This is a genomic window from Pseudomonas saudiphocaensis, assembly GCF_000756775.1.
Lineage (GTDB): Bacteria > Pseudomonadota > Gammaproteobacteria > Pseudomonadales > Pseudomonadaceae > Stutzerimonas > Stutzerimonas saudiphocaensis.
Genome location: NZ_CCSF01000001.1, coordinates 738,887 through 853,836, shown reverse-complemented (window position 1 = coordinate 853,836; position 114,950 = coordinate 738,887). Strand labels below are relative to the sequence as shown.

103 protein-coding genes (2 of these 103 running past the window's edge) are annotated in these 114,950 nt (G+C 59.9%); 59 read left to right on the top strand and 44 right to left on the bottom strand.

What is annotated here, in order from left to right:
* From recJ to BN1079_RS03985, 8 genes are all read left to right on the top strand, one after another.
* Positions 1-871, top strand: partial view of a single-stranded-DNA-specific exonuclease RecJ gene (gene recJ, locus BN1079_RS04020; RefSeq protein WP_037022494.1) — the 3' portion only. 845 nt of this gene lie to the left of the window's left edge; only the last 871 of its 1,716 coding nucleotides appear in the window; its start codon lies off the left edge, out of view; its stop codon occupies positions 869-871.
* Positions 872-987: 116 nt separating this feature from the next.
* Positions 988-3,081 (top strand): molybdopterin oxidoreductase family protein, encoded by a 2,094-nt coding sequence (locus BN1079_RS04015; protein WP_037022492.1) that lies wholly within the window; start codon positions 988-990, stop codon positions 3,079-3,081.
* A 91-nt stretch (positions 3,082-3,172) separates the two neighbouring features.
* Positions 3,173-4,282: an NADH:flavin oxidoreductase/NADH oxidase gene (locus BN1079_RS04010; RefSeq protein WP_037022490.1), complete on the top strand. Its 1,110-nt coding sequence runs from the start codon at positions 3,173-3,175 to the stop codon at positions 4,280-4,282.
* Positions 4,283-4,322: 40 nt separating this feature from the next.
* Positions 4,323-5,054: a tellurite resistance TerB family protein gene (locus BN1079_RS04005; RefSeq protein WP_037022488.1), complete on the top strand. Its 732-nt coding sequence runs from the start codon at positions 4,323-4,325 to the stop codon at positions 5,052-5,054.
* Between the two features lie 104 nt (positions 5,055-5,158).
* A protein-coding gene (gene prfB / locus BN1079_RS04000; protein WP_125838813.1) for a peptide chain release factor 2 occupies positions 5,159-6,254 on the top strand; the annotation gives its coding sequence in 2 pieces (ribosomal slippage) (positions 5,159-5,230 and positions 5,232-6,254; 1,095 coding nt in all).
* 212 nt (positions 6,255-6,466) lie between these two features.
* The gene (lysS, locus tag BN1079_RS03995) at positions 6,467-7,969 is read left to right on the top strand and encodes a lysine--tRNA ligase (RefSeq protein ID WP_037022487.1); all 1,503 of its coding nucleotides are present in this window, start codon (positions 6,467-6,469) and stop codon (positions 7,967-7,969) included.
* Between the two features lie 66 nt (positions 7,970-8,035).
* Positions 8,036-9,331 carry a flavohemoglobin expression-modulating QEGLA motif protein gene (locus BN1079_RS03990; protein WP_037022486.1) on the top strand — a complete coding sequence of 432 codons (1,296 nt, stop codon included), beginning with the start codon at positions 8,036-8,038 and terminating at the stop codon, positions 9,329-9,331.
* Positions 9,332-9,342: 11 nt separating this feature from the next.
* A complete protein-coding gene (locus BN1079_RS03985) occupies positions 9,343-9,651 on the top strand; it encodes a PA3694 family proteiin (protein WP_037022485.1) in 309 nt (102 codons plus the stop codon).
* 228 nt (positions 9,652-9,879) lie between these two features.
* Here the strand turns inward: BN1079_RS03985 and BN1079_RS03980 are convergent, their stop codons facing one another.
* On the bottom strand, positions 9,880-10,683 hold the full coding sequence (locus BN1079_RS03980) for a lipotoxin F family OmpA-related lipoprotein LptF (RefSeq protein ID WP_037022482.1): 804 nt from the start codon (positions 10,681-10,683) through the stop codon (positions 9,880-9,882).
* A 41-nt stretch (positions 10,684-10,724) separates the two neighbouring features.
* Positions 10,725-11,111: a DUF4398 domain-containing protein gene (locus tag BN1079_RS03975; RefSeq protein WP_037022480.1), complete on the bottom strand. Its 387-nt coding sequence runs from the start codon at positions 11,109-11,111 to the stop codon at positions 10,725-10,727.
* Between the two features lie 252 nt (positions 11,112-11,363).
* Here BN1079_RS03975 and ppc point away from each other — a divergent pair, with 252 nt between their 5' ends.
* The 10 genes from ppc (at position 11,364) to BN1079_RS03925 (ending at position 20,852) form a co-directional block, all read left to right on the top strand.
* Positions 11,364-14,000: a phosphoenolpyruvate carboxylase gene (ppc, locus tag BN1079_RS03970; RefSeq protein ID WP_037022477.1), complete on the top strand. Its 2,637-nt coding sequence runs from the start codon at positions 11,364-11,366 to the stop codon at positions 13,998-14,000.
* Between the two features lie 264 nt (positions 14,001-14,264).
* Complete coding sequence (gene adk / locus BN1079_RS03965; RefSeq protein WP_037022475.1) at positions 14,265-14,912, top strand: adenylate kinase; 648 nt, start codon at positions 14,265-14,267, stop codon at positions 14,910-14,912.
* A gap of 126 nt (positions 14,913-15,038) precedes the next feature.
* Positions 15,039-15,716 (top strand): tRNA (adenosine(37)-N6)-threonylcarbamoyltransferase complex dimerization subunit type 1 TsaB, encoded by a 678-nt coding sequence (gene tsaB, locus BN1079_RS03960; RefSeq protein ID WP_037022474.1) that lies wholly within the window; start codon positions 15,039-15,041, stop codon positions 15,714-15,716.
* Between the two features lie 146 nt (positions 15,717-15,862).
* A complete protein-coding gene (locus BN1079_RS03955; RefSeq protein WP_052114422.1) occupies positions 15,863-16,153 on the top strand; it encodes a hypothetical protein in 291 nt (96 codons plus the stop codon).
* A 14-nt stretch (positions 16,154-16,167) separates the two neighbouring features.
* Entirely contained in the window at positions 16,168-17,025 is an 858-nt protein-coding gene (locus tag BN1079_RS03950) for a DUF72 domain-containing protein (protein WP_052114421.1), read from the top strand.
* Between the two features lie 257 nt (positions 17,026-17,282).
* Positions 17,283-17,975 (top strand): extensin-like domain-containing protein, encoded by a 693-nt coding sequence (locus BN1079_RS03945; RefSeq protein WP_037022468.1) that lies wholly within the window; start codon positions 17,283-17,285, stop codon positions 17,973-17,975.
* An 85-nt stretch (positions 17,976-18,060) separates the two neighbouring features.
* Complete coding sequence (locus tag BN1079_RS03940) at positions 18,061-18,837, top strand: class I SAM-dependent methyltransferase (RefSeq protein ID WP_037022466.1); 777 nt, start codon at positions 18,061-18,063, stop codon at positions 18,835-18,837.
* A 255-nt stretch (positions 18,838-19,092) separates the two neighbouring features.
* The gene (locus BN1079_RS03935) at positions 19,093-19,512 is read left to right on the top strand and encodes an HPF/RaiA family ribosome-associated protein (RefSeq protein WP_037022464.1); all 420 of its coding nucleotides are present in this window, start codon (positions 19,093-19,095) and stop codon (positions 19,510-19,512) included.
* 175 nt (positions 19,513-19,687) lie between these two features.
* Complete coding sequence (locus BN1079_RS03930) at positions 19,688-19,945, top strand: DUF2789 domain-containing protein (protein ID WP_037022460.1); 258 nt, start codon at positions 19,688-19,690, stop codon at positions 19,943-19,945.
* A gap of 91 nt (positions 19,946-20,036) precedes the next feature.
* Entirely contained in the window at positions 20,037-20,852 is an 816-nt protein-coding gene (locus BN1079_RS03925) for an inositol monophosphatase family protein (protein WP_037022459.1), read from the top strand.
* A gap of 108 nt (positions 20,853-20,960) precedes the next feature.
* Here BN1079_RS03925 and BN1079_RS03920 read toward each other — a convergent pair whose 3' ends face one another.
* From BN1079_RS03920 to BN1079_RS03895, 7 genes are all read right to left on the bottom strand, one after another.
* Complete coding sequence (locus BN1079_RS03920; protein WP_037022456.1) at positions 20,961-21,407, bottom strand: DUF3597 domain-containing protein; 447 nt, start codon at positions 21,405-21,407, stop codon at positions 20,961-20,963.
* A 76-nt stretch (positions 21,408-21,483) separates the two neighbouring features.
* Positions 21,484-21,570 (bottom strand): small membrane protein YohP, encoded by an 87-nt coding sequence (locus BN1079_RS18085; protein ID WP_456300247.1) that lies wholly within the window; start codon positions 21,568-21,570, stop codon positions 21,484-21,486.
* Between the two features lie 72 nt (positions 21,571-21,642).
* Positions 21,643-22,014: a SpoIIAA family protein gene (locus BN1079_RS03915; RefSeq protein ID WP_037026607.1), complete on the bottom strand. Its 372-nt coding sequence runs from the start codon at positions 22,012-22,014 to the stop codon at positions 21,643-21,645.
* A gap of 157 nt (positions 22,015-22,171) precedes the next feature.
* Positions 22,172-22,453, bottom strand: a complete 282-nt coding sequence (locus tag BN1079_RS03910) for a peptidylprolyl isomerase (protein ID WP_037022454.1) — start codon at positions 22,451-22,453, stop codon at positions 22,172-22,174.
* Positions 22,454-23,028: 575 nt separating this feature from the next.
* Positions 23,029-24,525 (bottom strand): glycerol-3-phosphate dehydrogenase, encoded by a 1,497-nt coding sequence (gene glpD / locus BN1079_RS03905; protein ID WP_037022452.1) that lies wholly within the window; start codon positions 24,523-24,525, stop codon positions 23,029-23,031.
* Between the two features lie 36 nt (positions 24,526-24,561).
* Positions 24,562-26,064: a glycerol kinase GlpK gene (gene glpK, locus BN1079_RS03900; protein WP_037022450.1), complete on the bottom strand. Its 1,503-nt coding sequence runs from the start codon at positions 26,062-26,064 to the stop codon at positions 24,562-24,564.
* A gap of 87 nt (positions 26,065-26,151) precedes the next feature.
* On the bottom strand, positions 26,152-26,577 hold the full coding sequence (locus BN1079_RS03895) for a DUF1810 domain-containing protein (protein ID WP_037022447.1): 426 nt from the start codon (positions 26,575-26,577) through the stop codon (positions 26,152-26,154).
* Positions 26,578-26,784: 207 nt separating this feature from the next.
* Between BN1079_RS03895 and BN1079_RS03890 the strand changes: the two genes are divergently transcribed.
* Entirely contained in the window at positions 26,785-27,030 is a 246-nt protein-coding gene (locus BN1079_RS03890) for a type II toxin-antitoxin system CcdA family antitoxin (RefSeq protein WP_037022445.1), read from the top strand.
* On the top strand, positions 27,030-27,347 hold the full coding sequence (locus BN1079_RS03885) for a CcdB family protein (protein ID WP_037022444.1): 318 nt from the start codon (positions 27,030-27,032) through the stop codon (positions 27,345-27,347). Before BN1079_RS03890 ends, BN1079_RS03885 begins: the two co-directional genes overlap by 1 nt.
* A 92-nt stretch (positions 27,348-27,439) precedes the next feature.
* On the opposite strand, the gene BN1079_RS03880 is transcribed toward BN1079_RS03885, so the two are convergent.
* The 7 genes from BN1079_RS03880 to BN1079_RS03850 form a co-directional block, all read right to left on the bottom strand.
* A complete protein-coding gene (locus BN1079_RS03880; protein ID WP_037022442.1) occupies positions 27,440-27,823 on the bottom strand; it encodes a DUF6173 family protein in 384 nt (127 codons plus the stop codon).
* Positions 27,824-27,914: 91 nt separating this feature from the next.
* Positions 27,915-29,261 carry a phospholipase D-like domain-containing protein gene (locus BN1079_RS03875; protein WP_037022440.1) on the bottom strand — a complete coding sequence of 449 codons (1,347 nt, stop codon included), beginning with the start codon at positions 29,259-29,261 and terminating at the stop codon, positions 27,915-27,917.
* A gap of 120 nt (positions 29,262-29,381) precedes the next feature.
* Entirely contained in the window at positions 29,382-30,152 is a 771-nt protein-coding gene (locus BN1079_RS03870; RefSeq protein WP_037022439.1) for a hypothetical protein, read from the bottom strand.
* 293 nt (positions 30,153-30,445) lie between these two features.
* Positions 30,446-32,884 carry a helicase-related protein gene (locus BN1079_RS03865; RefSeq protein ID WP_037022437.1) on the bottom strand — a complete coding sequence of 813 codons (2,439 nt, stop codon included), beginning with the start codon at positions 32,882-32,884 and terminating at the stop codon, positions 30,446-30,448.
* Positions 32,885-33,011: 127 nt separating this feature from the next.
* Positions 33,012-33,779 (bottom strand): transcriptional regulator GlcC, encoded by a 768-nt coding sequence (gene glcC, locus BN1079_RS03860; RefSeq protein WP_037022436.1) that lies wholly within the window; start codon positions 33,777-33,779, stop codon positions 33,012-33,014.
* A gap of 70 nt (positions 33,780-33,849) precedes the next feature.
* Positions 33,850-34,434, bottom strand: a complete 585-nt coding sequence (locus BN1079_RS03855) for a cysteine dioxygenase family protein (protein WP_037022435.1) — start codon at positions 34,432-34,434, stop codon at positions 33,850-33,852.
* A gap of 188 nt (positions 34,435-34,622) precedes the next feature.
* Complete coding sequence (locus BN1079_RS03850) at positions 34,623-35,432, bottom strand: sterol desaturase family protein (protein ID WP_037022433.1); 810 nt, start codon at positions 35,430-35,432, stop codon at positions 34,623-34,625.
* 143 nt (positions 35,433-35,575) lie between these two features.
* Here BN1079_RS03850 and BN1079_RS03845 point away from each other — a divergent pair, with 143 nt between their 5' ends.
* Positions 35,576-36,940, top strand: coding sequence for an MFS transporter (locus BN1079_RS03845; protein ID WP_037022431.1), 1,365 nt, complete (start codon positions 35,576-35,578; stop codon positions 36,938-36,940).
* A gap of 194 nt (positions 36,941-37,134) precedes the next feature.
* Complete coding sequence (gene yddG / locus BN1079_RS03840) at positions 37,135-38,055, top strand: aromatic amino acid DMT transporter YddG (protein WP_037022429.1); 921 nt, start codon at positions 37,135-37,137, stop codon at positions 38,053-38,055.
* 33 nt (positions 38,056-38,088) lie between these two features.
* Here yddG and BN1079_RS03835 read toward each other — a convergent pair whose 3' ends face one another.
* A complete protein-coding gene (locus BN1079_RS03835) occupies positions 38,089-39,330 on the bottom strand; it encodes an iron-containing alcohol dehydrogenase (protein ID WP_037022426.1) in 1,242 nt (413 codons plus the stop codon).
* Positions 39,327-40,046, bottom strand: coding sequence for an alpha/beta fold hydrolase (locus tag BN1079_RS03830; protein ID WP_037022424.1), 720 nt, complete (start codon positions 40,044-40,046; stop codon positions 39,327-39,329). The genes BN1079_RS03835 and BN1079_RS03830 overlap by 4 nt, the downstream gene beginning before the upstream one ends.
* 91 nt (positions 40,047-40,137) lie before the next feature.
* Here BN1079_RS03830 and BN1079_RS03825 point away from each other — a divergent pair, with 91 nt between their 5' ends.
* Positions 40,138-40,836, top strand: coding sequence for a GntR family transcriptional regulator (locus BN1079_RS03825; RefSeq protein ID WP_037022422.1), 699 nt, complete (start codon positions 40,138-40,140; stop codon positions 40,834-40,836).
* A 49-nt stretch (positions 40,837-40,885) separates the two neighbouring features.
* Here BN1079_RS03825 and BN1079_RS03820 read toward each other — a convergent pair whose 3' ends face one another.
* From BN1079_RS03820 to xylA, 4 genes are all read right to left on the bottom strand, one after another.
* Positions 40,886-42,022 (bottom strand): sugar ABC transporter permease, encoded by a 1,137-nt coding sequence (locus tag BN1079_RS03820; RefSeq protein ID WP_037022419.1) that lies wholly within the window; start codon positions 42,020-42,022, stop codon positions 40,886-40,888.
* Entirely contained in the window at positions 42,022-43,578 is a 1,557-nt protein-coding gene (gene xylG, locus BN1079_RS03815; RefSeq protein ID WP_037022417.1) for a D-xylose ABC transporter ATP-binding protein, read from the bottom strand. The genes BN1079_RS03820 and xylG overlap by 1 nt, the downstream gene beginning before the upstream one ends.
* Positions 43,579-43,684: 106 nt before the next feature.
* The gene (xylF, locus tag BN1079_RS03810) at positions 43,685-44,683 is read right to left on the bottom strand and encodes a D-xylose ABC transporter substrate-binding protein (RefSeq protein ID WP_037022415.1); all 999 of its coding nucleotides are present in this window, start codon (positions 44,681-44,683) and stop codon (positions 43,685-43,687) included.
* Positions 44,684-44,827: 144 nt separating this feature from the next.
* The gene (gene xylA, locus BN1079_RS03805; RefSeq protein ID WP_037022414.1) at positions 44,828-46,144 is read right to left on the bottom strand and encodes a xylose isomerase; all 1,317 of its coding nucleotides are present in this window, start codon (positions 46,142-46,144) and stop codon (positions 44,828-44,830) included.
* Positions 46,145-46,282: 138 nt separating this feature from the next.
* On the opposite strand from xylA, the gene BN1079_RS03800 reads away from it, so the two are divergent.
* Entirely contained in the window at positions 46,283-47,470 is a 1,188-nt protein-coding gene (locus tag BN1079_RS03800) for a XylR family transcriptional regulator (RefSeq protein WP_037022412.1), read from the top strand.
* A gap of 205 nt (positions 47,471-47,675) precedes the next feature.
* Here BN1079_RS03800 and BN1079_RS17490 read toward each other — a convergent pair whose 3' ends face one another.
* Positions 47,676-48,374, bottom strand: a complete 699-nt coding sequence (locus tag BN1079_RS17490) for an NAD(P)/FAD-dependent oxidoreductase (RefSeq protein WP_052114420.1) — start codon at positions 48,372-48,374, stop codon at positions 47,676-47,678.
* A gap of 62 nt (positions 48,375-48,436) precedes the next feature.
* Here BN1079_RS17490 and BN1079_RS17780 point away from each other — a divergent pair, with 62 nt between their 5' ends.
* The 4 genes from BN1079_RS17780 (at position 48,437) to BN1079_RS03775 (ending at position 51,236) form a co-directional block, all read left to right on the top strand.
* Positions 48,437-48,871, top strand: a complete 435-nt coding sequence (locus BN1079_RS17780; protein ID WP_231850763.1) for a helix-turn-helix domain-containing protein — start codon at positions 48,437-48,439, stop codon at positions 48,869-48,871.
* Positions 48,872-49,032: 161 nt separating this feature from the next.
* A complete protein-coding gene (locus BN1079_RS03785) occupies positions 49,033-49,998 on the top strand; it encodes a LysR family transcriptional regulator (protein ID WP_037022411.1) in 966 nt (321 codons plus the stop codon).
* Between the two features lie 272 nt (positions 49,999-50,270).
* Positions 50,271-50,507 carry a DUF2790 domain-containing protein gene (locus BN1079_RS03780; RefSeq protein WP_037022410.1) on the top strand — a complete coding sequence of 79 codons (237 nt, stop codon included), beginning with the start codon at positions 50,271-50,273 and terminating at the stop codon, positions 50,505-50,507.
* Positions 50,508-50,966: 459 nt separating this feature from the next.
* The gene (locus tag BN1079_RS03775) at positions 50,967-51,236 is read left to right on the top strand and encodes a DUF1652 domain-containing protein (protein WP_037026602.1); all 270 of its coding nucleotides are present in this window, start codon (positions 50,967-50,969) and stop codon (positions 51,234-51,236) included.
* Between the two features lie 30 nt (positions 51,237-51,266).
* On the opposite strand, the gene BN1079_RS03770 is transcribed toward BN1079_RS03775, so the two are convergent.
* Both BN1079_RS03770 and BN1079_RS03765 read right to left on the bottom strand, forming a co-directional pair.
* Positions 51,267-51,797, bottom strand: coding sequence for a ferritin-like domain-containing protein (locus BN1079_RS03770; RefSeq protein WP_037022409.1), 531 nt, complete (start codon positions 51,795-51,797; stop codon positions 51,267-51,269).
* Positions 51,798-51,879: 82 nt separating this feature from the next.
* A complete protein-coding gene (locus tag BN1079_RS03765) occupies positions 51,880-52,380 on the bottom strand; it encodes a CinA family protein (protein ID WP_037022406.1) in 501 nt (166 codons plus the stop codon).
* Positions 52,381-52,653: 273 nt separating this feature from the next.
* Here BN1079_RS03765 and glgA point away from each other — a divergent pair, with 273 nt between their 5' ends.
* From glgA to glgX, 6 genes are all read left to right on the top strand, one after another.
* Positions 52,654-54,204, top strand: coding sequence for a glycogen synthase GlgA (glgA, locus tag BN1079_RS03760; protein ID WP_037022404.1), 1,551 nt, complete (start codon positions 52,654-52,656; stop codon positions 54,202-54,204).
* A gap of 21 nt (positions 54,205-54,225) precedes the next feature.
* Entirely contained in the window at positions 54,226-55,962 is a 1,737-nt protein-coding gene (treZ, locus tag BN1079_RS03755; protein ID WP_037022402.1) for a malto-oligosyltrehalose trehalohydrolase, read from the top strand.
* Positions 55,955-58,033 (top strand): 4-alpha-glucanotransferase, encoded by a 2,079-nt coding sequence (gene malQ / locus BN1079_RS03750; RefSeq protein ID WP_037022399.1) that lies wholly within the window; start codon positions 55,955-55,957, stop codon positions 58,031-58,033. The genes treZ and malQ overlap by 8 nt, the downstream gene beginning before the upstream one ends.
* Positions 58,033-60,825, top strand: a complete 2,793-nt coding sequence (locus tag BN1079_RS03745; RefSeq protein ID WP_037026600.1) for a malto-oligosyltrehalose synthase — start codon at positions 58,033-58,035, stop codon at positions 60,823-60,825. The genes malQ and BN1079_RS03745 overlap by 1 nt, the downstream gene beginning before the upstream one ends.
* Positions 60,826-60,842: 17 nt before the next feature.
* Positions 60,843-61,115, top strand: coding sequence for a DUF2934 domain-containing protein (locus BN1079_RS03740; RefSeq protein ID WP_037022398.1), 273 nt, complete (start codon positions 60,843-60,845; stop codon positions 61,113-61,115).
* A 116-nt stretch (positions 61,116-61,231) separates the two neighbouring features.
* A complete protein-coding gene (glgX, locus tag BN1079_RS03735) occupies positions 61,232-63,397 on the top strand; it encodes a glycogen debranching protein GlgX (protein ID WP_037022397.1) in 2,166 nt (721 codons plus the stop codon).
* A 110-nt stretch (positions 63,398-63,507) separates the two neighbouring features.
* On the opposite strand, the gene BN1079_RS03730 is transcribed toward glgX, so the two are convergent.
* Together BN1079_RS03730 and BN1079_RS03725 are read right to left on the bottom strand one after the other, a co-directional pair.
* Positions 63,508-65,709 carry an OsmC domain/YcaO domain-containing protein gene (locus BN1079_RS03730; protein WP_037022396.1) on the bottom strand — a complete coding sequence of 734 codons (2,202 nt, stop codon included), beginning with the start codon at positions 65,707-65,709 and terminating at the stop codon, positions 63,508-63,510.
* A 284-nt stretch (positions 65,710-65,993) separates the two neighbouring features.
* On the bottom strand, positions 65,994-68,267 hold the full coding sequence (locus tag BN1079_RS03725; protein ID WP_037022395.1) for a fatty acid cis/trans isomerase: 2,274 nt from the start codon (positions 68,265-68,267) through the stop codon (positions 65,994-65,996).
* Between the two features lie 295 nt (positions 68,268-68,562).
* On the opposite strand from BN1079_RS03725, the gene metH reads away from it, so the two are divergent.
* The 5 genes from metH (at position 68,563) to BN1079_RS03700 (ending at position 74,179) form a co-directional block, all read left to right on the top strand.
* Positions 68,563-72,273, top strand: a complete 3,711-nt coding sequence (gene metH, locus BN1079_RS03720) for a methionine synthase (RefSeq protein ID WP_037022394.1) — start codon at positions 68,563-68,565, stop codon at positions 72,271-72,273.
* Between the two features lie 11 nt (positions 72,274-72,284).
* Positions 72,285-72,605, top strand: a complete 321-nt coding sequence (locus tag BN1079_RS03715) for a DUF5629 family protein (RefSeq protein WP_037022393.1) — start codon at positions 72,285-72,287, stop codon at positions 72,603-72,605.
* Between the two features lie 24 nt (positions 72,606-72,629).
* A complete protein-coding gene (locus BN1079_RS03710) occupies positions 72,630-72,986 on the top strand; it encodes a DUF6968 family protein (RefSeq protein ID WP_037022391.1) in 357 nt (118 codons plus the stop codon).
* A 108-nt stretch (positions 72,987-73,094) separates the two neighbouring features.
* Positions 73,095-73,658: a nicotinamide riboside transporter PnuC gene (pnuC, locus tag BN1079_RS03705; RefSeq protein ID WP_037022390.1), complete on the top strand. Its 564-nt coding sequence runs from the start codon at positions 73,095-73,097 to the stop codon at positions 73,656-73,658.
* Positions 73,655-74,179, top strand: a complete 525-nt coding sequence (locus BN1079_RS03700; RefSeq protein WP_037022389.1) for an AAA family ATPase — start codon at positions 73,655-73,657, stop codon at positions 74,177-74,179. The genes pnuC and BN1079_RS03700 overlap by 4 nt, the downstream gene beginning before the upstream one ends.
* Here BN1079_RS03700 and BN1079_RS03695 read toward each other — a convergent pair.
* Together BN1079_RS03695 and BN1079_RS03690 are read right to left on the bottom strand one after the other, a co-directional pair.
* Entirely contained in the window at positions 74,176-75,087 is a 912-nt protein-coding gene (locus tag BN1079_RS03695) for a DMT family transporter (protein ID WP_081950802.1), read from the bottom strand. The two genes, BN1079_RS03700 and BN1079_RS03695, sit on opposite strands and share 4 nt — an antisense overlap.
* Before the next feature lie 27 nt (positions 75,088-75,114).
* A complete protein-coding gene (locus BN1079_RS03690) occupies positions 75,115-75,417 on the bottom strand; it encodes a DUF1883 domain-containing protein (protein WP_037022387.1) in 303 nt (100 codons plus the stop codon).
* Positions 75,418-75,668: 251 nt separating this feature from the next.
* Here BN1079_RS03690 and BN1079_RS03685 point away from each other — a divergent pair, with 251 nt between their 5' ends.
* Genes BN1079_RS03685 through BN1079_RS03675 form a run of 3 tightly spaced genes read left to right on the top strand, consistent with a single transcriptional unit; the run spans position 75,669 to position 79,261 of the window.
* Positions 75,669-76,814, top strand: coding sequence for an MFS transporter (locus BN1079_RS03685; protein WP_037022386.1), 1,146 nt, complete (start codon positions 75,669-75,671; stop codon positions 76,812-76,814).
* A gap of 41 nt (positions 76,815-76,855) precedes the next feature.
* Positions 76,856-77,893: an RNA methyltransferase gene (locus BN1079_RS03680; protein WP_037022385.1), complete on the top strand. Its 1,038-nt coding sequence runs from the start codon at positions 76,856-76,858 to the stop codon at positions 77,891-77,893.
* A 54-nt stretch (positions 77,894-77,947) separates the two neighbouring features.
* Complete coding sequence (locus tag BN1079_RS03675; protein ID WP_037022383.1) at positions 77,948-79,261, top strand: leucine-rich repeat-containing protein kinase family protein; 1,314 nt, start codon at positions 77,948-77,950, stop codon at positions 79,259-79,261.
* Between the two features lie 28 nt (positions 79,262-79,289).
* On the opposite strand, the gene rloA2 is transcribed toward BN1079_RS03675, so the two are convergent.
* A complete protein-coding gene (gene rloA2 / locus BN1079_RS03670; protein ID WP_037022382.1) occupies positions 79,290-79,799 on the bottom strand; it encodes a retropepsin-like aspartic peptidase RloA2 in 510 nt (169 codons plus the stop codon).
* Positions 79,800-79,970: 171 nt separating this feature from the next.
* Here rloA2 and BN1079_RS03665 point away from each other — a divergent pair, with 171 nt between their 5' ends.
* Complete coding sequence (locus BN1079_RS03665) at positions 79,971-80,387, top strand: hypothetical protein (protein ID WP_037022381.1); 417 nt, start codon at positions 79,971-79,973, stop codon at positions 80,385-80,387.
* A gap of 9 nt (positions 80,388-80,396) precedes the next feature.
* On the opposite strand, the gene BN1079_RS03660 is transcribed toward BN1079_RS03665, so the two are convergent.
* The gene (locus BN1079_RS03660; protein WP_037022379.1) at positions 80,397-81,464 is read right to left on the bottom strand and encodes a class I SAM-dependent methyltransferase; all 1,068 of its coding nucleotides are present in this window, start codon (positions 81,462-81,464) and stop codon (positions 80,397-80,399) included.
* Between the two features lie 173 nt (positions 81,465-81,637).
* Between BN1079_RS03660 and BN1079_RS03655 the strand changes: the two genes are divergently transcribed.
* The 3 genes from BN1079_RS03655 (at position 81,638) to BN1079_RS03645 (ending at position 84,349) form a co-directional block, all read left to right on the top strand.
* The gene (locus BN1079_RS03655; RefSeq protein ID WP_037022378.1) at positions 81,638-81,856 is read left to right on the top strand and encodes a DUF2970 domain-containing protein; all 219 of its coding nucleotides are present in this window, start codon (positions 81,638-81,640) and stop codon (positions 81,854-81,856) included.
* A gap of 350 nt (positions 81,857-82,206) precedes the next feature.
* Positions 82,207-83,865 carry a nitrite/sulfite reductase gene (locus tag BN1079_RS03650; RefSeq protein ID WP_037022377.1) on the top strand — a complete coding sequence of 553 codons (1,659 nt, stop codon included), beginning with the start codon at positions 82,207-82,209 and terminating at the stop codon, positions 83,863-83,865.
* The gene (locus tag BN1079_RS03645) at positions 83,849-84,349 is read left to right on the top strand and encodes a DUF934 domain-containing protein (RefSeq protein ID WP_037022375.1); all 501 of its coding nucleotides are present in this window, start codon (positions 83,849-83,851) and stop codon (positions 84,347-84,349) included. The genes BN1079_RS03650 and BN1079_RS03645 overlap by 17 nt, the downstream gene beginning before the upstream one ends.
* Positions 84,350-84,674: 325 nt before the next feature.
* Here BN1079_RS03645 and BN1079_RS03640 read toward each other — a convergent pair whose 3' ends face one another.
* Both BN1079_RS03640 and sohB read right to left on the bottom strand, forming a co-directional pair.
* Positions 84,675-85,667, bottom strand: a complete 993-nt coding sequence (locus BN1079_RS03640; protein ID WP_037022372.1) for a YhdH/YhfP family quinone oxidoreductase — start codon at positions 85,665-85,667, stop codon at positions 84,675-84,677.
* Between the two features lie 17 nt (positions 85,668-85,684).
* A complete protein-coding gene (sohB, locus tag BN1079_RS03635) occupies positions 85,685-86,710 on the bottom strand; it encodes a protease SohB (protein ID WP_037022369.1) in 1,026 nt (341 codons plus the stop codon).
* A gap of 179 nt (positions 86,711-86,889) precedes the next feature.
* Between sohB and BN1079_RS03630 the strand changes: the two genes are divergently transcribed.
* The 4 genes from BN1079_RS03630 (at position 86,890) to BN1079_RS03615 (ending at position 90,158) form a co-directional block, all read left to right on the top strand.
* Complete coding sequence (locus BN1079_RS03630) at positions 86,890-87,588, top strand: histidine phosphatase family protein (protein ID WP_037022366.1); 699 nt, start codon at positions 86,890-86,892, stop codon at positions 87,586-87,588.
* A 58-nt stretch (positions 87,589-87,646) separates the two neighbouring features.
* Positions 87,647-87,961, top strand: coding sequence for an SCP2 sterol-binding domain-containing protein (locus tag BN1079_RS03625; protein ID WP_037022365.1), 315 nt, complete (start codon positions 87,647-87,649; stop codon positions 87,959-87,961).
* 197 nt (positions 87,962-88,158) lie between these two features.
* Positions 88,159-89,226, top strand: coding sequence for a phosphotransferase family protein (locus BN1079_RS03620; protein ID WP_037022363.1), 1,068 nt, complete (start codon positions 88,159-88,161; stop codon positions 89,224-89,226).
* Between the two features lie 164 nt (positions 89,227-89,390).
* Entirely contained in the window at positions 89,391-90,158 is a 768-nt protein-coding gene (locus BN1079_RS03615) for an SDR family oxidoreductase (RefSeq protein WP_037022362.1), read from the top strand.
* Between the two features lie 158 nt (positions 90,159-90,316).
* On the opposite strand, the gene BN1079_RS03610 is transcribed toward BN1079_RS03615, so the two are convergent.
* The gene (locus BN1079_RS03610) at positions 90,317-90,964 is read right to left on the bottom strand and encodes a hypothetical protein (protein WP_037022360.1); all 648 of its coding nucleotides are present in this window, start codon (positions 90,962-90,964) and stop codon (positions 90,317-90,319) included.
* 199 nt (positions 90,965-91,163) lie between these two features.
* Here BN1079_RS03610 and BN1079_RS03605 point away from each other — a divergent pair, with 199 nt between their 5' ends.
* The gene (locus tag BN1079_RS03605; RefSeq protein ID WP_037022359.1) at positions 91,164-91,943 is read left to right on the top strand and encodes a TSUP family transporter; all 780 of its coding nucleotides are present in this window, start codon (positions 91,164-91,166) and stop codon (positions 91,941-91,943) included.
* On the opposite strand, the gene nudC is transcribed toward BN1079_RS03605, so the two are convergent.
* The 7 genes from nudC to BN1079_RS03570 form a co-directional block, all read right to left on the bottom strand.
* Positions 91,911-92,744 (bottom strand): NAD(+) diphosphatase, encoded by an 834-nt coding sequence (gene nudC / locus BN1079_RS03600; RefSeq protein ID WP_037022357.1) that lies wholly within the window; start codon positions 92,742-92,744, stop codon positions 91,911-91,913. The two genes, BN1079_RS03605 and nudC, sit on opposite strands and share 33 nt — an antisense overlap.
* Positions 92,745-94,427, bottom strand: a complete 1,683-nt coding sequence (locus BN1079_RS03595) for a FimL-related protein (protein ID WP_037022355.1) — start codon at positions 94,425-94,427, stop codon at positions 92,745-92,747.
* 37 nt (positions 94,428-94,464) lie between these two features.
* Positions 94,465-95,277: a crotonase/enoyl-CoA hydratase family protein gene (locus tag BN1079_RS03590; protein ID WP_037022352.1), complete on the bottom strand. Its 813-nt coding sequence runs from the start codon at positions 95,275-95,277 to the stop codon at positions 94,465-94,467.
* Positions 95,278-95,440: 163 nt separating this feature from the next.
* Positions 95,441-97,693: an Orn/Lys/Arg family decarboxylase gene (locus tag BN1079_RS03585; protein ID WP_037022351.1), complete on the bottom strand. Its 2,253-nt coding sequence runs from the start codon at positions 97,691-97,693 to the stop codon at positions 95,441-95,443.
* A 79-nt stretch (positions 97,694-97,772) separates the two neighbouring features.
* On the bottom strand, positions 97,773-98,522 hold the full coding sequence (gene dnaQ, locus BN1079_RS03580) for a DNA polymerase III subunit epsilon (protein WP_037022348.1): 750 nt from the start codon (positions 98,520-98,522) through the stop codon (positions 97,773-97,775).
* A gap of 13 nt (positions 98,523-98,535) precedes the next feature.
* Complete coding sequence (gene rnhA / locus BN1079_RS03575) at positions 98,536-98,988, bottom strand: ribonuclease HI (protein ID WP_037022346.1); 453 nt, start codon at positions 98,986-98,988, stop codon at positions 98,536-98,538.
* A 14-nt stretch (positions 98,989-99,002) separates the two neighbouring features.
* Positions 99,003-99,761 (bottom strand): methyltransferase domain-containing protein, encoded by a 759-nt coding sequence (locus tag BN1079_RS03570; RefSeq protein WP_037022343.1) that lies wholly within the window; start codon positions 99,759-99,761, stop codon positions 99,003-99,005.
* A 111-nt stretch (positions 99,762-99,872) separates the two neighbouring features.
* Here BN1079_RS03570 and gloB point away from each other — a divergent pair, with 111 nt between their 5' ends.
* The 8 genes from gloB (at position 99,873) to fabI (ending at position 110,696) form a co-directional block, all read left to right on the top strand.
* Positions 99,873-100,649 (top strand): hydroxyacylglutathione hydrolase, encoded by a 777-nt coding sequence (gloB, locus tag BN1079_RS03565; RefSeq protein ID WP_037022342.1) that lies wholly within the window; start codon positions 99,873-99,875, stop codon positions 100,647-100,649.
* Positions 100,650-100,791: 142 nt separating this feature from the next.
* Positions 100,792-102,339, top strand: a complete 1,548-nt coding sequence (locus BN1079_RS03560) for a lytic transglycosylase domain-containing protein (RefSeq protein ID WP_081950801.1) — start codon at positions 100,792-100,794, stop codon at positions 102,337-102,339.
* A gap of 139 nt (positions 102,340-102,478) precedes the next feature.
* Complete coding sequence (locus BN1079_RS03555) at positions 102,479-104,308, top strand: extracellular solute-binding protein (RefSeq protein WP_037026597.1); 1,830 nt, start codon at positions 102,479-102,481, stop codon at positions 104,306-104,308.
* Positions 104,305-106,185 carry an extracellular solute-binding protein gene (locus tag BN1079_RS03550; protein ID WP_037022341.1) on the top strand — a complete coding sequence of 627 codons (1,881 nt, stop codon included), beginning with the start codon at positions 104,305-104,307 and terminating at the stop codon, positions 106,183-106,185. The genes BN1079_RS03555 and BN1079_RS03550 overlap by 4 nt, the downstream gene beginning before the upstream one ends.
* Positions 106,182-107,255 carry a microcin C ABC transporter permease YejB gene (locus tag BN1079_RS03545; protein WP_037022338.1) on the top strand — a complete coding sequence of 358 codons (1,074 nt, stop codon included), beginning with the start codon at positions 106,182-106,184 and terminating at the stop codon, positions 107,253-107,255. The genes BN1079_RS03550 and BN1079_RS03545 overlap by 4 nt, the downstream gene beginning before the upstream one ends.
* Position 107,256: 1 nt before the next feature.
* Positions 107,257-108,276: an ABC transporter permease gene (locus BN1079_RS03540; protein WP_037022335.1), complete on the top strand. Its 1,020-nt coding sequence runs from the start codon at positions 107,257-107,259 to the stop codon at positions 108,274-108,276.
* Between the two features lies 1 nt (position 108,277).
* Positions 108,278-109,915 carry an ABC transporter ATP-binding protein gene (locus BN1079_RS03535; protein ID WP_037022333.1) on the top strand — a complete coding sequence of 546 codons (1,638 nt, stop codon included), beginning with the start codon at positions 108,278-108,280 and terminating at the stop codon, positions 109,913-109,915.
* Positions 109,902-110,696 (top strand): enoyl-ACP reductase FabI, encoded by a 795-nt coding sequence (gene fabI, locus BN1079_RS03530; RefSeq protein ID WP_037022332.1) that lies wholly within the window; start codon positions 109,902-109,904, stop codon positions 110,694-110,696. The genes BN1079_RS03535 and fabI overlap by 14 nt, the downstream gene beginning before the upstream one ends.
* 117 nt (positions 110,697-110,813) lie before the next feature.
* Here fabI and BN1079_RS03525 read toward each other — a convergent pair whose 3' ends face one another.
* The 3 genes from BN1079_RS03525 to lon all read right to left on the bottom strand — a co-directional run.
* Entirely contained in the window at positions 110,814-112,667 is a 1,854-nt protein-coding gene (locus BN1079_RS03525) for a SurA N-terminal domain-containing protein (protein ID WP_037026596.1), read from the bottom strand.
* Between the two features lie 204 nt (positions 112,668-112,871).
* A complete protein-coding gene (gene hupB / locus BN1079_RS03520; protein WP_003282502.1) occupies positions 112,872-113,144 on the bottom strand; it encodes a nucleoid-associated protein HU-beta in 273 nt (90 codons plus the stop codon).
* Between the two features lie 134 nt (positions 113,145-113,278).
* Positions 113,279-114,950 carry the 3' portion of an endopeptidase La gene (lon, locus tag BN1079_RS03515; protein ID WP_037022331.1) on the bottom strand. 725 nt of this gene lie beyond the right edge of the window, so 1,672 of the gene's 2,397 nt are visible here — the last part of the coding sequence; its start codon lies off the right edge, out of view — the gene reads right to left on this strand; it ends in the stop codon at positions 113,279-113,281.

Below are 114,950 nucleotides of genomic sequence, written 5' to 3'. Positions count from 1 at the left end.
CCTTGGGCCACGGCTGAACGCGGCGGGGCGCCTGGACGATATGGCGCTGGGCATCGAATGTCTGCTTTGTGACGACGAGGCTCTGGCTCGTGACATGGCGGTGCAGCTCGATCAGCTCAACCAGGATCGCAAGAGCATCGAGCAGGGCATGCAGCGCGAAGCCCTGGCGCAGCTCAAGGATCTGCCGCTGGACGACATGCCGTTTGGCCTGTGCCTGTTCGAGCCGGACTGGCACCAAGGCGTTATCGGCATCCTCGCGTCCCGCCTGAAAGAGCGTTACCACCGGCCCACCATCGCTTTCGCCGATGCCGGTGACGGCCTGCTCAAAGGTTCGGCGCGCTCGGTGCCAGGCTTTCATATCCGTGATGCACTGGACGCCGTGGCCGCCCGCCACCCTGGCTTGATCAGCAAATTCGGCGGCCATGCCATGGCGGCGGGTTTGTCGCTGCCGCAAGAGAATTTTGGCGCCTTTACCGTGGCCTTCGATGCGGAAGTGCGACGTCAGCTGTGCGAGGACGACCTCACCGGTCGCCTGCTGACTGACGGTCAGCTCAGCATCGAGGAGTTCCACCTGGAGCTGGCCAAGGCGCTGCGTAACGCCGGTCCGTGGGGGCAACATTTCCCCGAGCCCATGTTCCATGGAGTGTTCCAGCTGGTGGAACAGCGTCTGGTTGGCGAACGGCATCTGAAGATGGTGGTTCGCAGCGAGTGCGGTTCGCTGACGCTGGACGGCATTGCATTCAACATCGACCGGAACGTCTGGCCCAATCCCAGCGTGCGCTGGGCCGATCTGGCCTACAAGCTGGACGTCAACGAGTTTCGCGGCCGCGAAAGCGTACAGCTGATGGTGGCCCATATCGCTCCGCGCTGACTGACAAGATAGGCCGGCTGAATCGGCTGGCATTCCCCGGCAGAACGTTCGATTGTTGCCCGCGGCTGCGGCGCCTAGAGTGGCAGGACAACAATAGCGCCATGCGGGAACCCGAAATGAGCGACATCAGCGTCCATCACCGTGCCTGTCATCTGTGCGAAGCCATCTGCGGCCTGACCATCCAGACCGAAGGCGAGCAAATCCTCTCGATCAAGGGCGACCCCCTCGACAGCTTCAGCCGTGGCCATATCTGTCCGAAGGCGGTGGCGCTGCAAGACATTCAGAGCGACCCCAATCGCTTGCGCCACCCGATGCTCCGTTGCGGCGATGAATGGCAGCCAATTGGGTGGAATGAGGCCTTCGAACTGGTAGCTGAGCGCCTGACTGAGATCCGCGAGCGCCATGGCGCCAATGCCGTGGCCATCTACCAGGGCAACCCGAGCGTGCACAACTACGGGCTGATGACCCACAGCAACTACTTCCTCGGTTTGCTGAAGACACGCAACCGCTTCTCGGCCACGTCGGTCGATCAGCTGCCGCATCACCTCACCAGCCATCTGATGTACGGCCACGGCCTGCTGCTGCCGGTACCGGATATCGATCACACCGATTTCATGTTGATCCTCGGCGGCAACCCGCTGGCCTCCAACGGCAGCATCATGACCGTGCCCGATGTGGAGAAGCGACTGAAGGCGATCCGTGCCCGCGGCGGCAAGCTGGTAGTGGTTGACCCGCGGCGCAGCGAGACCGCAGCAATCGCTGATCAGCACCTGTTCGTGCGCCCCGGACAGGACGCGGCGCTGCTGTTCGGTCTGCTCAACACCCTATTTGAAGAAGGCCTGACGCGTGTCAGCGAACTCCCGCTGGACGGCCTCGAAGAAGTACGCACGGCAATAGCCGCTTTCAGCGCCGAAGCGATGAGCGCCCGTTGCGGTATTCCACCCGAGCAGATTCGCCAGCTGGCGCGAGATTTTGCAGCAGCGGACAAGGCGGTCTGCTATGGGCGCATGGGTGTTTCGACCCAGCTCTTCGGCACGCTCTGTCAGTGGCTGGTACAGCTGATCAACCTGGTCACCGGCAATCTCGATCGGGTCGGCGGCGCGCTTTGCACCGAGCCTGCCGTGGATCTGGTGGAAACCACCTCGGGCGGCCATTTCGCGGCCTGGCGCAGTCGGGTTTCGCAGTTGCCGGAATACGGCGGCGAACTGCCTGTCGCGGCACTGGCCGAGGAAATGCTCGAGCCCGGGGAAGGGCAGGTACGTGCGCTGATTACCGTGGCCGGCAACCCGGTGCTCTCCACCCCCAACGGGCGCAAGCTGGAGCAGGCGCTGGATGGTCTGGATTTCATGCTCAGCGTCGACTTCTATATCAATGAAACGACCCGCTACGCCGACCTCATTCTGCCGCCCACCGCACCGCTGGAGCACGACCATTACGACGCGACGTTCAATCTGCTCGCGGTGCGCAACGTTACCCGTTTCAACCAGCCGGTACTGTCCAAGCCCGAGGGGTCGCTGCACGACTGGGAAATCTTTATCGAGCTGGCCAAGGCCTACGCGACACGGGCGGGAGCCGAACTCAAACCGACCCTGTCACCGCAACAGATGATCGACCTGGCCCTGCGCCACGGCCCTTATGGCGAGCGTTCCGAACGCAAGCTGAGCCTCGCGGCGCTGGAGGACTATCCCCATGGGCTGGACCTCGGGCCGCTCAAGCCGAACCTGGCGCGGCGCCTGAAAACCCCGAACAGGCGTATCCAGGCCGCACCAACCCTGATGCTGGAAGACCTGCAGCGCTTCGCCGCCGAACCACAGGCCCGGAGCGAAGATCTGCTGCTGATCGGCCGTCGCCACGTACGTAGCAACAATTCCTGGATGCACAACTACCAGCGTCTGGTGAAAGGCAAGCCGCGCCATCAGTTGTTGATGCATCCGGCCGATATGGCGGCGCGAGCTCTGCAGGATGGGCAGCGTGTGCGGGTACATTCCCGGGTTGGCGTGGTCGAGGTGGAGGTGCTGGCGAGCGAGGATATGATGCCTGGCGTGGTCAGCCTGCCCCACGGTTGGGGGCACGCGCGGCCGGGCGTGCAGCTGGATATCGCGCGGCAGCAGCCGGGCGTGAGTTGCAACGACCTGACCGATGAACGCCTGCTGGACGTCTCCGGTAACGCGGCGCTCAACGGCGTGACGGTACAGGTCAGCGCCGCCTGACCAGCGACCTCGCCTGCGCAGGCTGGGCATAGGCGAAGAAACGGTCTCTACTGAAGGGTGTCCAATACGCATTCAGACAGTAGAGGCCGTCATGACCCAACTCTTCCAGCCGCTCAGCCTGCGCCAGCTCACCTTGCCCAATCGCATTGCCGTTTCGCCCATGTGCCAATACTCGGCCCGTGATGGCATGGCCAACGACTGGCACCTGGTCCATTTGGGCAGCCGCGCGGTTGGTGGCGCCGGGCTGGTCATCATCGAAGCGACCGCGGTAACTGCCAAAGGTCGAATCTCACCCGAAGATCTGGGCCTCTGGAAGGACGAGCAGATTGAGCCGCTGCGGCGCATCACCCGGTTTATTGAAGCCCAGGGTTCGGTCGCCGGCATCCAGTTGGCCCACGCCGGGCGCAAGGCCAGCACCTGGCAGCCGTGGCTTGGCAAGCATGGCAGCGTGCCCATTAGCGAAGGGGGATGGACGCCGGTGGGGCCGTCCAGCATTGCCTTCGATCCGCAGCACGCCATCCCCGAGATGCTGGACGAATCCGCTATCGGCGTTGTGGTGGAGGCTTTCGTGCGTGCCGCCGAGCGGGCCCTGGCAGCGGGATTCAAGGTGGCCGAAGTGCACGCGGCGCACGGTTATCTGCTGCATCAGTTTCTTTCCCCTATCTCCAATCAGCGTCAGGACGCTTATGGCGGCTCCTTCGAGAACCGCATCCGTCTACTGCTTGAGGTGACCGGAGCAGTGCGTGGCGTATGGCCGGACGAACTGCCGCTGTTCGTACGTCTATCGGCCACCGATTGGGTCGAGGATGGCTGGAACTCGGATGAAACCGTTGAGTTGGCACGGCGTCTGAAAGCACTGGGAGTCGATCTGATCGACGTGTCTTCGGGAGGCACCGCTGCCAATGCGGAAATCCCCGTGGGGCCGGGCTACCAGACGCAATTTGCCGAGCGGGTCCGCCGCGAAGCCGAGATTGCCACCGGCACGGTCGGCATGATCACCGAGGCAGTTCAGGCAGAGCACATCCTGCGTACAGGGCAGGCTGATCTGATCCTGCTTGCCCGAGAGTTGTTGCGCGACCCTTACTGGCCGATGCATGCGGCTGAAGATCTGCGCGAGACGTCGTTCGCCTGGCCGCCGCAGTATGTTCGTGCTGCGCACCGGGATACACCGCTACGTTCCGCTTCCGGCATACCCGACTGACAGGGCTGCCCTTTATCTGCTCATTTCCATGAGGTCTTTCATGAAAACCAGTGGTTTGCTCGATCAACTTCTGAAGTCCGGCCAGGACCTGCTGCAAAACAGACAGTCATCAAATCCGGCTTCCGGCGCAGGCGGGCTAGGTGATCTGCTTGGGCGCGGCGGGACTAACGGCGGGCTGGGCAACCTACTGTCCGGCGCAGGCGGAGGAGCGCTGGCGGCAGGAGCCATGGGTTTGCTGCTGGGCAATCGCAAGGCCCGCAAGCTGGGTGGCAAGGTCATCACCTACGGTGGCCTAACCGCGCTGGGCGTGCTGGCATACAAGGCCTTCGGTAACTGGCAGGCGCAGCAGCAGGGCAATGCCAACGCCACGGCGCAGCCTGTGCCGATGACCATTGATCGTCTACCGCCGGCACAGGCCGAAGAACACAGCCGCGGCATCCTCATGGCGCTGATTGCCGCGGCCAAGGCCGATGGCCATGTCGATGAGCGCGAGCGCCAACTGATCGATGCGGAACTGGCCAAAATGACCAGCGACCCCGAGCTGCAGCGCTGGCTCGATGCCGAGTTGAATAAGCCGCTGGATCCGTCCGTCATAGCGGCAGAGGCGACGTCACCTGAAATGGCAGCGGAAATGTACCTGGCCAGCGTACTGATGGTGGACGAAGAGCACTTCATGGAGCGCGCCTATCTCGACGAGTTGGCACGTCAGCTCAATCTCGATCCGGCGCTCAAGGCCGAGCTTGAAGCCCAGGTCCGGGAGGTCTCGGCCTGACGGCGGCGGCCCATTCACCATCCGATCCGGTGGGCTGTCAGTGATGGCCTGCTGGGTTTATAATCTGCGGCTTTTCGAAACGTCCGCTTGAGAGCTGCCTACCTATGGAAATCAACCCGATCGTCAACAGCATCAAGGACCTGTCCGAGCGCACCCTGTCGATTCGGGGGTATCTTTGACTACGATAACAAGCATGATCGTCTCGTCGAAGTAAACCGCGAACTCGAAGACCCCAACGTCTGGAACAACCCCGAATACGCCCAGAACCTGGGTCGTGAGCGTTCCACCCTGGCCCAGATCGTAGAGACCCTGGACGAGCTGCAGAGCGGCCTGGCTGACTCCCGTGACCTGCTGGACATGGCCGTCGAAGAGGACGACCAGAGCGCCGTCGACGATGTGGTGGTCGAGCTGGACCGCCTGCGCTGCATTCTTGAAGGGCTGGAATTCCGCCGCATGTTCAGCGGTGAAATGGACCCCAACAACGCCTACCTCGATATCCAGGCCGGCTCCGGTGGCACCGAGGCTCAGGACTGGGCCAACATGCTGCTGCGCATGTACCTGCGCTGGGCCGACAAGCACGGTTTCGACGCCACCATCATCGAGCTGTCCGAAGGCGAAGTCGCCGGCATCAAGGGCGCGACCCTGCATATCAAGGGCGAATACGCCTTTGGCTGGCTGCGCACCGAAAGCGGCGTGCATCGCCTGGTGCGCAAGAGCCCCTACGACTCTGGCAACCGTCGGCACACCTCGTTTACCGCGGTGTTCGTCTCGCCGGAAATCGACGACAACATCGAAATCGAGATCAACCCGGCCGACCTGCGCATCGACACCTACCGCTCCTCCGGTGCGGGTGGTCAGCACGTAAACACCACCGACTCGGCGGTACGTATCACCCACGTACCGACCAACACCGTGGTGGCCTGCCAGAACGAACGTTCCCAGCACGCCAACAAGGACACCGCCATGAAAATGCTGCGGGCCAGGTTGTACGAGCTGGAGATGCAGAAACGCAACGCAGCGTCGCAGGCGCTGGAAGACTCCAAGTCGGATATCGGTTGGGGCCACCAGATCCGCTCTTACGTGCTCGATGCCTCGCGCATCAAGGATCTGCGCACGGGCGTCGAGCGCAGCGACTGCGACAAGGTGCTGGATGGAGATATCGACGAGTACCTGGAAGCCAGTCTGAAGCAGGGTCTGTAAGCTATTGCGCTTGTTCAGGCTGAAGTGAAACGGCACATTCGGTGGCTCGCCACCGAATGTCAGGTAGGGCAAGTGTTCACTTACCGCGACCAGACCACCGTTTTCCACCCGCCTGCCAGCCAACTCGCTACGCTTCAAACCACACGGCCATCATTATTAGCTAGCCAATTCATGGGTCGAGACGACCCGCGCGATCGGAAATAAAACTGACCATGAGCGAACAACCGCTGAACCAGCACGCCATCCAAGAGGAAGAAAACAAGCTGATTGCCCAGCGCAAGGAAAAGCTTGCTGCCGTGCGTGAGCAGGGCAATGCCTTCCCAAATGACTTCCGTCGCGACAGCTACTGCAACGACCTGCAGTTGAAATACGCCGACACGAGCAAGGAAGAGCTGGAAGCGGCGGCAATCAAGGTGAAGATCGGCGGGCGCATCATGCTCAACCGCGGTGCCTTTATGGTGCTGCAGGATATGACCGGTCGCCTGCAGGTCTACGTCGACCGCAAGGGCCTGCCTGCCGAAACCCTGGAAGCGGTCAAGACCTGGGACCTGGGCGACATCATTGCTGCTGAAGGTACTTTGGCGCGCTCGGGCAAGGGCGATCTGTATGTCAACATGACCAACGTGCGTCTGCTGACCAAATCCCTGCGCCCGCTGCCGGACAAGCACCACGGCCTGACCGATACCGAGCAGCGCTATCGCCAGCGCTACGTCGATCTGATCGTCAACGAGGAAACCCGCCACACCTTCCGCGTGCGCTCCCAGGTCATCGCCCATATTCGCAAGTTCCTTGCCGAGCGCGACTTCCTCGAAGTGGAAACGCCGATGCTGCAGACCATTCCCGGCGGCGCCGCGGCCAAGCCCTTCGAGACCCATCACAACGCGCTGGACCTGCCGATGTTCCTGCGCATTGCGCCTGAGCTTTACCTCAAGCGCCTGGTGGTGGGCGGCTTCGAGCGGGTGTTCGAGATCAACCGCAACTTCCGCAACGAAGGCGTTTCGACCCGGCACAACCCCGAGTTCACCATGCTCGAGTTCTACCAGGCCTACGCCGACTACGAAGACAACATGGACCTGACCGAGGAGCTGTTCCGCGAGCTGGCCCAGGCCGTGCTCGGCAGCACTGACGTGCCCTACGGTGACAAGGTGTTCCATTTCGGCGAGCCCTTTGCGCGGCTGTCGGTGTTCGACTCCATCCTGCAGTACAACCCTGAGATCACGGCCGACGACCTCAACGACCTGGAAAAGGCCCGCGAGATCGCCAAGAAGGCCGGCGCTAAGCTGCTGGGTCACGAAGGCCTGGGCAAGCTGCAGGTGATGATCTTCGAAGAGCTGGTCGAACATCGCCTAGAGCAGCCGACCTTTATTACCGAGTACCCGTTCGAGGTCTCGCCGCTGGCGCGTCGCAACGACAAGAACCCCAACGTCACCGACCGTTTCGAGCTGTTTATCGGCGGTCGCGAAATTGCCAACGCCTATTCCGAGTTGAACGATGCCGAGGATCAGGCCGAGCGCTTCCACGCCCAGGTGGCCGAGAAGGACGCCGGCGACGACGAAGCCATGCATTTCGATGCCGACTTCGTCCGCGCGCTGGAATACGGCATGCCGCCGACTGCCGGCGAGGGTATCGGTATCGACCGCCTAGTGATGCTGCTGACCAATTCTCCGTCGATCCGCGACGTGATCCTCTTCCCGCACATGCGCCCCGAGGTCTGACGGAACCTGTGCCGGGCAGCGCCCTTGCTGCCCGGTAAACCGTCACTGCGATCCAGAGAGGTAGCGATGAACACTCCTGACACGCTGGATGACTATCAACGCACGGTACGTGCGCTGTCCGATCGTATCGTCGAGGCACAGGCCCCTGTGCGGATCCTGGATGCGGTGAAGTGGGACGACAGCATCCGCGAGGGCTTTTTCGCCTCTGGCTGCCGCGAGCTGCCCAAGGTTGACCGCAGCTGGTATGAGGCCCGTCCTCTGGCTTTTGATTCCGCCGCGAAGAAGGAAGAGTTTCAGAACATCGAGCGGGATATTACCCGCCAGCTCGGCCAGTTCAGCCCGGTGGGGCAGATCATGCGGCGCATGTGCCGCGAGTACCGCATGGTGATCCGCATGCTCGAAGCGCGTGGCACGGCGGACTTCGGGCTGATCTCCCAGGAACTCTACGGCGCGGCTTCCGATGCTTTCCACGCCGGCGACCCGACGCTTGCGGACCTCGGGCTGATGCTGTCGGATTACCTGAACAATATCGACGACCGCAGCGACCTCAAGGACGAGCCCAAGACGCTCACCGCGCCGCAGGCGGTGGAGATGCTGCAACGCCGTCTGGACCCGGTGTTCGGCGAAGGCGAGGGTGTGATCCGGGTGTTCGAATCCGATGGCATTCTCGCCGATGCGGCAGCCGGCGCCGACTACATCAAGATCCGCAGCGATGCGATATTCAACGAGCGCGACGTGCGTGCCCTGGAAGTGCATGAGGGTCTGGTGCATGTCGGCACTACGCTAAACGGCCAGAACCAGCCGATCTGCACCTTTTTGGCCAAGGGTCCGCCTTCCTCGACGGTGACCCAGGAGGGCCTGGCGATCCTGATGGAAGTGATTGCCTTTGCCTCATATCCGACCCGGCTACGCAAGCTCACCAACCGTACCCGCGCCATTCACATGGCCGAGGAGGGCGCGGATTTCCTCGACGTGTTCGGCTTCTTCCGCGAGCAGGGTTACGACGAGGAGGAGTGTTATAGCAACGCCAACCGCGTATTCCGTGGCTCACTGCCCAATGGTTTGCCCTTCACCAAGGATCTGTCCTATCTGAAGGGTTTCATCATGGTCTACAACTACATCCAGCTGGCGGTGCGGCAAGGCAAGCTCGAGCACATCCCGCTGCTGTTTTGCGGCAAGACCACGCTGGAAGACATGCGCACACTGCGCCAGTTGGTTGATGAAGGCATGGTCGCACCGCCGCGTTACCTGCCGCAGCAGTTCCAGGACCTCAACGCGCTTTCGGCCTGGATGTGCTTCTCCAACTTCCTCAATCATTTGAGTCTCGATCGAATCGAGGCTGACTACGCCAATATTCTTTGAGTCCACAAGACATGTCTGAACGCAATGCCATCCCGCTGATCATCACTGCCATGGGCACTGTCGCCGCTACTGTCGGGGTGCTTTGGTATTACGGCTACCTGCATATCGCCAAGCCTCAGGATGCGCTGCTGCTGGCGGACTACACCATGCTCAAGACCATCCCCGGCGAGGACTATCGAATTTCGCTCAAGCCTGCGCCCCAGATCGCGCAATGCATCGATGGCGTGCTGGTGTTGTTCGACACACAGCAGAAAGGCCTGACAGGCGTGTTGGTGGACAATCAGAAGCGTGCCGTACGCTGCTCGGAGCAGGGGCTATAAGAGACCGAATATCGGTTGGCCAGCTGTTGGCTGTTACCAAGACTGTGTGGGACCTTGCCATCTTCGGCGCGGGGTCGCGCCTCCCACGAGATCCGTGCGCAATATGTGGCCACCCTCGGCACGAAGCTTTTATCGCTCCACAATGCACAAAGCGGACATAGCCAATAAGCCCAGCCTGCTTTACGGAGCTAAACAGCGACCTTCCATCCCTGGAAGGTTCACCAGCCATTAGCGCATGGAAGAGCGCGGGGCAACGCGCTGGTCATCATCGGAAATCGTCACTTCGACACGACGATTCATCGCCCGACCGGAGTTCGAATCGTTGCTCGCAACCGGGTACTGCTTGCCATAGCCGACAGTCTGGATCCGCTGCATATCGACTCCTGCACGAGTCAGGGCGCGGCGGACGGACTCTGCACGGCGCTCGGACAGTTGCTGGTTATAGGCGTCAGAACCGGTGCTGTCGGTATAGCCTTCCACCACGATCTTGCGCTCGGGGTTTTCATTGAGGAAGTCAGCCAGCTTTTGAATGTCGCGCATGCCGGCGGGCTTCAGGTCTGACTTGTCGTAGTCGAACAGAACATCTCCAAAGGTCACCAGGGTACCGCGCTCGGTCTGTTTGGCTTGCAGGTCCTGCTGCAAACGGCGGATTTCATCCTGCTGACGGCGCAGCTGTTCTTCACGTGACTCCAGGCGTGCCTCGGCACGCTTGGCCGAAACCTTCTCGATGTCCTGCTCGGCGGTGCGCAGGGCGATGGTCTGCTCGGCCAGTTCGATTCGGCGCTTGGCCAGGTAGGCCAGCTGATCGACTTTCTCCTCGTTTGCATCACCGAGATAGGCCTTGTCGGCTTTCTCCAGCGCTCGCGCGGCGTCTTCGGTTTCCAACGCGGCCAGCTGGCTGGAGCGAGCGTCGCTCTGCAACTGGGCGAACTGCGTACGAGCTTGTTCGAGGTTCTGATTAGGCTGAGAGGAGCAAGCGGCGAGGCCAATGCTCATGGCCAGAACGGTAGGCAATGTCAGTAGTTTATTCATGGCGAATCTTCCTTTGTTCAGACTTGAAGGGCTGGCCGGAGTTACTGAGTCACGCTGCGCATGCTTTCTTCGCGCAGGTCATCAACGCCACGCTGGGCTTCCTCCACCGCTTTACGTGCCTTGGCTGCCTGAGCCTTGCGCTCGGCTACACGTGCGTCCCACTCGGCCTGCTCGGCCAACAAACGGGCTTCTTCATAGTCTTCACGCTGCATGGCCATTTCGGCCTGCTTCCATTTTTCCTGAGCGGTACGCATCTCCACCGCTGCATATTCGGTTCCGCCTGCGCTCACTGCGCTGCGTACGGCCGACTCGGTTACAGCAAACTGTTCGGTGGGCGGATTGCCGGCGCAGCCAGCCAGCAGAATTCCACCCAATGCAACGGCTGCCAGTTTGGGCAGCTGGAATCGTTCGAGGGTGTTGGTTTTCATGGCCTGTCTCCAGTGCTTGTTTACCTGATGATTCACTAAGTGCCGCTTCCCGCTCCGGCCCCCTGAATGGGTGCGAATGGGTGGGATATGTTTTTGTGAGGCCGCCGGGGCGTAATCGTTCCGCCAAAGAAGCGGGCGGAACTTGTCTTCGGCGGATGCGCTGGGCACTCTGGTCCATATTTCTTCCATGCTCCGCTCGTGCCCAGTGCAGAGCGGGTGCCAGTTCAACGATGCGGTTATTGGGGAAGGTTCATGGCGATAATCGATGCGCGACTGCGCGAGAATGTTCATCTTCTCGGCGAGTTGCTGGGCGACACCATCCGCGCGCAGCACGGCGAGGTTTTCTTCGAGAAGATCGAGCGAATTCGCAAGGGCGCCAAGGCCGCGCGACTCGGCTCGGCTGATGGAGCCAGACAGCTGGAGGAGACCCTCGGCGGGCTGAGCGACGACGAGCTGTTGCCCATGACCCGCGCCTTCAATCATTTTCTCAACCTGGCCAATATCGCCGAGCAGCATCATCGCGTGCGGCGCCGTCGGCCCGATGAGCTGCCGCCCTTCGAGGACGGCGTGCTGCGTAAGCTGCTGGAAAGGCTCAAGACAGAGAACTTCGACCAAGAGTACGTTGCGCGCCAGGTGGCTCAGCTGGAAATCGAGCTGGTCCTGACTGCGCATCCGACCGAGGTGTCGCGGCGTACCCTGATCCAGAAATACGACGCCATTTCCGCCCAGCTTGCCGCACGTGACCATAGCGACCTCAGCACAGCGGAGCTGGCCGAAATTGAACTGCACCTGCAGCGGCTGATCGCCGAGGCCTGGCACACGGAGGAGATCCGCCGCATTCGGCCCACGCCGGTGGAGGAGGCCAAATGGGGCTTCGCCGTCATCGAGAATTCACTCTGGCAGGCGCTGCCCAACGTGCTGCGGCACACCGACAAGGTGCTCTCCAGCAGCACCGGTCTGCATCTTCCGCTCGATGCTGCACCGATCCGTTTCGCTTCCTGGATGGGCGGTGACCGCGACGGCAATCCCAATGTGACTGCGGCAGTGACCCACGAAGTGCTTCTGTTGGCGCGGGGAATGGCTGCGGAGCTGTTTCTGCGCGACGTCGAAAGCCTGATCACTGCTTTGTCGATGCAGACTGCCAGCGACGAACTGCTGCAGCACACGGGTGAGGCTGCCGAACCCTATCGCGAACTGCTCAAAGGCCTGCGCGAGCGCCTTCAAGCAACGCGAGACTGGGCCAGCGCCCCGCGCGAACCTGGCAGCTCCGAGCCTGCGGCAGTGCTGCGGGACAACCGCGAACTGCGCCAGCCGCTGGAGCTGTGCTACCGCTCGCTGCATGCCTGCGGCATGGGCGTGATCGCCGATGGCGCTCTGCTGGATACTCTGCGGCGCGCCACTGCGTTCGGGCTGTTCCTGGTGCGCCTCGACATTCGCCAGGACTCCGCCCGACACAGCGCTGCCCTGAGCGAGATCACCGAATATCTTGGCCTGGGTCGCTATGACCAGTGGGATGAAGGACAGCGCCTGGAGTTCCTGCAGCGCGAGCTCGACAGCCGTCGGCCCTTGTTGCCGCCGCACTTCCAGCCGTCGGAGGAGACTGCCGAGGTGTTGGCCACCTGCCGCGTGGTCGCCCAGGCGAGTACCGAGTCGCTGGGCTCCTATGTCATCTCCATGGCCCGTCAGGCTTCCGATGTGCTGGCCGTTCAGTTGTTGCTCAAGGAGGCCGGCCTGCAACGCGCGATGCGTGTAGTGCCCTTGTTCGAGACGCTTGAAGACCTGAACAATGCCGGGCCCAGTATCGAACGGCTGCTGAGCCTGCCGGGCTACCGGCAGCGCCTGGACGGTCCGCAGGAAGTGATGATCGGCTATTCCGATTCCGCCAAGGATGCCGGTACCACGGCGGCGGCCTGGGCACAGTATCGCGCCCAGGAAAGCCTGGTCGAGATCTGCCGCGCCCATCAGGTCGAACTGCTGCTGTTCCATGGTCGCGGCGGTACGGTAGGGCGCGGCGGTGGGCCTGCCCACGCGGCGATCCTGTCTCAGCCTCCGGGGTCGGTAGCCGGGCGCTTCCGCACCACCGAACAGGGCGAAATGATTCGCTTCAAGTTCGGCCTGCCCGACATTGCCGAGCAGAATCTCAATCTCTACCTGGCCGCTGTGCTGGAAGCGACGCTATTGCCGCCGCCGATGCCTGAGCCGGGCTGGCGCGAACTTATGGATCAGCTGGCCGAGGAGGGCGTGGCCGCCTACCGTGGTGTGGTGCGCGACCATCCGGGCTTCGTCGAATACTTTCGTCAGGCTACGCCCGAACAGGAACTAGGCCGGTTGCCACTGGGCAGCCGCCCATCCAAACGGCGTGAAGGTGGCGTAGAGAGTCTGCGGGCGATTCCCTGGATCTTCGCCTGGACCCAGACCCGCCTGATGCTGCCAGCCTGGCTTGGCTGGGAGCAGGCGCTGAAGGTTGCCCTGGAGCGCGGCGAAGGCGAGCAGCTGAAAACCATGATCCGGCGCTGGCCGTTCTTCACCACCCGCATCGACATGCTGGAAATGGTCCTGGCCAAAACCGATGCCGCAGTCGCCCGGCGCTATGACGAGCGCCTGGTCAGCCCGGAGTTGAAACCGCTGGGCGACGATTTACGTGACCGATTGTCGCAGGCCCTGGCCGTTGTGCTGGGGCTGACCGAACAGTCGGAACTGCTCGAGCACAGCCCTGAAACCCTTGAGGCGTTCAGCTTGCGTAACACCTATCTCGACCCTCTGCACCTCATGCAGATCGAGCTGCTGGCTCGCTCGAGGCACCAGCAAAACCCGCCAGAAAGCCCGCTGGAACAGGCGCTGCTGGTGAGCGTCGCAGGCATCGCCGCCGGCTTGCGCAACACCGGCTAAGGCTTTTCCGCATGGTTTTCGACAGCCTTCTTCGGCTGTCGCAGCCATTGGCAAGCGGACTTTCTGCGTCCTTTTTCGGCCCTGCCGGCAGGGCTTCCAGCTCATGTTGTGATGTTGCGCATGCTGCTTGTCTGGGTTTCATGTGCTGTGTATCGTGTTCCACCTTTTGTCGCATGGCGGCAAACCAGATTATTTGATCGCCAGAGTTGGGATTGCAGCAATCGTTCCTGGCGGTCTCTCCTTGCTAAAACTTGAGGACTATCCATGCGCGTAATTCTGCTGGGAGCACCCGGGGCCGGAAAAGGCACCCAGGCAGCCTTCATCACCGAGAAATTCGGAATCCCGCAAATTTCCACTGGCGACATGTTGCGTGCGGCGGTCAGAGCCGGCAGTCCCCTGGGCCTGAAGGTCAAGGATGTGATGGCCAGCGGCGGTCTGGTTTCCGATGAAATCATCATCGACCTGATCAAGGAGCGCATCACCCAGCCTGATTGCGCCAACGGCTTCCTGTTCGACGGCTTCCCGCGCACCATTCCTCAGGCAGAAGCACTGAAAGCTGCCGGCGTGACCATCGACCACGTGGTGGAAATCGCTGTGGAAGACGAAGAAATCGTCAAGCGCATCGCGGGTCGCCGTTTCCACCAGGCTTCCGGTCGTACTTACCACGTCGAGTACAACCCGCCGAAAGTGGCTGGCAAGGATAACGAGACCGGTGAAGAGCTGGTTCAGCGCGAAGACGACAAGGAAGAAACCGTGCGTCATCGCCTGTCTGTCTACCACTCGCAGACCAAGCCACTGGTGAATTTCTACCAGCAGCTTTCCGCAGCTGAAGGCACACCGAAATACAGCCTGGTTCCGGGTGTAGGCTCGGTGGACGAGATCACTGCCAAGGTGTTCGCTGCCCTGAGCTGATCGGCTCACGGTTCACTACTACGGCCCGCTTGCGGGTCGTTGTCGTTTCTACGGTTCGGTAATTACCGTGTCCGGGCGTCTACGGACAGGCTTATAATGCCGGCCCCTTTTCTCCCGGACGATGCAATGACCACCCTGCTGGCCCTGGATACCGCCACCGAAGCCTGCTCCGTCGCGCTGCTGCATGACGGTCGCGTCCTGAGTCACTACGAAGTGATTCCGCGGCTGCACGCGCAACGGCTATTGCCCATGATCCAGACGTTGCTGGCAGAGGCGGGCATTCCGTTGTCGGCGGTCGATGCGCTGGCCTTCGGCCGTGGCCCCGGCGCTTTCACCGGTGTGCGGATTGCCGTAGGTGTGGTGCAGGGGCTGGCTTTTGCGCTTGATCGTCCGGTTTTGCCGGTCTCGACCCTGGCGACCATTGCCCAGCGCGCCCATCGTGAGCATGGCGCGGACCAGGTGGCAGCAGCCATTGATGCGCGGATGGACGAGGTTTATTGGGGTTGCTACCGCCTGGAGCAGGGCGAGATGCGCCTGGCAGGTCTTGAGGCGGTATCGCCTCCGGAACAGGTCAGCCTGCCGCGTGATAGCGCCGGCCAGTGGTTCGGTGCAGGCACCGGCTGGGGATATGGCGAGCGTCTGCCGCTCAAGCCGTCAGCAATCGATGCCAGCTTGCTGCCCCATGCCGAAGATCTGCTGCTGCTGGCCAGCCGTGCATGGCAACGAGGCGAAGCGGTGGTGGCTGACCAAGCCCAGCCCGTCTATTTGCGCGACAACGTTGCCACGCCCAAGGCCGCGTCCTGAGCGGCGCCATTGCCAAGCACCGGACGGCCCGCTAGAGTTTGTGCACTTCAACAGGTGCGCACCAGATTAGGTAAATAATGCGCCTCAACGGCCTCGCCCCCTCTGTCTATCCTCTTGATCGCTCCGCTCCACGTGGCGGCGCGCCGATGCCTTATCGCGAAAGCGAAAGGGCGGCGGAGCAGGCGAACGAATTCACCGTTGGCCCGGCCAATGCGACCAGCTCTACCTACGAGCATCTGGGTCGTCCCCAGCCAAGCGACCCTGTCGAGCAAACTACTCAGGTGCCGCGCGATTTCATGCCGGCCCGCTTCGAAGCCATGATGGAGCGGCCGCTTACCAGCCGCGCCGCGCAGGCCCTGCAAAGCTATAGCACTACCGCCAGCTTTACCGTCGATCTTGATGCCCACGAGGTGCTGGGGCTGGATCTCTACGTCTGAGACCAGCGGTTGCGTTGAATCTTCCCTATTTTCTCGGTTGTCCCTCCTGGAACGAAAGCGCTTGGCTTGGTTCGCTATACCCAACGGCGACGCCAGCCTCCGAATACCTTGGCCGTTACTGTGCAACCTTCAATAGCGTCGAGGGCAACACCACGCTTTACGCCTGGCCCTCGGAGGCGAAGGTCGAGCGTTGGGCGCGCCTGATGCCCGAGCACTTCCGCTTCTGCGCCAAGCTGCCGCGAGAAATCAGCCAGTCGGACAATCTGCATGAAGTGCTGGAGCTGGCGCTGGCCTTTCGGCAGCTGCTGGCGCCCTTGGCGGAGCGTGTTACACCGTTCTGGCTGCAATTGCCCGCGAGCTTCGGACCGGCTCGGCTCAATGAGCTGGCGAGGCTGATTGAAGACTTCGGCGCGCCGCTGGCGGTGGAGGTGCGGCACCCGGAGTTCTTCGCACGTGGGGAAGGGGAGCGCGCCCTGAACCGCCTGTTGCTCGACAAGGGCATCGAACGAATCTGCCTGGATTCTCGCGCGCTGTTCAGTCTCCGCTCGCAAGACCCGGCCGTACTGCATGCGCAAAGCAAGAAGCCGCGCGTGCCAGTACGGCCGACGGCATTCAGCCAATCGCCACAACTGCGCTTTATCGGCCACCCAGAGCTGGAGGCCAACGATAGCTTTATGGCGCCCTGGCTGGACAAGGTTGCAGGCTGGATCGAAGCCGGCAAGGCGCCCCATGTCTATCTGCATACGCCGGACAATCACCGAGCGCCGGAACTGGCGCAGCGCTTCCATGCCCAGTTGACGGAGCGCCTGCCGGGACTGCCGCCACTGCCGGCCCTTTATCAGGCGCCGCAGCTTTCGCTACTGGGCGATTGACGAGATTTCTAGACGCCATTTTCCGATTGGCTGGCAGAAATACTTGAGGTGAGGCGGGCTTTCTACAATGTCATGACCGCAATTCGCCGCGAGGGCGCGGCTCCCACAAAAGCGAGTGGCGCGATTCGTCTGTGGGAGCGCCGCCCTCGGCGCGAAGCTTTTTAGGCGTTGATCAATACCGGACAAAGGACTGCCCAGCGAAACATCACGTCAAAATAGCCCGGCCAACTTCCGTCCCGTTGCGCTGCCTATAAGGCATGACCTTCGGACGATTCCTTCTACTCATACTCGTGTTGCTGGCAGGCTTCGCCTTTGGTGTCTGGCGGGGCCATATCGAGGTGCCGCCGCAGTGGAATCCCTGGGCGCCGCTGGATATCCAAGCTACCCCCAACCTGCTGACACCGCTGAAATTACGTCGACTGCAGGAGGACCGATCCCTCTGCGAGCAGGCACTGGCAACCTCGAACCTGACCTATGTTGCAGTCCCCGACAGCACGCCACAGGCGGGTTGCCCGGTGGAAAATGCCGTGCGGGTAAACCGTTCCGAGGTGCGTTTCAATGGTGCCTTTCTCGCCACCTGCCCACTGGCGGCAGCCTATGCGCTATTTGAGCGACACGGCCTGCAACCGGCAGCTCAGCAGGCGTTCGGCCAGCCGGTGGTAAGAATCGACCACTTCGGCAGCTTCGCCTGCCGCAACATTGCCCGCAGCAATCGGCGCAGTCAGCATGCCTCGGCCAATGCACTGGACCTGGCCGGCTTCCACCTGCAGGACGGCACACGGATCACCGTAGCCCGGGACTGGGAAGGGGATGACGACAAGGCGCGCTTTCTGCGAGAGGTCAAGGCAGCCGCGTGCGAGGTCTTCCGGGTAACCCTGAGCCCTGAATATAACGCTGCGCATCACGACCACTTCCATGTGGATATGGGCGGTTTCGGCATGTGCCGTTGAAAGCCGTGGCGGTCGGAATCGAGTTTTTAGCGGCCTGTCGTGCCGGCTCTGGCAAAATGGCGCATTTCCCCGCAGTAGGTCGCTTATGTCTGCTTCATTTCCACTGGTGCGAGTAGAGGCGCTGTCGCCGGAATACGACGAACAGGCAGGGGCTTGGGCGGTACGCCTGGGCCTTCCCCTGCAAGCGCAGGAGGCCGAGTTCGCGCTGCAATTTGGCGAAAGCGGCCTGCAACTCCAGCAGCTTGGTGATCAGGCTCCGGGACCAGTTCGGGTGGATTTCGTCGAAGGCGGCGCAGCTCACAGGCGCCAGTTCGGCGGCGGCAGCGGGCAGATGATCGCCAAAGCCGTAGGCATCCAACCGGGTATTCGTCCTCGCATACTGGACGCCACGGCCGGCCTGGGCCGCGATGCTTTCGTGCTGGCCACTCTGGGCTGCGAGATCAGCCTGTGTGAGCGGCAGCCGCTGATCGCTGCGCTGCTGGAAGACGGCCTGGCACGCGCGCGACAGGATATTGAGGTGGCTCCCATCGTCGCGCGCATGCAATTGCGGCAGGGCGACGCCATCGAGCTGATGCGTAACTGGGAGGGCGAGCCGCCACAGGTCATCTACCTGGACCCGATGTTTCCTCACCGCGAGAAAAGCGCCTTGGTGAAAAAGGAAATGCGCCTGTTTCGGCCCTTCGTCGGTGATGATCTGGATGCAGCTTCGCTGCTTACCCAGTCGTTGGCATTGGCCAGCCATCGTGTAGTGGTCAAGCGCCCCCGCAAGGCGCCGGCCATCGAGGGCGTCAAGCCGGGTTACAGCCTGGAAGGCAAATCCAGCCGTTATGACATCTACCCGCTGAAGAAACTGCAGCCATAAGCCTATTCCGCAGGAGGAGCGTTGGCCGCGAGCTTTTGCCTCCACAATGATGCGCCCGTCAACAGAGCGCGAACAAGTCCGCGCCTACCAGTATGTCTCCTGCCGAGCCGATCAGTTGACGGCAAGCAAGTCGCTGCGTTTTAGCAATCCTTGTTTCCGTTTTGCCCTTGCTTAATACCGCTAACAGTGGCATTTCTAAGTCAGGCCGTTCGAGGCTGAGCGGTGGTTACCTAGAGCGTTTAGAAGGAATAGCGTATGCAAATCCAGGTTCACAGCGATAACCACATCGACGGAAGCGCCCGCCTTGCTGACTGGGTCAGTGCCAGTGTTGCGGAAAAGCTGGAACGCTTCGACGATGAAGTCACTCGGGTAGTGGTCCATCTGAACGACGAAAACGGAGTCAAGGCCGGCGCGCAGGACAAGCGCTGCCAGATGGAGGCAAGGCCCAAAGGGCTGCAGCCCATCTCTGTTACACACAAGGCCGAATCTATAGAGCTGGCAATTGACGGCGCGATCGTGAAGCTGAATAGCGCGCTGCAGCATCAGTTCGGCAAGCTGCGCAGCAAGCGTGCTTCGGCGCCAGTACCGCTGGAAGGCGAAACCCTTGAAGTGGAAGGCCGGGACGCTCTGCTAGAGGAAGATTTTCTTGCCGATGAGCAATTGCGCTCGTCCTGACACCTACCTTTTCCAGCCACCGCGCTGGTCGCAACAGGCAGGCATCGCCAGACGATGCCTGCCATTCTCAACACCCTGTCATCATCTCGATTCGCTTGCAGTTGAACTGTACGCAGCGGCTCCTCTCTACAGAATGACTTGACCCGTTCATCCTGATCATTCTGGAGCCTGCACCATGGAACTGCCCAACAAAGACATTGGCATGCTGTTCGAGCAGCTCGGCCTGCCTGCCGATCCGGCCAGTATCGACGAGTTCATTTCCAGGCATCGTCCGCTGCCCAACCATATGAAGGTTTCCGAAGCGCCGTTCTGGAACGAAGCCCAGGGTTCGTTCCTGAAAGAGCAGCTGATGGATGATGCCGAATGGGCGCCAGTGGTCGATGAGCTCAACGCACGCCTTCACGAGCAGGAGCTTGATGACCCGCAACCCTGAGCCTACTTTGAGCTCGGCGCCTGGCCAGTCGGCTGACTGCTAGACTTCGCACTCCAGCGCCTCTGCAGCGCGTCGTTATACAAGGGAAAGCATGAATTCCGCACCATCAAGCCTCGATATCGAGGCGCGTTACAGCTGTGCCCGAACGCTTGCGCTGGAGGCGGCGCAACTGGGCATGAGTCATTACCGGCAACGCAATACGCTGCTTGTCGAGCACAAGGGCAACGACCTGCAGGATGTTGTCAGCATCGCCGACAGGCAGATAGAAGACTTCATCCGCGCCCGGCTGGCGGAGCGCTTTCCGGAGGATGGCTTTCTCGGAGAGGAGAGCGGTAGCTCTGATCTGGCAGCTCGTTGCGTCTGGGTTATCGATCCCATCGATGGGACTGCCTGCTTCGTCAATGGTCTGCACAACTGGTGCGTGTCCATCGGCCTGCTGATCGACGGCGAGCCGCATCTGGGTGCAATTGCCGACCCCAATCACAATGAGCTCTTTCACGGTTGCCTGGGGCAGGGCGCGTTCGTCAATGACACGCCGCTGAAGGTCAGCGCAGCGACGAATGTAGCCCAGGGCCTGACCGGCACGGGGACCTTTCATCCGCGTGGCAAGGAACACTTCATCCCGTTCCTGGAGAAACTGCTGGCTGAAGGCGGAATGTTTTTTCGCAACGGTTCCGGGGCCCTGATGACCGCTTACGTGGCAGCCGGGCGCCTGCTTGGCTATTACGAAACAGAACTCAAGAGCTGGGATTGTCTGGCTGGACTGGTTCTGTTGAAGGAGGCGGGAGGGCAGGTAAACGACTTCTTCCGCAATGACGGACTGATTCGCGGTAATCCCTATCTGGTGGCCTGTCCCGGGGTTTATCAGCAACTTGCCGAAATGATTGGTCCATCGCTGGATGGCTGAGAACCAGCCGTTAGGGCCTGTCAGGTAACCTCTGCTTTGTAGCTCTTGCAGGAGCGGATTTATCCGCGGATTTCGCAGTTAAAACCGCTCCCATAATAACCACCGAAATCAGGTACGCAGCTCCGGCGGTACGTTTCCACCGTGTTCCGCCAGCTTGTGCATTACGGTGCGATGCAACCACATGTTCATCTGCGCCGAGTCAGCCATCTGCGCCGGCGGGCAACCCAGTTCGCTGGCCAACTCCTTGCGTGCCTGCAGGCTGCTGTCCAGGCCCAATAGCTTGAGCAGATCGACGATGGAGGTGCGCCAGTTCAGCTGTTCAGAATGGCTGGCGGCCATGCCGTCGAGCTTGGCCGGTACATCAACGGCTGAGGTTGTGGGAGCTGATGCCGCGGGCGGAGTGCTGGTGGCGTTGCTGACAGTATTCGGCCGCTCCGAATCCACCACCGTATCAGTGGGATGCTGACCGGCACCGGAGTTGGGAGCGGCTGATTTGTGCGCCTCATTGCTAACGCCAAACCCCAGCTTTTCCTTGATTTTGTCGAACAGGCTCATGGGTATCTCCTCCTTTGACTCATGGATCACGAAGGGGACGGCAAGGCACTACTGTTGTCTCGTTCGTGGGTTTTTCTCAGAAGATCAGCATAAAAAAGCCGATTACGACCAACAGTCCGATCAGGAAAATGATGCCGATAGTGCTGCCCAGAAACTTCAGCATGAGGTTGACTCCTGTTGCAGTGGGTTCACTTATTCGGACTGACCACACCCCTGATCGTTCCGGCAGTCGGTGTTACGGCATGTCTTCAAGCCAGTAATGCGCCTCCGTCAGTTGATGGGTGTCGAATGCCTTTACTGCAAGGCCCGGTATCAGCGTGCCTTCCAGAACACTGGCCTTGCGCACCCACTCTCGGGCGCAAACCACAGCGCAGCGGTCGAAGCGGCGGATAAAGCGGAATACTTCGGGAATGCGTGACAGCTCAACGGCAACTGCACCCAAGGTCGGCCAGTCGAAATCACCGATGCGGCAAAGCATCTGGCCGTGCTCGATGCCCTCTGACTTCCTCATCAGCTCATCAAGGGCGAAGCGCATTTCGTTGCTGTCGAGCTTGCCGGAAAAATCCACGTCGATGCGTGAATCGCCAATGCGGGTTACATGGAACATGGACATGCCCTCTCGAAACCGTCTTGAACAGCATGGTGCTGCTCTATTGACGATAGCGCGTATGGGGCAGTTTGGCGGCCAGAGTGGGGCAGAGGGAGCAAAAAGAAGAAGGGAGGAGAACTCCCTGCACGCGACCGGCGCAGGGAGTTTAACGCGATCAGTCCTGGCGGCTGGTCACTTCCAGCAGGTGATAGCCGAACTGGGTCTTGACCGGACCTTGCACGACGTTGAGTGGCGCGCTGAAGACCACGGTATCGAACTCCTTGACCATCTGGCCGGGGCCAAACGAACCCAGGTCGCCGCCCTGACGACCGGACGGGCAGGTGGAGTTGTCCTTGGCAACCTGAGCAAAGTCGGCACCGCCTTCAATGGCAGCTTTCAGTTCGTTGCACTTGGCTTCGGTGGGCACCAGGATGTGGCGGGCAGTGGCTCGGGCCATGGGGTGATACTCCGTTTTTGGGAAGTGGCTGAGACTAGCGCAGTTGATGGCCGTTTCAAATGGCTTTTATATGGATGGCTTTACCGTTGCTGCAGAAGCGAATCAGCGCATCGACGGCCCGCTGGGACACTGCCGGCCTGTAGGTCTGTGCAGTTGTTTAGCTCGCATTCGGCGCGAGGGCGCGCCTCCCACAAAAGCTCGCCCTCGCGTGGGAGCGGCGCCCTCGCCGCGAAGCTATTGATATTAGAAAGCACGCTATTTCAATGACTTAAAGAGCAATCCTAGAAATTACGTTGCATAAAATCTCATGTATTTCTGATTTTTGGAGATATCCCCGCAAAACGAGCCGCCCATCAAGGGGGCGCGGTTCTGAGTGCAAGCCTTTCGGTTGACGATTTCTGAATGTTTTCAGAGGATTACACGGAACTCCTCAATAACTCGCCAACTATCTACGCCAATGCCCCAGTTTTCACAAACGACCCCTCAAAACTGACTGAATTCGTAGGAGCGCCGCCCCCGGCGCGAAGCTTTTCGCTTTTTAATCTCAGTATTTTCAGCTAGTTAGAAAGCATTCCTCAAAAAGCCCTGAGATACTGCTCCAACCGCTCCCGCTCCTTATCCGTAAAACTCAGCCCAAGCTTCGTTCGGCGCCAAAGAATGTCGTCCATCTCGGTCGCCCATTCCTCACGGCACAGATAGTCCACTTCCCTCGTATACAGATCCTGGCCGATGCATTCGCCCAATTCTTCCCTGCTGCGCGCCTCGCCAAGCATGGTCCAAACGCGGCTGCCATATAGATTCACCCAGCGCCGTGCCAATGCCTCGTCAATGCCCCGAACTTTCGCTAGCACCTCGGCTAACAACTCCTGCGGTGTCGTCATGTCTTCGCCACCGGGAAGGCATTCATGGGCAGTCCAAGGTGCGCCCATATCTGGAAAATATGGTTTCAGCTCTGCCAGCGCGGCCTCGGCGAGCCGGCGATAGGTTGTCAGCTTGCCGCCGAATATCGAAAGCAGCGGAGCCCCTTGCTCCGTTTTCAGCGACAGGCTGTAGTCCCGCGTGACCACCGCCGGATGCTGAGCCTCATCGTCGCGTAACGCACGAACGCCGGCGAAGCTGTGCAGGATGTCGCTTTGTGCAAGCTGGCGGCGGAAGTGCGCGTTGCATACGTCCAGCAGATAGCGGGTTTCCTCCTCGGTAATGGCCACCTTGGCAGGGTCGCCCTCATAGTCGCGGTCCGTTGTGCCGATCAGGGTGTAGCGGTCCAGATAGGGAAGGGCGAAGACGATGCGCTGGTCCTCGTTCTGCAGAATGTAGGCCTGCTCGCCGTCGTGCATCCTGGGCACGATGATGTGGCTGCCCTGTACCAGTCGCAGGCCATAGGGTGATGATTGCTGCAGGTTTTCCTCAAGAAACTGCGCCACCCAAGGGCCGGTGGCATTCACCAGGGCCTTGGCCTGCAGGGAAAAGCAGCTGCCGTCCGCCCGTTGCAGCTCGATATGCCAGATACTCTCGATCCGTCTGGCGCTAGTGCATTGGGTGCGGGTATGGATATGTGCGCCTTTTTCCCGTGCAGCCATGGCGTTGAGCAACACCAAGCGGGCGTCGTCCACCTGGCAGTCGGAGTATTCAAAGCCACGGCGGATGTTCGGCTTGAGCGGGCTGTCCTCCCCAAATCGCAGGCTGCGTGAGGGCGAAAGCCGCTTGCGCTTGCCCAGGTGATCGTAGAGAAACAGGCCCAGGCGAATCATCCAGGCGGGGCGCAAATGAGGCCGATGCGGCAGGATAAACCGCAGCGGCCGGATGATATGCGGCGCCTTGGCGAGCAGCACTTCGCGCTCGGCCAGCGATTCGCGCACCAGGCGAAATTCGTAATGTTCGAGATAGCGCAGGCCACCGTGGATCAGCTTGCTGCTGGCCGAAGAGGTATGGCTGGCGAGATCGTCGCGTTCACAAAGCACCACCGAAAGCCCACGGCCAGCCGCATCGGCCGCGATACCCACACCGTTGATGCCTCCGCCGATCACGGCGATATCGTAAGGCTCGGAGGTGGTGCGGGTAGGGTCGGTCACGATGCGCTCGTCACAAACAAAGAGGCAGGCATCGTATCAGCCATCCTCCCAGCCACGGGTGCGGCTGACGGCCTTTTTCCAGCCGCCGTACAGCGCTTCACGCCGAGCCTCGTCCAGGGCTGGCTCGAATAGGCGTTCGACCCTGGCCTTGCTGCGCAGCTCATCCAGATCGGACCAGAAGCCCGTTGCCAGCCCCGCCAGATAGGCGGCGCCAAGGGCGGTGGTTTCTTTCATTTCTGGGCGCTCGACCGGCGTGCCAAGCAGGTCGGCCTGGAACTGCATCAGGAAATTGTTGGCCACCGCACCGCCATCGACCCGCAAGGAGCGCAGCGGCTCGCCGGCATCCTGCTGCATGGCATCCAGCACATCACGGGTCTGGTAGGCGATGGACTCCAGCGCAGCCCGAATGATGTGGTCCATCTTCACCCCGCGCGTCAGACCGAACAGCGCACCTCGGGCACGCGGGTCCCAATAGGGCGCGCCAAGCCCGGTGAACGCCGGCACCAGGTAGACGCCGTTACTGTCCGGAACCTTGGTGGCAAAGTATTCGGAATCCAGCGAATCGTTGATCACCTTCAACTCGTCGCGCAGCCATTGCACTGTGGAGCCGCCATTGAAGATCGCGCCCTCCAGCGCATAGCTGACCTCGCCACGCGGACCGCAGGCGAGGGTGGTGAGCAGCCCATGTTCGGATTGCACGGCGCGGGTGCCGGTGTTCATCAGCAGAAAGCAGCCGGTGCCATAGGTGTTCTTCGCCTGGCCAGGCTCGACACACATCTGCCCGAACAGCGCGGCCTGCTGATCGCCAGCGATCCCGGCGATGGGAATGCCCGTGCTCTGGCCGGAGCCAAGGTGTGCATGCCCGTAGATCTCAGAGGACGAGCGCACCTGGGGCAGCATCGCGCGCGGTATATCCAGTGCCTCCAGCATCACCGGGTCCCACTCCAGCTTATGGATGTCGTAGAGCAGGGTGCGCGAGGCGTTGGTGTAATCGGTGACGTGGGCCTTGCCCTGGGTCATCTTCCACACCAACCAACTATCGACGGTGCCGAACAGCAGCTCACCGCGCCGCGCGCGTTCACGGCTGCCCTCGACGTGATCGAGAATCCACTTGAGCTTGGTCCCGGAGAAATAAGGGTCGATAACCAGTCCCGTTGCCTTGCGGATATGGTCGAGCATACCGTCGCGCTCGAGCTGCTCGCAGATCGCCGTGCTCTGACGGCTCTGCCAGACGATGGCGTTATGGATCGGCCGACCGCTGGCCTTATCCCAGACGATGGTGGTTTCGCGCTGGTTGGTCAGGCCGATGGCGGCCACCTGATCATTGCTGATGCCAGCCTGAGCCAACGCCTCGACAAACACCGCGCTCTGGGTCGCCCAGATTTCCATGGGATCGTGCTCGACCCAGCCCGGCTGCGGATAGATCTGAGTGAATTCACGCTGGGCGGTGCTGACCACATTGGCGTCGCGATCCAGCACAAGGGCGCGGGAACTGGTGGTGCCCTGATCCAGGGCGACGATAAAGGGTTTGCTGTTCATGCTGACGATTCCTTCGTGCCATTCGAGCAATAGACACTCGGTAGCCGATACCGTAACCGGCTTTGCCGTTGGAAGTATGAAGTCGCGTCAGCCCGGCAGCCTTTTCAAAGTTTCCTGGTCCGCCTTGCCGTCATAAAAAACATCCAATATCTGCTGGAACAGCGCGTTTTCAGGGGCAGCGGCGGCGAACAGCGTCATGCTCGAACGCAGCTTGAGGTCGTCAGGCGAGCCGAGTATCTGCCGTGCCGTGCGGCCAGAGTGTTGCAGCAGTGCCTGGGCACATTCCTCCAGCCGCCGCCCCAAAACGGGATGTTGCAAATAGGCGACCGCCTCATCGAGATCCGCAATGGCATACCGCTCCGCCATTGCGCTACGACCAAGCCCCGCAATCTGCGGAAAGACGAACCACATCCAGTGACTCTGCTTGTATCCGGCGCGCAGCTCCGCCAGCGCATCTTCATAGTGTGAATGCTGGGCTTCGACGAAGCGCTGCAGATCATGGTTGTTGGGCATAAGGCCTCCATCGGGAACGCCGGGATATTTCCCTATGAACAGCAGCGACCTGAATGATTCGCCGACCAGCAGCGGATTCGCGTTTGCGCACGGTTACTCATCGTCGTGAGCGGGGCTAGCGGCTTGATCCAGTGGCTAAACGCGCCTTTGACCCCCCTACTTGAGTGCGCATAGCATGTGCGCATGAGACCCTAGGAAGGAATACCCATGCCTGCCGCCTATAACCCCAACGCTCCCAAACGAGCTGCCAACCTCAGCGTTAACGGTGACTTGCTCAATAAAGCCAAGGAACTGGATATCAACCTCTCCGCGACATTGGAGCAGGCTCTGGCTGAGATTCTGAAGAAGAAACAGCGCGAGCAATGGTTGGCAGAGAATCGGAAGGCCATCGATGCCTACAACGAACATGTGGAAGCTCACGGCGTGTTCAGCGACGACCTACGGAGTTTCTGATGCCTCAGTTCGCAGTACACAAGAACACCAACGCTGCCACCAAGGCTGCCGTGCCCTTTCTGCTTGACGTGCAAAGCGACCTGATTGCCGAGCTCGGCACGAGGGTTGTAGTGCCTCTCTACACGGCTACTGCCATGAAAGGAAAGACGCTCAGAACCCTCATGCCAACGTTTGAAATTGATGACAAACAGTACGTGATGGTGACTCCGCAGCTGGCCGGCATCGCTAAGAGACAACTCGGCGCTCAAGTTGCTGACCTCTCAGCGCAGCGTAATGAAATAATTGCTGCTCTTGATTTGCTTATCACCGGCATTTGATAAGGTGCGTCTAACGCTCCGCTAAACGGCGAGCGTTAGCGAGTCCGGTGGAGGCCAAGATTTTTTTGGCCGAAACGTGTTTAAGCGGCTTGTTATGTTTTTTGCTGCTCATATTCTTCCCAGCTTGCAAAGCCTATAGGTCTTTTGGGCTGCTGAATATTTTCTCGCTTCATAGCCACAAGAAGAATACTAATTTGGGATACGTGTTGAATTAGCTCTACTGGCTCGCCCAGTTCATTTCTTCCCTGAAAGGAAATCAAAGATGGATTCCAATAACCAATATCTTCAACATGAAAGGTAATTGCTTGCCCGAAGTTAACGAGTCTTGCACCGACTTCATGTTCTTCATCTAAAGACTTGTGAAATTCATTTATCCAGTTGATCAGCCTCCGATGAAATTCATCGGCTAGATTATGATCTTTTGGCGGAAGCATTAGCTCTGGCCTAAGTCCGCTCATTAAATCAGTATGATTCATAATTTCTCCTTAAACATAACGTCAGAGTTCAGCGGCCGCCGAAGGCGGTCCGCTGGAACGACTTGTTGGGCGGCTACACGCCTAAGCGAATTCACACTTTCACGTTATAACCGAGCGCCTTCAGCCCTTTACTTGTGCGTCCATTCCTCGGGGGGCACATTTCAGGGCGCGCCCAGCCAGCAAGCTCTGCGAGTTGATTTGGGCCGAGATGAGGGAACTTTCTACTGGGAGATCTGGCCGCGTCATAAACTCGGGAAGGGAGCTCATCTTTTGGCCCTCCGTCGAGGACAAACCGAAGCAGCTCAACCACACTCTCTCCTTGCGCATTCCTTTTTGACCAAAGAAGTCTGGCGAAGGCTTCTGCACGCTCATTACTGCCTAGATCTTCACTTTCAGGAACACCCAACTCCTCGTTGGTCATCCGACGAACATGATCCATTGTCGAGTGGTTAGCCAAGCAAACCTCTGCAAATTGATCCACCGTCATAGCGTTCAGACCAGACGGCGATAAACGATCACGTATGAGCGGCGCTCGGAAATGGCAATTTTCATCCTCATTTGATGGCGGGGACGGCAATTTTGACCACCACCTGAGCGCACTCTTTGTCGCGCTTGCCGGGTCGCCCTTATGTTTGGCGTAGTAATCATCATACGGATGCCTTGGCCCATCCACTACTTCATTGTAGTAATACGCGTGTAGGAACTGGTCTGCCTGCCATGGCGCAGGAACATCTTCGTTAAGCCAAGAAGGCCGGTACTGTGGCGCGATGTCAGCAATAGTTTTTAGGATCGCAAGCCCATTTCGCCACTCTTGGACAAAGCTATTCTTTTGCCGCTCATTCGCTCTCTCACGAGTCACCACACCCGCCGGCCCATCCCATTTCTTGACCTTTCTAAGGGCCTCGGCCTCCTTATTTAGTGCCTCCTCTCGCTTTGATCGAAGAGCCGAGAGTCTCTCCTGCTCCTGGATTACATCTTCAGTAAGATCAAAGGCAGCATCACACCCTTCTAACGCAGCAAAAAAAGACTCGATCTCTGATATCTCACCGCTTCTTTCCAGGTCGTTCTCCGGCAAGAAGACTCCAAATTCAATGTTCGAATTCCATGCCCGATCGGTGAGGTTGGCAGAGCCGACATATACGCCGTACCCTTTCCACCAGATAACTTTTGCATGCAGTACGTCGGGGATTAGGTAGCAGAATACATTCTGGCTTGTGCTATTAAGAAGCTTTCGTAGCAAGGGCGGTGCCACCGGCACGGTGTGATCGTATCTCATCCATATGTCTAACCGCCGCCGATTCTTTATGCAGTTTTCAATTAGCGTGGACCAGTCGCTACCGTATGCAATAGCCGCCTTCACCCAATCAACTTCGATCTCCGGTTGCGGAAGGACATTACGCAGGAAGCCGCCATTCACCTTGTTAGCAAAGAACTTCACGGAACATATCTCCAAGTTTTCCTAACCTCCCAACGCCTTGCTAAACGGCAACCGAAGCGCAGCGTAGGTTGTCCGGTGGAGGCCGCGTCTTTTGCGGCCGGAACGAATTTAAGCAACTTGTTAGCCTTTGATGCTCGAAATAAACTCATGTTTTGAGGAATTAACTTTGACACCTGACAAATAAAAATTCCCGCTACCAACAAGCCAAAATACTTTGTCCACCGCATAAGGGGTTACATTGATTCTGGCACAATATGCCTCTACGTCTTTGAATATTTGATAGTTTCTACTCGATGTTGTAACCCCCAAACCTTGGGCAATATCGTTTATATGGGTATCTGGCTTGATAAATTCTGGAGATACATTTTCTTTGAGGAAATCGCAAGCCAATGCAAAACCAAAACCAAATATCTCCTCTGAGAGCAATAATGGCAACGCCAGCTTTGATTGCTCATTTGTCAGGAATCCATCAACAAACTGGCGAAATTCACCCATGTTTTTATATGCCGATAAAAACTGAGCAATAGAAATAATGGCCTTGCAATATATTACCCAATGGCTTTTGTTGTTGTTCTTTACCATTCGACCAGGCGGTTGATAACTACTGCTTTTAATGGCGTCAAATAGAACCGCCCAATCACCATAGGCTTTAGCCACCTTTATATGGTCAAAGCCAAACAGTAATTTTGATAAATTTTGTATATTACCAATACTATTTGGCATTCCCTGTCTATTCTGCGCATGAACTAGAAATGCCGTAAAAAGATCCTTAATTGTTTCAGGTTTTCTGATTTGCCATTCATTAATATGATCTTCTAGCATCTCAGCAGTTACCTGATCGAACGAAAGCAAGTAGGATTTTGCTTTATTGTAATATTCGATTTCCCGCACAATTTCTCCTAGAAGGCTAACAGTGATTAGACTGAGCTCTTCAGTAATACGGTTAAGCCGAACGCTATATAAGCACGGAATTTAACAGTCACAATCTGAAAGCCTGTCTTTTAAAATCAATGACCTACGAGGGTTTAAGCTGGTTAGACCGAGCGCTATCTAACCCAAGCAGGGCACAACCAGTAATGGCAGGACGCTACTATTTATCGCTCAGCATTGTCTATCCACAAAAAGGCCCGGCTTGATTTGCTCAGGCCGGGCCTTTTGTCGCAGGTGGCGCGATACGGCAATTCCTATTGCCGCTGATTCCGAAAACAGCTCTGACAAAGCCGAAACTGCCGGCTAAGCACGGGCATCGCCTTGCCGCATTTCTGGCAGTTGCTGGCTGCACCCGATACGCGCCTGCGGTCAGAACTACGGGGTTTGCGTCGTCGCGAAAGCTCGCGGGTGATGGCTTCGTTAAGCAGGCTGCGGTGGCTTTCGGCCTGTTCCAGGGCGGGGAAGTGGGCGGGTAGGGTGCGGGCCAGGTGCAGGTAGGTTTCGATGATGTGCAGCGTGCTTTCCAGCGTGGCCAGGTCGGCTTCGATAAACAGGCGCGGCAGTTCGACCTGCTTGTCCTGCGCGACCTTCTTTAGCCACTGCTGGGCGTGGGTGGCGGCGGGGCTGTCGAGGCCGCCGCGAATCGGGGTGCAGGCGAAGATCCAGCGCAGCGACAGGTCGATCTGCGGGTCGTCGATCAGCTTGATCCACTCGGCCAACTCGTCCGGCAGGATGGAGATAAATTCCGCGCCGTAGTTGATATTGCGGTTGAAGGTCAGCCAGGCGCGCAGCAGGCTGGAATCTTCCATCAGTTCGGCGATGGCGCGCAGGTGTTCGATGGAGGGCCGCACCTGGAACTGCGTAAGGTCCACCGGCTGGTCGGCGCTGTAGAACAGCTGGCGAATGGATTGCAGCGTCTGGCCGTCTAGCGCAGTAATGGTGCCGCTGTCGTGGTGACCGAAGCGCCCGGCGCGGCCGCCGATCTGCTTGACCTCCTGAACCCGTAGCTGACGGTTCTGGATGCCGTCGTACTTTTCATCCGTGTAGAAGCACAACGTATGGGCGGGCAGATTGAGGCCCATGCCGACGGCATCGGTGGCGACCATCAGGTCAGCCTCGCCCTCACGAAAGCGCCGGGCCTGCTCGCGGCGTACTTCCGGCGACAACGCGCCGTAGACCACGGAAACACTCTTGCCGGTCATTTCCAGCAGGGCTTTTAGCTCCAGTACGGTTTTGCGGCTGAAGGCCACCAGCATCGAGCCTTCGTCCAGCTGTTTGAGTGAGGTGGCGCGGCGGGCGACTTCCACTGGCGACAGGCGCTTGGTGCGCTTGACCACCAGGTGGTCTTCACAGAGATCGCACAACGTCTTTAGCGAGGGCTGGATCAGCATGGGCCCGGTCATGATCAGCTCCGGCGTATAGGCGCTGACCAGCGCATCAACCCAGGCCCAGCCGCGCTGTGAGTCGGCCATCATCTGCACTTCGTCAATGACCACCACATCCCAGTGCTGGCTGCGAAAGCGTGCGAACTCCTCGACGGTGCAGCAGAAGTGCGTGGCGCCCTCGCGGATGATTTCCTCTTCACCGGTGACGAGCGAGCAGGGCACGCCCATGGATTCGATGCGTTCCTGATTTTCCAGCGCCATCAGGCGCAGGGGCGATAGGTAGATGGCATGGGTGACGGCGGTCATCGCTTCTATGGCGCGGTGGGTCTTGCCGCTGTTGGTGGGGCCGAGGAGGGCGGTCCAGGTGCGTGTCAGGCGCCGTGCCGGATAAAGGTTGTGGTAGTGCATAAAGCGCGGGTCGCTTTCCAGCAACATCGCGAAGGCCATCTTTTCCTTGTGGTCCTGGCGGGCGAAGCGGATGGTGCGGCGCAGCTTCTTCGGCTCCATCATGAACACTTCGGTCAGGCGCTTTTCGCCCAGCACCTGCAGATCAAAGTCGCTGGCTTCCTCGATCATCATCTCGAACTTGGCGACCAGTTCCTGGCGATCTTCCTCCTTGCGCTCGGCCACTTCGCGTGCACTGAGCACATGGCCCTGGCCTGCGGGAATGCGTCGCTGCATATCCAGCGCAACGGCTCCGTGACGAAGTTCGACCACGTAGCGCAACTCGTGCAGGACGTCGTTGAGGATATCCACGGCCTTGTTGGCGAAGTCGTCGAGACGCGAGAGCTTGGGTTGCAGACGTTCCAGGCTCTGCAGCTTTTGGTCTTCGCTCATGCTGGCGAAGGGTTTTTCCAGCACGCGCAAGCGGCTCAGTACCAGGGCCTGAATGGCGTCGCGTACATGCAGGTCGAATTCATCGCTGGAGGCGCTGGGCTCGATCCGCAGGGCGATGTCGGGTTCCAACAGGTTCTGGACCGGGCCGCAGTCGAAGGTTTTCTCTATGCCGTGGATATCGACGGCGCAGCTGAAGTCGTTGAGATCGCGATTGAGCAGGCGACCGATCAGGCTGGTCGGATCGGGCGTTTGCAAAACCGATTCAACGGCCGCTTCATCCAGCCCCAACCAGAACAGGCGAGCAGCCCGACCAAGTTCCGGCGGCTGGTGGCCGATATAGGTGGTGTACCAGGCTTCGGGATGCTTTTTCTTCGGCACGAACTCGGGGTGCCGCTCGGCAGCCCAGCTTAGAAAGCGTTGCAGCCGTTCCAGGCTGATGGTGTTGCGGTGCCTGGTTTCACCTTTGCGCATGATCGACGCCTTTCCTGATCAGTGGTGCATCGAATACAGCCTGCCTGCCCATGCAAAGTCAACAGCAGTGAGGAAAGGATCGCCCGTAGCGCGCCTAGGCTGAACAGCCCGACGACCGGCGGCGTAGCTAACCCCATCCCTCCAGGCGCATGGTCGCGCGGGTCAGGCGCTGCTCCTCCTGTTCGATTTCTTTGAGATTGTCGCGGATGCTGTAGATGTGGTCACGAGCGGCACGTTGGGCCTGGCTCGGTTGTCGCTCGAGCACTGCGCGGAACAGCCGAGAATGGGTACGGTCAATCTGCTGCTTTTGCAGGGGGCGGTGATAGAGGTTATTCACCGAGGCGAACACCGTCGAGACCATCAGGTCGGTCAGCGACTGCAGCGTATGCACCAGCACCGGATTGTGGGACGCCTCGCTGACTGCCCGATGGAAGGCGTGATCCAAATAGGCATGCTCGCGCGGATCGTTATCCTTTTCGGAATCCGCCGCGAGCATCTCTTCGTAGCGTTGGCGCAACCGGACGAAGTCAGCCTCAGTGCCACGCAGCGCTGCGAGACGCGCCGACTCGCCCTCTAGCAGGGCACGCACCTCAAGCAGGTCGAACAGTGTGCGCGGCTGGGAGCTGAACAGATGCATCAGTGGCGAAGCGTTTGGTGTCTGTGAGAGCTGAGCGACCGACGAGTTGCGCCCTTGCACTGTTTCGATGATGCCGCGCCCGCGCAGTACGCGCAGCCCTTCGCGGATGGCTGTGCGGGAGATGCCAAGCTTCTGGCATAAGCGCCGTTCCGATGGCAGCGGCTGGCCAACCTTCAACACGCCATCGACAATAAGTCGTTCGATTCTCTCGGCTACCATATCGGCTAGCCGACGACCCTGATCGTTTGGGGTCAGCATGTCGAATCGCATCCATGAAAACTTGGCACCGTTGCAACCCGTCCGGGATTTGGCATTTTGGCTTTGCTAGTCAGCTCCAGATATCAGGTGGCGAGCCGTTGCTGTAGCCGGAAATAAACGACTTCTCCTGGCCGTCGGCCTGGTAGACCGCACGCTTCACGGCACCAATATCTCCGCCGTAAACATGAATGCTGATCGAGACGCGATCGGTGAAGGCATTGCTGACCTGGTGGATATCGCCGATTCGGGGCGACACGCATTCCACGTCTCCGCGCTCTAGACGCAGCGGATCGCCTTGAGGCTGAAGGGTGCCATCGGGCTGGAGCTCGAAGCGCTGACCCAGCTCGACACCACGCAGCATGCCGATCATGCCCCAGACTCGGTGATCATGTACCGGGGTTTGCTGCCCCGGCCCCCAAACGAAGCTGACAACGGAGAACCGCTGCTGCGGATCGACGTATAGCAGGTACTGCAGATAGTGATCCGGATGCGGCTCAGCGAACTGGCTGGGTAGCCAGTCATCATGCGCGATGAGTTGCTTCAGCAGCCCCTGGCCGTTGTTGAGAATCACCGACTCCTCGGGCTGGCGTTCAAGCAGGGCGGTAAGGTCGATGACGAAACGGCGAAGCCGCTCCAGACGCGGTGGCACATTCATGCTGGTTCCTCCGGGTGGCCAATCCAGCGTGCTTGAAATCGGCGCAGGCATCTGGCCGATGCGGAAATCTTTGCAGAGGCTCGAAGGTTGCCATAGCGCGACAAGGTCATGTTCATCCAGATACGGGGAAAATCTGACTGACGAAACGCAGGATGGGCGCGACTGCTCCCACCCTGCGCTGTCTTCGCTTAACGCGCTGTCATTGCGCTCATGTCGCTATCGCTCAGTTCCGGGCCATCGAGCGTCACATGTTTTTCGCCCTTGCGAAACTTTGCGATCACCGGCTTCAGTTCTTCCTTGACGTGCTTTTCACTGTAGCCGTTGAACAGATGACCGAGCAGCCCACGGCGTAGGTCGGAGGTGCCCATGAACCAGTCAGCGATGGGGAAGGTGAGGTTCATGTTGTACTTCATCATGATCCCCCAGTTGTGATGAGCCGTGTGGTGACGGCGGATGGTGTTGATGAACGGGACGTTCCGTACGAACCAGTTGTCATGCACGTGGCAGCAGTAATGGAAGGTCTCATAGATTAGATACTGCAGGACCATGGTCAGGAACACGATGAAGCCGGCGTTGGCGTTGAACACCAGGGACGTTATGTAGCCGAGCGTGGTGCCCGCTACGCCCAAGGTAAGCAGCACGCGCCAGGGAAAGAAGACGATTCGAAATTCCCTGGAGGAATCGATGGTGGGCTCGACGTCGGTGAAGTACTGATGATGCTGACGGGTATGGCGATCGTAGATGGCGCGCAAAGCCCAGACGTCGATGCGCTTGTGCATGACGTACCGGTGCATGAACCATTCGATGAAGTTACCGGCGATGAACACCGGAACCATCAGCAACCATTCCCACCCGGCACCCTGGATCTGCGAGAGGCAGTACCAGGCCGCAGTAAGGCCCACTCCATACATCACCGCGACATGCAGCAACCCATTGTAGTGAGGGCTGATATCGGCTTTGTACTCTTCGCGAAATTTCCGCTGGCGTTCGGTCATCATGGCGGTGTTCTCCGGCTTTTGTTGTTGTACACGACTGATATATTAGTCGACGTTAAAAGATTGCGCTAGCGTATCTCTGGAATGCATCTAATATATCAGTTGCGTGCAAGCTTCCAAACAACAACAAAAGGTGGAGTACAGCTATGACCACGATTGCCTATATAGCGGCCCGCTTCGAGCGGCTGCCCATGTCCGGCTATCAACGAAAACTCTTCGCAATCATTGCGACCGCGTGGTTCTTCGATTCGCTGGACCTGGGCATGATGACGTTCATGCTGGGCACCATCAAAACCGAATTCGCTCTCAGCTCGACGCAGACTGGCCTGCTGGCCAGCTCCAGTTTCGTAGGAATGTTTCTCGGCGCGGCTATCGCCGGCATGCTGGCAGACAGGTTCGGGCGCAAGCCGGTTTTTCAGCTGAGTATGATTTTCTGGGGAGTCGGTAGCCTCTTGTGTGGCTTCGCCCAGAACGTGGAACAGCTGATGTGGTTCAGGGTATTGCTCGGCTTCGGCATGGGCATGGAGTTTCCCATCGGGCTTTCGCTGGTTTCGGAGATCGTTCCGGCCAAGAGTCGTGGTCGCTACATCGCCATCCTGGAAGGGTTCTGGCCGCTTGGCTTCATCTGTGCCGGTGTGATTGCCTACATCTTCATGCCCATAATCGGCTGGCGAGGAATTTTCATCGCTTTGGCTTTTCCGGCCCTGTTCGTCTTTATCGTGCGCCGCTATGTGCCGGAGTCGCCGCGTTGGTTGGCCGAGGTCGGTCGTAACGACGAAGCCGATACCACCATGGATCGTTTCGAGGCATCGGTGATGCGCTCGGCCCAGATGAACGCCTTACCGGTGGTCACCCGCAACATGGAGAACGCAGCTAGTGCCTTGGTAGCCAAAGCACGTTTTCACGACATTTGGCAGGGTGAGTATTTCAAACGCACGCTGATGCTATGGGGACTCTGGTTCTTTGCACTGCTGGGCTATTACGGCCTGACAGCTTGGCTGGGAGCGCTGTTGCAGAACGCCGGCTATGAAGCCACCCAATCGTCGCTCTACACGGTCTACATTTCCCTGGCAGGCATACCAGGCTTTATTTTCGCGGCCTGGCTGGTCGAGGCTTGGGGGCGAAAGGGCACCTGTGTACTGATGCTACTGGCCAGCGCTGTTTCAGCCTTCCTCTATGGTCAGGCAGCCGCGACCGCTGCACCGCTTGCCGTGCTGATCACGGCGGGGCTGTTTATGCAGTTCTTCCTGTTCGGGATGTGGTCGGTGCTCTACGCCTACACCCCTGAGCTGTATCCGACTCGGCTGCGTGCCACCGGCACCGGCTTCGCTTCATCCGTAGGCCGCTTCGGCGCGCTGCTCGGCCCTTACATCGTTGGGGTACTGTTGCCGGTAACCGGCCAAGGCGGGGTTTTCTCGATGGGCGCCATATCCTTTGTCCTCGCAGCGCTGCTGATCATTTTCCTCGGCGTTGAGACGAAGGGGCGCTCGCTGGAGGATGTGTCCAACTGATCAAGGAAAGAGTTCAAGCAGAGACGCCTGCCGGATCTGATCTGGCAAGGCGTTTTCTGTTGTTTGCGAAGTTATTATCGTCATCAGCCTGAATGGCTTTTGTCTGTCTTCATGAACCGTCAAGCGTGGCGCCTTCGAGGCCCGTCAAATGCGCAACACGGATTTCCTCGAATTCTGAATGTAAGCAGTGCGCAATGAACCAGCGAAAAGCAACGCTCATTGGGCTCGTGGCAGTCGTGCTATGGAGTTCCATTGTCGGCCTGATCCGTGGCGTCAGCGAGAGTCTCGGAGCGGTAGGTGGAGCAGCCATGATGTACAGCGTCGCATCGGTTCTGCTGTTGTTTACGGTTGGCTTCCCGAGAATAAGCGAGTTTCCCCGCCGGTATCTTGTTTGGGGCAGCCTGCTGTTCGTCTCGTACGAGATATGCCTCGCCCTGTCCGTTGGCTATGCCAGCAGCAACCGGCAAGCCATCGAGGTAGGCATGGTCAACTACTTATGGCCAGCATTCACGATCTTGGCGGCGATCATGTTCAACCGGCAGCGGACCAATCTGCTGATTGTTCCCGGCTTCCTGACGGCGATCCTAGGAATTTGCTGGGTGCTAGGCGGCGAGCAAGGGCTGGACCCGCTCGGGATGGCAACGAACGTTCTAGATAACCCCCTCAGCTACGGCATGGCCTTCACGGGCGCCGTTATATGGGCGGCGTATTGCACTGTTACCGCACGCATTGCGGGAGGCAAGAACGGCATCACGCTGTTCTTTATGCTGACGGCACTGGCACTGTGGGCCAAGTATCTGGTCTTCGGCGGGGAGTCGATGGGGTTCAGCTTCCAGGCGATGACCTATCTGGTGCTGGCTGCCTCCGCTATGGGCTTCGGCTATGCGGCCTGGAACGTCGGCATCTTGCACGGCAATGTCACCATCCTCGCTGGCGCTTCGTATTTCATCCCGGTGCTGTCTGCTGCGTTGGCCGCCGTGTTACTGCAAACGCCACTCTCGCTGTCATTCTGGCAGGGCGCCTCCATGGTTTGCGTAGGGTCGATTCTCTGCTGGTTTGCAACTCGTGATAAATCTCAAGCTCTGGTGACGCAGGCTTCAGAGGCAGCGAAGTAGGCGCTGCTCAGGCAGCGCCTTTTCTTTGGTCGATCAAGGTTGGCCGCTGAGGTATCCCTCCCACGCATTCAGCACGATCTGACGATAGGCGAGGGTGGGGTCAGCCACCGGGAACGCTTTGGCCAGCCGCGTTACGGCGAGGGCGTCAGCGGTCAGGTCGTCCAATGTTCCTTCCTTGATCCCAAACGCTTTCAGGTCGGTCGGAATATCCAGGCGCCCGATCATGGCGCGGACTGCCACAGGAACCTTGCGTGCGGACTCGTCGGGACAGCTTGTCGCCAGGCCCATCATCGCTGCGATTTCAGCCAGCTCGCTCTGACGGGTTTCGCATAGTGCGTCGAGCACGTAGGGGAGCATCACCGCATTGGTGCTGCCATGGCTTTTATGCGTCTGGCCTGCAACGGCGTAGGCGATGCCGTGGCCGGCGTTAAGTCCCGCGGTGCCGTAGGACAACGCCGCATAGATGCTGGCGTAAGCCATACCTACACGTGCCTCGGTGTCATCACCTTGGTGGTAGGCTCGCTCCATCCAGGTGAAGCATAGACGCATGGCTTCTCTGGCGAACAGCATGGTCAGCGGCGAGCGCCCGCTGTAGCCCGGGTCGGGGTTGCCGGCCCGGTCGAACAGAGCGCTATCCAGGGTCAAGAATGATTCAATAGCGTGAGTGAACGCATCGATGCCGGCGTCAGCTGTCACGCGAGGAGGGCAGGTGTAGGTGAACTCCGGGTCAATCAAGGCGATTTGCGGGCGCAGCGCGTTATCCATTACAGCGATCTTGGTCGCGTTTGCCGGGTCCAGCAGAATCGCGCCTGGCGTCGCTTCCGAGCCGGTGCCGGCAGTGGTTGGCACAGCGATCAAGGGGAGCGGCTTGCAACCACCGATGTCGCCGGTAAATTCAGTAATGGAACGACCTTGTGGCAGGGTCAAGGCCAAGGCTTTTGCCAGGTCGATGTTACTACCACCACCCAGCGCTATGACGTGGTCCGGCTGCGTGCCGGCCAGTTGGTCGCGCAAAACAGCGGTGGCTTCATCGCATAAGCCTATTGTTGGGTCGGGTAGGCCGCCGCCATAGATCACTGTACTGATGCCAAGTCGTTCGGCAGCCTGGGTGTATTCAGTCACCCAGGGCGTTTTCTCCGCGAAAAAGGTATCGGTGACCAGCACGCCCGAGCGATAACCCAGGCGAGCAAGTAGCTGAGGTAACTGGTGGCGCGAGCCGTTGCCGATGATTAGCCGTCCAGGCGCACAGAAGTGAATAAGGTCTTCGGTTCTCATGGTCGCTCCTGAGCGTGATAAAGCTTGGTGATGAAGGCGTTGATGTACTGCGCCACCACGGCAGTGTTTTCTGTCAGCAGGCTGTGGCCGGCACCCGCAATAATGCGTAACTCGGCATCGCGAATGCCTTCAGATAACCAGCGCGCATGTTCGAGGGGGGAGTCCGGGTCGGCATCGCCATGAATGATCAGGGTGGGAAGACGGATGGATTCGAGGCTGGCGGTGTGATCGACCTGCTGTAGTTCTTCCCAGGTCCAGGCTACCGCCTGGTGATCCGCCGCCATGGCGAGGTTCAGGCGCTTTTCGCGTTCGGCGATTTCCACTAGCAGCTCGTCGCCCTGCTGTCTGAACCAGCTGGCAACCCCGGGACGAGGGCTACCTGATAGTAGAATCAACCCGCACGGCTGCGGTCGATCATTGTGCTGTAGGTATTCGAGCGCCACCGACACCCCCATGCTCCAACCGGCCAGTATGAATGGCCTATCGTCAAGGCGATTACGAGTGATGTTCAGAAGATCCTGACTGAAGCGGCTCAGCCTATAGTCCCCGGGACCTTGGCCGCGAAGCGCGTCCGCTCTCCCGCGCAGGTTAGGGCAGATAAAAGAGGCTTGCGCCGCGCAGGCTTCGGCCACACTTTTCCACGAAGCGGAGGTGCCTTGTATCCCATGCACTGCGACTACAGTCATCGACCCTGCATCCATCGATTTATCAATCATTGTTATATCCTTCGATGTACAGCTGATATATTAGTCTAGCTGATCACATATCACCTTTGCTATGCTGCGAATGGATTTTAAGGAAGGCCAAATGGACAGCAGCTCGCCAGCAATAACGCCGTTTCCCAGCATCTCGGGAAAGTCAAAAGCCAAGCTCACTGATATTGCTTATCAGCAGCTCGAGGAGGCGATAGTCACGCTCCGAATTCCCCCCGGAACGCTTATCTCCGAGCAGTCGCTGAGCGCGATGACCGGCATTGGCCGTACTCCGTTACGGGAGGCCGTACAGCGTCTGGCGCGCGAGCACCTGATTTTGGTGATGCCACAACGCGGCTTGCTGATCCCGCCCATTGATATTGGCAAACAGCTCAGGCTGATCGAGACCCGCAGGGAGATCGAACGGCTGGTATGCCGCAGTGCCGCCAAGCGAGCAGACGAGCAGCAACGGAAATCTTTCGCGCGCCTGGCTGACGAGTTCAATGCGGTGGCCATCGATAATGACGACGTTACTTTTATGCGCTCTGATCGCGAGTTCAATGAACTCTGTCTAGACGCCGCAAGAAACGAATTTGCCGAAAATGCGTTGCGCTCGTTAAATGGCCTGTCTCGGCGGTTCTGGTACCTACATTACAAGCAGGCCGCCGATCTACCCGAGATGGCTCGCCTGCACGCCAGTGTCGCTGCAGCAATTGCAGCGGGCGATCCGAAAGAGGCGGCCAAATGCCTGGACCGTCTGATCGACAATATCGAAACATTCACCAAGGCCACGGTGTTGCTCGACCAGCTCTGAAGTCTCGCCGGTGGCTTCCTGCAGCCTCCGGCGACAAACCCACGATCAATCAGCGGCGCCCGCTGCGTGTGCTCACATCCACCCATACGGCCAGCACCAGAATGCTGCCTTTGACGATCATCTGCCAGTAACTGTCTACGTCGAGCATCGACATGCCGTTGTCCAGGCTGGTGATAACCAGTGCGCCGAGGAGGGCGCCATAGACGGTGCCAGAGCCGCCGCGCATGGAAGTACCGCCGATAAAGCAGGCAGCGATGGCGTCGAGTTCACCCATGCTGCCAGCCGAAGGCGAGCCAGCGGCCAGGCGCGCGGTATTTACCAGGCCGGCGAGGGCACACATCACGCCCATGAGGCCGAAGATCCAAAGCTTTACGGCCTGTACATTAACGCCAGACAGCCGCGTTGCCTCCATATTGCTGCCCACGGCATAGACGCGGCGGCCAAATACCGTCTGGCTGGTGACGTAGCTGAACACGCCCAGCAGAATCAGCAGGAGCAGCACCGGGACCGGAATGCCGTCGTAGCTGTTGAGGGTGTAGACGAAGCCGGCCAGCACGACGCCGATCAGCGCCACGCGCAACAGGTCCCGCACCAGCGAATGTGCTTCCAGGCCATGCAGGGCGCGATTGCGGCGCTGTCGCCAGGTCAGGAACAGCGTCAGGGCGAACAGCAGTACGCCAAGCACCACACCCGCCGTGCGTGGCAGGTAACCTTGGCCAATGTAGACAAGCTCCGGCGATACCGGGGCGATGGTGGTACCGCCGGTAATCCCCAGTAGGATTCCGCGAAACGCCAGCATGCCGCCCAGCCCGACGATAAAGGAAGGGATGCGCAGATAGGCAGTCATGTAGCCGTTGCCAAGCCCGATCATCAGTCCGCAGAGGGCGACCAGGCTCAGGTTCGCCAGAATCGGCACGTTGTAGATCACGTCCAGAATCGCCGCCAGGCCACCCAGCAGGCCAAGCATCGAGCCCACCGAGAGGTCGATCTCGCCACTGATGATCACCAGCACCATGCCGCAGGCGAGAATCCCGGTGATGGACATCTGCCGCAGCAGGTTGGACAGGTTGCGCGGCGTTAGAAAGCCGCCGTCGGTCTGCCAGCTGAAGAACAGCCAGATAATGGCTACGGCGATGACCAGCGCGAGCATCTTGTAGCGGCTGAAGACTTGCTTGACCTGATTCATCACGCGGACTTCCGATCATTATTGTTATGGCCCACGGGCTGGCTGAGCGCCGCGGCAAGCACCTGTTCCTGGGTGAGGTCGTGATTGACGAAGTCGCCGCGCAACTGACCTTCGCCGATCACCAGAACCCGGTCGGAAACCCCCAGCACTTCAGCCAGTTCCGACGACACCATGATGATCGACACACCTTCAGCAGCGAGCGCACCCATCAGTTTGTAGATCTCGTACTTGGCGCCCACGTCGACCCCGCGGGTGGGCTCATCGAGGATCAGCACCCGGGGTTTGGTCAGCAGCATCTTGGCCAGCACGGCCTTCTGCTGGTTGCCGCCGGAGAGGCTGGTGATCGGCAGAAAGGGGCTCGCCGTTTTGAGGTGCATGCGTGCGATTTCCTTGCCGATGCTGCTCAGCTCGGCTTCGGCATCGATGCGGGTCATCCGTGCGTAGTTCTTCAACACCGCCAGGGTGATGTTCTGGCCGACGCCCAGGTCCGGGATGATGCCCTGGCGCTTGCGGTCTTCAGGAACCATGCACAGCCCGGCGCGGATCGACTTGAGCGGGCTGCGGGTGTCGATGGGCTGGCCATCCAGCAGGACTTGCGCCTCATAGCGGCCGGGATAGGCGCCGAACAGCGCCGACACCAGCTCGGTGCGACCGGCGCCCACCAGCCCCGCGATGCCGAGGATCTCCCCGCGCTTGAGCACGAAGGAAACATCGTCGACGCGTTTGCGCTTGGGGTTGTCGACGTCGTAACAGGTGACGTTGCGCGCCTCGAAAATCACCTCGCCGACGTCATGGGGTTCGGTGGGGTAGAGGTTGTTCATCTCCCGGCCCACCATCTGCGAGATGATCTTGGGGATATCCATGTCCGCCATGGCGGTGGTGGCGATGTGTTTGCCGTCGCGGATCACCGAAATGGTGTCGCATACGGCGGCCACTTCATCGAGCTTGTGGGAGATATAGACGCAGGCCACGCCCTTGGCCTTGAGGTCGCGGATGATGTCCAGCAGCACTTCGATTTCCGAGCGGGTGAGAGCGGAGGAGGGCTCGTCGAGAATCAGCAGCCGCGCCTGCTTGTTCAACGCCTTGGCGATTTCCACCAGCTGCTGGTAGCCGCCGCCGTACTGCGAGACCGGCAGCGAGACGTTCATGTCCGGCACCTTGAGCTCGCGCATCAGCACTTCGGCGCGGCGGATCATGGCCGGATAGTTCATGAGCCCGCCGGGCAGAGTCAGTTCATGGCCCATAAAGATGTTTTCGACCACTGACAGATCGGGTACCAGGGTCAGCTCCTGGTGGATGATGACGATCCCGGCCGCTTCGGTTTCGTTGATCGATTTGGCCCGCAGCGGCTGCCCGTCCCAGAGAATTTCCCCGTCCCAGGTGCCGTAGGGGTAGACCCCGGAAAGCACCTTCATCAGCGTCGACTTGCCCGCGCCGTTCTCGCCGCACAGGCCAACGCATTCACCAGGTTTGACCTTGATATCGATGCCGTTCAGGGCTTTGACGCCGTCAAAGGTTTTGACGATGCCGTTCATTTGCAGAAGGTAGTCGGACACGGGATTCACTCACGGCTAAGCATCAGGCGCGGGTACGTCGGCAGGTTGCCTGCCGACGCACGGGGTCGTGCTCGAGATCGGTCGAGCCGGTGCAGCTTGCTCACGGTTACCCGGAGATCTGTGCCTTGGTGTAGAAGCCGTCCTTCTCCAGCAGATCGATGTTGTCGCGGGTCAACGGGGTGGGGGTGAGCAGGATGGTGTCGACCTGTTTGGCGCCATTGTCGAGCTGGGAGGTATAGGTCGGTTTCTCGTCACGCGCCAACTGCACCGAGAGCTTGGCGGCTTCCGAGGCGATCAGTTTCAGCGGCTTGTAGACGGTCATGGTCTGGGTGCCTTCGAGCACCCGTTTGACTGCAGCAAGGTCGGCATCCTGACCGGAAATCGGCACCTTGCCGGCCAGCTTCTGCGCGGCCAACGCCTGGAGGGCACCGCCAGCGGTGGCGTCGTTGGAGGCGACGATGCCATCGATCTTGTTGTCATTGCGGGTCAGCGCGTTCTCGACAATGCTCAGCGCTTCGGTGGGGTTCCACTCCTTGACCCATTGCTGCCCGACAATCTTGATATCGCCCTTGTCGATCGCAGGCTGCAGCACCTTCATCTGGCCCTCACGCAGGACCTTGGCGTTGTTGTCGGTGGGGGCGCCGCCGAGGAGGAAATAGTTGCCCTTGGGCGCTGCCTGCAGCACGCCCTGGGCCTGCAGTTCACCGACCTTTTCGTTATCGAAGGAGATATAGGCGTCGATATCGGCGTTCAGAATCAGTCGATCGTATGACACCACCTTGATCCCGGCGCGCTTGGCCTCGGCGACGGCGTTGGTGAGCACGGTGGCGTTGAACGGCACGATGACGATCACGTCGACGCCACGGGAAATGAGGTTTTCGATCTGCGAAATCTGCTTTTGCTCGTTGGCGTCAGCCGACTGCACGTAGACCTTGGCGCCCATTTCCTCCGCCGCCGCGACGAAGTAGTCACGGTCCCTGGCCCAGCGCTCCAGGCGCAGGTCGTCAATGGAAAAGCCGATTTTCGGGTTCGCGGGGTCAGCCATCAGCGGAAGCGAGAACACCGCGAGGGCGCCGGCGAGCAGCATGCGTTTTACGATTTTCATGGTGGTGCGTCCTTTTATTGTTGTTGGAGACACTGCCTGACGAGGAGGGTGGTGCTTAAGGAACTGTAGAAAGCAGGACGGCGCAGGGAGTAACGAATTGTCGCGAGAATGTAACCACGCAGCTCCGGCCGCTTTCTGCCTTTGTCATGGGTAGATAAAGCGGTTCACGATATTTTCGAGCATCTCCTGACGGCCGCTGACGGCCTGCGGGTTGAGGTCGTTGGCAAAGGCATGTTCGGCCAGCGACTGGAGGCTGAACTCACCGGCGAGTACCGCCTGGCCGAGAGGCTGCTGCCAGCCGGCGTAGCGTTGGTCCTTGAACTGTTGGAGTCGGTCGTCCTGCAGCATAGCCGCAGCGCGCTCGAGGGAGAGGGCGAGGACGTCCATCCCCGCGACGTGGCCATAAAGCAGGTCAATTTCGTCGAGGCTTTGCCGACGCACCTTGGAGTCGAAGTTGAAGCCGCCATTCCTGAAACCGCCGGCCTTGAGAATCTCGTAGTTGGCCAGGGTCATTTCTTCGACACTGTTGGGAAACTGGTCGGTGTCCCAGCCGTTCTGCTGATCGCCCCGGTTGGCGTCGATGCTGCCGAAGATTCCCAGCGAAACCGCCGTTGCGATTTCATGGTGGAAGCTGTGGCCGGCGAGGGTGGCGTGATTGGCCTCGATATTGACCTTGATTTCATTCTCCAGGCCGAACTGCTGCAAAAAGCCGAAAACAGTGGCGCTGTCGTAATCGTATTGATGCTTGGTGGGCTCCTGCGGTTTGGGCTCGATCAGCAGGTCGCCGGTGAAACCGATCTTGTGCTTGTGCTCGACCACCATGCGCATAAACCGCCCCAGCTGCTCGCGCTCGCGTTTCAGGTCCGTGTTGAGCAGAGTTTCATAGCCCTCGCGACCGCCCCATAACACGTAGTTGGAGCCTTTCAGACGCTGGGTGGCGTTCAAGGCGCTAAACACCTGAGTTGCGGCGTAGGCGAACACTTCCGGGTCCGGATTGCTGGCGGCGCCGGCGGCATAGCGCGGGTTGCTGAAGCAATTGGCGGTTCCCCAGAGCAACTTGATGCCGCTCTCTTCCTGATGACGCTCCAGCTGATCGAGCATCTGCGCAAAATTGTTGCGGTACTCCTTGAGCGAGCTGCCTTCGGGAGCGACATCCGTGTCATGGAAGCAGTAGTAGTCGACGCCAAGCTTGGTGAAGAACTCGAACGCAGCCTGCGCCTTGGCGATGGCCATTTCCATCGGATCTGCCGTGCGCTGCCAGGGGCGCTTGAAGGTACCCGCACCAAACACATCGGAGCCTGGCCAGACGAAGCTGTGCCAATAACAGACCGCCATGCGCAGATGCTCGCGCATGGGTTTTCCGAGCACGAGCTTGTCGGCATCGTAATAACGGAAGGCAAGGGGAGAATCGCTGGCGGGACCTTCATAGCGAATCTTGTCGACATCGGGGAAGTAGGCCATGGGTGGAGCCCTTTTTGTTCTTGGCGGTGTCCCGATACTAGCAACGGCCCTGAAGCCGAGAATTATGAAACTCACCAACACAGGGTTCGATTTTGACCTAGCCTGTTTCTATCTATCGACGAATGCCGGCTAACGTCCATGAAAACTGTTCCGCTCGTTCACCGCATTGCGCTGCTGTTCAACGGCAGCAAGGTCTATGACCGCGGCATCATCAGCGGAATCGGCAACTACCTGAGCAGCACGCGGGCGTCCTGGGATTTGTTTCTCGAAGAGGATTTCCACTGCCGGCTGAAAGGAATCGAGCGCTGGCAGGGGGATGGCATCATCGCCGACTTCGACGATCCGCTGATTGGCGAGGCGCTGGCCGACAGCAAGCTGCCGGTGGTTGCGGTTGGTGGCTCCTATGAGGATAAGCGGGCCTATCCGAAAGGGATTCCGTATGTCGCCACCGATAACGAAGCCTTGATAACGCTGGCATACGAGCATCTGGTGGAGGCCGGACTAACGCGTTTCGCCTGTTTCAGCCTGCCTGAAGCCCAGGCCAATCGCTGGGCTCAGGAGCGGGAAAAGGCCTTTCGCCGATTGATGCAGCGCGACGGTTTGCACGCCGAGGTTTATCGCGGGATGGGCACCAGCGCGCCGCTCTGGGACAGCGCCGTCGAACAACAGATCGCCTGGCTGCAAAGCCTGCCCAAACCCATCGGCATTATTGCGGTAACCGATGCCCGTGCGCGGCAGTTGCTGCAGGCCTGCCTGACCGCCGGAATAGCGGTACCGGAGCAGGTAGCGTTGATCGGCATCGACAACGATCCGCTGACCCGCAGCCTGACCCGGGTTCCGCTAAGTTCGGTCAGCCAGGGCACCGAAACCATGGGGCGGACTGCGGCGCAGCTGCTTCACCAGATGCTGCACGGCATGCCGTCAACCGGAATGCAGATCCTGGTGCCGCCTGAGGCGATCAATGTGCAGCCATCGAGCTTGCATCAACCATTGGGCAACCCGTACGTCATGCGGGCGCTGTTGTTTATCCGCCAGTACGCCTGCCAGGGGATCAAGACTGAGCAGGTGGCGGCTTATGTAGGCGTCTCGCGCTCATCGCTGGAAGCGCATTTTCGCAAAGCGCGAGGCTGCAGCGTGCATGAGGAAATCCTGCGGTTCAAATTGGCGGCGGCCACCAGCAGGCTGAAGAACACCGATTCGCCAATCGCCGACATTGCGCAAAACTGCGGCTTCAAATCTGCGCAGTATCTGCATGCGGTATTTCGTCGTGAGTTCGGTTGTACGCCGCGTGAGTATCAGCAAGGCGAAACCGTGACGATGCAGTGAAAATGGCAAATGTATCGACGTCGCAGGAGCAGATCCAGAAAGGGGATCGCTATTAGCCGAATACTGGTTTCGGAGTTTGGGCTGGGGCGCCGAGGGCAATACGCGCCTGGCTATGTAATATCTTATTTAACATAATATAGATTATGCGAAATATGACATCACCGATTATGCAGACGTGCCAAGCACTTTTTGCCTTAGCGCGCTGCTATGTGCGCAGCTCAGGGATTGTAATGCCAAAGCCCTGTGCGAACTCGGGCAGTTGCTGCAACCATGTCAGTGCTGCCATGACCTGCCTGGGCGCTACGCTCAAACGCTGCGCCAGGGATGCAATGCTGGGCTCGCGATCCATTGTCTTGGTCAGACTAAGCAGATCGGCTAAATCCACTCCCGCAACGAAGCGCACGCCACGGGGATTTTCAGGTGTAACCAGTACCGGCCTTTCGACGATCAAGCCATGCTCGACCACGGGCGTGGTCACCAGCGAAGCGTTTGGCACGGGCTCGGGTTCGTCGAGCAGTTCGCTGCGGCTGCGCCAGAAGGCCTGGTCGGCCCAGCGGGTTTCGCCTCGGTAGAGCTCGCCGGCCATGGCAAGCCGCTGGCGGAACAACGATTGGGCTCGCTCCCGATAGAATCCGCAGGCCAGCGCCTCGCGCTCCGGTCGCGTCAGTAGCGTGTTGATAGTCGGCGCCGCCGCGAATGCGCCAGAGATTGCCTCATACATACCGTGGCCAGACAGCGGATCGCAGGTATAGGCCGCATCGCCGACGCGCAGATAACTGGCGTCTACCAGACCGCTACGAAGCGTGGCCTGGATTCCCCGAGACACCACAGGCCCCAGCGGCGACAGCGTTCCCAGTTCACGCGGGATCAGCTTCAGATAACGCGACAGTCGCTCATGCAACACATCCAGAGGTGCATCCGTGCCTGAAGGACGAGACGGTCCGCCAGGTGCTCCTCAACGACATCATGAATACGCTTTTCAGCGGGTTGGAAGCCCTGGGCCACGTCAAGCCTCACAACCCCGGCCAGTTCGTCCACCGCCATATCGTCGAGCGGGCGAAGGAATACATCCTGTCGTGCAAGGACCAGCCGCCAACCGTTCTCGAACTCTGCCAGGAACTGCGCGTCGCCCGGCGTACCCTGCACTACGCATTCCAGAAGGTGCTATCCATCAACCCGGTCACCTTCCTGCGCTACGTGCGACTGCATGGTGCACGCCAGGAAATACTCGCCGCCTCCGGCTCGGAGCTGATAAGCGACATCGCCGCCCGCTGGGGCTTCTGGCACCTGGGCATGTTCGGCACTTACTACAAGGCGCTGTTTGGAGAAACACCATCCGCAACGATGCGCCGCGACTTTCCCAACGCTGATTACCGCACTCGTCTCTTATCGACGAAATAACTGCGCCCCTACCCTGCGTTTGGCCCAGCGCAATCTGCGTTGCGCTAATGAAAGAAGGCGAGTCATTCCGGAAACCGATGCCCGCAAGCTGGCGCGACCGTCCTTCTTCCTTGGGCAATGGCCAGGCATGATGCGCGTGCTGGTTCAACAAGGGGCGGACTATGAACATGCTGCATGCAATGCAGGCCTTCGTCAGGGTGGTGGATGCGGGAAGTTTTACCGCCGCGGCCCAGCAAGCGGAGAGCTCCACGGCCCAGGTCTCCCGGCTGGTGGCCGACCTGGAAAATCACCTGCAGGCGCGCCTGCTGCACCGCACCACGCGGCGACTGGCATTGACTGAAACTGGCGAAGCATTCCTGCTCCAGTGCCGGCAGATTCTTGAGCAGATCGATGATGCCTGTGCTCAGGCCAGTGGTTCGCATCTGACGCCACGCGGAAATCTTCGGGTGCATGCCTTGACCGGTTTGGGCATTCAGCTGCTCGCCACCTTGGCAGGACGTTACAGCGAACAGTATCCCGAGGTGAACATCGAGCTTGTGCTGTCGCAGCGCCAGCCCGATCTGCTCGCAGACGACCTTGATGTGGTGATCACCTTGTCCCGCGAGTTGCCCGATTCCGAGTTGATCGCCCAGCCCCTGGGCAGCGTCTCCCAAGTGGTTTGTGCAGCGCCGCAATATCTCAAGCAGCATGGCGTGCCGAGCACACCTGCAGAACTGCAGGCCCATCGGTGCCTGCAACTGGTTGATCCGGCCTTCACCGATACCTGGCGCTTTCTGACTGATAAGGCGTTGAGCGGTGATGATTTATTCGTCGTTGTCCCGGGCAAAACCTTCAAGGTGAATGTTGCCGAAGCGATGAGCAGCGCCGCCGAGGCCGGCATGGGCATATGCCTGTTGCCGGACTATGTAGCCGCATCGGCATTGCAGCGTGGCTCACTGGTCCGGTTGTTGCCGCACTTTCACCTGCAGGAAAAGACTCTTTACGCGCTCTATCCGTCCAGGCGCTTTCTGGATGCCAAGGTAAGAACCTGGGTGGATTTTCTTAAGCAGCAGGTGCCGCAACAGCTCGCCGACTACCACCAAATTGTGCAAAACCCGGAGTACTGGGCCAGAGAAAACGAGACCTGACCATTTTATTGTTGCGCTTTACGTAACAGTCCTTCCTTCCAGACGATGTATTTCTACTCTCAGAGGAACTCTAAACTGGCCGTGTGACATCGCAGTGAGCTTATCGTTGTGCTCACAGCGTCGTGCGTTGGTTGCTCCCTGGCACGATCAGTCGATGTCTCCTTTTTGGCTGCACCGTCGTTGGCAGCCTGTTTTATTCAGCGGTAACGCCCACGCCCGCTCTTGCGGCGGGCGGTACCCGGCCCATAAATTCCGCACTGAGGGACCAGAGCATGAGAAACCTCATATGGCTTGCCAGCATTGGTATCGCCGCACCCTTGGCCTATGCGGAAGAGCAACAGTCAAACTATGAGTACGGCGATCGGCCGGATATTGCCAAGGTCCTGTCACTGGACGTTCCTAGCGATGATTGCAATGTGGTCGAAGCCACGATGACCTACCTGGATTCCAATGGCGAAACCCATACAATGCGTTACCTTCGCCAAGGCGCGGACTGTCACGACAACTGATAAACCAGCAGCGCGCGTCAGCCTGCAAATGCCCCGCTACTCCAATGTGCCTGGGTCAGAGCCAGGATCGGTAGGCCCGCCTGGGCTTGAATGACGATCCGGTGCCGGCGCTGGGTCGTTTTCTTCCCGCATCGTTTCTACCGGTAGGCCATCTTCAGTCACCAGCCGTCCTTTATGGTCACGCTCGGTCTCCAGGGTTTCCTGAGGCGTTGGATTGCCCATACTGCTGGGCTTTGAACCACGCCTTTCTTCAGGCGTGCCCGCTGGCCACTGGGCGAACGCACTTGACGCAACCATCAACGATGTCAGCGCCGCTATCTTGAACATGTTCATGCAACCTCCTCGGTAGGCGCCATGGCGCCGGACGGTGGTTTACAACGTTTAGGAGCCTGCTAGCGTTCTAGAACACTCCGACAATCTATCGCTCAGCGCACCTGCACACAGGGTGAGAGGATGGCCATGGCTACGCGCCTACCCTTGATGACTATTGAAAACATCCTTCGCGACCATCTGCGGCCCTTTCAATGCGATTGCCATGCGCAGGAAGACAGCCACATCACGGTGCGCCTGTACAAAGAGCACCTCGATGAAGAGCTGACCGTTTTCGGTATCACCGACGAGCAATGTCGAGACACCGAAAACCTGGTGCGGCTCGCACAGGAATTGCGTTTCGAACTCTACGCAACGCGTGGCGGCTCGAAGAGTTCTCTCAAACTAAGCGGGTTGTAGCAGCCGTTTATAAAGCGTGTTAACGGCCTGTTACCGCTTGGCTTCCACACCCGGCTCATGCGCCCGCGTCAGATAGGCATGGGTCAGCTCTGCAAGATGGCTGCGGATCCATTCAGCCATGGCCACTTCCTCGGCCAGAATGCGGGTGCAGATTTCCTGGGTTTCGGTATCGCCCACAGCTTCGGCAGCCGCGATCAGAATTTCGTAGGAAGCGATTTCCAGGTTCTCGAAGACGTAACCCATCATGGCGCCCTTGACGATCTCGTCATTGACCATCATCCCGCCCATGGCCTGCCCCATCGCCATCATCTTGCCGCCCAGATCCTTGAGACCCGAATGGGATTTGTCGTAGCGCTGCAGGCAGCTTTCGATAAGCCTGGACTGGTTCTGGGTTTCCTGAATGTGCTGCTCGATGCGCGCTTTCAGCTCTGGATAATGTTCGATACGGCTGGCCTGCTTGTTGAGCATGGTTTCGGCCTGGGCCTCCATGGCATGCGCGTCACGCAGCCACTCAATCAGGCGCTCAACGCGAATGTCGTTGCCGGTTTGTGCGCTTTGCATGTGCTTTCCTCCAGGTTTGGCTTTCGTCCTTTAGTGAAAGACCCTGCCTGGCAGAGTTCCAAGTACCCGACCGGCTGCACATTCACGGATTGCCGCGCAGCTTCTCCTTGAGCTGAGCATGGCGTTCCGGCAGACACTCCAGCGCGTAACGTGCGGCCTGCTTGCGAATGGATACTCGGTCGCCGTCGAACTGCCGCGTCTCGCTGATACACACCTGACGCCCGCCCTCTTTCAAGGCAAAGGCGTAGCACTGGGTGCCACCCTGATCTTCCTCGCTATCGTCGGCAACGCCGGTATTGGCAACTGCAAGATCCGCCTCACCGGCGTTCAGCGCACCGAGTGCCATTTCGCTCGCGACCTCTTCACTGGTCAGGCCATAGGTCTCGATAGTCTCCGGGTTTACGTTGAGCAGCCGCTGCTTGGCGCTGGGCGAATACACCACGAAGGCGCTGTCCAGCACCTGCCCGCAACCGGGGATATCACCCAGCAGGGATGCGATCAGTCCGCAGGTGCAGGATTCGGCTGTCGTCAGGGTAATTTCACTGTCACTTAGGAAGTGCACGATTTCGGCAAGGTCTCGCATGGTCCTGGCTCCGCTGAAAGGCCCGTGTGGCTTAGCTTTCGGAGCAAGCAGGAGCGAGCAAAGTTCCACCGTGTGTTTCGTCAGACAGTGAGAACCAAATCACAGTGGCCCGGTCTCTCTGAAGGTGGAGCCGCAGAAGCTCTACCTCGCATACCAAAGCTGTTTTCGCCTCGTCGTGCTCATTGGTTACAGCGCCGCAAATGGCCGCTGTGTTGTAGGAACGTGCCTGTAACCGGCCTGACTCCAGTCCAGGCCACTGGGAAAAGTATTTATATGAGTATTGCTGCTGTCGAGAATGCGTCCGTTTCTGTGAAAGTCGCCAAGCGCCCGACGCCAGCGTCCGAGCGCCCCGTGCTGCAGTTGCGCAGCACGCGCGAGCAAAAGAAAAAGATCCTGTTCGTGACTTCCGAGCTGACCGGCCTGATCAAGACCGGTGGGCTCGCCGACGTGTCCGCTGCCCTGCCCCGCGCCCTGGGTGCAGTGCATGACGTGCGCGTGCTGATTCCCGGCTACTCGCAGGTCATGCAATGCGGCCTGCCGATCCGCGTGGTGGGTAGCGTCGTTTCCCATGGCGAGCTCCCGGCTTGTCGAATTGGCCGACTCGACATGCCCGATGGTCTGATCATTTACGTACTGATCTGCCCCGAGCTCTACGAGCGCGATGGCCTGCCATATGGCGATGAGCATGGCCAGGACTGGCCGGACAACCCCATGCGCTTTGCGCGGCTGTGCATGGCCGCGGCAGATATTGCTGCCGGCTCCGCTCGCTTGCGCTGGTGTCCCGAACTGGTGCATGCCCACGACTGGCCGACCGGCCTGACGCCTGCCTACATGCACTGGCGCGGCCTTGATACGCCCTGCATCTTCACCATTCACAACCTGGCCTACCAGGGCAATATCAGCATGCAGTTGCGCCGCCGGCTGTGCATTCCCTTGGAAGCCTGCGGGCCGGAGCGCATGGAGTTTTACGGCTCGCTGTCACTGCTCAAGGCCGGCATCGCCTATGCCGATCATGTCACCACGGTCAGCGCCACCTATGCGCGGGAGATCACCACACCGGAGTTTGGTTGCGGGCTGGATGGCTTCCTCGCGATGAAAGCGCGCCAGGGTCTGCTCAGCGGACTGCTCAATGGCATCGATGAGAGCTGGGACCCGCAAAGTTGCACACATCTGATCAGCCCATTCGGGCCGGACGACTGGAACGGCAAGCGCGCCAACGCGACGCATGTTCGCAACCTGTTTGGCCTTGAGCCGAGCGAAGGGCCTCTGTTTGCGGTGGTTTCGCGCCTGGCGCAGCAAAAGGGCATCGATCTGAGCATCGACGTCGCTGAAACCATCGTCTCCCGTGGCGGCCAGCTGGCCATCCTCGGCCGAGGCGAGCCAGCGTTGGAAGAGCAGGTTCAAAGTCTGGCGGAACGTTACCCAGGTCGCGTGGGCGCCCATGTCGGCTTCAACGAAACCGATGCCCGCAGGCTGTTCGCCGGCAGCGATTTTCTGCTGATGCCGTCGCGCTATGAGCCCTGCGGATTGAGCCAGATGTATGCCCAGCGCTTCGCCTCGCTGCCCATCGCCCATCGCACCGGTGGCCTGGCTGACAGTATCGACGATGGCGTAACCGGCTTTCTGTTCGATACGCCAGACATAGAGAGCTATCGCCACGCGGTGGAACGCGCCTTGGCCGTATTCGAAAGGCCACATCTGCTAGAAGCCATGCGCTGCCGTGCAATGAGTGCCGGCTTCTTCTGGAGCCACGCGGTGGAGCCTTATTACCAGCTGTACCAACGCCTGCTGCGTCAGCGGAGTGAAGCCAGCGTCGCCATCTGACATTTATTACGGGAGCAATCCATGCAGCACGGTCCACTTCTTCTGGATGATTCCCACACCCGCTTCCACCTCTGGGCACCGGATGCGCAACGGGTCAGCCTGTTGCTCGAAAACGCTGCCACCCTGCCCATGCAGCGTCTGGAGAACGGCTGGTACAGCCTGGATACCGAAGTCGGCGCGGGTACGGCCTATCGCTTTTTGATCGATGACGAGCTGCAGGTGCCCGACCCTGCAGCCAGAGCGCAACAGGGCGACATTCACGGGCCGAGTCTGGTCGTCGATCAGCAGGCCTACGCATGGCGCAACCAGCAATGGCGCGGTCGTCCCTGGCATGAAACGGTACTCTACGAGCTGCACGTGGGGGCCTGCGGTGGCTATGCGCAGATTGAGCAGCGCCTTGCCGGCTTGGCAGAAATTGGCGTGACCGCGATTGAGCTGATGCCGCTGGCGGAATTCCCGGGGTCGCGCAATTGGGGCTACGACGGCGTACTGCCCTACGCACCGGAAGCTTCCTATGGCAGCCCTGAAGACCTCAAGCGGCTGATCGATGCAGCCCACAGTCACGGGCTGATGGTGTTTCTCGATGTGGTCTATAACCACTTCGGGCCGGACGGCAACTATCTGGGCCGCTACGCCAAGCACTTTTTCCGACACGACCAGCAAACCCCCTGGGGCGATGCCATCGACTTCCGTCAGCGTGAGGTGCGCGACTTCTTTATCGACAGCGCGCTGATGTGGCTCAACGAATACCGTTTCGACGGTCTGCGCCTGGATGCCGTTCACGCCATAACCGACCGGGGCTTCCTTACCGAGCTGGCCGAGCGTGTGCGCGGCGAGACCGAACCGGGGCGCCTTGTCCATCTGGTTCTGGAAAACGAGGACAACCGCGTCAGCCTGCTTGAACAGGACTTCACCGCGCAGTGGAACGATGACGGCCATAACGTGCTGCACAGTCTGCTAACCGGCGAAAGTCAGGGTTACTACGCGGATTTTCACCAGGATTCCACTGCCAAGCTGGTGCGCTTCCTGGGTGAAGGTTTCATCTACCAGGGGCAGCAGGACCGGCGTGGACATGCACGGGGGGAACCCAGCAAACACCTCTCGCCCACTTCATTCGTGCTTTTTCTGCAGAACCACGACCAGATCGGCAATCGGGCCTTCGGTGAACGCCTGATCAACCTGGCCGAGCCTGAAGCCCTGCGTGCCGCCACCGCCCTGTTGCTGCTCTCCCCCATGATTCCCATGCTTTTCATGGGCGAGGAATGGGGCGCACGGGAGCCCTTCCTGTTCTTCACCGACCACCACGGCGAACTGGCCGATGCCGTACGCGAGGGGCGCCGAGGAGAATTTGCCGAATTCGCGGAGTTTGCCGACGAGGCCATTCGTGCGCGCATTCCCGACCCGAACGCCGAGGCAACCTTCGAGGCTTCCTGCCCGGATGCGAACAAAGTGGACGAAGCCTGGGCCGGCCTTTACCGCCATCTGTTGGAGATTCGCCACCGGGAAATCATCCCACGCCTGCAGGGGGCGACGTTTCTGGACGCAGTAGCGCTCGGCGATGCCGCAGCCCTGGCGCACTGGCGCCTGGGCGACGGCAGCCGACTGCGCCTGGAGCTCAACCTGGGCACGCAGCCAGTCGAGTTGACCCCTGCCCCCGCGACCGCACGCCTGCTTTACGCAAGCCGCGAAGACGCCACAAGCGCAGACAGCCTGCCGCCCCATACCGCCAGAGTCCTGCTGGAAGATCTCCATGAATGAAGCACGCCTGAAGCGCCTGGCCGAAGCGGCAGGATTGTCCATCAACTGGATCGATGCCGATGGGCGCGAGCAGCAAGTCGCGCCCGACGTTCTGCGAGCCGTGTTGCACGGCCTGGGACTGGACGCCGACAGCGATGACGCGGTGGAGCGTAGCCTGGAGAAACTTCACGTTGATGGCGGTGCCGATGGCCTGCCGCCTTTGCTGACCCTGGATCAGGGCACGGCGCTGGACCTGTCGACCTATTGCCGCGCTGGCGAGCGCTACAGCCTGGAACTGGAAAGCGGCGAGCAGCGAGACGGCAGTCTGGATCAGCAAGGTCGCCTGGCTTCCGTCGATACGCCGGGCTATCACCGCCTGCGAATTGCCGGCCACCAGCTGACGCTTGCGGTGGCGCCGCCTGCCTGCCCCAGCGTGACGGAAATTGCTGGCCCTGGGGCCTGGGGGCTGACGGTCCAGCTATACGGCTTGCGCCGGGAAGGCGATGGCGGTATGGGTGACACCCTGGCGCTGGAGGCCTTCGCCCGCAACGCCGCGGCACATGGCGCCGACGCGCTGGGCATCAGCCCGGTTCATGCGATGTTTTCCGTCAATCACCACCAATTCAGCCCCTACTCCCCGTCCAGCCGCCTGTTCTTCAATAGCCTGCACGCAGCGCCCGAAGCGACCCTGGGCGATGCACCGTTGCGCATGGCCATCGAAACCTGCGGCCTGACTGAAGAATTGCAACGACTGGAACAACTGGAGCTGATCGACCGGCCTGCCGTCAGCCAATCCCGGCAACGACTGCTGCGCCAGCTGTTCGAGGACTTCTGCAAAGGTGGCAATGCGCAACAGGCGGATTTCGACAGTTTCCGAGCCGCTGGTGGGCAAGCGCTGGAGAACCACTGCCGCTTCGAAGCGCTGCATGCCACCCTTCTCGATTCCGATGGGCACCCGCAGCACTGGCGCGACTGGCCCGAGCAATATCGTGACCCGAACGGCGCCGAGGTTGATCGCTTCGCCCGTGAGCAGGCTCACGAGGTCAGTTACCACGCCTTCTGCCAGTGGTTGATCGCCCGAGGCCTGGAACGGGCTCAGATAGCGGCCCACAGCGCCGGAATGAAGATTGGCCTGATCAGTGATCTGGCGGTAGGCGCCGATGGTGGCGGCAGCCAGGCCTGGAGCCGACAGGAAGAGGTACTGGCCACGCTGAGCGTTGGCGCCCCGCCGGATATTCTCAACCGTGCCGGGCAAAACTGGGGGATCTGCGCATTCTCGCCCTGGGGGCTCAAGGCCAACGGCTATCGGGCCTTTATCGAAATGGTGCGCGCCAACCTCGCCCATGCTGGCGGCATGCGCATCGATCACGTCATGGGGCTGATGCGCCTTTGGGTCATTCCCGCCGGTGAAGGCCCGGAGAACGGCGCCTATCTCAACTACCCCTTCGATGACCTGCTGCGGCTGCTGACTCTAGAAGCCTCACGCCAGAACGCCGTGATCCTTGGCGAAGACCTGGGCACGGTGCCGGAAGGTCTGCGGGAGAAACTGGCCGCACGGAACATTCTCGGCATGCGCGTGCTGCTGTTCGAGCAGGACGACGGACGCTTCACGCCGGCGCCACAGTGGTCTGCCGACGCTCTGGCAACCACCACCACCCATGACCTGCCTACGCTCGCCGGCTGGTGGAAAGGGCGCGATATCGACTGGCGAATTCGTGCGGGCCATGGCGCCGAAGAGGATCGCCAGCAGCAGCTGGCAGAGCGTGAGCGCGAACGCCGCGGCCTGGACGCCGTACTGCATCGCTATGCAGGCGAAACCTCCAGCAAACCGCTTGACGTAGAAAATGCCATAGAGGCCAGCGCCTGTTTTATCGGGCATACGCCGGCGCCGCTGGTGTTGCTGCCCCTGGAAGATGCGCTGGGGCTGGAAGAACAACCCAACTTGCCGGGCACCGTCGACGGCCATCCCAATTGGCGCCGGCGCTATCCCGGCGATAGCGCCAACCTGCTCGATCACCCTGACAGTACCCGCCGGCTGCAATGCCTGGCTGGAGCACGGGGCACCCTGCGTGCCGGAGATCAACAAGAATGATGAAACCCCTCACGGCAACCTTGCGGTTGCAATTCCACAGCGGATTTACCCTGGATGACGCTACTGCCCTGGTCGACTACTTCGCCGATCTGGGCATCAGTCATCTCTACGCCTCACCTTTGCTTACCGCCCGCCCCGGCTCCATGCACGGCTACGACGTCATCGACCCGACCCGCATCAACCCCGAGCTGGGTGGCGAAGAAGCTTTGCAGCGCCTCGTCGAAGCCCTGCGTCGCCGAGGCATGGGGCTGATTCTGGATATCGTCTCCAACCATATGGCCGTTGGCGGTTCCGGCAATCCATGGTGGCTGGATGTACTGGAATGGGGCCGGGGCAGCCCCTACGCGCAATTCTTCGATATCGAATGGAATTCGCCCGACCCGCTGCTGGAAGGTCAGCTGCTAGTGCCGTTCCTGGGCAGCGACTATGGCGAAGCCCTGCAACAGGGCAGCATCGTCCTGCGCCTGGATGCGCAAAGCGGCTCCATCTACGCCGAGCATTACGAGCATCGTTTCCCCATTACGCCGCCCAGCTACGGCGAGATTTTGCGGCAATCCGAGCAACCGGAGCTGCGTAGCCTGGCCCATCACTTCGACGCTCTCAAGACCGCGCCCTCTCCTTGGCAAACCGCTCGCCAACTGCGCGCCGAGCTGGCCCAGCTGCTGGAAAACCCCGGCACCCGTCAGGAACTGGAAGAGGCGCTCAAGCGCTACGACTCCACTGATGCGGAAGGTTTCCGCCGTCTGCACGCCCTGCTCGAACGCCAGCATTACCGGCTGGCCAGCTGGCGTACCGCCGGTGATGACATCAACTGGCGACGTTTCTTCGATATCAACGAGCTGGGCGGGCTGCGCGTCGAGCGGCCCGTGGTGTTCGAGGAAACCCACGCGAAGATCTTCCAGCTGATCGGCGACGGCCTGGTTGACGGCCTGCGCATCGATCACATCGACGGCTTGGCCAACCCGCGTGGATATTGCCGGCGTCTGCGCCGCCGGGTCGATCGCCTGAAGGCCGCACGCCCAGCCGAAGCGGCGCTGGAACATGTGCCAATCTACGTGGAAAAGATTCTGGCCGGAGATGAACAGCTGCACGACGACTGGGGCGTGGACGGGACAACCGGCTACGAGTTCATGAATCAGGTGTCCCTGCTGCAGCACGACCCTGCCGGCAAATCGGTGCTTTGTGGCTTGTGGAGCGAAACCACCGAACGGACCGAAGACTTCATGGAAGAAGTGCGCCAGGCACGCCAGCTGGTCGTCACCGGCCCGCTGGCCGGCGACTACGAAAGCGTTGCCCAGGCGCTGTTGCAAGTAGCCAGACAGGACGTGATGACGCGCGACATCACCCTAGGCGCGATCCGCCGGGCGCTGCTGGAACTGATCGTGCACTTTCCGGTGTACCGCACCTATATCGGCGCTCAGGGGCGCCGGCCCGCGGACGAGCCGTTTTTCCAGCAGGCTCTGGCCGGTGCGCGCACGACGTTAGGCGAAAAAGACTGGCCCCTGCTCGAACACCTCGACCGCTGGCTCGGCGGGGAACCGCTGCGTGCGCTGCCCGCCGGGCCTGCGCGACGCCTGCGTCGCTATGCCTGCACACGTTTCCAGCAGCTCACCTCCCCGGCGGCGGCCAAGGCCGTGGAAGATACCGCCTGCTACCGCTCAGGCGTCCTGCTGTCGCGCAACGATGTTGGCTTTGATCCGCAGATTTTCAGTGCGCCGGTCGAAAGCTTCCATGCTCGCTGCCTGGAGCGCGCCGAACACTTCCCGCAGAACCTGCTGACCACTGCCACCCACGACCACAAGCGCGGCGAAGACACCCGCGCGCGGGTGGCTGTAATCAGCGAGCGCGCCGAATGGTTTGCCGAAAAGGCCCGGCATTGGCGGCAGCTGGCCTACGGCGTACGTCAACAGCTGGCGGACGGGCCGGCGCCCTCTCCAGGTGACGAGCTGCTGCTGTACCAGATCCTGCTTGGCAGCTGGCCACTGGAGCTGAGCGCTGACGATCAGGCAGGCGTCGAGGCCTATTGCGAGCGAATCGGCAAATGGCTGGAAAAAGCCCTGCGTGAGGCCAAGTTGCGCACCAGTTGGACCGACCCCAACAGCGACTACGAAAGCGCATGCCAGCAGTATCTGCGGGCTCTGCTGCTGAACGATGAATGCCGTGGCCTGCGTCAGGAGATTGCCGACGCTGCTGCCGAGCTGGCCCCTGCTGGTGCGCTGAACAGCCTGACCCAGACGCTGTTGCGCATGACCACCCCGGGCGTGCCGGACCTTTACCAAGGCACCGATTACTGGGACTTCAGCCTGGTTGATCCCGACAACCGCCAGCCGGTGGACTTTGCTCGGCGCCAGGCCACGTTCAACCCCCAGGCGCAGCCTGATGAGCTGCTGGCCAACTGGAAGGATGGCCGCATCAAGCAATGGCTGATCGCCCGCTGCCTGAACCTGCGCAGCACCCTACCCGCGCTGTTCAGCGAAGGCAGCTATTTGCCACTGAAGGTCGAGGGCAGCCACGCCGACCGGGTGATCGCCTTCGCCCGAGAGCGTGACGGCACCTGGCTCATCGTGATCGCAGCGCGTTTGGCTACCCCACTGCTGGCCGACAGCGCCATACCGCAGATCGCACCCGAGCTCTGGCAGGACACTTCGGTGCAGCTGCCCGAGGTGCTGAGCGGTCGTCCATTGATGCGACTTTCCAGCGCAAACGCAGTCACACCCAATCAGACGAGCCTGCATCTGCAACAGGCTTTGGAATCCCTGCCCGTAGCGATTCTGCAAACAACAATCAGATAGTCAGGAGAAAAGTACCGATGAACCAGCAAGAACAACGCATCCGCGAACTTGCCTACGAAATCTGGCAGTCCGAGGGCCGCCCCACCGGGCAGGAAGAGCGCCATTGGGAGATGGCCTGCAAGCTGGTTGAAACTCAGGGCAGCGCAGCCACAGCACCGTCCAAACCGGTTCGCAGCCGCAAGGCTGCCGCCAAACCTGTGGATGCCACGCCGGCCAGCAAGCCGGCGAAGGCCGCCGCTGCCGTCAAAAAGCCCCGCGCGCCACGCTCGACCAAGCCCGCAGACAGCTAAAGCACAGCGCTTTTCCGTAGCAGCGAGCTTGCCAGCGAAGGCGGCCCCTTGGTGTTCAAAAGATAGAAGCTTCGCTGGAGTCCCAGCGGAGTGGCGACCCGGTCATCGGAGTAAACATGAGCAAAGCAAAACAATCAGCCCACCAGGTACAGCAGCCTTCGCGCGTCCGTGAGGGCCTGCCTTTTCCGCTGGGTGCGACCTGGGACGGCCTCGGCGTCAACTTCGCGATCTTTTCGGCACACGCCACCAAGGTTGAGCTGTGCCTGTTCGACGCCAGCGGCGAAACCGAGCTGGAGCGCATCGTTCTGCCGGAATATACCGATGAAATCTGGCACGGCTACCTGCCCGACGCTCATCCGGGGCAGGTCTATGGATACCGCGTTTATGGGCCCTACGAGCCTGAAGCCGGGCATCGTTTCAACCCCAACAAGCTGCTGATCGACCCATACGCCAAACAGCTGGTGGGCGAGCTGCGCTGGTCCGAAGCGCTGTTCGGCTACACCATCGGCCATCCCGACGGCGACCTGAGCTTCGATGAGCGCGACAGTGCGCCCTTCGTCCCCAAGTGCAAGGTCATCGATCCCGCCTTTACCTGGGGTCGCGACCACCCGGTGCAGGTGCCGTGGGACCGCACGATCATCTATGAAACCCATGCACGCGGTTACACCATGCGCCATCCCGCAGTGGCCGAAGAGGTTCGCGGTACCTTCGAGGCCTTCAAGACGCCGGAAGTGATCGACCACATTCGCAAGCTGGGCGTCTCCAGCATCGAGTTCCTGCCCATTCATGCCTTCGTTCAGGACCAGCACCTGCTGGAAAAAGGCATGAGCAATTACTGGGGCTACAACAGCATTGCGTTTTTCGCGCCGCATCCCAAATACCTTGCCAGCGGCAAGATCAGCGAATTCAAGGAGATGATCGCGCATCTGCACAATGCCGATCTGGAAGTAATCCTCGACGTCGTCTACAACCACACCGCTGAAGGCAATGAACTGGGTCCTACGCTTTCCATGCGAGGCATTGACAATGTCTCCTACTACCGCCTGATGCCGGACGACAAGCGCTATTACATCAATGATTCCGGCACCGGCAATACGCTGGACATGAGCCACCCCTGCGTGGTGCAGATGGTCACCGACTCACTGCGCTACTGGGCGTCGGAAATGCACGTGGACGGCTTCCGCTTCGACCTGGCGACCATTCTCGGCCGCGAGCACGAAGGCTTCGACGAGCGCCACGGGTTTCTCGTGGCCTGTCGTCAGGATCCGGTGTTGGCCAAGACCAAACTCATTGCAGAACCCTGGGACTGTGGCCCGGGCGGCTATCAGGTGGGCGGTTTCCCACCCGGCTGGGCGGAGTGGAACGATCAGTTCCGCGATACCGTACGCGCCTTCTGGAAAGGCGACGAAGGCCAGCTACCGGACGTGGCGTCACGCCTGACCGGCTCCGGCGATCTCTATAACCAGCGCGGCCGCCGCCCGTTCAGCTCGGTCAATTTCATTACCGCGCACGACGGTTTCACCCTCAATGACCTGGTGTCCTACAACGACAAACACAACGAGGATAACGACGAGGACAACCGCGACGGCAGCGACAACAACCTGTCCTGGAACCACGGTGTCGAAGGCCCAACCGACGATCCCGAAATCAACGAGTTGCGATACCGGCAGATGCGCAACTTCTTCGCCACCCTGCTGTTCTCCCAGGGCACACCGATGATCGTCGCCGGTGACGAGTTCGCCCGCACCCAGCACGGCAACAACAATGCCTACTGTCAGGACAGCGAGATCGGCTGGATCGACTGGAATATCAGCGAAGACAGCCAGGAGCTCCTGACCTTTGTGCGCAAGCTGGTGCGGTTACGCCAGCGTTTCCCCATGCTGCGCCGCAATCGCTTCCTGGTGGGCGCGTACAACGAGGAGCTGGGCGTCAAGGATGTTACCTGGCTCGCGCCCAATGCCGAGGAGATATCCATCGAGCAGTGGCATGACGTCAATAACCGCTGCATGGGCATGCTGCTCGATGGCCGCGCACAGCCCACCGGCATACGCCGGGCTGGCTCGGATGCAACGCTGCTGATCATTCTCAGTGCACACCACGAGCAGATCGATTTCACCCTGCCCGAAGTACCCCAGGGCATTTACTGGAATCGTCTGGTAGACACCAGCAACCCCACTGCCCGCCCTGAGCGTTTCGATTTTGGCCAGCAGTGTGAAGTCATGGGACGTTCGTTGCTGATGCTGGAGCTGATCAAGGAAGCTACGCCTGGCAATCAGTGGTAACGCCTTAAAACCCGTAGGAGCGGCTCATGCCCGCGAGCTTTAATGGCAAAAACCAAGAGCTCGCGGGCGTGGCCCCGCTCCCACAGGGATGGTCCTTCAGCCCTGTGAAATCATCCCGCCAAACCCGCAGCTCTGGCCCGCGCGCCGTGCAGCTTCTTGAAGCTGTCGATCAGTCGCAGGTGTCGGTCGAGGCCTTCCAGTTTCATGCTGGTAGGCGTAAGGCCGTAAAAACGTACGCTGCCGTCCACCGAGCCGATCACCGCGTCCATGCGCGGGTCGCCGAACATCCGCCGGAAGTTGGCTTCGAAATCGGCCAGTTCCAGTTCATCGTCCAGATGCACTTCCAGTACCGCGTTCAACGCCTGATAGAACAGGCCGCGCTCCACAGTGTTGTCGTTGTACTGCAGGAAGGCCTCCACCAGGTCCTTCGCCTCCTCGAAGCGCTGCAGGGCAAGGTAGATCAGCAGTTTCAGCTCCATGATGGTCAGCTGTCCCCAAGCCGTATTGTCATCGAAGTCGATGCCGATCAGGGTGGCGATGTCGCTGTAGTCATCCAGCTCGCTGTCTTCCAGGCGCTCGACCAGTGCCTGCAGGCTGTCGTCGTCGAGGCTATGCAGGTTGAGGATGTCCTCGCGGAAAAACAGCGCCTTGTTGGTGTTGTCCCAGATCAGATCGTCCACCGGATAGACCTCCGAGTAGCCCGGCACCAGGATGCGGCAGGCCGTGGCGCCTAGGTCCTCGCGCACCATCATGTAGACCTCCTTGCCCATCTCTTCGAGGATGCCGAACAGGGTCGCGGCCTCCTCGGCATTGGCATTCGGTCCCTCGGCAGCAAAATCCCACTCGACGAACTCGTAATCGGCCTTGGCACTGAAGAAACGCCAGGACACCACGCCGCTGGAATCAATGAAGTGCTCCACGTAGTTGTTCGGCTCGGTCACCGCCTGGCTCTCGAAGGTCGGCTGCGGCAGGTCGTTTAGGCCCTCGAAGCTGCGACCTTGCAGCAGTTCGGTCAGGCTGCGTTCCAGCGCCACTTCGAAGCAGGGATGCGCACCGAACGAAGCGAAAATGCCGCCGGTACGTGGGTTCATCAGGGTGACGCACATCACCGGAAACTGCCCGCCCAGCGAAGCGTCCTTGACCAGTACCGGGAAGCCCTGCTCTTCCAGCCCCTGGATGCCGGCCAGAATGCCGGGATATTTCGCCAGCACTTCATGGGGCACGTCCGGCAACGCAATTTCGCCTTCGATGATCTCGCGCTTGACCGCACGCTCGAATATCTCCGACAGACACTGCACCTGCGCTTCGGCCAGGGTATTGCCCGCCGCCATGCCATTGCTTAGGTAGAGGTTTTCGATCAGGTTGGAGGGAAAATAGACCACCTCGCCGTCCGACTGACGTACATAGGGCAGCGAGCAGATGCCGCGCTCGACGTTGCCAGAGTTGGTGTCGTACAGGTGCGAACCACGCAGCTCGCCCTCGGGGTTGTAGATCGACAGGCAGTAGTCGTCGAGTATTTCTGCCGGCAGCGCATCCTTGCGACCCGGCTTGAACCAGCGTTCTTCCGGGTAATGCACGAACGCCGCATTGGCGATGTCCTCGCCCCAGTACTGGTCGTTGTAGAAAAAGTTGAAATTCAGTCGCTCAAGAAACTCACCCAGCGCCGACGCCAGCGCGCTTTCTTTGGTCGCGCCCTTGCCGTTGGTAAAGCACAGCGGCGAATGCGCATCGCGCAGATGCAGCGACCAGACGTTGGGCACGATATTGCGCCATGAAGCAATCTCGATCTTCATGCCCAGGCCGGCGAGCAGCCCGGACAAGTTGGCAATGGTCTGTTCCAGCGGCAGATCCTTGCCCAGGATATGCGTGGCCTGCGAGCCGATATTCGGCAGCAGCAGGGCCTGGGCATCGGCGTCGAGGCTCTCTACCTGCTCGATGACGAACTCCGGCCCGGTCTGAACGACCTTTTTCACCGTGCACCGATCGATGGAACGCAGGATGCCCTGGCGGTCCTTGTCGGAAATATCCGCCGGCAGCTCGACCTGGATCTTGAAGATCTGCTTGTAGCGGTTTTCCGGGTCGACGATGTTGTTCTGCGACAGGCGAATGTTTTCGGTGGGAATGCCGCGAGTCTGGCAGTAGAGCTTTACAAAATAGGCCGCACACAGCGCCGAGGAAGCCAGGAAGTAGTCAAACGGTCCCGGAGCCGAGCCGTCGCCCTTGTAGCGGATAGGCTGATCGGCCACCACCGTGAAGTCATCGAACTTGGCTTCAAGTCGGAGGTTGTCGAGAAAGTTGACCTTGATTTCCATGGGAGATACCAGAATACGAACCAGAAAAAATTGGCCGGCATTATCCCGGTTTTGCCCGCAGAAAAGGCTGTGTTTTCAGAATGTCCCGATTAAATGCGCCGCGAGCACGGCGGCTGGCTTCCGTGGGAGCGACGCCCCCGGCGCGAAGCTTTTGATTTTTGGCGAGCTCTCTTCTTTCGCTGCGAGGGCGCCCCGATCAAAAGCTCGCAAACAAGTTCGCTCCTACAAAAAGCGGCCAAGCCCCTCGGGGTTCACCTGTAGGAGCGGCCTTGGCCGCGAGCCTTTTAGAGGTTCTGGTAACGATTCATATCCAGCACGCCCGCTTCTACCGGATCGGTTTCATGGAGGTAGCGTGTCAGGTCGTTGAAATGCGCCCAGAAATCCGGATGGGTACGGCGTATGCCCCAACGCTCAACGATGCGCTCGAAGGCCACCTGGTCCTTCACCTGCTCCATGGCAGCGACAAACGCCGGCACTTCCCTGGCGTTCATGCTGAAGATGAAGTTGGGGTAGCTACTGAGCACACCGGGATACACCGTCAGGGTGTCCATGCGCGGCTTGTAGCGGTAGGCCTCGCCGAACATGAACGCCACATTGGTGTGCGCCCGGTTGCGCAGCAGGCTGTAGATGGCTCGCGGCTCGTCATCATGCTCGACCCGCAGCATGGTCGCCTCGGGTAACCAGTCAATGACCTTCAGGCTGGCCGCAACACGATTGGTCAGTCGGCTCAACGCCTGCTCGGTGGCTTGTCGCGCAACGCTCTGCAGCTGGTGATAGCAGTGGCTGGTGCGGCAGCGATTGATGGGGTCAGGGCTGACGTTGATCTCCGCATGACGCTGCAGCAGCTGCCAGGCGAAGCTCTTCAGGGGGTCGTGCTGCAGCTGCAGGGTCGTCGCTGTGGCCGTGTCGATCTTCGTATAAGCCAGCCATAGCTTGAGCTGGCCGCTTCTGTCGTACCAGTCATCGAGAATCGCCTGGCGCGAATCGGCCGGCAGCAAGCGCAGAAAATTCAATTCAGCGCCATTACGGATCAGATCGAAATACAGTCGCGTCTGGCCCTGATGCGAGACATTGCCGAATACGTCGAAATTCACCACCAGCTGGTAGTAGGTGCGTTCCAGCAGCGGGAAGTCCATCCACCAGAGCGTCTGCGGAATCTCGCCGATCAGGCCCTTTCTGACCGAAGCGCTGTCGTGCTGGCGAAACACGCTGAGCAGCGCATCGTCGTTGCCGCTCCAGATATGGTCCCAGCGGGCCGGCGTCTCGGTGTAGGCCTGCTTGCGCAGCTTCTCGTACTGGTTGCGTTTTTCCTGATAAATGCGCCAGAAGCTCATCAGCCCGCTGAGGTTGTCGATCTGCCCCGGCATGGCCAGCAATGGCGTGGTCTGGCGCTGGTAGTCGAGGTCGGTCAGATAGCGATCGTGCTGCGGGTCCTGAAACAGCACCCAGAAATTGTCGCGGATCACGTCCGTGGCGATCTGCCCGCGGCACACGGGGCCCCGGATAAAGGTGCGGACAAAATACTCGGCGTTATCCAGCATGAACTGATAGCGCGATCGTGCCGGGATCGCCTGGAAGGTGTGGAAGGGGTTTGCGCGATGATAGGTGCCATACCCCGGAAGCGCATCGAGCGCCCAGTCTTCACCGAAAAACAGCTCCTGCACCCGGGCCAGTTTCCGTGAATCGAGGGGATAGGTGATATGCGTCTTGTGCACGATCACACCCTCCACCGGACGAATTCGGTAGAAGAATGACCGGCCCGGATCATCGTTGGGGCGGCGCGTGGCGATCACATCCACCGGCTGGCCGGCAGGCGTGCGCGAACGCACCAGCTGGAAGAAACGACCGCTGTTGCCGTCGTCGAAATACAGATGGGCGATGAACAGGTGCTCATAGAGCCAGCGGCTGACCAGGGCCTGCCGGTCGCCCGGAGCATTGAGCATCGCTTCCCATTCGGCGATCTGCCTGGCTTCGCTGGCCGAGGGCTGCAATGGCTTCAGGTCGATCGGCGCACCCTGCTCGATCCAGTTCTGCAAAACCGTGTATTCGGCGTCTTCAAGCCCCGTTACCGCGAAGGGCATTCCGCCGTGCGGGTTGGCCTCCGCATAGGCGTCGAATTCACTGGGCATCGGGCACTGGTTTTCGCGGTTGATGCTGATATCCAGAGTGGCCGGCAGCTTGCTGTTGGGCGGCAAGGGATCGGCTTTTCCCAGCTCCAGCATCCGCGCCAGCAGCGCAGCCTGGCTGTCCGCAGGTGCCAACACTGAATGGAAGTCACGCTGGCGCCATGCGGCCTCCCCATGGGCATCCATATGGAGACGTGTGGTCATCTGCGCCTCGCTGCGGGTGCCGTTGTACACCGGCAGCTTGCTGGCGCCGCGCAGCACACCGGCATCGCTGCCCAGGTTGAGCTGGCAGGGCGCGTCGTAGCAGGCATGGCAAGCCACGCACTTGGCAGTGAAGATCGGCTGTATATCGCGCTGGTAAGACAGGCTTTCAGCACGAACAAGACCACATGCAGCCAACAGCAGCCCTGCAAGAATGGCGTGACGCTTCATGGGACAGCTCCTGAAAAACAGCCGGCATGGTAGCCAACCTGCCGTGTCCAGGCTAACGCCGCAGAAGTCATCAACGTAGGGCCGAACTTGTTCGGCCTTGGCCCCACAGGCGGCCGAAACAAGTTCGGCCCTGCATATCGATGGGCCCGCCAGGTAGCTTCCGTCATCTGTCGCCGACGCGCGTACCGGACGTCCGCGAACATGAATCTTACTCATGCAAAATCGCGAGCGATCAAAAAACATGCAGCCTTGCTATCATTCGCACCCTTCGTAATCCGCTTCTTCAGGTAGTCCAATGTCCAATCGTAACGACCGTCTCCAGGCCCTCCAGCAAGCGCTCCAGGAGCGCATCCTGATTCTCGACGGTGGCATGGGCACGATGATCCAGAGCTACAAGCTGGAGGAAGCCGATTATCGCGGCGAGCGCTTCGCTGACTGGCCGCGGGATGTCAAAGGCAACAACGACCTGCTGATCCTCAGCCGCCCCGATGTCATCAGCAGCATCGAGAAGGCTTACCTGGATGCCGGCGCCGACATTCTTGAAACCAACACATTCAACGCCACCCGCATTTCCCAGGCCGATTACGGCATGGAGTCGCTGGCATACGAGCTGAACGTCGAAGGGGCACGCCTGGCGCGCCAGGTCTGCGACGCCAAGACCCTGGAGACCCCTGATCGCCCTCGCTTCGTTGCCGGCGTCCTTGGCCCGACCAGCCGCACCTGCTCGCTGTCGCCGGACGTCAACGACCCGGGCTTTCGCAACGTTACCTTCGACGAGCTGGTGGAGAACTACAGCGAAGCGACCCGCGGCCTGATCGAAGGCGGCGCAGACCTGATCCTGATCGAAACGATCTTCGACACCCTCAACGCAAAAGCGGCGATCTTTGCCGTTCAAGGCGTTTTCGACGAGCTGGGCTTCGAGTTGCCGATCATGATTTCCGGCACCATCACCGATGCCTCCGGCCGCACCCTCTCCGGCCAGACCACCGAAGCTTTCTGGAACTCGGTGCGCCACGCCAAGCCCATCTCGGTCGGCCTGAACTGTGCGCTGGGCGCCAAGGAACTGCGGCCTTACCTGGAAGAACTCGCCAACAAGGCCGATACCCACGTTTCCGCGCACCCCAACGCCGGCCTGCCGAATGCGTTCGGTGAATACGATGAAAGCCCGGAGGAAATGGCGGTAGTCGTCGAGGAGTTCGCCGCCAGCGGCTTCCTCAACATCATTGGCGGCTGCTGTGGCACGACCCCGGCGCATATCCAGGCCATTGCCGAAGCCGTGGCCAAGTACCAGCCGCGAGTCATCCCGGATATTCCCAAGGCGTGCCGACTGTCCGGCCTGGAACCGTTCACCATCGACCGCAACTCGCTGTTCGTGAACGTCGGCGAACGCACCAACATCACCGGTTCCGCCCGCTTTGCCCGGCTGATCCGTGAGGAAAACTACACCGAGGCACTGGAGGTGGCCTTGCAGCAGGTGGAAGCCGGCGCCCAGGTAATCGACATCAACATGGACGAGGGCATGCTCGACTCCAAGGCGGCGATGGTGCGCTTCCTCAACCTGATCGCCGGCGAGCCGGACATTTCCCGTGTGCCGATCATGATCGACTCCTCCAAATGGGAGGTGATCGAGGCGGGCCTGAAGTGCATTCAGGGCAAGGGCATCGTCAACTCGATCTCCATGAAGGAAGGCGTCGAGGAGTTCAAGAAACACGCCAAGCTATGCAAGCGCTACGGCGCCGCCGTGGTGGTAATGGCCTTCGACGAGGTTGGCCAGGCCGATACTGCCGCGCGCAAGAAGGAAATCTGCAAGCGCAGCTACGACATTCTGGTCAACGAGGTGGGCTTCCCGCCGGAAGACATCATCTTCGACCCGAACATCTTCGCCATCGCCACCGGCATCGAGGAACACAACAACTACGCGGTGGACTTCATCGAGGCCTGCGCCTATATCCGCGATGAGCTGCCGTATGCGCTGACCTCCGGCGGCGTATCCAACGTGTCCTTCTCCTTCCGTGGCAACAACCCGGTACGCGAGGCGATTCACTCGGTATTCCTGCTGCATGCAATCCGCAACGGCCTGACCATGGGTATCGTCAACGCCGGCCAGCTGGAAATCTACGACGAGATTCCCAAGCAGCTGCGTGACGCCGTCGAGGACGTGGTGCTCAATCGCAATGCCAATGGCACCGAGGCGCTGCTGGCCATCGCCGAGGACTACCGCGGCGGCGGCGCCGTCAAGGAAGTGGAAAACGAGGAGTGGCGCTCGTTGCCGGTGGAAAAGCGTCTGGAGCACGCGCTGGTCAAGGGCATCACTACCTTTATCGTTGAAGACACCGAGGAATGCCGCCAGCAGTGCGCGCGTCCCATCGAGGTCATCGAAGGCCCGCTGATGGCCGGCATGAACGTGGTCGGCGACCTGTTCGGCTCGGGCAAGATGTTCCTGCCCCAGGTGGTCAAGTCCGCCCGGGTGATGAAGCAGGCCGTCGCTCATCTGATTCCCTTTATCGAAGCGGAAAAAGGCGACAAGCCGGAAGCCAAGGGCAAGATCCTCATGGCCACGGTCAAGGGCGATGTGCACGATATTGGCAAGAACATCGTCGGCGTGGTGCTGGGCTGTAACGGCTACGACATTGTCGACCTCGGCGTGATGGTGCCGGCGGACAAGATCCTCAAGACCGCCATTGAGGAAAAATGCGACATCATCGGCCTCTCCGGCCTGATCACTCCTTCGCTGGATGAAATGGTCCATGTCGCCCGTGAAATGCAGCGCCAGGGTTTCACTCTGCCCCTGATGATCGGCGGCGCCACCACTTCCAAGGCGCATACGGCGGTGAAGATCGACCCGCATTACAAGAATGATGCGGTGGTCTATGTCACCGACGCCTCGCGCGCCGTGGGTGTGGCCACGACATTGCTGTCGAAGGAAATGAAGCCGGACTACACCAGCAAGATTCGCGAAGAGTACGCCATGATCCGCGAGCGCACGGCGAATCGTGCCTCCCGTACTCAGCGCCTGAGCTATGCCCAGGCCATCGAGGCCAAGCCGCAGTTCGACTGGGCCGATTACGCACCGGTGAAGCCGAGCTTTACCGGCGCCAGGGTGCTGGACGATATCGACCTGCGCACACTGGTGGATTACATCGACTGGACGCCGTTCTTCATTTCCTGGGATCTGGTCGGAAAGTACCCGCGCATCTTCGAGGACGAGGTGGTAGGTGAAGCCGCCAGCAACCTGTTCAACGATGCCCAGGTCATTCTGAACAAGCTGATCGACGAGAAACTGATCAAGGCTCGCGCGGTGCTGGGCTTCTGGCCGGCCAACCAGGTCGCCCACGATGACCTGGAAGTCTACGGCGACAATGGCGAACGACTCGCCACACTGCACCACCTGCGCCAGCAAACGGTGAAGACCGACGGCAAGCCGAACTTCAGCCTGGCCGACTTCGTCGCGCCCAAGGACAGCGGCATCACCGATTACGTCGGCGGTTTCATCTGCACCGCCGGCATCGGCGCCGAAGAAGTGGCCAAGGCCTATCAGGACGCCGGCGACGACTACAACTCGATCATGGTCAAGGCACTGGCCGACCGCCTGGCCGAAGCCTGTGCCGAATGGCTGCACGAACGCGTGCGCAAGGAACACTGGGGGTATGACAAGGACGAGCAGCTGAGCAACGAGGAGCTGATCCGTGAGCAGTACCAGGGCATCCGCCCTGCCCCGGGCTATCCGGCATGCCCCGATCACACCGAGAAGAAGACCCTGTTCGCCCTTCTCGACCCTGCCGCCGAGTTCAACAAGGCCGGGACCAGCGGCGTGTTCCTTACCGAGCATTACGCCATGTTCCCCACTGCCGCCGTCAGTGGCTGGTATTTCGCCCACCCCAAGGCGCAGTATTTTGCCGTTGGCAAAGTCGACAAGGACCAGATCGAAAGCTACTCGCAGCGCAAGGGACAGGACATCGAAGTCAGTGAACGCTGGCTGATGCCGAACCTGGGTTACGACATCTGATTGGAGCCCCCATGACCGACACGCTCTATCTGCTGGACCAACTGGAAACCGCTGACATGCTGGAGATCGACGGCCTGCATGCCAGCGACTTCAGCCTCGACGAGCCGCTGCTCGATGAGGCTGAAGCGGCTGCCGAGGCCGACCAGCCCTTTGCCAGTGAAGCGACCGTCCTGCGCATCGAGGCCGTTGATGGCCGCGAGCGCCGGCAATGGCAGTTCAGCTACAACCAGGTAATGGAAGCGCTGTATCAGCCCGAAGACGACAGCTGGCAACTGGAAGGCGATCATGTGATCAGATGCTTCGCAGCCATCGGTGCCGAAGGCGACGACTGAAGTTGCGGGATCTAGGGGGCCGGCATGCAGGATGAATATGAAGCACCTCCATCCGTGCCCCTGGGAACGGTGATCGCGCAGCGTACCCTGCATACCGAAACCGGTGGTGACGTGACGATTTCTATCGGCCAGCCGGTGCATATCGGCGACGGCTGGGACTGGGCCTGCCCTTACCTGATCGAAGGGCTGCAAACGCCGATACAGCACCGGGTATTCGGTATCGATGCCCTGCAGACCTTACAGCTGGTTTCAGTCTCGATCCGCGACAAGCTGGAGCAATGCGGCGAGCGCCTGAACTGGCTGGATGATGACTACTGGCAGGCCGGCTTTCCCATGCTGCTGCAGTCCTACGGCGACAGGCAGATCGAGGAAAGCTGCTGAAGCTGCTGGAGCAAACCCTCACCCCTTGAGTCGTCTTTTCCTTACTTGCAGCGGGATCACGTCGCGGTGATCCGATGCCAAGTCACTCACCGTTCAACCGAGCCACTCATGTCTGTTCTGGAAATCATCGCCTCAACCCTCGGCGTCATCGCCGTATGGCTAACCGTCCGCCAAAATCCATGGTGCTGGCCCATCGGGCTGGTAATGGTATCGCTCTACGCCTGGTTCTTTTTCGAGGCGAAACTGTTCTCCCAGGTTCTGCTGCACGCGGTGTTCGCCCTGCTGCAGCTATACGGCTGGTGGCAGTGGACGCGAGGCGACACAGGTCGGGGCGGGCGAAAGGTCAGTTGCGCGAGCGCCCAGGAAGTACTGATTGGCCTTGCCGTTGCCGCACTGGTCGCGGTGCTATTGGGTGCCTTGATGGCGCGCTATACCGATGCCCAGTTTCCCTGGCCCGACGCCACGCTGACGGCCTTCAGCCTGCTGGCGCAGCTCGGAATGGCGCTCAAACGCGTGCAGTGCTGGCTGCTGTGGATAGTCGTTGATGTGCTCTACGTGGGGTTCTTCGCCTGGCAGGACTACTGGCTTACCGCAGGGCTTTATGGACTGTTCACCCTGCTCGCGATCATGGGGCTGCGTGAATGGCGTCAGGTACTGGTAATCGCGCGATGAAGGTATTGGTGCTCACCGGGCCTGAGTCCGCCGGCAAAAGCTGGCTGGGTGCGCGTCTGCAACAGCATTTTGGCGGTTTGCTGGTGGGCGAGTACGTGCGTGACTTCATCGACACCGAGCAGCGGGACACCTGCCTGGCGGACATTCCCACCATCGCCCGCGGCCAGCTGGCACTTGAGGACGCCGCGCGTCAGCAAGCGCCACACCTGTTGATCCTCGATACGCATCTGCTGAGCAATATGCTCTGGAGCCAGACGCTGTTCGGCAGTTACCCCGCCTGGCTGGAGGACGAGCTGCTGCAGCGGCCCTACCATCAGCACTTGCTGCTGTCACCTGAGGGCACCGACTGGCATGACGATGGGCAGCGCTGCCAGCCGGATCTGGCTGAGCGGCTGAGGTTCTACGACGATTGCCGGGCCTGGCTGAGGACACATTGTCAGCCCTTTGTGGAAATCGGCGGTGACTGGGCTGAGCGTGAGCGGCAAGCGTTTTCGCATACCCGCGCGCTGTTGGGCATTTAGCGGCTGGCTGGTTCCTGCCGCAGCAACAGCACGATGGCAACCACCACCAGCAAGGCACCCGGCGCCCAGTGCCAGCCCATTCGGGCCGGCTGGTCGAAGAACAGCAACAGCATCGAGACAAAGGGCACCAGATAGCTGTAGGCCGTGACGGCACCGGGCGTCAGCACCGAGGTAGCACGTTGCTGCAGGAAAAAGGTCATGGCGCTGGAAAATACGCCCAGATAGGTCACCAGCAGCAGGTCCAGAAGGTTCATTCTCAGCAACGTCCCGGGTGATTCCCAGAACAGCCCCATCAAACCGATCAGGACAGCACCGCAAACCAGGCTCCAGAAGGTACGCAGCCCGGCCTGCTTCGGCAGCACGCCACGGGCCAGCCCCCATTTGCTCAATACCGGATAGAGCGCTGACGCCACACAGCCGAAAAAGAACCCCAGCTCGCCCAGCCCCAGCTGCATGCCGGCGAAGTTGCCGCCGTTTTCCGCCCAGGCCAGGCCCAGCGCGCCGCTGGCGCCCAGGGCAAGAACCGCCAGCAGCCGGCCTGCCGGTTGCTCGACGCCCAAACCGCGCCCCAGGCAGTAGGCCAGTAACGGCACGCTGACGAACAGCGTCGCCATGGATAAGGCAGTGACTCGATGCGCGGCCCAGAACATGGTGCCGAAGAAGCCGGCCAGGCACAGCCCCATCAGCGCGTAGAGCAACAGGGTCGAGACCCTCGGCAGGCCTTCGCTCTGCTTCCACGCCAGCGGCGCCAGCACCAGGGCCGCGATGGTGAAACGCATACAGGTCAGCAGCAACGGCGGCAGGCCTTCACCGAGCAGGCCAACCGCCGGAAACGACAGGCCGACGAACGCCGCCCACAGCAGCATGCCGAGATGGGCCAGCGTAGTGCGCGAGGTCGTTTCAGGCATAGGCGTCGAGATAAGGGTGGACAGGAGTTATCGCAGTTCCGAAGGTGAGTTGCGTACGATCTTGATGCTATGGGTCAACGCCGGTTTGCGGGTCACGCTGATGGCCCGACGCGTTACGGTGTCGATGGTGATGTTCCAGAAACCGGTGTTGGGGACTTTGATCTTTGCCGGAAACTTGTCGAACGCACCGCCGTGGTAGGCATGACGTCCGCCATTTCTGAAGCTGCGAAAGTTCTTGTCGTTCATCAGGCGAATATTGCAGGGCTGCGAGCACTCGATGATCACATAGTCATCTTCATTGAGGTGTTCGCGTTGGTGAATGAACTTCATGTACCGCTCCGGACCGCATTGCTGGGAAAGGCGGAAGATTAGGGGCTGTTGCCGTATCAGCGCAATCCGCGTTGCTGCGCAACCCGAAGGGCCGAGCCGGCGCGGACGTGGTGAAACGACCACAGATCCTTCATGCACGGTATCTGGCTCGGCGGCTGTCAGCTTAGGACCTGTTGTTGGAAAGCAGGTTGCACCAGTTCTTGCGACCTGAATTCATAGATAATGCGCCGCGCTTTTTTCGAGGTCATGCCATGTCCGCCCCCTGCTCCGCCGATGCCGCATCTCCTGCGGCCCGCAACGCTACCCGCGTTGGTTTTTTCATGGCGGGCTTCGGGCTATCCATCTGGGCGCCCCTGGTGCCCTATGTGCGTGGACGTATCGAGATGAGCGATGCGCTATTCGGCTCGCTGCTGTTGTGCATTGGCATCGGCTCGCTGAGCTGGATGCCGCTCTCGGGGGTGCTGGTGAACCGTCACGGGATACGGCCGGTGGTGCTTGCCAGCGTCGCATTCCTGGCTTTGGCCCTTGCTGCGGTGGCATTGACCGATTCGATCTGGGTCCTGGGCCTGGCGCTGTTCTGTCTCGGCGGTAGCCTGGGCGTTATCGATGTGGTGCTGAACATTCAGGGCGTACTTATTGAGCGCGAGACCGGCAGGCGTCACATGTCCAACTTTCACGGCATGTTCAGCCTGGGCTCGATCTGCGGTGCGCTGGCCTTGACCCTTGCGCTAAGCCTTGGGCTGGCTCCAGAAACCGGCACGCTGCTGATGATGGCCCTGATTGTGCTGGCCAATCTGCTGGTAGCTCGCGGCTTTCTGCGTGACCGCGCGCCTGCGGGTGGCATGGCGTTTGTCCGGCCCACAGGCATGGTTTTGCTGGCCGGCGCCCTGTGTTTCGTCGTGTATCTGGCAGAGGGCGCCGTGCTGGATTGGAGCGCACTGTATCTGACCGAACGGAAAGCCCTGGATACGGCCTTGGGCGGTCTGGGGTACGCCAGTTTTGCGCTGATGGTGACCATCGCCCGCTTCACCGGCGCCCCGCTGATCCATGCCCTGGGTACGGCGCGGGTAATCAGCCTGGGCGGTTTGCTCGCCGCCGTCGGCATTGCCATAGGGCTGTTCACGGAACATTGGGCGTTCGCGTTGCTGGGCTACGGGCTGTGCGGGCTGGGCTGTGCCAACGTCTCGCCAGTGCTGATTTCCTCGCTGAGCCGGCAGCAGATCATGCCGGTACACCAGGCCGTGACTGCCGCCACCACCATCGGCTTTGCCGGGGTACTGGCCGGTCCGGCACTGATGGGCCTGGTCGCCCACTACGCGTCACTAACTCTGGCGTTCGGTCTGGTTGCCCTGATGCTCGCCGGGCTGGTCCTGGGCAGCCGCCGTTTCGCCGAATGAATCTGGCGGGCCGCCCGCTGCGCGCATAGAATGCGCGCCCTATGCGTATTCCCCACATCCACCAACAACTGGCCGACATTGGCGCCAAGCCCGTACACATTGGCCGGATGACCCGTGCCTGGCTCCAGGGCCAGCCACTGGACGCAGGTATTCGCCACCAGAAAAGCGAAGACTTCCTGCCCCTGTCGGTACGCAATGGCCTGCCTGCGGTCAGCACGGTGGTGGAGGGGCTGGCACGTTTGAGCTCCGAACATCCGGCAGCGGACGGTTCCGCCCGGCTGTTAGTGGCATTGGCCGACGGCCAGATGGTAGAGAGCGTGCTGCTGCCGCGTGGCGGTCTGTGCGTTTCCAGCCAGATCGGCTGTGCGGTGGGCTGCGTGTTCTGCATGACAGGCAAGAGCGGCCTGCTACGCCAGCTAGGTAGCGCGGAGATCGTCGCTCAGGTTGCCCTCGCCCGCCGTTTTCGCCCGGTGAAAAAAGTGGTGTTCATGGGCATGGGCGAGCCGGCACACAACCTCGACAACGTGCTCGAAGCCATCAATCTGCTGGGCAGCGAAGGCGGCATTGCACACAAGAACCTGGTTTTCTCCAGCGTGGGTGATCCGAGGATTTTCGAGCAACTGCCACAACAGAAGATCAAGCCAGCTCTGGCACTGTCGCTGCACAGCACCGATGCAACGCTGCGCGAGGCGCTGCTGCCCCGTGCGCCGAAGATCGATCCGGCAGAGCTGGTCGAGTTGGGCGAAGCCTATGCGCGGCTGGTGGACTATCCGATCCAGTACCAATGGACGCTGCTCGAAGGGATCAACGACAGCCAGGCGGAAATGGACGGCATCATCCGGCTGCTCAGGGGCAAGTTCGCCATCATGAACGTCATCCCCTACAACAGCCTGGACGATGACGCCTACAAGCGGCCCAGCACGGACCGCATTCACCAGATCATGCGCTACCTGCACGAAAACGGCGTGCTGACCAAGGTACGCAACTCCGCTGGCCAGGATATCGATGGCGGCTGCGGCCAATTGCGTGCCCGTGCCGAACGCGCCCGCAAGGGACCGAGAAAAATTGCCAGCGCTTGAGGCACCACCTGCGCCGCTGCCGGTCTTAACGGACCCATTCTGACGAGAACCGATATGCACACCTTGGAACGGCTCCAGCGCGGCGAGCTTTCAGGCATCAGCCGACTCGATCTCTCGGCCGGCCTGACGCAGTTTCCCGAAGAAATCTTCGATCTGGCCGACAGCCTGGAAGTACTCAATCTCTCCGGCAACCAGCTTTCGAGCCTGCCGGATAACCTGCCACGGCTGAAGAAGCTGCGCATCCTGTTCTGTTCCGACAACGCCTTCGAGGAAGTCCCGGCGATCCTGGGCCAGTGCAGCGCGTTGGAAATGGTGGGCTTCAAGGCCAATCGTATCCGCCACCTGCCTGCCGCAGCGCTGCCGCCGAAACTGCGCTGGCTGATCCTCACCGATAACCGGCTTGAACAACTGCCAGAGGAAATCGGACACTGCGAGCGATTGCAGAAGCTGATGCTGGCCGGCAATCGCCTGCAGTCATTGCCGGCGTCGCTCGCCAACTGCCATCAACTGGAATTGTTGCGCATCGCAGCCAACCAGCTGCCGGAACTGCCCGACTGGCTGCTGGATATGCCGCGTCTGAGCTGGCTCGCCTTTGCCGGCAATCCTTTTAGCGACGCCATGGAAGCCGAGGTGCTGGCGCAACACCCTGTGCCGCCGATTCAACGTGATCAGCTGGCTCTGGGCGAGGTAATTGGCCAGGGCGCTTCAGGCGTGATCCATGGCGCCACTTGGCAAGCCCCTCACCAACCAGCCAGGGCAATGGCCGTCAAACTGTTCAAGGGCAGCCTGACCAGCGATGGCCTGCCCCACAGCGAAATGGCGGCATGCATTGCAGCCGGCGAGCACTCCAATCTGGTTCGAGTAGCCGGGCCCCTGGCTGAGCAGGAAGAGGCTCCGCCAGGTTTGCTGATGGAGCTGATCGATCCCGTCTTCCAGGTACTCGCTGACCCGCCATCGCTCGCCAGCTGCACGCGAGACTGCTATGCGCCGCAGCAACGCTTTACCGTCGATCAGGCTGTGCGCATCGCTGCCGGGGTGGCCAATGCCATCACGCACCTGCATGGGCGCGGCATTCTTCATGGCGACCTTTATGGGCACAACCTGCTTGTCGATCCCTCGGGAAAACCCTTGCTGAGCGACTTCGGTGCCGCTTCTTTTCACGACCCGCTTAGCGAGCAGGGGCGGAAGTTGCAGCGACTTGAAGCAAGGGCGTTCGGCTATCTCTTGGAAGAACTGCTGGATCGTTGCGACAGCGCTAACGACTCGCGCCTGAAGCAAATGACCCGCCTCAAGCACCAGTGCCTGGGCAGCCCCGCAGAGCGCCCTGACTTCATCAGTCTGGCCCAGGCTCTGCAGGCGATCGGCTAGGGTCTACGGCGCGAACGCCTGCGCTGTATCAGCAGGTCGGCTGGCCTGCGGTGTATTTATCCGCCGGGTCGATTGCAGCGCCCAGATCGCGGATGGTTTTGGCGCCGATCAGCAGCGGGTAGCTGAAATGGCTGCGATCAGTGAGGTTTACCTCGGTCTCACGGAGTTCGCTGCCAATGCACAGCTGCATGCTGATCAGCGGACGTTCGACCCGGGGCGGCTCACCGTCGAGATCGACCTCATCCAGCTCTTCGGCGCGCGACTTGATCTGGCTGACACCGATCAGAGGCATTTCGTAGAGCGTGTCGTCGGCGTTTTCAACGGCCAAACGGAAGCGAATCCAGTCTTCACCGTCGCGCTGAAAGCGTTCGATATCGCGCGCCGACAGCGATGCGGTCATGGCCCCGGTGTCCATCTTGGCAGGCAGGACCTTGCCAATCTCTTCAACCTTGATGTGTTCGTAACGGCCGTACAGAACGGGTTCAGCGGCAAATGCAGGAAGCGCCAACAACCCGGTAAGAAAAAGAACGCGAGACAAAACAGGCTCCTTCATGCTGATAGTGGACACTATCGATAGCCATCCTGCCGTTGCGTTCAATCCATCCCCTTACAAAACGTTTCGTTCGTGGGTCACGATTTATCCGATACCGAGCGTAAACATCCGGCCCCACCGCTATTATTCACTCCTTTTTCAGCATCCGGCCTCACCATGACCCCACCCGACTCGACCCAAAGCACTCTCGAGCACGACCCCTTCGTGATCGGGCTGAAGCAGCGGCTCCCCGAAGAGCTGCGTGACAGCTTCTCCGACGAACAGCTACGCGGCTTGCGCAGTGCGCTCGCCACTCGTTCCTGGGCACGGCACAAGCTGGACCTGCGCGGAACCTTCTCGCTCTGGCGAACCCAGTACTATTTCGTGGTGATTGGCGGCCGCAACAAGCGCAACCTGTCACGCGCACAGGAAAAGCTTTCGATGGCAGCCAAGGCGGGCGCGATTACGCTGTTCCTGTTCTTCTCCGCGCTGCTGGGTTTTGTCGCGCTCTATGTTCTGAAATCCGCTCTGGGCATCGACCTGCTGCCCAACCATTCCCTGGGCTTGTGGGACTGGTTCAAGGGCAACCGTTGAAGTGCAAGCTCAAACTGCGCTTAGCCGCAGCAGCGTGTGCCCCAGCCCGATGCCGTCGACTTGCTCGTCGATAGCAAAACCGGCCTCCTCGACAATGGCCAGGAAGTCGTCACTGCGATAAAAGCGGCTGTTGCCGTTGGCCAGACAGGTGAAATACAGCGAAGTGGCATTGAGGCTGTAAGCCGCCGCTTCGAACTGCTGGCGGTCCCAGAACAGTTCCAGAATGTAGACGCTGGCTTCCGGCCGCATGGCAGCGCGAACCCGACGCAGAATGCGCAGGATCTCCATGGGCGAGAAGCAATCGAGAAACTGGCTCATCCACCAGACATCGGCGTTCTCGGGCAGCGCCTGGCTTTCGTCGAGGATATTCATCGGATGGCCGTGAATCCGGTCGGCGAAGCCCTGCTCGCGAGCGTTTTCCATTGCCAGGGCAAGCTGACGTGGCAAATCCACGATGGTGACTTCGACCTCAGAGTCATGAGCGCAACACTGCAATGACCAGCGGCCGGTATTGCCGCCGATATCGACGATACGTTTGGGCTTGCGAGCGAACACTCGCTTGAGCAGCTCGGGAAAAGCCTGGTCACTGTAGTAATGGTCAAAGGCAAACCAGCTCTGCCGCGGCGGCTCAGGCAGCTGAGCCAGACCTTCATAGATGTTCGGCCAATCGCCCAGCTCTTTCAGGCCTTCAGGGCGACCGTTGCGGATGGCCGCGCTTAGATGCGTCATCGCTCGGTAACAGACGTCGGCGGTGAAATCCATGTTGATGCGCGTCATCGCATCGTGCAGCAGAAAATGACCGATGCGTGCCAGCCGGTAGGCATCGCCCTGACAGGTTACGATCAGCGCACTCAAGCCCATGTCCAGCAGCACCTTTACGCCGTACTCGGATACTCCACTGCCGGCGGCCACCTGCTTCGCTGTCAGCCCCTGGGTACCGGCCTCGTCGAGCATTGCCAGAATGCCCAGCTCTAGAAGGCTGCGCGCCGCCTGGAAAGCCACCGGTGCAAACGCCAGTTTTTGTGCCTGCTCCTTGGCCTGCAGAGCTGTCAGGGGGTCCAGATCGTAATGACTCAAAAGTGCATCTCCTTGCCTGAATGAGACCCTGCGGAAAACAACCGCAGCGTGCAAACACGCAGTCACCAGCTCTCGATACTGATCACGGCGAGCGCGGCGCATGATGCCCAGTCCATGGAGCGCATTCCATGACTAGACTCCTGCTAAACACATTTATTGTTTCGAGGTAAACCATGAGTGACAAGCAGGAACGCAAGGCGCTTACGCTCAGGCAGATGCTGCAAAGCATCCTGGCGGGTGCACTGGGGGTGCAGAGTGGCAAGAATCGCGCACGGGATTTCGATCAGGGCAAACCCGCGCACTTCATCGCGCTGGGTCTGGCTTTTACCCTGCTGTTTATTCTGGTGATACTTGGTGTCGTAAAACTGGTGCTTTATCTGGCAGGGATATGACAGTACGAGGGCTTGAGCAGCCGACTACTGCTGGCTGACCCAAAATACCGCAGTTGCCACTGCAAGAAGGATCAGTACAAGAATGGCGGTGGCATCCGCCCTGCTATCGTTGCCGCGGTTGGAGTGTTCGCCCATGTTCTTTTCCTTTCTTCGACCTTACCTGCAGAACAGTTAAGACCAACCCTGCAAGGCCCACCACTTCCGGCTGTCCAAATACCCAAAAAGCACCATTTGGTTCTAAACATATTCCCAAACATCACTTTTGCGCATAACCAGGAACTGGTATCGTGCCGCCCTTCCCTCACTGGGTGCGCGGCCGTGCGCGCGACAAGCTGTAGACAGGACCCCCCATGTACGTTTATGACCAGTACGACCAACACATCATCGAAGACCGCGTACATCAGTTCCGCGATCAGATTCGCCGCTACCTAGCCGGCGAACTCACCGATGCCGAGCTCCTGCCACTGCGCCTGCAGAATGGCTTGTACATCCAGCGTTATGCGCCAATGCTGCGTGTTGCAGTGCCCTACGGCCTGTTGTCCTCCACCCAGTTGCGCAAACTGGCGGAGATCGCACGCAACTACGACAAGGGCTATGCCCACATCAGCACTCGGACCAACGTGCAGTTCAATTGGCCGCAGCTTGAGGACGTACCGGATATTCTGGCCGAGCTGGCCACGGTGCAGATGCACGCAATCCAGACCAGCGGCAACTGCATTCGTAACACTACTACCGACCAGTTCGCTGGCGTGGCCAAGGATGAACTGGTCGATCCCCGTCCCTGGTGCGAGATCATCCGTCAGTGGTCGACCTTCCACCCGGAATTTGCCTTCCTGCCGCGCAAGTTCAAGATCGCCGTCAACGGCGCAGTAAGCGATCGCGCGGCAATTGAAGTTCACGATATCGGCCTTGAAGCGGTACAGAACGAAGCCGGCGAGCTGGGCTTCCGCGTATCCGTTGGTGGCGGCCTGGGCCGTACGCCCATCGTTGGCAGCTTCATCAACGAATTCCTGCCCTGGCAGCATCTGCTGACCTATCTCGATGCCATCCTGCGTGTGTACAACCGCTATGGCCGTCGCGACAACAAGTTCAAGGCGCGCATCAAGATTCTGGTCAAGGCGCTCACGCCGGAAGTCTTCGCCGAGCGCGTCGAGGCCGAGTGGGAATACCTCAAGGACGGCCCCAACACGCTGACCGAGGCTGAGGTCGAGCGCATCAGCAAGTTCTTTGTCGATCCGACCTACAAGGTGCTGGAAGACCAGACCGAAGCCCTCGCCCAGCTGGACGCCGAGCACCCCGGCTTTGCCCGCTGGCGTCAGCGCAACGTGGTGGCACACAAGAAGCCCGGCTATGCCGCCGTCACCCTGTCACTGAAGAGCACTGGCGTTGCGCCCGGCGATGTCACCGACAAGCAGATGGACATGATCGCTGATCTGGCCGACCGCTACAGCTTTGGTGAAGTACGCAACTCCCACGAGCAGAACATGATCCTCGCCGACGTCGAACAATCGCGTCTGTTCGAGCTGTGGCACGAGCTGCGCGAGCTCGGAGTGGCCACACCGAACATCGGCCTGTTGACCGACATCATCTGCTGCCCCGGTGGAGATTTCTGCTCGCTGGCAAACGCCAAGTCGATCCCTATCGCCGAAGCCATCCAGCGCCGCTTCGAGGACCTGGACTACCTGTTCGACATCGGTGATCTGGATCTGAACATCTCCGGCTGCATGAACGCCTGTGGTCACCACCATGTTGGTCATATCGGCATTCTCGGCGTGGACAAGAAAGGCGCGGAGTTCTACCAGGTCTCCCTCGGCGGCAGCTCGGGCCGCGACGCAAGCCTGGGTCAGATTCTCGGCCCGTCCTTTGCTCAGGATGCGATGCCCGACGTAATTGAAAAGATCATCGACGTTTATGTGGAGCAGCGTACAGAAGATGAACAGTTTCTCGACACCTTCCGCCGCATCGGCATCGACCCCTTCAAGGAGCGCGTCTATGCAGCGAATCATTAAAGGCGAGCAGGTCATCGACGAAAGCTGGCACCTGCTGCCCAAAGAGGTGACGCTGGAAGAGCTGTCCAACTGCGACGACCTGCTCGTGCCTCTACAGCTGTGGCGCGAACACGCCCACGCGCTGAAAGCTCGCGATGGCGGGCTCGGCATCTGGCTCGACGCCGATGAAGCCGTGGAAGAGATTGCTGATGATCTGCAGTATTTCCAGGTCGTGGCGCTCAACTTCCCGGTCTTCACCGACGGTCGCCACTACTCCAGCGCGCGCCTGCTGCGAGAGCGCTATGGCTACAAGGGCGAGATTCGCGCGATTGGCGATGTCCTGCGTGACCAGTTGTTCTATATGCGCCGCTGTGGCTTTGATGCCTTTGCCGTACGCCCGGATCGCGACCCCTATGATGCTCTGCAAGGCCTGAAGGACTTCTCCGTCACCTATCAGGCTGGCGTGGATGATCCGTTGCCGCTGTTCCGACGCCGCCAGGGCTGAGCAACCATAGCAAACCCGTAGGAGTGGCCTTGGCCACGAGCTTTTGCTTTTACAAGCTGAAGCCCTGCTGGAAAACACGCAGAAGCCAGCCAAAGAAAAACCCGCCTCGGCGGGTTTTTCTTATTGGTACATCCAGAAGTTTGGATGATCGCCTGAGGGCACCTGTTCGGACTGTTTGGAGGCGAAGGTTTCCCGGATTTTCCTTACCAGTGTTTTCATGTCGATTCCTGTTGTTGCGTTGGGAGTGGCGTTAGCTTCTCTCAATCGATCACAACAGGCGAATCGACAATAACTATAGCCCTTATAGTTCAGGCTCACCGCAGGCTCAGTCGAGGCGGACCAGCATGCGCCCCACCTGTTGGCCGGCCAGGATACGCTCGATCGCTGCGGGCAGCTCATCCAAAGCAATTTCCTGCACCAAAGTATCCAGGTCCGGCAGTTTCCATTGCAGGGACAGCTTGTCCCACATGGAAGCTTTGACAACCAGCGGGATTTCCACCGAGTCGACACCCAGCAAATTGACACCACGCAGGATGAATGGCAGCACGCTGGCCTGGAAGCCGACACCAGCGGTCAGCCCGCAACAGGCGGCGCTAGCGCCACGCTGCAACGACTTGACCACGTTGAACAGAATATCGCCGCCCACCGTGTCTACGGCACCGGCCCATTGCTCCTTAAGCAGCGGCTTCTCCACTCCGGCCTGCAACGCACTGCGCTCGACCACCTGGCTGGCGCCAAGGCCCTGCAGAAACTCCGCCTGATCGGCCTTGCCAGTGACTGCCGCGACCTTGTAACCGAGCCGGGCAAGGAGCATTACAGCAATACTGCCGACGCCTCCGGTAGCCCCTGTGACCAGCACGGGCGCCTCGCCGGGTTCCAGCCCTGCCTGCTCCAGCTTGTCGACGCACAGCGCGGCGGTCAGGCCTGCAGTGCCGAGAATCATTGCCTCACGCAGAGAAAGACCGCTGGGGCGCTTGATCACCCAGGCAGCCGGCACGCGGATGTACTGGCCGAAACCACCGGCGGTGTTCATTCCCAGGTCGTAGCCGGTGACGATCACCTCATCGCCGGGAGCGAACTCAGCGACACTGGACTCGGCCACAGTGCCAGCGGCATCAATGCCGGGCGTATGCGGATAGTTGCGAGTCACGCCACGATTGCCGCTGGCAGAGAGCGCATCCTTGTAGTTGAGCGATGAATAGCTGACGCGAATCAGCACCTCGCCGGCGGGAAGGTCGGCCGTGTTGCGCTCGACCACCTGGGTAATAAAACGGCCTTCGGCGTTTTCGCTGACTTGCAGTGCTTTGAAACCAGTCATTAGTTACCCCGTAATTGTTATTGCCAGAATCGTTGTTCGTTAAGCCGGCTCCAGACCTTGAGCAGCCCACGGCTCATCACTGAGCCCGCGGCCATACCGAATCGCTCGGGCAGGCTTTTCTTCTCTGCATAGTGCAGCTGGAACAGGTCCGCCTCCTGCGAACGTGCAGCCAGGTACTCGTCGCTGGTCTTGAGTTCATCGACCAGACGCTTCTCAAGCGCCGAGACGCCCAGCCAGACCTCGCCGGTGGCCACCTCATCGATATCAAGCGGCTGGCGGTAGCGCGAAACGAAGTTCTTGAACAGTTCATGGGTGGTTTCCAGGTCTTCCTGGAACTTCTCCCTGCCCTGCTCGGTGTTTTCGCCAAATACCGTCAGGGTGCGTTTGTACTCACCTGCGGTCAGCATTTCGTAGTCGATTTCATGCTTTTTGAGCAGACGGTGAAGATTGGGCAGCTGCGCCACCACACCAATGGAACCGAGTATGGCGAAGGGTGCACTGAGTATCTTCTGCCCGATGCAAGCCATCATGTAACCGCCGCTGGCCGCCACTTTGTCCACGCAGACCGTCAACGGCACCCCGGCGTCGCGGATGCGCACCAGCTGCGATGCCGCCAGGCCATAGCCGTGCACCATGCCGCCACCGCTTTCCAGACGTAGCACCACCTCATCCTGTGGCGTTGCCAAGGTCAGCAGCGCGGTGATCTCGTGACGCATGCTCTCTACTGCGGACGCCTTGATGTCACCGTCAAAATCCAGGACGAACACACGAGGTCGGTTCTGCGGATTCTTCTTGGCCAGCTTCGCCGCTTTTGCTTCGCGCTTGCGCTGCTGCTTGAGCTGGTCCTTATCGATCAGCGACTGCTCCAGGCGCTCGCGCATGGACTTGTAGAAGTCGTTGAGCTTGTGCACTTCCAGATGGCCACCCGCAGGTTTGCCGCGGCCACGTCGCAGCGAAGCGATTGCCACCAGCACCATCACAACCGCGATTACCAGCGTTACGGTTTTCAACAGAAAGCTTGCATAGTCAGCAAGAAACTCCACAGACCCTCCTCGGATTACGTATGGCGCCAGCGAAACCCGGCGAGACTCGAACTGGCCAAGCATACCGACCGCAAGGGCGATGGAGCCAGCATCGGGCAATTCAAACAAACGTATGATTTTTCGTTGACACTCTTCATGGTTCTCCCTACCCTCGCGAAAATCTGGGTTCGGAGCAGAGCATGGGTAGTATCTACCTGATCAGACATGGTCAGGCGTCTTTCGGCGCAAAAAACTATGACGTTCTGTCACCGCTCGGCTTTCGCCAGGCAGCTGCTCTGGGCGACTACTTCGCGCAGTTGGACCTGCGCTTCGACCGCTGCATCAGTGGCGAATTGCAGCGTCAGCAAGATACTGCACAGGCTACCCTCGGACGAATGGCTAGCCAGCCTGAAGTCGAGGTCGATCCGGCGTTCAATGAATTCCTCGCTGACGAGGTTATTCGGGCGCACCTGGACGATCTGCTGCGCATCGAGCCCAACGCACTGCAAATTCTCCAGAACGCAGCCGACCATCGAGCCGAATTCCAGCGCCTGTTCAGTCAGGTAATCCAGCGATGGGTTTCTGGTGAGCACGAAAAGGAAGGCCTCGGAAGCTGGCAGAGTTTTATCGAACGCGTCGAGGGCGGACTGAACCGTCTGCTTGAGCAGGCCGGCCCGAAGGACCGTGTCGCGGTATTCACCTCGGGCGGAACTATCACCGCCCTGCTTCAGTTGATCATTGGCGTACAGCCGATCAAAGCCTTCGAATTGAACTGGCAGATCGTCAATACCTCGCTGAGCCAGCTGAAGTTTCGTGACCGGGAAGTCTCCCTGGCATCCTTCAACAATCACGTACATCTGGAACTGTTAAAGAATCCGGAGCTCATCACCTGGCGATAGGCTCCACTTCACGGCGATCAATGATCGCCTGTTTTTCACGATAAAAAGGGACATATCCATGAGCACCGTCGACGAAACCATTCAGGGCATGAAAGCCAAGTTCAACGCCAGCGCCGCTGCCGGCCTGGATCTGGTTTTCCAGTTCAACATTACCGATGCGGAAGACTACTACCTCATCGTCAAGGACGGCGCCTGCGACTTCCACAAAGGCGAATCGGCCGATGCCAACGTCACCCTGATCATGGACAGCGAAACCATGCAGGGTGTCATCAGCGGTGAGACCGACGGCATGCAGGCCTTCATGGCCGGCAAGCTGCGCGCCGAAGGCGACATGATGCTGGCGCTGAAGCTGAGCGAGCTGTTCCCGTCCTGATTCCAGCGTTGCTATAGCGAAAACCGGAGCCTGGCTCCGGTTTTTTTTGCCCGCGATCTGGAGCGACTTGCGGATAACTTATCGACCGGCAGCAACCAGACCAATAAGACTCCTGTTTCCTTGAACCCGGACCTTCTTCGCGATTAGATGAGCCTAAGCATACGCCCCAGAAAATCAGGCATAAGGATAGAGCAACAATGACACTGAGCGATCAGGCCAGCCGGATTCGCGAGGGTGAGGAGCTACCCGCCGAGGTCATCGATCCGTATCTGAAAGCCCATATTCCAGGTCTTGAAGGTACGCCGCGCATTTCACAATTTCCCGGTGGCGCCTCCAATCTGACCTATCTGCTGGAATACCCGAGCCAGGAACTCGTGTTGCGGCGTCCGCCGTTTGGTCAAAAGGCGAAATCGGCACATGACATGGGCCGGGAATTTCGCATTCTCAACCGTCTCAATGCCGGTTTCCCTTATTGCCCGAAGGCTTATCTTCACTGCACGGACGTGAGCGTGATCGGTGCCGAGTTCTATGTCATGGAGCGGGTCAAGGGCATCATCCTGCGCGAAAACATGCCGCCGGAGCTCGGCTTTTCACCGGAGCAGACCCGTACGCTGTGCCAAAGCTTTATCGACAAGTTCGTTGATCTGCACAACGTCGATTACCAGGCGTGCGGCCTGGCTGATCTTGGCAAGCCTGAAGGCTACGTCCAGCGCCAGATCGACGGCTGGATCGAGCGCTACGAACGCGCCCTCACACCCGATGCGCCTAGTTGGGAGCCGGTCAAGGCCTGGCTACGCGACAAAATGCCGGCCGATCATCCCAAGCCCGGTATCGTTCACAACGATTACCGCTTCGACAATGTCATCCTCGATCCGGACAACCCGATGCAGATCATCGGCGTACTCGACTGGGAAATGACCACCATTGGCGATCCGCTGATGGACCTGGGCAACACCCTGGCCTACTGGATCGAAGCCGACGACCCGGCGCCCGTACAGCTCATGCGTAAACAGCCGAGTAACGCGCCTGGCATGCTGACACGTAGGGAGTTCGTGGATTATTACGCCGAGCGCGCAGGTATCCGCATCGACAACTTCGACTACTACTACACCTATGGTCTGTTCCGCCTGGCCGGCATCGTTCAGCAGATCTACTACCGCTATTTTCACGGCCAGACCCAGGACAAGCGATTCGCAAGGTTCGTGCAACTTAACGCCCTGCTTGAGCAAATGGCCCTGCAGGTCATCGGCAAATCGAAGCTGTAGCAAGGCCCGAAAGGTGTACGAACTGAGTACGGCTTATTTAGGCGAGCTCGTCCGCTGGATTCGCTGCACTCGCCCAGTGGCTCATCCTTCGACTGTTGCTCCCCAGCCCCATCGCCTTGTCTCGCCTTTCTTTCCATAGCCTGCAACACAGGAAGAACCGCACCATGAACAGAACTACCCTTTTCGATCTAGACGGCAAGATCGCCTTTGTCTCCGGCGCCAGTCGTGGTATTGGCGAGGCCATCGCCAAGCTGCTGGCTCAGCAGGGTGCGCACGTCATCGTATCCAGCCGCAGGATCGAGGGCTGCCAGGCAGTCGCCGACGCCATCATTGCAGAGGGCGGCAAGGCGACAGCGATGGCCTGTCATATCGGTGAGCTGGAGCAGATCCAGTCAACCTTCGCGCGTATTCGCGAGGAGTTCGGCCGCCTCGATATACTGGTCAACAATGCCGCTACCAACCCGCAGTTCTGCCATATTCTCGATACCGACGTCTCAGCCTTCCAGAAGACCGTGGACGTAAATATTCGCGGCTATTTCTTCATGTCTGTTGAAGCCGGCAAGCTGATGCGCGGGCATGGCGGCGGCAGCATCATCAACGTCGCCTCCATCAACGGCGTCACGCCGGGTCATTTCCAGGGTATCTACTCGGTGACCAAGGCTGCCGTCATCAATATGACCAAGGCCTTCGCCAAGGAGTGCGCGCCGCAGGGCATCCGCTGCAACGCCCTGCTCCCGGGCCTCACCGATACCAAGTTCGCCTCGGCGCTGGTCAGCAACGATGCCATTCGTGAAGAAGCGCTACGGCACATTCCGCTGCACCGTGTGGCCAATCCCGAGGAAATGGCCGGCGCCGTCCTGTACCTTGCCAGCGATGCCTCCAGCTACACCACGGGGCTGTCGCTCAATGTGGATGGTGGCTATCTCGCCTGATCGCAGCGTTTAGCAGACTCACCACGCTGCCGCTCTTGAACGAGCGACCTGTTCGCGAGCTTTGCTTTTCCCAACCTTGGAAGGCTCCATCCAAGCTCGCGGACAAGGTCGCCCCAAAGGGCTTCTCCACTAGCCGTCAGTGCTGCCACTCGACGTCATTACCAATCCTTCATCGCCTGCTCTGCAGCGGTATTCATCGGTTGTGCCAGCAACCCTGTCGGAGTCACTTCGATAGCATATTCGGCACCATCGGCCATGGGCAGGAAGCTGACCCGGCGCTGCTGCGCCTCAACCAGCAGCGAGCCACACTGGCAGCGTTGCAGCCATGCCCAGAAATCCACCCCGAACCGGCTTTGCTCAAGCTCGACTCGCACATTGCGTGCCTGCTCCTGCTGCTCCACGGCCAAATAGCGACCAGATAGCCTCTGCAGCCGGAAGCCGTTTTCAAGTCCGATCAGCGCTGCAACGCCCCGCCACTGCAGGCCCCGCATATCAAGCTGCCAAAGGTCGCCTTCCAGCGTGGCAAAGCTGGCCTGACCGTTCTGTTCAAGCCTCACCTGATAGCGCTGAGGCCCTTCGGCCTGGAATGCCAACCGGGCCAGGGGTTTGCCCTGCGGTAGGGAGTTGTAGGTAGTCACATCCCAGGCTACCAGAGCAACCAGGCCACCCAACCCGAGTAGCAGAAAACCGAAGGTGCCACGCAGCCAGCCCAGCAACCAGTTACCGCCTAGCAAAACGCGCAGTGCGAGCAGGACCGTAACCAGCGCAAGAAAGCCGACACCCACTGCAAGTCCTAGGTATTGCATCACGCGCCTTCCTCAAAGTTCGGAGGCGCATTATCAATGCGGCATTGCGTCGCTTCCAGAGCCAGCTCGGAACAGTGATTACGAGTCGACATTATGTCGTTGCGTTAGGCTCGAAGACCGTTGGCTTGGCGCCTAACAATCGGCATCATGCAGCCCTGCTGCGTCTCTTTTTTGCCCCACCTCCCAAGCAAAGTGCCCCATGCCCCTTCTCGAACTGTCGATAGACCTACCTGTGCTTGCAGCCCTGCTGGCCGTTGCCTTCTTTGCCGGCTTTATCGACGCCATTGCCGGAGGTGGTGGACTCCTGACCCTGCCTGCCTTGCTGACCGCCGGCCTGCCGCCGCACCTGGTGCTGGGTACCAACAAGCTGTGCGCGACCTTTGGCTCGGCAACGGCCAGCTTCACCTTCTATCGACGCAAACTGTTTGACCCTATTCAATGGCGCCGCGCATTGATCGCGACGGCTATCGGCGCGGCGCTCGGTGCCGGGCTGGCGCACCTGATTCCGGCACGCTGGCTCAACCAGCTGCTGCCGCTAATAGTGTTCGTCTGCGGGCTTTATCTGCTGATCAATCCAGCCCCGGCGCCACGTGACAAAAACACGCCAATCGGTAAGCACCGCCAGTGGCCCCATGGCCTGGGACTGGGGTTCTACGATGGCATTGCCGGCCCAGGAACCGGCGCCTTCTGGACAGTCAGCAGCCTGTTGCTCTATCCGCTGGATCTGCTCCGGGCGAGCGGTGTAGCGCGCAGCATGAATTTTGTCAGCAACGGTACTGCACTGGGCGTTTTCATCATCAGTGGCCAGGTAGCCTGGGTATTGGGATTGGGAATGGGCCTGGCGCTGATGGCCGGGGCCTACCTGGGGGCGCGTACCGCCATTCGCGGCGGGTCCAAGTTTATCCGGCCGATCTTCATTCTCGTGGTGTTGCTGTTGAGCCTGCGCTTAGCTTGGCAGCATTGGTTCGGCAGCGCCTGAGCGCCGCGCCAGATAGAGTTCGATCAGGTAGCGGGCAATGGATTTCGGCGCTGGCAGCGCTGGCAGCCGTTCGATGTGGAACCAGCCGGCATCTTCGATCTCTTCCGGCTGAATGACGATGTCCCCGCCCGCATATTCCGCGTGAAAACCCAGCATTAGTGAATGCGGAAACGGCCAGCCCTGACTGCAGATATAGTGCGGCGTGTGGATCGCGACGCCGACTTCTTCCTGCACTTCCCGTATCACGCATTGCTCCACCGACTCCCCCGGCTCGACGAACCCCGCCAGGGTGCTGTAGACCCCAGGGGCGAAGCGCGGAGAACGCGCCAGTAGCAACTCGTCACCGCGAGTAACCAGCACGATCATGCTCGGCGAGATACGTGGATAGTGATGAATGCCGCATGCGCTGCATTGCATCGCTCGCTCAGAAGGATGCTGGCGCATCGGCTGGCCGCAACGGCCGCAGAAACGGTGCTGGTTGACCCAAGTGCCTATTTGCGCAGCGAAGCCGAGCATGCGAAACCTGTCGACATCCTCGTCCTGCAGCATGAACTGGCGAAGCCCCTGCCAGGATGCACCAGGCACCTCGGCCTGATGGGCAAGTTCGAACAGAAACACAGGCTCACCCTCGAAATATCCGAGGCCCTGTTCGCTGATCAATGGCAGGTTCAGCCGTTTGAGCCAGTCTCTGGGAAACAGCACGCCCCTGTGGTCAAACAGAAAACCTTGCTGGCAATGGACGAGCGCCCAGCCGTTGTCACCCGTTGGGTCGAGCCGTGCAGGTTGCCAGCGCAAGCTCACTCAGGCGGCTACCCGCATACCCAGCGCACGCACGCTTTCGGCGGCGAGGTCCAGAACACTGACACGGGAATCGTCACGCCGCAGGACCGCGCCACCTTCGAGGTAGTACTCAAGGCTGGTCAGGGCATCGGCGAGGGTTTCCAGCAGCTGCTCGGAGGGCATCTGCACACCTTCGAGCATTTGCTTTTGAATGAAATCTGCACAGGCTCCGATCAGTTCGGCAGCGCGATCCTGTTCAAGGAAGCGCAGACCACCGCGTACTGCCATCAGGCTGAACGGTACATTGGCCAGGTGCAATTTCTCTCCGTTGGATTCCAGATAGGCAGTGATGGCCCGCTTGGCCAAGGCAAGGCCGGCGGTGGCTTCTCCAATCACCACGATGCAGGCCTCGGTGAGCTGGTGGTTGGCAAACGCTTGCGCTTCGTTACCGACCTGGACAGTTTGCGGCCGGGTGTCGCGTCGGCCGTCTCGTTCAAGACTGGCCACCATGCTCTCTACGTATAGCACCGCATCGGCCAGCTTGAGCAAGGCTTCGGGGGCAGGAGCGTTCTCGGTGGTCCAGCCGGAAACCTGGCTCAGCTGTGCATGCAGTGCGCTGGATGCGGAGGACAAGCCCACCATGCCAAGGGTTTTGGCCAGCTTGCCGAGCAGGGTGTGCAGGTTGGCGTAGGAGTCCGCTGGCGCGGTCTGGCGCTCGATCAGGTCCAGCAAGTCCTTGACGCTTGCAAGCTCCTCGCGGATCGCCGATGAAAGCGAGCGCATCACGGCATGGCCGGGACCAGCCAAGCGCTGGGACTCGTCTTCAAGAAGATGATCGGTAAAGGGAAGCGGGCCCAGAGAAAATATTTCCCGGACCTGGCTTGCAATCGGCCCGCCACTTTCCGCCAGTGCAACCAGATACAGCAGTTCTTTAAGCAGACTGCGCGGCGGTTCATGGGCGCCGTTGACGATTAGTTGCCGAAGCTCCCGGTCGACCTTGGAAAACAGCTGTTTGCGCGACTGACGCGGCAATAACTGGCCATCAAGCTGAGCCTCCAACGCCGCACTGCCCAGCCAGCACAGGCGTCCCGCCGGAGTGTTGGCGTAGAGCATGTCCAAGCGGCCAAGCGCACGCCCCATGAGTTTGAGGCTGGCTGGCACGTTGTTTTCACGGATGAAACCGAGCAGGCCAATCTGATACATCTGTCGCAAGCGACGCGCCTCGGCAGCACGGGCAGCAGGCTCACGCGCCGGCACTGCCATGGCGGGGCGGGCATGGTCGAGACGAACACTGAAGAAAAAGCTTTCCGGTAGCGCTGGCTGAGCCGCGGCCAGGCGCAACGCATTGATTGGCGGCAAAAGCAGCTCGGGCATTTCCTGGCGACTGGCATCGACACTTTCCAGATAGCGCGCCAGCACGTACAGCGCATTGCTCAAGGCTGCAAGCTGCGTGTCGCGCTCCTCTCCTGCCCCAACGGGAATGTCGGTGGCCAGCTGCAGGATTTCCTGGGCCAGCAACTCGGCGCCGGTCAGCTCGATCAGACTGAGAGTGCCGCGAACCTGCTTGAGGTTCTCGACCGCCTGCTGCAGCAAACCGCCGTTGTTACGGTCGATGATGAAATGTTCGAGGCTCTGTTCGGCCTCTTCCATGGTGGCGAATAGCTCATCGCGAACCAGGCTGAGTGAAGTCGCTCCGGTAACCATGCCTAGCGCGCCCCCCGCGCAACGTTTGGATGATGCATCAGTCGGCGAAGTCCGGTTTCTGCTTGCTCATGTGAGCGGCCATGGCGACCTTGAGGTCGGCCGACTGGAGCATGGCTGCATTCCAGGTCGCAATATACTCAAGGCCGTCATCAACGCGGTGGTCGCGCATGTAGCGGATCATCTCCTTGGTTCCACGTATAGCCAAGGGAGACTTTTCTGCAATCTGCGCCGCCAGTTCCAGCACCGCCTGCATCAGGGACGCCTGGTCTGGGTAGGCACGATTGACCAAGCCGATGGACTGTGCCTCCTGCCCGTTGACGTTACGGCCGGTATAGGCCAGCTCTCGCATGAGACCGTCGCCAATGATGCGTGGCAGGCGCTGCAGAGTGCCGACATCAGCGGCCATTCCCATGTCGATTTCCTTGATGGAAAACTGTGCGTCGAGCGTGCAGTAGCGCATGTCACAAGCCGAGATCAGATCGATAGCGCCTCCGAGGCAATAGCCCTGGATGGCGGCAATCACCGGCTTGCGGCAATTGTCCACGGCATTCAAGGAAGCCTGCAGCTTGAGGATCTTACGGCGCAGCAGCTCGGCATTGCGACCGATGTCGCTACCCAGGCCACTCGCTGCCTGGGCCAGAAGTTGCAGATCGATGCCGGCCGAAAAATGCTTCCCCTCGCCGGTCAGCACCACCACTCGCACTGCGTCGGTGTCATCGACCCACCGAAATATGTCGACGATCTCGTCCCAGAACGCAGCGTTCATGGCATTGACCTTTTCAGGTCGGTTGATCACTACATGGGCGATCCGGTCCTTCAGTTCCACGCGAAAGGCTTGGTATTCGGTCACGCTATCTTCCTCGACTGCATGTGCCTGGGCAGATTGTCAGGCCATCAAATCGACCTGTCTCAAGCGGCACAACTATAACAACAGCCGGCCGAAAGTCGATGCAGGACCTTGTGATGCAGCCCACGCCCTGCACAACATCTGTGCAAGGCAGCTCCGTCAGCTTTTAACCCTGCGCAATGCAATCGACCGTATAACGAGGGCCGTCAGGGTGCTCCTCGCGCTGCAATCCGTGGACGTCCGCGTCGAACCCGGGGAACTTAAGAGCGAACTGCTGTGCGAAGTCGAGGTAATCGAGTATTGAGCGCGTCTCGGCGGTGAAGCGCTCACCCGGCATGATCAGCGGTATTCCTGGCGGGTATGGCACCAGCATTACTGCAGCGATACGCCCCTCCAGAGCATCGATGGGTACCGCCTCAACCTCGCCGCGCACCAGCTTGTCATAGGCATCGGCGGGCGTGAGTACCTGTTCTGGCAGCGCGGTATACATGCGCCGCATGGCTTTTGCGGTGGCATTTTCCCGGTAGCAGCCGTGTAGCGCGGCACACAGATCGCGCAACCCCATGCCGGCGTAGAGGCTACCTCCTGCCAAGGCCACGCTGGGCAGCGCATCACAGAGCGGAACGTTGTTGTCGTAGTGGCGCTTGAACTCCAGCAACTCGGTCAACAGCGTGCTCCATTTGCCCTTGGTGATGCCCATGGTGAACAACACCAGCATCGAGTAGAGCCCGGTCTTTTCGACCACCAGACCACGTTCCCAGAGGAATCTGCTGACCACTGCCGCCGGAATGCCGCGCTCGCTCAGCTTGCCATGGGCAGTCAGCCCCGGCGTAGTCAGCGTTACCTTGATCGGATCGAGCAGCACGTAATCTTCAGCGACGTCTCCAAAGCCGTGCCAGTCGGCATGCGGCTGCAGTAGCCAATCGGCGGTAGCGAGGTTCTCCGCACCTTCGGCAGGTTCCGGCTGCCAGATACTGAACCACCAGTCATCCGGCGCCAGGTGGCTGCGCAGATTGGCCAGAGCACGCCGGAAGCTCAGTGCCTCGTCGAAGGTTTCCTGGATCAGCGAGCGCCCCGCCGGGCCTTCCATCATCGCCGAGGCCACATCCAGCGAGGCAAGGATGCCGTACTGCGGCGAGGTGGAGGTATGCATCATGAAGGCTTCGTTGAAACGGTCCAGATCCAGCTGGCGCTGCTGGCTGCCGAGCACATGGATCATCGAAGCCTGGCTGAAGGCCGCCAACACTTTGTGCGGCGAGTGGGTGGTGAATACCAGAGGCCCCTGCTCGCGGGTATCCATGCCGTAACGCCCGTCGTAGAACTCATGAAAGGCGGCATAGGCATACCAGGCTTCATCGAAATGCAGCACATCGACGCTGTTGCCCAGAGTGCGCTTGATCAGATTGGCGTTGTAACAAAGGCCGTCGTAGGTGGAATTGGTGACCACCGCCAGCTTCACCCGTGGTGGTCGCCCTCGGGCGAGCGGACTGGCGTCGATCTTGGCCTGAATGGACTCAGGCGTGAATTCCTCCAGCGGAATCGGACCAATGATGCCCAGCTCGTTACGCGACGGCGTGAGGTAAAGCGGTATCGCCCCGGTCATGATGATCGAGTGCAGGATGGACTTGTGGCAGTTGCGGTCCACCAGCACCAGATCACCACGCGCGACCATCGAATGCCAGACGATCTTGTTGGCCGTCGAGGTGCCGTTGATCACGAAAAAGGTGTGGTCAGCGCCAAAGTTGCGCGCCGCACGGGCTTCGGCCGCGGCCAGCGGCCCGGTGTGATCGAGCAACGAGCCAAGTTCCGGCACGGACACCGAAAGATCGGAACGTAGAGTGTTTTCCCCGAAGAATTGATGAAAGGCCTGTCCCACCGGGCTCTTGCGATAGGCAACGCCACCGCCGTGGCCCGGTGTGTGCCAGGAATAGTTGGAGTCGCCCGTATGCTGTACCAGCGCTCGGAAAAAGGGAGGCAGCAGCCCGTCCAGATAATTGCGCGCTGCCCGCGCCACCTGGCGGGCGAGGAATGGCACCGTATCTTCGAATAGGTAGAGCAGCCCGCGCAGCTCGTTCAGATCAGCCATCGCTTCCGCGGGCGCATTTTCGATGGTTATCTGCTCACCAAGGGCAAAAATCGGCAACCGCGGAGCACGCCGCCGCGCCACGCGAATCAGACCGACCACGTCCTGCAGCAGACGCTGGTTGTCCCCCGCTCCCTCGGCCGCCACCAGAATGCAGGCCAGGCCATGATGGGTGGAGGCTACGATGCGCCCTTCGGCAGCGCTGCCGGTTGGCAGGATATGGAAGCCATCCTGTTCCAGTTCAGCTGCAATTTCACGAACCCGCTCACCGGCGACCGTATCGGCTTTGATGTCGCGATGAACGATCAGGATGGGGAATTTCAGGTCTTTGTGCATGAAGGGTTTCCTGAAGATGCGTCCCCTCAGGGTAGAAGCTTCGCCTTCAGTCACCAAGCCCGATTTTTTAGTGCTCGGGTCAAGCGGGTGTCGTCTCGCTCGCCTGTTCAAGCTGAAGCCACAGAGGCTGCGCACCTGCGGCCTTTTCGATGGCCTTCATGCACGCGGCATGTGCAGCAAGTTCTTCGGCGCTGGCACGGAGTATCGGGATCTGCGGGCGCTCGGCTGGCAGGCGGCGAATCGGCGTAGGTTGCTGACGCCCACCGTTTTCCCCTTCAGCCCCATCACCGGCCAGGGAAAGATTGGTCTGCCCGCCGGTCATGGTCAGCCAGACATCGGCAAGAATCTCGGCGTCGAGCAAGGCGCCGTGCAGCTCACGCCCGGAGTTGTCCACGCCGTAGCGCTTGCACAGTGCATCGAGGCTGTTGCGTTGGCCTGGATGGCGCTCACGCGCCATCAGCAGGGTGTCGAGAATGCTGCAGTGGTCGCTCAGCTCGGCACGTTCACGCTGTCCGAGCAAGGCGAATTCGTTGCTGATGAAGCCGACGTCGAACGCCGCGTTATGGATGACCAGCTGCGCGCCTTTGATGAATTCGAAGAATTCGTCGGCGACATCCCGAAAGCGTGGTTTATCGACCAGGAACTCATTGGTGATGCCGTGCACCGCAATGGCGCCTTCATCCACTTCACGGTCCGGCTGCAAATAGACGTGGTAATGCCGTCCCGTCAGGCGACGACCGATGACTTCGACACAGCCGATCTCGATGATGCGGTGGCCATCGGTAACCGGCATCCCGGTGGTTTCTGTATCCAGCACTACGCTGCGCATATTTACATCTCTCTCAAGCTGTTTCTTGTCTGGCCTGAGCCACGCCGCGGTTGGCCAACAGGTCGGCGTGCTCGTTTCCAGGATGGCCGGTGTGCCCGCGCACCCACTGCCAGGTCACCTGATGGCGGTTGACCTGTTCGTCCAGCTGCATCCAGAGATCGGCGTTCTTGACCGGCTGCTTGGCAGCGGTCTTCCAGCCGCGTTTCTTCCAGTTGGGCATCCAGTCATTGATGCCCTGCATGACGTACTGCGAGTCGGTGACCAGGCGCACCTGGCAAGGCCTTTTCAATTCTTCCAGCGCGCGGATGGCAGCCATCAGCTCCATGCGGTTGTTGGTGGTCTGCGCTTCGCCACCCCAAAGTTCGCGCTTGACGCCCTTGTAGATCAGCAGCGCGCCCCAGCCACCGGGACCGGGATTGCCCTTGCAGGCACCGTCGGTATAGATCTCGACCGTGTCATCACTCATGCAGATTACTGACCTTAATGTTTGGCATCGCGGCGACTAACCTTCGCCACCGGCATCGGCAACAGCTGGCCCATAGGTTCGCGGCGCTGCTCACGCAATGGCCGCAAGCCGACCATCAGCTTACGCGCAACCAGCAGATAGAAGCCGCCCGCAGGCGCCTGCAATCGCTGACCGATGGTTTCCAGCCCGGATAGCCGCGCCTGCCACTGACTTGAAGAAAGCGGCGGACAATAGCATCCGTACCGACGTTTCTCCAGCGCAAAGCCGAGCAGGTTCAGCCAGTCGCTGACCCGTGCCGGGCGAATGCAGCGGGCCTGGCGAAAGACCTTGCGCGACAGCAGATGCGAGGCTCCCCAGGCGCTCCACGGGTTGACGCCGACGATTAATAAATGGCCGCCGGGGCGGACACTGCGTGCGGCTTCACGCAACAGCGCATGGGGCGACAGACTGAAATCCAGCCCATGCTGTACCACCACCACATCGGCTGCGTGCTCGCCAATTGGCCAGGATTGCTCTTCGCAGACAATCTCCACACCCGGTAGCGGCGGCCCGAGGCGAACGCTGCGTTTGAGCTTCTGGGGCTCGATGGTGGCATCGGCAAACGGCCCGTAATGCACCAGGTAACTGCCGAAAAAACGCTCTAGCTCCTGGGCCAGCACATGCTGCTCGTGCTCCAGCAACTGCCGACCTGGAAAACTGCCGAACCAGTCGCTGGTCTCGCTCATCAGCGCCAGCCAGGCGGCGTTGGCCTCTGCGCACGGCTCATCGGTCATGGCTCGACTCCATTGATTGCTGCGTTCGTTGCGACCGCAGCAGGGATCGGTTTCACTTTCGAGTCCGGCTGTTAGGATGCACCTTTGCGATTGACTTGGCGACCCATCACCATGTTGAAAATAGACGCTCTGCCCGCTTTCACCGACAACTACATCTGGCTTCTGCAGGACACCCGACAGCAGCACTGTGCCGTAGTGGACCCCGGCGATGCCGCCCCTGTTCAGGCCTGGCTGGATGCGAACCCTGGCTGGAAGCTGACGGACATCCTTATTACTCACCACCATCATGACCATGTCGGCGGCGTGCAGCAGCTCAAGGCGCAGTATGGCGCCAAGGTTTACGGCCCCGCCGCGGAGAAGATACCCGCGCTCGATCAAGGGCTCGCTGACGGCCAGCGCATCTGCATCCTCGAGCAGGACTTGGAGGTGATCGAGGTGCCCGGTCATACCCTGGGCCATATCGCCTATTTCCATGCAGCAGCCGACAAACCCTGGCTACTGAGCGGTGACACCCTGTTCGCGGCCGGCTGCGGAAGGCTGTTCGAAGGCACCGCCGCACAGATGTTCGCCTCCCTGCAGCGCCTGGCGGCCCTGCCGGCACAGACCCTGGTGTATTGCACCCACGAATACACCCTGAGCAACCTGCGTTTCGCCATAGCTGTGGAGCCGGGCAACCCACTAGTCGTCGAGCGACTTGAAGAGGTCACCCGATTGCGCGAAGCGGGCCAGATCTCGTTACCGTCCGACCTGCGTACCGAACTGGCGACCAACCCCTTCCTGCGCTGTGACCAACCAGCCGTTGTCGCAGCCTGCCGCGACAAGGCCCACCAGAGCGAGAATCCGGAGGCAGTATTCGCCGCCCTGCGGGCCTGGAAGGACAATTTCTGAGCAGAACGAGTCAATCTGCCGAAGCCTTGCGGTGGCTTCGGCAGAGTCTGCACCAGTCCGCAAAACCGCAGCCTTTACTTGACCCACCGGAACGGCATTCCTAAACTCGCCCGAATTTTGCGTCAGGGGAAGCTTTCAGCCAATGTCGTCCGACACTTCGAATCGCCCATCTCCGGACGCCTTGGCAGCCTCCGGCCGGGTCCTGGCACTAGCTATCTGTCTCGCCATAACCGGTTGCCAGAGCATCTCGCATTCGCGGTCGCCGAACCTCAATACCGAAGCACTTCCGGCTACCTCTCTGAGCCAGAAAGGTCTGTGGCAGGAGCCAAAGTCAGTCGAGTTTCAGCACTCCGATATCTGGGGCCGCATCAGAGACGGCTATAAGCTTCAGGAACATCTGGACAGCAACCCTCGAATAGAACAACAGCGCCTGCTGTTCGCTGCCCGCCCTCGCTCCATCGAGATTGCCGGCGAACGCAGCAGCCTTTATATCCATTACATCGTCGAGCAGCTGGAAGAGCGCAACATGCCGCTCGAGCTGGCTCTGCTACCCATTATCGAAAGTGCCTACGACCCGTTCGCCTACTCTTCGGCCAAGGCCATGGGGCTGTGGCAGTTCATTCCCTCGACCGGTCGCCATTTCAATTTGCAGCAGACCAGTTGGTACGACGGCAGGCGCGACATCACCGCCTCGACCGCTGCAGCACTGCGCTACCTGTCCTATCTGCATGGATTGTTCAACGATGACTGGCTGCTGGCTCTGGCGGCCTACAACGCGGGCGAAGGTACGGTGAGCCGCGCCATCGAGCGCAACCAGAAACTCAATCTGCCAACCGATTACTGGAACTTGCCGCTGCCTAGAGAAACACGCGATTACGTACCCAAGCTGCTGGCGGTTTCGCAAATGGTTCAGAACCCCGAGGCCTACGGTCTCAACCTGAGCCCCATTGCCAACGAGCCCTACTTCGAAATGGTCGCCCTGAAGCAGCGGGTTAATCTGGCAACAGTTGCGCAACTGGCCGATCTCGACGAGGACGAGCTGTATCAGCTCAACCCGGCCTTCACCCGCCGCATCACCCTGGACGGCCCGCAACATCTGCTGGTGCCCAGTGCAAAAGCTGAAATGCTCGCCGCCAACCTGGCTCTGATGAAGCCGCAGGATGTCGTCGACTGGAAGCAATATCAGGTCAAGCCCGGCGATACCCTGGGCGCCATTGCCAATCGCCACCATCTATCCATCAACATCATTCGCGACATCAACAATCTCAAACATGATCGCCTGCGCATCGGCCAGGTACTCAGCATCCCGCAGTCGAGCGGCGGCCGCCCGCACGAACAGCTGCATGTGGTTTCCCGCAGCCAGCCGGCAACCAGAAGCTACCAGGTCCGCAAGGGTGACAACCTCTGGGATATCGCCAAGACACACAAGGTTTCGGTGCGCGATCTGCAACGCTGGAACAAGCTTTCAGGTAGCAGTCTGAAGGTGGGCCAGGTGTTGTCCATCCAGGCCGTCGACGTCGCTCGTGACAAGAACCCCGAGCCGACCTATTACAAGGTCAGAAAAGGCGACTCGCTGTACAACATCGCAAAGCGCTTCAATGTGCGGCTCAATCACCTGAAGAGCTGGAACCCCGAGGACAGCGCACTGCTCAAGCCCGGCCAGACTCTGACGCTCTATCTTGCGCCCTGAGCGTCGCTGCCGCGACTACCGGGCGCTGTCATTTATTGACTCAAAGAGTGATGGATAGCGATCTTTTTCCAGCCGATCCAAGCTGTTACTGTAGCCGACCGAAAAGCCCGCAAGTGCCATGGATCGGATTTTCCGTTTGATGCGCCCCGTCCTGCTGTTATTGATCTGTCTGGTATTGAGCTTTCCCTCTTTCGCCGCCATTAGCGAAAGCCACGGTTATGCCCAGTTCGGCACACTCAAGTACCCTGAGAATTTTACCCACTTCGATTGGGCGAACCCCGATGCGCCCAAGGGCGGACAGCTGCGCCTGATGGCCTCTGGCAGCTTCGACACGCTAAACCCCTATACCTTCAAGGGCACCAGCCCCATCGCCACACCCGGCTTCTTCCAGTACGGGGTCAGCGAGCTCAACGAGACGCTGATGGTGGGGTCCGGTCTGTATGACCCTTCCGGCGATGAGCCGGCTTCGATCTATGGGCTGATCGCTGAAACCATCGAGTACAGCGACGACAAGAGCTGGGTGGTTTTCAACCTGCGCGATTCGGCACGCTTTCATGATGGTCATCCGATCACCGCCTACGATGTCGCCTTTTCCTATCGCCTGCTGATAAAGGATGGTCATCCCCGTTTCCGCACCGATTTACAGGGTGTCAGACGGGTCGACATTCTCAACCGCCACCGGATCCGCTTCGTCTTCGACAGGGCGGATAACACCCAGCTGATCATGCGCCTTGGCGAGCTGCCGGTCCTTCCTCAGCATTACTGGAAGGACCGTGACTTTACCGCCACCACCTTCGAGCCCCCGCTGGGTAGCGGCCCTTACCGCATCAGCAACGTCCAGCCCGGGCGCCGGATCCAGTTCGAGCGGGTCAAGAACTGGTGGGGCGCGGAGCTTGCGGTCAACCGCGGCAAATACAACTTTGACCGAGTCGATGTCGAGTTCTACCGCGACAGCACCGTGGCATTTGAAGCCTTCAAGGTCGGCGAATTCGACTTCTATATCGAACACCAGGCCAAGAACTGGGCCAACGGCTACCAGTTTCCCGCGTTATCCAGGGGTGAGGTAATACGCGCCGAAATTCCGCATCAGATTCCCACACAGACCCAGGCCCTGTTCATGAACGGCCGCAGGCCGCTATTTTCCGACATCAGGGTTCGCCAGGCCCTGGGCATGCTGTTCGACTTCGAATGGACCAACCGAGCGCTGTTCTACAGCGCCTACCAGCGCAGCCAAAGCTACTATCCCAACAGCGACTTTGCCGCCACCGGTCGGCCGGAAGGTGGAGAATGGCTGCTGCTATCGCGCTTCCGCGATCAGCTTCCGGCTGAACTCTTCACCGAGCCCTTTGAACTGCCGAAGACCGATGGGCGAGGAATCCCGCGCGACACCCTGCGCCAGGCCCTGTCGCTCTTGAAGGATGCAGGCTGGAAGCTCAAGCCCGAAGGGCTGCGAGACAAGCATGGCCGTACTCTCGAATTCGAGATCCTGCTGGTCAATCCGCGCCTTGAGCGCATTCTCCAGCCCTACACCGGCAACCTGGCACGTATCGGCATCCAGGCTCGTCTGCGTACCGTCGATGCTGCTCAATACAAGCAGCGGCTGGATCAGTACGACTACGATATGATCCTCGCCACCCTGGGCCAGAGTCTCAGCCCGGGCCTGGAACAATGGCTCTACTTTCATTCGAGCCAGGTGAATATCAAGGGAGGCCGGAACTATGCAGGGATCGCCAATCCAATCATCGACCAGCTGCTTGAGAAACTGATTGCCGCCAAGACGCGCGAGGAACAGATTTCCGCAGCCCGCGCCATTGACCGCGTATTGCTGTGGAACCACTACAGCATCCCCAACTGGTACATCAACAATCATCGCCTGGCATACCGCAACCGCTTCGCCCACGTCACCACACCGCCCTACACTCTCGGGCTGCGCGCGTGGTGGCTGAAGGATTTGGAGAAGGCTCAATGACAAACAGCTTACGTTGGCCAGTCCTGCAAGCCGGCATCCTCAGCCTCTGCTTTCTGACCGGTCTCGCGACCGCAGCGCCCAAACACGCGGTGACGCTGTACGACGAGAAGCCGAAGTACGCCGCCAATTTCAGCCATTTCGAGTACGTCAATCCTGATGCACCCAAGGGCGGTGTACTGCGCCAGGCCGGCTTTGGCAGCTTCGACTCTCTCAATCCCTTCATCAACAAGGGCGTGGCTGCCGACGACATCGGCCTGATCTACGACACCCTAGCCACCAGTAGTCTCGACGAGCCCTTCACCATCTATGGCCTGCTGGCCGAGAAGATCGAGAAAGGCCCGAACAATCAGTGGGTACGTTTTCATCTGCGACCTGAGGCGCGTTTTCATGACGGCGAACCGGTCACGGCCGAAGACGTCGTATTCACCTTCGAAACCCTGATCAGCCAGGGCGCGCCGCACTATCGTGGTTATTACGCCGACGTGGAAAAGGTCGTCGCCGAAACACCGCGCCGGGTCCGCTTCGACTTCAAGCACAGCGGCAACCGTGAGCTCCCCTTGATCCTTGGCCAGCTGCCGATCCTGCCGAAGCACTGGTGGGCCGAGCGCGATTTCAGCGCCACCAGCATGGAGCCACCGTTGGGCAGCGGACCCTATCGCGTCGACCGGGTGCAGGCGGGCCGCTCGATCCGTTATGCCCGCGTCGAGGATTACTGGGGCAAGGATCTGGCGGTCAACCGCGGTTTCTACAACTTTGACCAGCTGGTAATTGATTACTACCGCGACAATACCGTGGCGCTGCAGGCCTTTAAGGCCGGGCATTTCGATTACTGGCTGGAAACCAGTGCGAAAAACTGGGCAACGGCCTACGACATCGAAGCCGTACGCAGCGGGCGCATCATCAGAGACGAGATTGCCAATCACAATCCGCAAGGGATGCAGGGTTTCATCTTCAACATCCGTCGGGAACGCCTTCAGGACGTCCGGGTTCGCGAAGCCATCGCGCTGCTGTTTGACTTCGAATGGACCAATCGTCAACTCTTCAACGGCGCTTATACCCGGACGCGCAGCTATTTCGACAACTCCGAACTGGCCTCTTCAGGCCTGCCAGATAAGCAGGAGTTAGCGTTACTCGAACCATTGCGAAATCAAATACCTGCCGCTCTTTTCGAAAAACCTTTCGAGCTTCCGCAAAGCACCGGCGACGGCGTCATACGCGAACAGCAACGCAAGGCCTACAAGCTGTTGACCGACGCTGGCTGGAAGATTCAGGACGACCGCATGGTCGACAACCTTGGCAAGCCCGTGAAACTCGAGTTTCTATTGGTGCAAGCCGAATTCGAGCGTGTGCTGCTGCCCTACAAGCGCAACCTGGCTGATCTGGGCATCGAACTGGAGATCCGCCGCGTCGATGTCTCGCAATACATCAACCGTCTGCGCTCACGTGATTACGACATGATCGTCAGCGGCTTCGGCCAGTCCAGTTCGCCGGGCAACGAGCAGCGTGAGTACTGGCACTCGGCGAGCGCCGACAATCCGGGCAGTCGCAACTTCATCGGCCTGAAGGATCCGGCGATCGACACCCTAGTGGAAAAGCTGATTGCCGCCGACTCACGGGAAGAATTGATCACTCGTACCCGTGCCCTTGATCGGCTGCTGCTCTGGGGCCACTACGTGGTACCCAACTGGCACATCAAGAGCTGGCGGGTCGCCTACTGGAACCATCTGGCGCATCCGACAACAACGCCTCGCAATGATATCGGGCTGATGACCTGGTGGCACAAACCCGATACTGCAGCACCGGCGAAGCCAGACGAAGGGTCACTCAAATCAGAAGCTGCTGATGCCGCCCCTGTAGAAGCGGAGCACCAGGAGTGATCGCCTATATCCTTCGACGGCTACTGCTGGTTATTCCGACCCTGTTCGGCATCTTGCTGATCAACTTCATCATCATCCAGGCAGCGCCAGGCGGGCCGGTGGAACAAGCCATCGCCAAGCTGGAAGGCTTCGAAGGCGCTACCAGCCGTATCGCCGGTGGCGGCTCGGAAGTGGCCGTAGCCGGTAACAACTACCGTGGCGCGCAGGGCCTCGACCCTGAGCTGATCGCCGAGATCGAACGCCTTTACGGCTTCGACAAGCCACCGGCCGAGCGCTTCTGGATCATGCTCAGCAACTATGTGCGGCTGGATTTCGGCGAGAGCTTCTTTCGCGACGCCAAGGTCACCGACCTGATCATCGAGAAGATGCCAGTATCGATTTCCCTGGGCCTATGGAGCACGCTGATCATGTACCTGGCCTCGATCCCGCTGGGCATCGCCAAGGCTACGCGGCATGGCACTCCATTCGATGTCTGGACCAGTTCGGCGATCATCATTGGCTACGCCATTCCGGCCTTCCTGTTCGCCATACTATTGATCGTGCTGTTTGCCGGTGGCAGCTACTGGAACTGGTTTCCGCTGCGCGGACTGACCTCCGGAAACTTCGACGAACTGAGCCTGGGTGGCAAGATCCTCGATTACTTCTGGCATTTGGCGCTGCCGGTTACCGCACTGGTCATCGGTAACTTCGCGACCCTGACGCTGTTGACCAAAAACAGCTTTCTCGACGAGATCAACAAGCAGTACGTAGTCACCGCCCGCGCCAAGGGCCTGAGCAAGAACCGGGTGCTTTACGGCCACGTGTTCCGCAACGCAATGCTGATCATCATCGCCGGCTTCCCGGCCGCCTTTATCGGCATGTTCTTCACCGGTTCGCTGCTGATCGAAGTGATCTTCTCTCTCGACGGTCTTGGCCTACTCAGTTTCGAGGCGGCGATCAACCGCGACTATCCGGTGGTCTTCGGCACCCTCTTCCTATTCACGCTGCTCGGCCTGGTAGTGAAACTGATCGGCGACCTGACCTACACCCTTGTCGACCCACGAATCGATTTTGAAAGCAGGGAGGCCTGAGATGCGACTGTCCCCGCTCAATCAGCGTCGTTTTGCCCTGTTCAAGTCCCACAAACGTGGCTGGTGGTCGCTCTGGATATTTCTCGCACTGTTCGTGCTAAGCCTCGGCGCCGAACTGGTGGCCAACGACAAACCCATCGTGGTGCGTTTCGATGGCGAGTGGTTTTTTCCGGTCTTCAAGCGCTACCCGGAAACCCGTTTCGGTGGTGAATTCCCGCTGCAAGCCAACTACAAGAGCCCCTACATCCAGGAGCTTATCGAGGCAAAGGACGGCTGGATGATCTGGCCGCCTATCCCGTTCAGCTATTCCAGCATCAACTACGACCTCCAGGTACCTGCACCCGGCCCGCCCTCGACAACCAACTGGCTGGGCACCGACGACCAGGGGCGCGATGTGCTGGCACGCATCATCTATGGCTTCCGTATCTCGGTGCTATTTGCGCTGACGCTGACCCTGATCAGTTCGGTCATCGGTGTGATCGCCGGGGCACTGCAAGGCTTTTACGGCGGCTGGGTCGACCTGGTCGGTCAGCGCGTGCTGGAAATCTGGTCTGGGCTGCCGGTGCTCTACCTGCTGATCATTCTCGCCAGCTTCGTCCAACCAAACTTCTGGTGGCTGCTGGGCATCATGCTGCTGTTCTCCTGGATGAGCCTGGTGGACGTGGTGCGCGCCGAGTTCCTACGTGGGCGCAACCTGGAATATGTGCGCGCCGCACGGGCGCTGGGCATGGGCAACGCTGCAATCATGTTCCGCCACATCCTGCCCAACGCCATGGTGTCGACCATGACCTTCATGCCGTTCATCCTCACTGGCGCCATCGGCACCCTGACGGCGCTGGATTTTCTTGGCTTCGGCCTACCGCCCGGCGCGCCGTCGCTGGGTGAACTGGTGGCCCAAGGCAAATCGAATCTGCAGGCCCCCTGGCTTGGCATCAGTGCCTTTATGGTGCTGGCGATCATGCTGAGCCTGCTGGTATTTATCGGCGAGGCCGCTCGCGATGCCTTCGACCCAAGGAAATGACATGGCCGATAACCTGATAGAAGTACGTGACCTGGCCGTCGAATTTGTCACCCTGGATAGAACACAGCGGGTGGTCGAAGGCGTCAGTTTCGATATCCGTAAAGGTGAAACCCTGGCGCTGGTAGGCGAAAGCGGCTCTGGCAAGTCGGTTACCGCGCATTCCATCCTGCGGCTGCTGCCCTACCCGCTGGCCAGACACCCCGCGGGGGAAATCCGCTATGCCGGCGAAGACCTGCTAAAGGCGGACGAGAAACGTATGCGGCAGATACGCGGCAATCGTATCGCCATGGTCTTCCAGGAGCCGATGACGTCGCTGAATCCGCTGCACACGGTTGGCACCCAGATCAATGAAGTGCTCCAGCTGCACAAGGGCTTGCGAGGCAAAGCGGCCAGCGCGCGCACTCTGGAACTGCTGGAACTGGTAGGCATACCGGAGCCGAAGAAACGCATTCGCGCCTATCCACACGAACTCTCCGGGGGGCAGCGTCAAAGGGTAATGATTGCCATGGCGCTGGCCAACGAGCCCGAACTGTTGATCGCCGACGAGCCGACTACGGCGCTGGATGTCACGGTGCAGCTGAAAATCCTCGAGCTACTCAAGGAGCTCCAGGCTCGCCTGGGCATGTCCCTGCTGCTGATCAGCCATGATCTCAATCTGGTCCGGCGGGTCGCGCATCGCGTATGTGTCATGCAGCGCGGTCGTGTCGTCGAACAGGCAGCGTGCGAAGAATTGTTTCACCGGCCGCAGCATCCCTATACTCAGGAACTGCTTGCAGCCGAGCCCAGCGGAGATCCGGCGCCGGCCCAGCCAGCGCCGCCTCTGCTAGAGGTAAAGGATCTGCGGGTCTGGTTTCCGATCAAGAAGGGCTTGCTGCGGCGCACGGTGGACCATATCAAGGCCGTCGATGGCGTCAGCTTCAGCCTCCCCAAAGGGCAGACCCTGGGAATTGTCGGCGAAAGCGGATCCGGTAAGTCCACACTGGGGCTCGCAATCCTGCGTTTGCTCTCCAGTCGTGGCGAAATACGTTTTCAAAATCAGGCGCTGGAACAAATGTCTCAGCGCGCGGTGCGCCCTCTGCGACGACAGATGCAGGTGGTGTTTCAGGACCCTTTCGGCAGCCTCAGCCCCCGCATGTCGGTTGGACAGATCGTTGGTGAAGGCCTGGAGATACATGGCATGGGCAATGCCGAGGAGCGGGCGCAGGCGATCATCGATGCGCTGGTCGAGGTGGGGCTCGATCCGGAAAGCCGTCACCGCTATCCCCATGAGTTTTCCGGGGGCCAGCGACAGCGGATTGCCATCGCCAGGGCCCTGGTGCTCAAACCGGAGCTGATTCTGCTCGATGAGCCGACATCGGCTCTGGATAGAACCGTACAACGGCAAGTGGTGGAGCTATTACGCTCGCTGCAGGCCAAGTACAACCTGACCTACCTGTTCATCAGCCATGACCTGGCGGTGGTACGGGCACTGAGCCATCAGATGATGGTGGTCAGGCAGGGAAAAGTAGTTGAACAGGGAGCGGCCGAAGCCATTTTTGCCGCCCCCCAACATCCGTATACACAGCAGCTGTTGGAGTCAGCATTCATGACGACGACAGCTGAACAACCAGAAGAGGGACAAGCACATGGGTTTTCTTAGCGGCAAGCGCATCCTGATCGTTGGCGTTGCCAGCAAACTTTCGATCGCCTCGGGCATCGCTGCAGCCATGCACCGTGAAGGCGCCGAGCTGGCTTTCACCTATCAGAACGAGAAGCTCAAGGGCCGCGTCGAAGAGTTCGCCGCCGGCTGGGGATCAAGCCCGGAGCTGTGCTTCCCGTGCGACGTTGCCAACGACGACGATATCCTCAAGGTGTTCGAAGAGCTGGGCAAGAAGTGGGACGGCCTTGACGGCATCGTGCATTCGGTTGGTTTTGCACCCGGTGATCAGCTCGATGGCGACTTCACCGAAGTCACCACCCGTGAAGGCTTCAAGATCGCCCACGACATCAGCGCCTATAGCCTGGTAGCCCTGGCCAAGGCCGGACGCCCACTGATGAAGGGCCGTAATGGCAGCATCCTTACCCTAAGCTACCTGGGCGCCGAGCGCACCATGCCCAACTACAACGTAATGGGTATGGCCAAAGCCAGTCTTGAGGCAGGTGTTCGCTACCTCGCAGGCAGCCTCGGCCCAGAAGGTACACGCGTCAACGCCGTTTCCGCCGGCCCAATCCGCACCCTCGCCGCCTCCGGCATCAAGAGCTTCCGCAAGATGCTGGCAGCCAATGAGAAACAGACCCCGCTGCGCCGCAACGTGACCATTGAAGAAGTCGGCAACGCCGGCGCCTTCCTTTGCTCGGACCTGGCCTCCGGCATCAGCGGTGAAATCCTCTACGTGGACGGCGGCTTCAACACCACCGCCATGGGCGCCATCGAAGACTGATTTTCTCCAAAGCACTCGCCACGGACGGCAGGACAAAAAAAACCGCACTCAGGTGCGGTTTTTTTGTTCCTGCAATCCGGCTGTCCGTGTGCAAACAACCGGTTCACCAATGCCTTATCAGAAGGTCTCGATCTTGGCTTCGGCGTGCTGCATTTCACGGTAGGCCGCGAAATCCTGCTGACCACTGCGCGAAGCCAGGAAACGCCGATAGCTCTGCTTGTCCTGCTCGGAAAGCTCGACATTCGGCTCGCTAACCCCGTCCAGACGAATGACGACAAAGTCACCATTACCCAGGCGCACACTGCCATAGCTCGGCTTGTCGCCTGACACCGGTCGTGGCATGCGGAACACTTGCTGCAGCACGGCAGGCTCGACACCTTCCTGATTGCGCGATGCGGCTTCGGTGGTTTTCCACTGTGCTTCTGCCGGAGCACCGTCACGCAGTGCGCTTAGCAGGCGCTCGCCTTCCTCGCTCGCCTTCTCGGCAGCCTTTTCCTGCTGCAGCTGGACGAGGATGCCCTCCTTCACCGTATCGAACGGCAGCACTTCAGGCTGCAGGTGCTGTTTGACGCGCACGACTACGGCCGTGTCTGGATCCAGTTCGATAATCCCGCTGTTGGCTCCATCAACCAGAACCTCATCGCTGAAGGCAGTCTGGATTACCTGACGGTTGGAGGCGATACCGCTGCCGCCTTCTCGACCGAAGGGTTCGGTGGTCCGCACGGTCAGCCCCAACTCCTGCGCGGGCTGGGCCAGGTCCGAGGACTCGAAGGCGTAATCTTCCAGCTGCTTGCTGACTTCGACGAAGCGCTGTTCGACCTGCTGGCTCTTCAGCTCACGGACAAGCTCAGGCTTCAGGCTTTCCAGCGCAGGCACCTCGGGCGACTGAACACCCAGCAGCTTGATCAGATGCCAGCCGAACTCGGTACGCACCGGCGCCGAGACCTGATCCTGCGCCAGACCATAGAGCGCATCTTCAAAATCGGGGTCGTAAACACCCGGGCCGGCAAAGCCCAGATCACCACCCTCATTAGCGGAGCCAGGATCTTCGGAGAGCTCCTTGGCCAGTGCGGCAAAATCCTCTCCTGCAGCCAGACGCTGCGCAATTTCCTCGATCTTCGCCTTTGCCTCGGCGTCGTTGGAGCTGTCAGCCTCAATCAGGATATGCGCGGCACGACGCTGTGGCGCCAGATTGGCGATACGCTGCTGATACAGGCTTTCTACCTGCTCATCAGAAACATCAACCCGATCAAAGAAAGACTCCTTGTTCAGCTCGATGTAATCGAGAACCACCTGTTCGGACGAACGGAAACGCTCTGCATTCTGCTCGTAGTATTCGCGCGCCTGCTGTTCGCTGATCTCAACCGCCGTGTTATCAGCCGGCACTGTTACGATGGAAAAATCGCGGGTTTGCTGCTCAAGACGAGCAAAATTCTGGATCTGCTCGTCGGTGACGAAACCGGAAGCGCCAATGCCCGCCTGGAGCTGGCCCACCACCATTTCCCGGCGAAGCAGCTCGCGGAACTGCAGCCGCGTGTAACCCAACTGCTGGATAAACTGGTCGAAGCGAGCGGCGTTGAACACGCCATCGACGGCAAATTCGGGAGTTTGCAGAATCAACTGGTCGAGAGCCATATCGGAGAAGGCGAAATCAGCCTTCTGAGCGCCTTGCAACAGCAGGGCCTGGTCGATGAGCCCTCGCAGCGAGGCTTCTCGCACCAGTCGATCATCCAGCAACGAGGCATCGAAGTCCCCACCCAGCTGCTGCACCAGCTGACGGCGCTGCATATTCATCGCCTGGTTGAGATCATCCAAGGAGATCTCTTCGCCATTAACCTCGGCGGCATTACGGCTATTGCCTGTCGTGTTGAAAATGGCCTCAAAGCCTGTGAGCGCCAACAGCATGACGATGATGCCAATGATGGTTTTGGCAATCCAGCCTTGTGAATTGTCCCTGATATTCTGAAGCATGCATCCCCCAGGAGTCAGCTGCGCGAGGTCATAGCAGCACGGGTGGAAACCGGAAAAAAAAAGGCGCATCCGGGGATGCGCCTTCTCGGAGCTTTTGGAGCGGCGGAGCTTGCACTCAGCCTAACTACAACAGGCATGGCCTACCAGAGTAACCGCTCCAAGGCAGGGTCAGAGCAAACTGACAACCAGCCGGATCGAAAGCGCTTAGTTGACCGCGTCTTTCAGAGCCTTGCCAGCCTTGAAACCCGGAATCTTGGCTGCAGCGATGTTGATTGGCTTGCCAGTTTGAGGGTTGCGGCCAGTGCGTGCAGCGCGCTCCTTGACAGCGAAAGTACCGAAACCAACCAGCACCACGGAATCACCAGCTTTCAATGCACCAGTGACGGATTCAATTACTGCATCCAGCGCGCGGCCGGCAACAGCTTTCGGGATATCAGCAGATGCGGCGATGGCATCAATCAGTTCCGACTTGTTCACTCTAAGTCCCCTTATATCTGTTGAGTCGTATCTTTAATTTTTTGGGTGTAGGCAAAACGGTGCTGAAACGCCAGCGACACGAAGGGCCGGTTTATATCAAGGGCGCCGAAAATATGTCAACAAAGCCTTTCAGGCTAATGCGTGCTGATTCGCTCCTTGGAATCAGTCTCGCGTTTGTCTTCCTTTGCAACTATATCGGGAGCCGCGTCAGGCAAGGGCTCCGGCGCGTATTGCAGCGCAATTTGGAGGACTTCGTCAATCCACTTCACCGGTTTAATCTGCAAGTCCTGCTTAATATTCTCCGGAATCTCCTTAAGATCACGCTGATTCTCTTCGGGAATGATCACCGTACGGATACCACCCCGGTGTGCAGCCAGCAATTTCTCTTTCAGTCCGCCAATCGCCAGTACCTGGCCGCGCAAGGTGATCTCTCCCGTCATGGCAACTTCGGCACGCACCGGAATTTGCGTCAGGGCTGAAACCAGCGCCGTACACATGCCGATGCCCGCGCTAGGGCCATCCTTTGGCGTCGCCCCTTCGGGGACGTGTATATGGATGTCCTGTTTTTCATGAAAGTCCGGCGCAATCCCCATGCTGGCAGCGCGGCTACGAACCACGGTTAGCGCTGCGGTAATGGACTCGCCCATCACGTCGCCCAGGGAGCCGGTTTTAGTCAGACGACCTTTACCCGGCACCACTGCTGCTTCGATGGTCAGCAGTTCACCCCCAACCTGGGTCCATGCCAGCCCGGTTACCTGGCCGACCTGGTCTTCCAGCTCGGCGAGCCCGTAGCGGAACTTGCGCACGCCCAAGAAGTGCTCAAGAGACTCGCAGGTGACCGTTACCGTGAAGTTTTTCTGAGCGGCATACTCTTTAACCACCTTTCGGCAGACCTTCGCCACCTGACGCTCCAGGCCACGAACGCCGGCTTCGCGAGTGTAGTAGCGGATGATGTCGCGTATCGCGTCTTCTTCGAACTGCAGCTCGGTCTTCTTCAGCCCGTTCGCCTGGATCTGCTTGGGTACCAGGTAACGGGTAGCGATATTGACCTTTTCGTCTTCGGTGTAACCGGGAAGGCGAATCACCTCCATACGATCGAGCAGAGCCGGAGGGATGTTCATCGAGTTGGCTGTACAGAGGAACATCACATCCGACAGGTCGTAATCGACCTCCAGATAATGATCGTTGAAGTTGTGGTTCTGTTCCGGGTCCAGGACCTCAAGTAACGCCGAGGCTGGATCGCCACGCATGTCGTTGCCCATCTTGTCGATTTCATCGAGCAGGAACAGTGGATTGCGCACGCCCACCTTGGTCATCTTCTGAATCAGACGACCCGGCATCGAGCCGATATAGGTACGGCGATGGCCACGAATCTCGGCTTCGTCACGCACGCCACCCAGCGCCATGCGGACAAACTTGCGGTTGGTGGAGCGAGCAATCGACTCGGCCAGCGAAGTCTTACCAACGCCAGGCGGGCCGACCAGGCAGAGCACCGGTCCCTTGAGCTTCTTCACGCGCTTTTGCACGGCAAGGTATTCGAGAATGCGGTCCTTGACCTCTTCAAGGCCGTAATGGTCGGCGTCCAGCACTTCTTCGGCCTTGGCCAGATCCAGGCGCACCTTGCTGGTGGCCTTCCACGGCACATTAACCAGCCAGTCGATGTAGGTCCGTACCACTGTGGCCTCAGCCGACATAGGCGACATCTGCTTGAGCTTGTTCAGCTCGGTTGTCGCCTTGGCATGAGCGTCTTTGCTCAGGCCCGCATTCTCGATGCGTTTTTTCAGGTCATCGATCTCGTTGTGACCT

What these genes read in the sequence shown, in the direction of transcription:
- BN1079_RS04015 (WP_037022492.1), top strand. Translation starts at nt 988, where the DNA reads ATGAGCGACATCAGCGTCCATCACCGTGCCTGTCATCTGTGCGAAGCC.
- BN1079_RS04010 (WP_037022490.1), top strand. Translation starts at nt 3,173, where the DNA reads ATGACCCAACTCTTCCAGCCGCTCAGCCTGCGCCAGCTCACCTTGCCC.
- BN1079_RS04005 (WP_037022488.1), top strand. Translation starts at nt 4,323, where the DNA reads ATGAAAACCAGTGGTTTGCTCGATCAACTTCTGAAGTCCGGCCAGGAC.
- lysS (WP_037022487.1), top strand. Translation starts at nt 6,467, where the DNA reads ATGAGCGAACAACCGCTGAACCAGCACGCCATCCAAGAGGAAGAAAAC.
- BN1079_RS03990 (WP_037022486.1), top strand. Translation starts at nt 8,036, where the DNA reads ATGAACACTCCTGACACGCTGGATGACTATCAACGCACGGTACGTGCG.
- BN1079_RS03985 (WP_037022485.1), top strand. Translation starts at nt 9,343, where the DNA reads ATGTCTGAACGCAATGCCATCCCGCTGATCATCACTGCCATGGGCACT.
- BN1079_RS03980 (WP_037022482.1), bottom strand. Translation starts at nt 10,683, where the DNA reads ATGAATAAACTACTGACATTGCCTACCGTTCTGGCCATGAGCATTGGC.
- BN1079_RS03975 (WP_037022480.1), bottom strand. Translation starts at nt 11,111, where the DNA reads ATGAAAACCAACACCCTCGAACGATTCCAGCTGCCCAAACTGGCAGCC.
- ppc (WP_037022477.1), top strand. Translation starts at nt 11,364, where the DNA reads ATGGCGATAATCGATGCGCGACTGCGCGAGAATGTTCATCTTCTCGGC.
- adk (WP_037022475.1), top strand. Translation starts at nt 14,265, where the DNA reads ATGCGCGTAATTCTGCTGGGAGCACCCGGGGCCGGAAAAGGCACCCAG.
- tsaB (WP_037022474.1), top strand. Translation starts at nt 15,039, where the DNA reads ATGACCACCCTGCTGGCCCTGGATACCGCCACCGAAGCCTGCTCCGTC.
- BN1079_RS03955 (WP_052114422.1), top strand. Translation starts at nt 15,863, where the DNA reads ATGCCTTATCGCGAAAGCGAAAGGGCGGCGGAGCAGGCGAACGAATTC.
- BN1079_RS03945 (WP_037022468.1), top strand. Translation starts at nt 17,283, where the DNA reads ATGACCTTCGGACGATTCCTTCTACTCATACTCGTGTTGCTGGCAGGC.
- BN1079_RS03940 (WP_037022466.1), top strand. Translation starts at nt 18,061, where the DNA reads ATGTCTGCTTCATTTCCACTGGTGCGAGTAGAGGCGCTGTCGCCGGAA.
- BN1079_RS03935 (WP_037022464.1), top strand. Translation starts at nt 19,093, where the DNA reads ATGCAAATCCAGGTTCACAGCGATAACCACATCGACGGAAGCGCCCGC.
- BN1079_RS03930 (WP_037022460.1), top strand. Translation starts at nt 19,688, where the DNA reads ATGGAACTGCCCAACAAAGACATTGGCATGCTGTTCGAGCAGCTCGGC.
- BN1079_RS03925 (WP_037022459.1), top strand. Translation starts at nt 20,037, where the DNA reads ATGAATTCCGCACCATCAAGCCTCGATATCGAGGCGCGTTACAGCTGT.
- BN1079_RS03920 (WP_037022456.1), bottom strand. Translation starts at nt 21,407, where the DNA reads ATGAGCCTGTTCGACAAAATCAAGGAAAAGCTGGGGTTTGGCGTTAGC.
- BN1079_RS18085 (WP_456300247.1), bottom strand. Translation starts at nt 21,570, where the DNA reads ATGCTGAAGTTTCTGGGCAGCACTATCGGCATCATTTTCCTGATCGGA.
- BN1079_RS03915 (WP_037026607.1), bottom strand. Translation starts at nt 22,014, where the DNA reads ATGTTCCATGTAACCCGCATTGGCGATTCACGCATCGACGTGGATTTT.
- BN1079_RS03910 (WP_037022454.1), bottom strand. Translation starts at nt 22,453, where the DNA reads ATGGCCCGAGCCACTGCCCGCCACATCCTGGTGCCCACCGAAGCCAAG.
- glpK (WP_037022450.1), bottom strand. Translation starts at nt 26,064, where the DNA reads ATGAACAGCAAACCCTTTATCGTCGCCCTGGATCAGGGCACCACCAGT.
- BN1079_RS03895 (WP_037022447.1), bottom strand. Translation starts at nt 26,577, where the DNA reads ATGCCCAACAACCATGATCTGCAGCGCTTCGTCGAAGCCCAGCATTCA.
- BN1079_RS03890 (WP_037022445.1), top strand. Translation starts at nt 26,785, where the DNA reads ATGCCTGCCGCCTATAACCCCAACGCTCCCAAACGAGCTGCCAACCTC.
- BN1079_RS03885 (WP_037022444.1), top strand. Translation starts at nt 27,030, where the DNA reads ATGCCTCAGTTCGCAGTACACAAGAACACCAACGCTGCCACCAAGGCT.
- BN1079_RS03880 (WP_037022442.1), bottom strand. Translation starts at nt 27,823, where the DNA reads ATGAATCATACTGATTTAATGAGCGGACTTAGGCCAGAGCTAATGCTT.
- BN1079_RS03865 (WP_037022437.1), bottom strand. Translation starts at nt 32,884, where the DNA reads ATGCGCAAAGGTGAAACCAGGCACCGCAACACCATCAGCCTGGAACGG.
- glcC (WP_037022436.1), bottom strand. Translation starts at nt 33,779, where the DNA reads ATGCTGACCCCAAACGATCAGGGTCGTCGGCTAGCCGATATGGTAGCC.
- BN1079_RS03855 (WP_037022435.1), bottom strand. Translation starts at nt 34,434, where the DNA reads ATGAATGTGCCACCGCGTCTGGAGCGGCTTCGCCGTTTCGTCATCGAC.
- BN1079_RS03850 (WP_037022433.1), bottom strand. Translation starts at nt 35,432, where the DNA reads ATGATGACCGAACGCCAGCGGAAATTTCGCGAAGAGTACAAAGCCGAT.
- BN1079_RS03845 (WP_037022431.1), top strand. Translation starts at nt 35,576, where the DNA reads ATGACCACGATTGCCTATATAGCGGCCCGCTTCGAGCGGCTGCCCATG.
- yddG (WP_037022429.1), top strand. Translation starts at nt 37,135, where the DNA reads ATGAACCAGCGAAAAGCAACGCTCATTGGGCTCGTGGCAGTCGTGCTA.
- BN1079_RS03835 (WP_037022426.1), bottom strand. Translation starts at nt 39,330, where the DNA reads ATGAGAACCGAAGACCTTATTCACTTCTGTGCGCCTGGACGGCTAATC.
- BN1079_RS03830 (WP_037022424.1), bottom strand. Translation starts at nt 40,046, where the DNA reads ATGATTGATAAATCGATGGATGCAGGGTCGATGACTGTAGTCGCAGTG.
- BN1079_RS03825 (WP_037022422.1), top strand. Translation starts at nt 40,138, where the DNA reads ATGGACAGCAGCTCGCCAGCAATAACGCCGTTTCCCAGCATCTCGGGA.
- BN1079_RS03820 (WP_037022419.1), bottom strand. Translation starts at nt 42,022, where the DNA reads ATGAATCAGGTCAAGCAAGTCTTCAGCCGCTACAAGATGCTCGCGCTG.
- xylF (WP_037022415.1), bottom strand. Translation starts at nt 44,683, where the DNA reads ATGAAAATCGTAAAACGCATGCTGCTCGCCGGCGCCCTCGCGGTGTTC.
- xylA (WP_037022414.1), bottom strand. Translation starts at nt 46,144, where the DNA reads ATGGCCTACTTCCCCGATGTCGACAAGATTCGCTATGAAGGTCCCGCC.
- BN1079_RS03800 (WP_037022412.1), top strand. Translation starts at nt 46,283, where the DNA reads ATGAAAACTGTTCCGCTCGTTCACCGCATTGCGCTGCTGTTCAACGGC.
- BN1079_RS17780 (WP_231850763.1), top strand. Translation starts at nt 48,437, where the DNA reads ATGAATACGCTTTTCAGCGGGTTGGAAGCCCTGGGCCACGTCAAGCCT.
- BN1079_RS03785 (WP_037022411.1), top strand. Translation starts at nt 49,033, where the DNA reads ATGAACATGCTGCATGCAATGCAGGCCTTCGTCAGGGTGGTGGATGCG.
- BN1079_RS03780 (WP_037022410.1), top strand. Translation starts at nt 50,271, where the DNA reads ATGAGAAACCTCATATGGCTTGCCAGCATTGGTATCGCCGCACCCTTG.
- BN1079_RS03775 (WP_037026602.1), top strand. Translation starts at nt 50,967, where the DNA reads ATGGCTACGCGCCTACCCTTGATGACTATTGAAAACATCCTTCGCGAC.
- BN1079_RS03770 (WP_037022409.1), bottom strand. Translation starts at nt 51,797, where the DNA reads ATGCAAAGCGCACAAACCGGCAACGACATTCGCGTTGAGCGCCTGATT.
- BN1079_RS03765 (WP_037022406.1), bottom strand. Translation starts at nt 52,380, where the DNA reads ATGCGAGACCTTGCCGAAATCGTGCACTTCCTAAGTGACAGTGAAATT.
- glgA (WP_037022404.1), top strand. Translation starts at nt 52,654, where the DNA reads ATGAGTATTGCTGCTGTCGAGAATGCGTCCGTTTCTGTGAAAGTCGCC.
- treZ (WP_037022402.1), top strand. Translation starts at nt 54,226, where the DNA reads ATGCAGCACGGTCCACTTCTTCTGGATGATTCCCACACCCGCTTCCAC.
- malQ (WP_037022399.1), top strand. Translation starts at nt 55,955, where the DNA reads ATGAATGAAGCACGCCTGAAGCGCCTGGCCGAAGCGGCAGGATTGTCC.
- BN1079_RS03745 (WP_037026600.1), top strand. Translation starts at nt 58,033, where the DNA reads ATGAAACCCCTCACGGCAACCTTGCGGTTGCAATTCCACAGCGGATTT.
- BN1079_RS03740 (WP_037022398.1), top strand. Translation starts at nt 60,843, where the DNA reads ATGAACCAGCAAGAACAACGCATCCGCGAACTTGCCTACGAAATCTGG.
- glgX (WP_037022397.1), top strand. Translation starts at nt 61,232, where the DNA reads ATGAGCAAAGCAAAACAATCAGCCCACCAGGTACAGCAGCCTTCGCGC.
- BN1079_RS03730 (WP_037022396.1), bottom strand. Translation starts at nt 65,709, where the DNA reads ATGGAAATCAAGGTCAACTTTCTCGACAACCTCCGACTTGAAGCCAAG.
- BN1079_RS03725 (WP_037022395.1), bottom strand. Translation starts at nt 68,267, where the DNA reads ATGAAGCGTCACGCCATTCTTGCAGGGCTGCTGTTGGCTGCATGTGGT.
- metH (WP_037022394.1), top strand. Translation starts at nt 68,563, where the DNA reads ATGTCCAATCGTAACGACCGTCTCCAGGCCCTCCAGCAAGCGCTCCAG.
- BN1079_RS03715 (WP_037022393.1), top strand. Translation starts at nt 72,285, where the DNA reads ATGACCGACACGCTCTATCTGCTGGACCAACTGGAAACCGCTGACATG.
- BN1079_RS03710 (WP_037022391.1), top strand. Translation starts at nt 72,630, where the DNA reads ATGCAGGATGAATATGAAGCACCTCCATCCGTGCCCCTGGGAACGGTG.
- pnuC (WP_037022390.1), top strand. Translation starts at nt 73,095, where the DNA reads ATGTCTGTTCTGGAAATCATCGCCTCAACCCTCGGCGTCATCGCCGTA.
- BN1079_RS03700 (WP_037022389.1), top strand. Translation starts at nt 73,655, where the DNA reads ATGAAGGTATTGGTGCTCACCGGGCCTGAGTCCGCCGGCAAAAGCTGG.
- BN1079_RS03695 (WP_081950802.1), bottom strand. Translation starts at nt 75,087, where the DNA reads ATGCCTGAAACGACCTCGCGCACTACGCTGGCCCATCTCGGCATGCTG.
- BN1079_RS03690 (WP_037022387.1), bottom strand. Translation starts at nt 75,417, where the DNA reads ATGAAGTTCATTCACCAACGCGAACACCTCAATGAAGATGACTATGTG.
- BN1079_RS03685 (WP_037022386.1), top strand. Translation starts at nt 75,669, where the DNA reads ATGTCCGCCCCCTGCTCCGCCGATGCCGCATCTCCTGCGGCCCGCAAC.
- BN1079_RS03680 (WP_037022385.1), top strand. Translation starts at nt 76,856, where the DNA reads ATGCGTATTCCCCACATCCACCAACAACTGGCCGACATTGGCGCCAAG.
- BN1079_RS03675 (WP_037022383.1), top strand. Translation starts at nt 77,948, where the DNA reads ATGCACACCTTGGAACGGCTCCAGCGCGGCGAGCTTTCAGGCATCAGC.
- BN1079_RS03665 (WP_037022381.1), top strand. Translation starts at nt 79,971, where the DNA reads ATGACCCCACCCGACTCGACCCAAAGCACTCTCGAGCACGACCCCTTC.
- BN1079_RS03655 (WP_037022378.1), top strand. Translation starts at nt 81,638, where the DNA reads ATGAGTGACAAGCAGGAACGCAAGGCGCTTACGCTCAGGCAGATGCTG.
- BN1079_RS03650 (WP_037022377.1), top strand. Translation starts at nt 82,207, where the DNA reads ATGTACGTTTATGACCAGTACGACCAACACATCATCGAAGACCGCGTA.
- BN1079_RS03645 (WP_037022375.1), top strand. Translation starts at nt 83,849, where the DNA reads ATGCAGCGAATCATTAAAGGCGAGCAGGTCATCGACGAAAGCTGGCAC.
- BN1079_RS03640 (WP_037022372.1), bottom strand. Translation starts at nt 85,667, where the DNA reads ATGACTGGTTTCAAAGCACTGCAAGTCAGCGAAAACGCCGAAGGCCGT.
- BN1079_RS03630 (WP_037022366.1), top strand. Translation starts at nt 86,890, where the DNA reads ATGGGTAGTATCTACCTGATCAGACATGGTCAGGCGTCTTTCGGCGCA.
- BN1079_RS03625 (WP_037022365.1), top strand. Translation starts at nt 87,647, where the DNA reads ATGAGCACCGTCGACGAAACCATTCAGGGCATGAAAGCCAAGTTCAAC.
- BN1079_RS03620 (WP_037022363.1), top strand. Translation starts at nt 88,159, where the DNA reads ATGACACTGAGCGATCAGGCCAGCCGGATTCGCGAGGGTGAGGAGCTA.
- BN1079_RS03615 (WP_037022362.1), top strand. Translation starts at nt 89,391, where the DNA reads ATGAACAGAACTACCCTTTTCGATCTAGACGGCAAGATCGCCTTTGTC.
- BN1079_RS03610 (WP_037022360.1), bottom strand. Translation starts at nt 90,964, where the DNA reads ATGCAATACCTAGGACTTGCAGTGGGTGTCGGCTTTCTTGCGCTGGTT.
- BN1079_RS03605 (WP_037022359.1), top strand. Translation starts at nt 91,164, where the DNA reads ATGCCCCTTCTCGAACTGTCGATAGACCTACCTGTGCTTGCAGCCCTG.
- BN1079_RS03595 (WP_037022355.1), bottom strand. Translation starts at nt 94,427, where the DNA reads ATGGTTACCGGAGCGACTTCACTCAGCCTGGTTCGCGATGAGCTATTC.
- BN1079_RS03585 (WP_037022351.1), bottom strand. Translation starts at nt 97,693, where the DNA reads ATGCACAAAGACCTGAAATTCCCCATCCTGATCGTTCATCGCGACATC.
- dnaQ (WP_037022348.1), bottom strand. Translation starts at nt 98,522, where the DNA reads ATGCGCAGCGTAGTGCTGGATACAGAAACCACCGGGATGCCGGTTACC.
- rnhA (WP_037022346.1), bottom strand. Translation starts at nt 98,988, where the DNA reads ATGAGTGATGACACGGTCGAGATCTATACCGACGGTGCCTGCAAGGGC.
- BN1079_RS03570 (WP_037022343.1), bottom strand. Translation starts at nt 99,761, where the DNA reads ATGACCGATGAGCCGTGCGCAGAGGCCAACGCCGCCTGGCTGGCGCTG.
- gloB (WP_037022342.1), top strand. Translation starts at nt 99,873, where the DNA reads ATGTTGAAAATAGACGCTCTGCCCGCTTTCACCGACAACTACATCTGG.
- BN1079_RS03560 (WP_081950801.1), top strand. Translation starts at nt 100,792, where the DNA reads ATGTCGTCCGACACTTCGAATCGCCCATCTCCGGACGCCTTGGCAGCC.
- BN1079_RS03555 (WP_037026597.1), top strand. Translation starts at nt 102,479, where the DNA reads ATGCGCCCCGTCCTGCTGTTATTGATCTGTCTGGTATTGAGCTTTCCC.
- BN1079_RS03550 (WP_037022341.1), top strand. Translation starts at nt 104,305, where the DNA reads ATGACAAACAGCTTACGTTGGCCAGTCCTGCAAGCCGGCATCCTCAGC.
- BN1079_RS03540 (WP_037022335.1), top strand. Translation starts at nt 107,257, where the DNA reads ATGCGACTGTCCCCGCTCAATCAGCGTCGTTTTGCCCTGTTCAAGTCC.
- BN1079_RS03535 (WP_037022333.1), top strand. Translation starts at nt 108,278, where the DNA reads ATGGCCGATAACCTGATAGAAGTACGTGACCTGGCCGTCGAATTTGTC.
- fabI (WP_037022332.1), top strand. Translation starts at nt 109,902, where the DNA reads ATGGGTTTTCTTAGCGGCAAGCGCATCCTGATCGTTGGCGTTGCCAGC.
- BN1079_RS03525 (WP_037026596.1), bottom strand. Translation starts at nt 112,667, where the DNA reads ATGCTTCAGAATATCAGGGACAATTCACAAGGCTGGATTGCCAAAACC.